At 61.1% G+C, this 114419-nt stretch carries 101 protein-coding genes and 1 pseudogene (1 of these 102 running past the window's edge); 55 read left to right on the top strand and 47 right to left on the bottom strand.

Going from position 1 to position 114419, the window contains the following annotated elements:
* From Q5Y75_RS18170 to Q5Y75_RS18145, 6 genes are all read right to left on the bottom strand, one after another.
* A protein-coding gene (locus Q5Y75_RS18170) for a quinone oxidoreductase family protein (protein WP_306200180.1) crosses the window boundary here: on the bottom strand, nucleotides 1-1137 show its 5' portion. 36 nt of this gene lie to the left of the window's left edge; 1137 of the gene's 1173 nt are visible here — the first part of the coding sequence; it begins with the start codon at nucleotides 1135-1137; its stop codon lies off the left edge, out of view.
* A gap of 22 nt (nucleotides 1138-1159) precedes the next feature.
* Nucleotides 1160-4435, bottom strand: a complete 3276-nt coding sequence (locus Q5Y75_RS18165) for a type 2 lanthipeptide synthetase LanM family protein (protein WP_306200178.1) — start codon at nucleotides 4433-4435, stop codon at nucleotides 1160-1162.
* 107 nt (nucleotides 4436-4542) lie between these two features.
* Nucleotides 4543-4863 (bottom strand): hypothetical protein, encoded by a 321-nt coding sequence (locus Q5Y75_RS18160; RefSeq protein WP_306200175.1) that lies wholly within the window; start codon nucleotides 4861-4863, stop codon nucleotides 4543-4545.
* 28 nt (nucleotides 4864-4891) lie between these two features.
* Nucleotides 4892-5239, bottom strand: a complete 348-nt coding sequence (locus tag Q5Y75_RS18155) for a hypothetical protein (protein WP_306200172.1) — start codon at nucleotides 5237-5239, stop codon at nucleotides 4892-4894.
* Between the two features lie 86 nt (nucleotides 5240-5325).
* Nucleotides 5326-5676 carry a hypothetical protein gene (locus tag Q5Y75_RS18150; protein WP_306200170.1) on the bottom strand — a complete coding sequence of 117 codons (351 nt, stop codon included), beginning with the start codon at nucleotides 5674-5676 and terminating at the stop codon, nucleotides 5326-5328.
* 274 nt (nucleotides 5677-5950) lie between these two features.
* Complete coding sequence (locus Q5Y75_RS18145; protein WP_306200168.1) at nucleotides 5951-6286, bottom strand: hypothetical protein; 336 nt, start codon at nucleotides 6284-6286, stop codon at nucleotides 5951-5953.
* A gap of 358 nt (nucleotides 6287-6644) precedes the next feature.
* Between Q5Y75_RS18145 and Q5Y75_RS18140 the strand changes: the two genes are divergently transcribed.
* Genes Q5Y75_RS18140 through Q5Y75_RS18130 form a run of 3 tightly spaced genes read left to right on the top strand, consistent with a single transcriptional unit; the run spans nucleotide 6645 to nucleotide 12923 of the window.
* Entirely contained in the window at nucleotides 6645-7886 is a 1242-nt protein-coding gene (locus Q5Y75_RS18140; RefSeq protein ID WP_306200165.1) for an NHLP bacteriocin system secretion protein, read from the top strand.
* Nucleotides 7883-10024 carry an NHLP family bacteriocin export ABC transporter peptidase/permease/ATPase subunit gene (locus Q5Y75_RS18135; protein ID WP_306200162.1) on the top strand — a complete coding sequence of 714 codons (2142 nt, stop codon included), beginning with the start codon at nucleotides 7883-7885 and terminating at the stop codon, nucleotides 10022-10024. Before Q5Y75_RS18140 ends, Q5Y75_RS18135 begins: the two co-directional genes overlap by 4 nt.
* Complete coding sequence (locus Q5Y75_RS18130; protein ID WP_306200158.1) at nucleotides 10005-12923, top strand: NHLP bacteriocin export ABC transporter permease/ATPase subunit; 2919 nt, start codon at nucleotides 10005-10007, stop codon at nucleotides 12921-12923. The genes Q5Y75_RS18135 and Q5Y75_RS18130 overlap by 20 nt, the downstream gene beginning before the upstream one ends.
* Before the next feature lie 35 nt (nucleotides 12924-12958).
* Here the strand turns inward: Q5Y75_RS18130 and Q5Y75_RS18125 are convergent, their stop codons facing one another.
* Nucleotides 12959-14434 carry an NAD-dependent succinate-semialdehyde dehydrogenase gene (locus Q5Y75_RS18125; protein WP_306200155.1) on the bottom strand — a complete coding sequence of 492 codons (1476 nt, stop codon included), beginning with the start codon at nucleotides 14432-14434 and terminating at the stop codon, nucleotides 12959-12961.
* A 212-nt stretch (nucleotides 14435-14646) separates the two neighbouring features.
* On the opposite strand from Q5Y75_RS18125, the gene Q5Y75_RS18120 reads away from it, so the two are divergent.
* Both Q5Y75_RS18120 and Q5Y75_RS18115 read left to right on the top strand, forming a co-directional pair.
* On the top strand, nucleotides 14647-14913 hold the full coding sequence (locus tag Q5Y75_RS18120) for a hypothetical protein (protein ID WP_306200153.1): 267 nt from the start codon (nucleotides 14647-14649) through the stop codon (nucleotides 14911-14913).
* Between the two features lie 9 nt (nucleotides 14914-14922).
* Nucleotides 14923-15567 (top strand): DUF1523 family protein, encoded by a 645-nt coding sequence (locus Q5Y75_RS18115; RefSeq protein ID WP_306200150.1) that lies wholly within the window; start codon nucleotides 14923-14925, stop codon nucleotides 15565-15567.
* Nucleotides 15568-15572: 5 nt separating this feature from the next.
* Here the strand turns inward: Q5Y75_RS18115 and Q5Y75_RS18110 are convergent, their stop codons facing one another.
* The gene (locus tag Q5Y75_RS18110) at nucleotides 15573-17150 is read right to left on the bottom strand and encodes a DUF5928 domain-containing protein (RefSeq protein WP_306200147.1); all 1578 of its coding nucleotides are present in this window, start codon (nucleotides 17148-17150) and stop codon (nucleotides 15573-15575) included.
* A gap of 142 nt (nucleotides 17151-17292) precedes the next feature.
* Here Q5Y75_RS18110 and Q5Y75_RS18105 point away from each other — a divergent pair, with 142 nt between their 5' ends.
* On the top strand, nucleotides 17293-18111 hold the full coding sequence (locus tag Q5Y75_RS18105) for a sulfotransferase family protein (RefSeq protein ID WP_306200144.1): 819 nt from the start codon (nucleotides 17293-17295) through the stop codon (nucleotides 18109-18111).
* A 4-nt stretch (nucleotides 18112-18115) separates the two neighbouring features.
* On the opposite strand, the gene ggt is transcribed toward Q5Y75_RS18105, so the two are convergent.
* Nucleotides 18116-19870 carry a gamma-glutamyltransferase gene (gene ggt, locus Q5Y75_RS18100; protein ID WP_306200141.1) on the bottom strand — a complete coding sequence of 585 codons (1755 nt, stop codon included), beginning with the start codon at nucleotides 19868-19870 and terminating at the stop codon, nucleotides 18116-18118.
* Between the two features lie 226 nt (nucleotides 19871-20096).
* On the opposite strand from ggt, the gene msrP reads away from it, so the two are divergent.
* Both msrP and msrQ read left to right on the top strand, forming a co-directional pair.
* Complete coding sequence (gene msrP / locus Q5Y75_RS18095; RefSeq protein WP_306200138.1) at nucleotides 20097-20996, top strand: protein-methionine-sulfoxide reductase catalytic subunit MsrP; 900 nt, start codon at nucleotides 20097-20099, stop codon at nucleotides 20994-20996.
* A 1-nt stretch (nucleotide 20997) separates the two neighbouring features.
* Entirely contained in the window at nucleotides 20998-21597 is a 600-nt protein-coding gene (msrQ, locus tag Q5Y75_RS18090; RefSeq protein WP_306200134.1) for a protein-methionine-sulfoxide reductase heme-binding subunit MsrQ, read from the top strand.
* Nucleotides 21598-21701: 104 nt separating this feature from the next.
* Here msrQ and Q5Y75_RS18085 read toward each other — a convergent pair whose 3' ends face one another.
* Nucleotides 21702-22883: an NnrS family protein gene (locus Q5Y75_RS18085; RefSeq protein WP_306200131.1), complete on the bottom strand. Its 1182-nt coding sequence runs from the start codon at nucleotides 22881-22883 to the stop codon at nucleotides 21702-21704.
* 168 nt (nucleotides 22884-23051) lie between these two features.
* Between Q5Y75_RS18085 and Q5Y75_RS18080 the strand changes: the two genes are divergently transcribed.
* The 10 genes from Q5Y75_RS18080 to Q5Y75_RS18035 all read left to right on the top strand — a co-directional run bounded on the left by Q5Y75_RS18080 (nucleotide 23052) and on the right by Q5Y75_RS18035 (nucleotide 32096).
* Nucleotides 23052-24800: a nitrite reductase gene (locus Q5Y75_RS18080; protein ID WP_306200128.1), complete on the top strand. Its 1749-nt coding sequence runs from the start codon at nucleotides 23052-23054 to the stop codon at nucleotides 24798-24800.
* 89 nt (nucleotides 24801-24889) lie between these two features.
* Nucleotides 24890-25663: a uroporphyrinogen-III C-methyltransferase gene (cobA, locus tag Q5Y75_RS18075; protein WP_306200125.1), complete on the top strand. Its 774-nt coding sequence runs from the start codon at nucleotides 24890-24892 to the stop codon at nucleotides 25661-25663.
* Complete coding sequence (locus tag Q5Y75_RS18070) at nucleotides 25656-25997, top strand: c-type cytochrome (RefSeq protein WP_306200122.1); 342 nt, start codon at nucleotides 25656-25658, stop codon at nucleotides 25995-25997. The genes cobA and Q5Y75_RS18070 overlap by 8 nt, the downstream gene beginning before the upstream one ends.
* On the top strand, nucleotides 25994-27139 hold the full coding sequence (locus Q5Y75_RS18065) for a cytochrome D1 domain-containing protein (RefSeq protein ID WP_306200119.1): 1146 nt from the start codon (nucleotides 25994-25996) through the stop codon (nucleotides 27137-27139). The genes Q5Y75_RS18070 and Q5Y75_RS18065 overlap by 4 nt, the downstream gene beginning before the upstream one ends.
* Entirely contained in the window at nucleotides 27140-28132 is a 993-nt protein-coding gene (gene ahbB / locus Q5Y75_RS18060) for a siroheme decarboxylase subunit beta (protein WP_306200116.1), read from the top strand.
* The gene (locus Q5Y75_RS18055; RefSeq protein WP_306200114.1) at nucleotides 28129-28581 is read left to right on the top strand and encodes an Lrp/AsnC family transcriptional regulator; all 453 of its coding nucleotides are present in this window, start codon (nucleotides 28129-28131) and stop codon (nucleotides 28579-28581) included. Before ahbB (Q5Y75_RS18060) ends, Q5Y75_RS18055 begins: the two co-directional genes overlap by 4 nt.
* A complete protein-coding gene (gene ahbB / locus Q5Y75_RS18050) occupies nucleotides 28578-29063 on the top strand; it encodes a siroheme decarboxylase subunit beta (protein WP_306200112.1) in 486 nt (161 codons plus the stop codon). Before Q5Y75_RS18055 ends, ahbB (Q5Y75_RS18050) begins: the two co-directional genes overlap by 4 nt.
* Before the next feature lies 1 nt (nucleotide 29064).
* Complete coding sequence (gene nirJ / locus Q5Y75_RS18045) at nucleotides 29065-30279, top strand: heme d1 biosynthesis radical SAM protein NirJ (RefSeq protein ID WP_306200109.1); 1215 nt, start codon at nucleotides 29065-29067, stop codon at nucleotides 30277-30279.
* Complete coding sequence (locus Q5Y75_RS18040) at nucleotides 30254-31861, top strand: cytochrome D1 domain-containing protein (RefSeq protein ID WP_371933286.1); 1608 nt, start codon at nucleotides 30254-30256, stop codon at nucleotides 31859-31861. Before nirJ ends, Q5Y75_RS18040 begins: the two co-directional genes overlap by 26 nt.
* Nucleotides 31818-32096 (top strand): hypothetical protein, encoded by a 279-nt coding sequence (locus Q5Y75_RS18035; RefSeq protein WP_306200106.1) that lies wholly within the window; start codon nucleotides 31818-31820, stop codon nucleotides 32094-32096. The genes Q5Y75_RS18040 and Q5Y75_RS18035 overlap by 44 nt, the downstream gene beginning before the upstream one ends.
* On the opposite strand, the gene Q5Y75_RS18030 is transcribed toward Q5Y75_RS18035, so the two are convergent.
* The 8 genes from Q5Y75_RS18030 to Q5Y75_RS17995 are packed head-to-tail and all read right to left on the bottom strand — an operon-like array spanning nucleotide 32086 to nucleotide 41009.
* Complete coding sequence (locus Q5Y75_RS18030; RefSeq protein ID WP_306200104.1) at nucleotides 32086-32979, bottom strand: FAD:protein FMN transferase; 894 nt, start codon at nucleotides 32977-32979, stop codon at nucleotides 32086-32088. The genes Q5Y75_RS18035 and Q5Y75_RS18030 overlap by 11 nt on opposite strands.
* Nucleotides 32976-33494, bottom strand: coding sequence for a nitrous oxide reductase accessory protein NosL (locus tag Q5Y75_RS18025; RefSeq protein WP_306200101.1), 519 nt, complete (start codon nucleotides 33492-33494; stop codon nucleotides 32976-32978). Before Q5Y75_RS18025 ends, Q5Y75_RS18030 begins: the two co-directional genes overlap by 4 nt.
* Nucleotides 33491-34312, bottom strand: a complete 822-nt coding sequence (locus Q5Y75_RS18020) for an ABC transporter permease (protein WP_306200098.1) — start codon at nucleotides 34310-34312, stop codon at nucleotides 33491-33493. Before Q5Y75_RS18020 ends, Q5Y75_RS18025 begins: the two co-directional genes overlap by 4 nt.
* The gene (locus Q5Y75_RS18015) at nucleotides 34309-35202 is read right to left on the bottom strand and encodes an ABC transporter ATP-binding protein (RefSeq protein WP_306200095.1); all 894 of its coding nucleotides are present in this window, start codon (nucleotides 35200-35202) and stop codon (nucleotides 34309-34311) included. The genes Q5Y75_RS18020 and Q5Y75_RS18015 overlap by 4 nt, the downstream gene beginning before the upstream one ends.
* A complete protein-coding gene (locus Q5Y75_RS18010) occupies nucleotides 35195-36448 on the bottom strand; it encodes a nitrous oxide reductase family maturation protein NosD (protein ID WP_306200092.1) in 1254 nt (417 codons plus the stop codon). Before Q5Y75_RS18010 ends, Q5Y75_RS18015 begins: the two co-directional genes overlap by 8 nt.
* A gap of 3 nt (nucleotides 36449-36451) precedes the next feature.
* Complete coding sequence (nosZ, locus tag Q5Y75_RS18005) at nucleotides 36452-38359, bottom strand: TAT-dependent nitrous-oxide reductase (protein ID WP_306200089.1); 1908 nt, start codon at nucleotides 38357-38359, stop codon at nucleotides 36452-36454.
* A gap of 14 nt (nucleotides 38360-38373) precedes the next feature.
* Nucleotides 38374-40551: a NosR/NirI family protein gene (locus Q5Y75_RS18000; RefSeq protein ID WP_306200086.1), complete on the bottom strand. Its 2178-nt coding sequence runs from the start codon at nucleotides 40549-40551 to the stop codon at nucleotides 38374-38376.
* On the bottom strand, nucleotides 40542-41009 hold the full coding sequence (locus Q5Y75_RS17995) for a DUF2946 family protein (RefSeq protein WP_306200083.1): 468 nt from the start codon (nucleotides 41007-41009) through the stop codon (nucleotides 40542-40544). Before Q5Y75_RS17995 ends, Q5Y75_RS18000 begins: the two co-directional genes overlap by 10 nt.
* A 168-nt stretch (nucleotides 41010-41177) precedes the next feature.
* Here Q5Y75_RS17995 and Q5Y75_RS17990 point away from each other — a divergent pair, with 168 nt between their 5' ends.
* Nucleotides 41178-41882 carry a Crp/Fnr family transcriptional regulator gene (locus Q5Y75_RS17990; RefSeq protein ID WP_306200080.1) on the top strand — a complete coding sequence of 235 codons (705 nt, stop codon included), beginning with the start codon at nucleotides 41178-41180 and terminating at the stop codon, nucleotides 41880-41882.
* Nucleotide 41883: 1 nt separating this feature from the next.
* Here the strand turns inward: Q5Y75_RS17990 and Q5Y75_RS17985 are convergent, their stop codons facing one another.
* The 4 genes from Q5Y75_RS17985 to Q5Y75_RS17970 are packed head-to-tail and all read right to left on the bottom strand — an operon-like array spanning nucleotide 41884 to nucleotide 46478.
* On the bottom strand, nucleotides 41884-43818 hold the full coding sequence (locus Q5Y75_RS17985) for a nitric oxide reductase activation protein NorD (RefSeq protein WP_306200078.1): 1935 nt from the start codon (nucleotides 43816-43818) through the stop codon (nucleotides 41884-41886).
* 9 nt (nucleotides 43819-43827) lie between these two features.
* Nucleotides 43828-44643 (bottom strand): CbbQ/NirQ/NorQ/GpvN family protein, encoded by an 816-nt coding sequence (locus tag Q5Y75_RS17980; protein ID WP_306200075.1) that lies wholly within the window; start codon nucleotides 44641-44643, stop codon nucleotides 43828-43830.
* Nucleotides 44643-46010, bottom strand: coding sequence for a cbb3-type cytochrome c oxidase subunit I (locus Q5Y75_RS17975; protein ID WP_306200072.1), 1368 nt, complete (start codon nucleotides 46008-46010; stop codon nucleotides 44643-44645). The genes Q5Y75_RS17980 and Q5Y75_RS17975 overlap by 1 nt, the downstream gene beginning before the upstream one ends.
* Before the next feature lie 15 nt (nucleotides 46011-46025).
* Entirely contained in the window at nucleotides 46026-46478 is a 453-nt protein-coding gene (locus Q5Y75_RS17970) for a c-type cytochrome (protein ID WP_306200068.1), read from the bottom strand.
* Between the two features lie 325 nt (nucleotides 46479-46803).
* On the opposite strand from Q5Y75_RS17970, the gene Q5Y75_RS17965 reads away from it, so the two are divergent.
* Nucleotides 46804-48606, top strand: a complete 1803-nt coding sequence (locus Q5Y75_RS17965) for an NAD(P)/FAD-dependent oxidoreductase (RefSeq protein ID WP_306200065.1) — start codon at nucleotides 46804-46806, stop codon at nucleotides 48604-48606.
* 32 nt (nucleotides 48607-48638) lie between these two features.
* Here the strand turns inward: Q5Y75_RS17965 and Q5Y75_RS17960 are convergent, their stop codons facing one another.
* Nucleotides 48639-49838, bottom strand: a complete 1200-nt coding sequence (locus tag Q5Y75_RS17960; RefSeq protein WP_371933287.1) for an ROK family transcriptional regulator — start codon at nucleotides 49836-49838, stop codon at nucleotides 48639-48641.
* Nucleotides 49839-50028: 190 nt separating this feature from the next.
* On the opposite strand from Q5Y75_RS17960, the gene Q5Y75_RS17955 reads away from it, so the two are divergent.
* From Q5Y75_RS17955 to Q5Y75_RS17920, 8 genes are all read left to right on the top strand, one after another.
* Entirely contained in the window at nucleotides 50029-51042 is a 1014-nt protein-coding gene (locus tag Q5Y75_RS17955; protein WP_306200059.1) for a sugar ABC transporter substrate-binding protein, read from the top strand.
* Nucleotides 51043-51137: 95 nt separating this feature from the next.
* Entirely contained in the window at nucleotides 51138-52199 is a 1062-nt protein-coding gene (locus Q5Y75_RS17950; protein WP_306200057.1) for an ABC transporter permease, read from the top strand.
* On the top strand, nucleotides 52199-52966 hold the full coding sequence (locus Q5Y75_RS17945; protein WP_306200054.1) for an ATP-binding cassette domain-containing protein: 768 nt from the start codon (nucleotides 52199-52201) through the stop codon (nucleotides 52964-52966). Before Q5Y75_RS17950 ends, Q5Y75_RS17945 begins: the two co-directional genes overlap by 1 nt.
* Entirely contained in the window at nucleotides 52966-53595 is a 630-nt protein-coding gene (locus tag Q5Y75_RS17940; RefSeq protein WP_306200051.1) for a nucleoside/nucleotide kinase family protein, read from the top strand. The genes Q5Y75_RS17945 and Q5Y75_RS17940 overlap by 1 nt, the downstream gene beginning before the upstream one ends.
* Nucleotides 53596-53994: 399 nt before the next feature.
* Entirely contained in the window at nucleotides 53995-54336 is a 342-nt protein-coding gene (locus Q5Y75_RS17935) for a hypothetical protein (protein ID WP_306200049.1), read from the top strand.
* Nucleotides 54333-57923: a choice-of-anchor D domain-containing protein gene (locus Q5Y75_RS17930; protein ID WP_306200046.1), complete on the top strand. Its 3591-nt coding sequence runs from the start codon at nucleotides 54333-54335 to the stop codon at nucleotides 57921-57923. Before Q5Y75_RS17935 ends, Q5Y75_RS17930 begins: the two co-directional genes overlap by 4 nt.
* The gene (locus Q5Y75_RS17925) at nucleotides 57920-58201 is read left to right on the top strand and encodes a hypothetical protein (RefSeq protein ID WP_306200043.1); all 282 of its coding nucleotides are present in this window, start codon (nucleotides 57920-57922) and stop codon (nucleotides 58199-58201) included. The genes Q5Y75_RS17930 and Q5Y75_RS17925 overlap by 4 nt, the downstream gene beginning before the upstream one ends.
* A 2-nt stretch (nucleotides 58202-58203) precedes the next feature.
* A complete protein-coding gene (locus Q5Y75_RS17920; RefSeq protein WP_306200041.1) occupies nucleotides 58204-59439 on the top strand; it encodes an MFS transporter in 1236 nt (411 codons plus the stop codon).
* 43 nt (nucleotides 59440-59482) lie between these two features.
* Here the strand turns inward: Q5Y75_RS17920 and Q5Y75_RS17915 are convergent, their stop codons facing one another.
* On the bottom strand, nucleotides 59483-60130 hold the full coding sequence (locus Q5Y75_RS17915; protein WP_306200037.1) for a glutathione S-transferase family protein: 648 nt from the start codon (nucleotides 60128-60130) through the stop codon (nucleotides 59483-59485).
* Between the two features lie 70 nt (nucleotides 60131-60200).
* Entirely contained in the window at nucleotides 60201-60977 is a 777-nt protein-coding gene (locus Q5Y75_RS17910) for a transporter substrate-binding domain-containing protein (protein ID WP_306200034.1), read from the bottom strand.
* A gap of 110 nt (nucleotides 60978-61087) precedes the next feature.
* Here Q5Y75_RS17910 and Q5Y75_RS17905 point away from each other — a divergent pair, with 110 nt between their 5' ends.
* A complete protein-coding gene (locus tag Q5Y75_RS17905) occupies nucleotides 61088-61834 on the top strand; it encodes an amino acid ABC transporter ATP-binding protein (protein ID WP_306200032.1) in 747 nt (248 codons plus the stop codon).
* Nucleotides 61835-61850: 16 nt separating this feature from the next.
* Complete coding sequence (locus Q5Y75_RS17900) at nucleotides 61851-62603, top strand: amino acid ABC transporter permease (protein WP_306200030.1); 753 nt, start codon at nucleotides 61851-61853, stop codon at nucleotides 62601-62603.
* 65 nt (nucleotides 62604-62668) lie between these two features.
* Here the strand turns inward: Q5Y75_RS17900 and Q5Y75_RS17895 are convergent, their stop codons facing one another.
* From Q5Y75_RS17895 to Q5Y75_RS17850, 10 genes are all read right to left on the bottom strand, one after another.
* Nucleotides 62669-64018 carry a sigma-54-dependent transcriptional regulator gene (locus Q5Y75_RS17895; protein ID WP_306200027.1) on the bottom strand — a complete coding sequence of 450 codons (1350 nt, stop codon included), beginning with the start codon at nucleotides 64016-64018 and terminating at the stop codon, nucleotides 62669-62671.
* A gap of 4 nt (nucleotides 64019-64022) precedes the next feature.
* The gene (locus tag Q5Y75_RS17890; RefSeq protein WP_306200024.1) at nucleotides 64023-64148 is read right to left on the bottom strand and encodes a hypothetical protein; all 126 of its coding nucleotides are present in this window, start codon (nucleotides 64146-64148) and stop codon (nucleotides 64023-64025) included.
* A gap of 2 nt (nucleotides 64149-64150) precedes the next feature.
* Nucleotides 64151-65425, bottom strand: a complete 1275-nt coding sequence (locus Q5Y75_RS17885) for a c-type cytochrome (RefSeq protein ID WP_306200021.1) — start codon at nucleotides 65423-65425, stop codon at nucleotides 64151-64153.
* Nucleotides 65406-66587: a formate dehydrogenase subunit gamma gene (locus Q5Y75_RS17880; RefSeq protein WP_306200018.1), complete on the bottom strand. Its 1182-nt coding sequence runs from the start codon at nucleotides 66585-66587 to the stop codon at nucleotides 65406-65408. The genes Q5Y75_RS17885 and Q5Y75_RS17880 overlap by 20 nt, the downstream gene beginning before the upstream one ends.
* A 191-nt stretch (nucleotides 66588-66778) precedes the next feature.
* Nucleotides 66779-67372: a formate dehydrogenase FDH3 subunit beta gene (gene fdh3B / locus Q5Y75_RS17875; RefSeq protein WP_249706918.1), complete on the bottom strand. Its 594-nt coding sequence runs from the start codon at nucleotides 67370-67372 to the stop codon at nucleotides 66779-66781.
* Between the two features lie 13 nt (nucleotides 67373-67385).
* Nucleotides 67386-70283 carry a formate dehydrogenase subunit alpha gene (locus tag Q5Y75_RS17870; RefSeq protein WP_306200014.1) on the bottom strand — a complete coding sequence of 966 codons (2898 nt, stop codon included), beginning with the start codon at nucleotides 70281-70283 and terminating at the stop codon, nucleotides 67386-67388.
* A gap of 153 nt (nucleotides 70284-70436) precedes the next feature.
* Entirely contained in the window at nucleotides 70437-70622 is a 186-nt protein-coding gene (locus tag Q5Y75_RS17865; protein WP_306200011.1) for a twin-arginine translocation pathway signal protein, read from the bottom strand.
* Nucleotides 70623-70677: 55 nt separating this feature from the next.
* Nucleotides 70678-71286 (bottom strand): TorD/DmsD family molecular chaperone, encoded by a 609-nt coding sequence (locus tag Q5Y75_RS17860; RefSeq protein ID WP_306200009.1) that lies wholly within the window; start codon nucleotides 71284-71286, stop codon nucleotides 70678-70680.
* 17 nt (nucleotides 71287-71303) lie between these two features.
* On the bottom strand, nucleotides 71304-71861 hold the full coding sequence (locus tag Q5Y75_RS17855; protein WP_306200006.1) for a DUF3306 domain-containing protein: 558 nt from the start codon (nucleotides 71859-71861) through the stop codon (nucleotides 71304-71306).
* Nucleotides 71858-72391 carry a DUF3305 domain-containing protein gene (locus Q5Y75_RS17850; RefSeq protein WP_306200282.1) on the bottom strand — a complete coding sequence of 178 codons (534 nt, stop codon included), beginning with the start codon at nucleotides 72389-72391 and terminating at the stop codon, nucleotides 71858-71860. Before Q5Y75_RS17850 ends, Q5Y75_RS17855 begins: the two co-directional genes overlap by 4 nt.
* Before the next feature lie 360 nt (nucleotides 72392-72751).
* Between Q5Y75_RS17850 and Q5Y75_RS17845 the strand changes: the two genes are divergently transcribed.
* Nucleotides 72752-74695: a 4Fe-4S binding protein gene (locus Q5Y75_RS17845; RefSeq protein WP_306200003.1), complete on the top strand. Its 1944-nt coding sequence runs from the start codon at nucleotides 72752-72754 to the stop codon at nucleotides 74693-74695.
* Here Q5Y75_RS17845 and Q5Y75_RS17840 read toward each other — a convergent pair.
* Nucleotides 74689-75420: a hypothetical protein gene (locus Q5Y75_RS17840; RefSeq protein WP_306200001.1), complete on the bottom strand. Its 732-nt coding sequence runs from the start codon at nucleotides 75418-75420 to the stop codon at nucleotides 74689-74691. The genes Q5Y75_RS17845 and Q5Y75_RS17840 overlap by 7 nt on opposite strands.
* Before the next feature lie 59 nt (nucleotides 75421-75479).
* Between Q5Y75_RS17840 and Q5Y75_RS17835 the strand changes: the two genes are divergently transcribed.
* Together Q5Y75_RS17835 and Q5Y75_RS17830 are read left to right on the top strand one after the other, a co-directional pair.
* A complete protein-coding gene (locus Q5Y75_RS17835; protein ID WP_306199999.1) occupies nucleotides 75480-76190 on the top strand; it encodes a biotin/lipoate--protein ligase family protein in 711 nt (236 codons plus the stop codon).
* A complete protein-coding gene (locus Q5Y75_RS17830) occupies nucleotides 76187-76666 on the top strand; it encodes a DUF6505 family protein (protein WP_306199996.1) in 480 nt (159 codons plus the stop codon). The genes Q5Y75_RS17835 and Q5Y75_RS17830 overlap by 4 nt, the downstream gene beginning before the upstream one ends.
* 13 nt (nucleotides 76667-76679) lie before the next feature.
* On the opposite strand, the gene Q5Y75_RS17825 is transcribed toward Q5Y75_RS17830, so the two are convergent.
* From Q5Y75_RS17825 to Q5Y75_RS17815, 3 genes are read right to left on the bottom strand one after another with little or no spacing between them, the layout of a single operon-like run.
* Nucleotides 76680-77483, bottom strand: a complete 804-nt coding sequence (locus tag Q5Y75_RS17825) for an ABC transporter substrate-binding protein (RefSeq protein ID WP_306199993.1) — start codon at nucleotides 77481-77483, stop codon at nucleotides 76680-76682.
* Nucleotides 77480-78196 carry an ATP-binding cassette domain-containing protein gene (locus tag Q5Y75_RS17820; protein ID WP_306199990.1) on the bottom strand — a complete coding sequence of 239 codons (717 nt, stop codon included), beginning with the start codon at nucleotides 78194-78196 and terminating at the stop codon, nucleotides 77480-77482. The genes Q5Y75_RS17825 and Q5Y75_RS17820 overlap by 4 nt, the downstream gene beginning before the upstream one ends.
* On the bottom strand, nucleotides 78190-78894 hold the full coding sequence (locus Q5Y75_RS17815) for an ABC transporter permease (protein WP_306200280.1): 705 nt from the start codon (nucleotides 78892-78894) through the stop codon (nucleotides 78190-78192). Before Q5Y75_RS17815 ends, Q5Y75_RS17820 begins: the two co-directional genes overlap by 7 nt.
* 205 nt (nucleotides 78895-79099) lie before the next feature.
* Here Q5Y75_RS17815 and Q5Y75_RS17810 point away from each other — a divergent pair, with 205 nt between their 5' ends.
* Complete coding sequence (locus Q5Y75_RS17810) at nucleotides 79100-81061, top strand: sensor histidine kinase (RefSeq protein WP_306199987.1); 1962 nt, start codon at nucleotides 79100-79102, stop codon at nucleotides 81059-81061.
* Between the two features lie 111 nt (nucleotides 81062-81172).
* Here Q5Y75_RS17810 and Q5Y75_RS17805 read toward each other — a convergent pair whose 3' ends face one another.
* Entirely contained in the window at nucleotides 81173-82075 is a 903-nt protein-coding gene (locus Q5Y75_RS17805; RefSeq protein WP_306199982.1) for a LysR family transcriptional regulator, read from the bottom strand.
* Nucleotides 82076-82247: 172 nt separating this feature from the next.
* Here Q5Y75_RS17805 and xdhA point away from each other — a divergent pair, with 172 nt between their 5' ends.
* The 6 genes from xdhA to Q5Y75_RS17775 all read left to right on the top strand — a co-directional run bounded on the left by xdhA (nucleotide 82248) and on the right by Q5Y75_RS17775 (nucleotide 90991).
* On the top strand, nucleotides 82248-83711 hold the full coding sequence (xdhA, locus tag Q5Y75_RS17800; protein ID WP_306199980.1) for a xanthine dehydrogenase small subunit: 1464 nt from the start codon (nucleotides 82248-82250) through the stop codon (nucleotides 83709-83711).
* A gap of 18 nt (nucleotides 83712-83729) precedes the next feature.
* Nucleotides 83730-86048 (top strand): xanthine dehydrogenase molybdopterin binding subunit, encoded by a 2319-nt coding sequence (gene xdhB, locus Q5Y75_RS17795; protein ID WP_306199977.1) that lies wholly within the window; start codon nucleotides 83730-83732, stop codon nucleotides 86046-86048.
* A gap of 3 nt (nucleotides 86049-86051) precedes the next feature.
* On the top strand, nucleotides 86052-86933 hold the full coding sequence (gene xdhC / locus Q5Y75_RS17790; RefSeq protein WP_306199974.1) for a xanthine dehydrogenase accessory protein XdhC: 882 nt from the start codon (nucleotides 86052-86054) through the stop codon (nucleotides 86931-86933).
* A 44-nt stretch (nucleotides 86934-86977) separates the two neighbouring features.
* Complete coding sequence (locus Q5Y75_RS17785) at nucleotides 86978-88579, top strand: xanthine/uracil/vitamin C permease (RefSeq protein WP_306199971.1); 1602 nt, start codon at nucleotides 86978-86980, stop codon at nucleotides 88577-88579.
* A 63-nt stretch (nucleotides 88580-88642) separates the two neighbouring features.
* Nucleotides 88643-89980: a guanine deaminase gene (guaD, locus tag Q5Y75_RS17780; RefSeq protein WP_306199968.1), complete on the top strand. Its 1338-nt coding sequence runs from the start codon at nucleotides 88643-88645 to the stop codon at nucleotides 89978-89980.
* Between the two features lie 141 nt (nucleotides 89981-90121).
* Entirely contained in the window at nucleotides 90122-90991 is an 870-nt protein-coding gene (locus tag Q5Y75_RS17775) for a bifunctional allantoicase/(S)-ureidoglycine aminohydrolase (protein WP_306199963.1), read from the top strand.
* Here Q5Y75_RS17775 and bhcR read toward each other — a convergent pair.
* A complete protein-coding gene (gene bhcR, locus Q5Y75_RS17770; RefSeq protein WP_306199960.1) occupies nucleotides 90972-91820 on the bottom strand; it encodes an HTH-type transcriptional regulator BhcR in 849 nt (282 codons plus the stop codon). The two genes, Q5Y75_RS17775 and bhcR, sit on opposite strands and share 20 nt — an antisense overlap.
* A gap of 166 nt (nucleotides 91821-91986) precedes the next feature.
* On the opposite strand from bhcR, the gene bhcA reads away from it, so the two are divergent.
* The 4 genes from bhcA (at nucleotide 91987) to bhcD (ending at nucleotide 96391) form a co-directional block, all read left to right on the top strand.
* The gene (gene bhcA / locus Q5Y75_RS17765) at nucleotides 91987-93177 is read left to right on the top strand and encodes an L-aspartate--glyoxylate aminotransferase BhcA (protein WP_306199957.1); all 1191 of its coding nucleotides are present in this window, start codon (nucleotides 91987-91989) and stop codon (nucleotides 93175-93177) included.
* Nucleotides 93177-94142: a beta-hydroxyaspartate dehydratase BhcB gene (bhcB, locus tag Q5Y75_RS17760; protein ID WP_306199955.1), complete on the top strand. Its 966-nt coding sequence runs from the start codon at nucleotides 93177-93179 to the stop codon at nucleotides 94140-94142. Before bhcA ends, bhcB begins: the two co-directional genes overlap by 1 nt.
* Nucleotides 94143-94156: 14 nt before the next feature.
* The gene (bhcC, locus tag Q5Y75_RS17755) at nucleotides 94157-95320 is read left to right on the top strand and encodes a 3-hydroxy-D-aspartate aldolase BhcC (RefSeq protein ID WP_306199952.1); all 1164 of its coding nucleotides are present in this window, start codon (nucleotides 94157-94159) and stop codon (nucleotides 95318-95320) included.
* 105 nt (nucleotides 95321-95425) lie between these two features.
* Entirely contained in the window at nucleotides 95426-96391 is a 966-nt protein-coding gene (gene bhcD / locus Q5Y75_RS17750; protein WP_306199949.1) for an iminosuccinate reductase BhcD, read from the top strand.
* 109 nt (nucleotides 96392-96500) lie between these two features.
* Here bhcD and Q5Y75_RS17745 read toward each other — a convergent pair whose 3' ends face one another.
* From Q5Y75_RS17745 to puuE, 3 genes are read right to left on the bottom strand one after another with little or no spacing between them, the layout of a single operon-like run.
* Entirely contained in the window at nucleotides 96501-97943 is a 1443-nt protein-coding gene (locus Q5Y75_RS17745) for a nucleobase:cation symporter-2 family protein (protein WP_306199946.1), read from the bottom strand.
* Between the two features lie 56 nt (nucleotides 97944-97999).
* Nucleotides 98000-98485 carry an ureidoglycolate lyase gene (locus Q5Y75_RS17740; protein WP_306199943.1) on the bottom strand — a complete coding sequence of 162 codons (486 nt, stop codon included), beginning with the start codon at nucleotides 98483-98485 and terminating at the stop codon, nucleotides 98000-98002.
* Entirely contained in the window at nucleotides 98482-99894 is a 1413-nt protein-coding gene (puuE, locus tag Q5Y75_RS17735) for an allantoinase PuuE (RefSeq protein WP_306199940.1), read from the bottom strand. Before puuE ends, Q5Y75_RS17740 begins: the two co-directional genes overlap by 4 nt.
* Before the next feature lie 151 nt (nucleotides 99895-100045).
* Here puuE and uraH point away from each other — a divergent pair, with 151 nt between their 5' ends.
* The gene (gene uraH / locus Q5Y75_RS17730) at nucleotides 100046-100399 is read left to right on the top strand and encodes a hydroxyisourate hydrolase (protein ID WP_306199937.1); all 354 of its coding nucleotides are present in this window, start codon (nucleotides 100046-100048) and stop codon (nucleotides 100397-100399) included.
* On the opposite strand, the gene Q5Y75_RS17725 is transcribed toward uraH, so the two are convergent.
* The gene (locus tag Q5Y75_RS17725) at nucleotides 100396-101316 is read right to left on the bottom strand and encodes a LysR family transcriptional regulator (RefSeq protein ID WP_306199934.1); all 921 of its coding nucleotides are present in this window, start codon (nucleotides 101314-101316) and stop codon (nucleotides 100396-100398) included. The genes uraH and Q5Y75_RS17725 overlap by 4 nt on opposite strands.
* A 98-nt stretch (nucleotides 101317-101414) precedes the next feature.
* Here Q5Y75_RS17725 and Q5Y75_RS17720 point away from each other — a divergent pair, with 98 nt between their 5' ends.
* The 5 genes from Q5Y75_RS17720 (at nucleotide 101415) to Q5Y75_RS17700 (ending at nucleotide 107855) form a co-directional block, all read left to right on the top strand.
* Nucleotides 101415-102650, top strand: a complete 1236-nt coding sequence (locus Q5Y75_RS17720; protein ID WP_306199931.1) for a urate hydroxylase PuuD — start codon at nucleotides 101415-101417, stop codon at nucleotides 102648-102650.
* A 158-nt stretch (nucleotides 102651-102808) separates the two neighbouring features.
* Nucleotides 102809-104059 carry a sarcosine oxidase subunit beta family protein gene (locus tag Q5Y75_RS17715; RefSeq protein WP_306199928.1) on the top strand — a complete coding sequence of 417 codons (1251 nt, stop codon included), beginning with the start codon at nucleotides 102809-102811 and terminating at the stop codon, nucleotides 104057-104059.
* A gap of 13 nt (nucleotides 104060-104072) precedes the next feature.
* On the top strand, nucleotides 104073-104360 hold the full coding sequence (locus tag Q5Y75_RS17710; protein ID WP_306199924.1) for a sarcosine oxidase subunit delta: 288 nt from the start codon (nucleotides 104073-104075) through the stop codon (nucleotides 104358-104360).
* Nucleotides 104357-107302 carry a sarcosine oxidase subunit alpha family protein gene (locus Q5Y75_RS17705; RefSeq protein WP_306199922.1) on the top strand — a complete coding sequence of 982 codons (2946 nt, stop codon included), beginning with the start codon at nucleotides 104357-104359 and terminating at the stop codon, nucleotides 107300-107302. The genes Q5Y75_RS17710 and Q5Y75_RS17705 overlap by 4 nt, the downstream gene beginning before the upstream one ends.
* Nucleotides 107295-107855 (top strand): sarcosine oxidase subunit gamma, encoded by a 561-nt coding sequence (locus tag Q5Y75_RS17700; protein ID WP_306199919.1) that lies wholly within the window; start codon nucleotides 107295-107297, stop codon nucleotides 107853-107855. The genes Q5Y75_RS17705 and Q5Y75_RS17700 overlap by 8 nt, the downstream gene beginning before the upstream one ends.
* A gap of 8 nt (nucleotides 107856-107863) precedes the next feature.
* On the opposite strand, the gene Q5Y75_RS17695 is transcribed toward Q5Y75_RS17700, so the two are convergent.
* On the bottom strand, nucleotides 107864-108868 hold the full coding sequence (locus tag Q5Y75_RS17695) for a GlxA family transcriptional regulator (protein WP_306199916.1): 1005 nt from the start codon (nucleotides 108866-108868) through the stop codon (nucleotides 107864-107866).
* Nucleotides 108869-108981: 113 nt separating this feature from the next.
* On the opposite strand from Q5Y75_RS17695, the gene Q5Y75_RS17690 reads away from it, so the two are divergent.
* The 5 genes from Q5Y75_RS17690 to glnT all read left to right on the top strand — a co-directional run bounded on the left by Q5Y75_RS17690 (nucleotide 108982) and on the right by glnT (nucleotide 114210).
* Nucleotides 108982-109638, top strand: a complete 657-nt coding sequence (locus Q5Y75_RS17690; RefSeq protein ID WP_306199914.1) for a helix-turn-helix domain-containing protein — start codon at nucleotides 108982-108984, stop codon at nucleotides 109636-109638.
* Between the two features lie 207 nt (nucleotides 109639-109845).
* Entirely contained in the window at nucleotides 109846-110775 is a 930-nt protein-coding gene (locus tag Q5Y75_RS17685; RefSeq protein WP_306199912.1) for a class II glutamine amidotransferase, read from the top strand.
* Between the two features lies 1 nt (nucleotide 110776).
* Entirely contained in the window at nucleotides 110777-111460 is a 684-nt protein-coding gene (locus tag Q5Y75_RS17680; RefSeq protein WP_306199910.1) for a GXGXG domain-containing protein, read from the top strand.
* A gap of 20 nt (nucleotides 111461-111480) precedes the next feature.
* Nucleotides 111481-112809 (top strand): FMN-binding glutamate synthase family protein, encoded by a 1329-nt coding sequence (locus Q5Y75_RS17675; protein WP_306200279.1) that lies wholly within the window; start codon nucleotides 111481-111483, stop codon nucleotides 112807-112809.
* 72 nt (nucleotides 112810-112881) lie between these two features.
* Nucleotides 112882-114210 carry a type III glutamate--ammonia ligase gene (glnT, locus tag Q5Y75_RS17670; RefSeq protein WP_306199908.1) on the top strand — a complete coding sequence of 443 codons (1329 nt, stop codon included), beginning with the start codon at nucleotides 112882-112884 and terminating at the stop codon, nucleotides 114208-114210.
* Between the two features lie 94 nt (nucleotides 114211-114304).
* Here glnT and Q5Y75_RS17665 read toward each other — a convergent pair.
* A pseudogene (locus Q5Y75_RS17665) lies at nucleotides 114305-114419 on the bottom strand (bifunctional methylenetetrahydrofolate dehydrogenase/methenyltetrahydrofolate cyclohydrolase); the annotation flags it as partial.

The following is a 114419-nucleotide window of genomic DNA, read 5'->3' as shown; positions in this document are numbered from 1 at the left end:
CTTTGCAGCATCTTTGTTGTAGTCCAGCACAACCTTGCCGAACCGGTCCGTGTCGAGATAGGTCTTCTCGAAGAACTGGCCGGTCTCCTGCACACCGAGATTGGCATAGACCGGCACGTCCAGCTTGCGGCCGGCGTAGTCGTCGATTGCGTGCTGCAGATCGCTGGTCTGGCCCAGGCAATTGCCGATGATCGAGATGTTGCGGGCCAGCACCATGCCCATCAGGCGCGAGGCATCGACGGGATCGACAATGGGCTCCTGCTCCAGAAGGTGCGTGTGCTGATCGACCACACCACAGGTGATGTGGCGTCCGCCAATGGCGAGGATGTTCGGAATCTCGGCCAGATAGACATCCGAGAACGGATCGACCATCGCGTCGAACCCGCCGATCTCCATCACGCATTGCGCCATATCACCAGACAGCGACCAGCCCTTCTGCGACGGATCGACAGTGATCAACCGATCAACTCCCAGCGCCTCCAGCTTGTCCGCATGTTTCTGCGACCGGGAGATCGCGTAGGTGTTGACGCCGTAATTCTTCAACGCCGAGATCGCATAGAGCGAGGTGTTCGATTTGGCCCCCGTCACCAGCACATTCTCGCCGGGCTGAAGGTTCAGGCGTCGCACCATGCTATAGGCCGTCTGCCCCCCGATCGAGAAACCGCCCGCCACCGCATCCGACATGCTGTCGGGGATCTGGATCAGTTTGCACTGATGCAGGGTCTGCAATTCGCGCGAGCCCTGGTTGGTCGGGATGCCCGGCATCACGCCTTCGACACCGGAATACGGGTAGGCTCCGTCCGCGATCACCCGGTCACCGGGCTTGAACCGCGTGACATTGCGGCCCACCGCAATGACCTCGCCCACAAAATCCGACCCGAGCACGAAGTAGCTCTTGCTGAATTTCGGCTCCTTCATGCGCAAGGCAAAGGCGCGGTCGCGATAGTTGCAGGAAAACGCGGTGACACGGAAATGGACCTGATCGGCATTTTCCGGCGCGTCCGCATCAAAGCCGATATCGTCGGTTTCAATAATACCGAACCGCAGCGGGACGCCTTCGAGCGTAAAGCTGCTCTCGCTTCCGGGGATGATGTTGGTGCCGGAATAGTCCTGGCCGATGATGCAAAGCTGTTTCATATCAGTCTCCTTTTCTCAGAATTCAAGTGGGGTTGGCTGAGTTGGTCGACCCGGTTTCAAACGCCCAGATGTTGGGCACCAGATCCGGGCGCGCCATGCGCAGCAGGGTCAGGCCAACGCCAGCCGAGCCCGCGAACAGGGTCGGGTTCTGGCCATCTGAGCCATTGCGCCAAGCAAAGCTGCCCGCCGCTTCCGCCTGTTGCATTGCCGTGGCCGTTTCGCGACCCAGTTTGGTCGCAAGACCCGGTGCATCGCTGCTGCGGGCCATCTCGGCCAGAAAGGCAAGCCTGCCGAACTGACCAGCGAAGACACCATCGGTGACCTCCATCGGGGCCGCGTCCAGTAGGGTGACGACCCGCCCCTCATCAGCTCCGGCAAGCTCGTCCCCCATGGACAGGCGTGCCAGCCCGATACCGGCTACGCCATTGGCATAGTCCAGCGCGGGTTTGGTTGCCGTGTCCTCCTCAAGGGTGGCGAGATCGCGCAGGTCCGGCCAGTAGCCGTAGCGATCCAGCAGCGCGGTTTCGAAGGCGACAGCCTCCTGCGCTGCGGCGCGCACATCATCATCGCCCAACAGGTTGGCCGCCCGGTGCAGCGCTAGGGCGATACCGCTTGCGCCATGCATCAGCCCGACCTGCGGCACCCGCCAGGTCCGGTCGCGCCAGGCCTTGCCACCAAAGGGCGCCTCCTTGCGCGCCTCGATCAGCGCAGCCGCGCCTGCCGCGATAAGGTCGCGATAGCGATCGGCGGGGGCTTTTTCATACAGTGCGATCAGACCCACCAGCGCACCAGCGACACCGCTCGACAGGCTGGAGTCCTCCTCGGCCTTCAGGCGCTCTTCGTCCAGCAGGCTTGCAAAGACCTTTGCGGCCTCCAAGAGCGACGGCTCGTCCAGCATATCCGCAAGCGTCACCAGACCGTAGATCACACCGCCAATGCCCGAAACGAGGCCCAGCGGGGCAAGTTTGGCCATGACACGCAGGGTGTCGAGGTTTTCGACCGCATGCCGGGTGGTGTCCAGAATGGCCATCGCCTCGACGCGGTGCTTCTCGTCACCGGTAACGCGGTAAAGCGCGGCTTCAAACATCGCGATACCGATAGTACCGGTCAGGAAGGTATTGCCGAGCGGTTGCAGTTGCAGCGCGCGCTCATCTGCCGTCACAGGAGCGAGGCACATCCAGGTCTGGCTGCGGCTTTTGCGGATCGCCGATTTTTCCACGCGACTGGCAATCATCTGCGCCGTTGCGATCAACTGGTCTGCTGTCACTGGCGCGATATCGGTTGCCGGGGCGCGTGCTGTGCCGGTGGCGTTCGGGTCCAACTCGGTCGAGCTGAGCGCCTGACGGATGATCATGAGGTCAAACTCCAGCAGATCATCAGACATGTCTGAAAGGCGTTCGCGTATTTCCGTCAGGCAGGGCGTGCGGAAGAAATCCGGAACCACGCTGCCATCGCCGCAGATCAGATCGGTACTGTTGGTAGTGCCTTCGAAGAAGGGCACGTTATAGCCCGCCATGCAGGTGGATTCATAGTGGCAGACAGCCGCCAGCGGCCCGGCCCCATCGCGCGTCACCGAGGACCGGTAGAGGAAGTCGAAATTCTGGCTCCATGCCGCGCCATCGCTGACGGACTGGCGACCAAGAGCGCGATGCTGCAGGAAGCCATAGAGTCGGGTGGCGCGCAGCACGGACCGGAACCGGAGACCGTCAAAGACATCAAGCACCCCGCCTTTGGCTGCGATAATTGCGCCATGCTGCTGCAAATAGGCAAACATCGCCTCATATCCGGCCAGCAGTTCCGGGCCATAGTCATTCACCTGCAGGGGAACGCCATTCAGATTGGGCACATTGCCGAGCGCTTTAAACTCTTCCGAGCCTCCAGCACGAGAGGCAAGTGTTTCATGGGCGTCTAGGCCACCCATCAGCACCGCCGCGCCACCGGGAACTGATGTCCAGCCCGGCAGGTAACCGCTGGTGAACACCGAGTCCTCAAGGCTGCGATACGCTTCGACCATGGCCTCAGCCTCGGGCTCGATCTCTTGGGTGTCCTTGATCCGGGCCACCATGATGGTTTCCAGATCGACGGGCACCGGGACCGGCCCCTGCGCAATGATGTTCTCGAAATGGAAATCATTGCCCTGAAGCGCCCGGATCAGGCAGAGCGTCGCACCGGAGCGGTGAAAGAACTCCGCCGCCTCATCGGCCGTTTCGCAGTCCTTCGGGGCAACCCATTCGACCCAGCCATAATCGCCGCAGGCCGCCACGTCGGGTGTACCGGCCGAGGCTGGCGCGCCATTGGCATCGAGCCAATCGATCAGAGAGGCCCAGGCTGCGTCAATATCCAGCGATTTTGGCTTGTAGCCCACCTTGGTGCCGCTTTCGAAGGTCACCTGATAGACAGACCGGCCCTCATTGTGCAGGTCTGACAGGCTAGCGCCGATCTCAGCCACCCGGCCAAGGGCAGCGTCGCCGGTCAGATCAACGATACGGGTCAACCGGTCGGCATGCAGCCGTTCGATGAACTCGACCGTCACAGCCTGCCACTGCTCGACAAGCGTTGCGATCAGGCGGGCCAGAACGGGGCGTTCCACAAAGAACTGCTTCAACCCCGTGGCCCGGAACGAGGCCACAAACCCCGGCACCTTTTCCAGCAGCGCGTCGCCGCCCAGCATGGCGGCCAGACCGCCGCCATAGCCCTGGGTCTGCACGCTCAGCGCAAACCGGTCGTTCAGAGCGCGGACGCAGATATCGGTCAGGGGCTGCAGCAGCGAGCGATCCAGATGGTCCAACCCGTCAGGCGTGAAGGAACCCATCATCTCCGGGTCAACCTGGGCGTCGCGGCGCCGCCGCACCTCGCTGACAAGCGTATAGAACAGCTCTTCGAAGGGCCTCTTGGGATCGCTGGCCAAACGCGCCACATCCTGCGCTTCGGGCGCGAGGGCGATTGCGTCGAACACCCATTCAAACGTCAACGCCCAAGCGGGCAGATCCTGCCCGGTCGGGCCCACTGGCCCGAACAGCGCAACATCCGACTGACGGTCGACTTCGCGTGCCTTGCACACATTCTCGAACACCTGAGCGTCCCCGCCAGACACCGTATGGGCCCAATCTGCGAAAACCTTCTCGGCGCGCTCGGCCTTGTCTGCGGCAGGGGCAAAGGCGGTGCGGTCCTGCAAACGTTCATCGAGCGAGGACGCGCTCGCGGCCAGCGCCTGCAATTCGGCATGGCTGAAACGCTCCTGCGCCTCAACTCTGCTGGCATTTCCGGTGATGTCATTGCTGTTTTCAAGAAGGGTCATTGGCTTTCTCTTTCTGTTCGAATGGGTTCTGGAGATTGGGCCTCGATATCTGAGGGGGTGGGGTTGGACTGCCACGCCCGAAAGGCATGGCAGTGCGAGGTGTTGTCCTAAAGGGTGATCTCGATCGAGATCGCGGATGCTGCGGAAACGATGGTCCCGACGCACACCCAAGTGGTTCCGCCCTGGGCACCGATCAGATCGGCGTCGGACAATTCGCGGTCAAAAGGGGCGGCAGGAATGTGCAGGTATTTGGTGTCACCTGTATCGCGCACCACACGCACGTCGATATCCTCGGGCAGTGCCCCGTAGATATCTTCGAGAGCTGCTCTGGGATCGCGTTCCAGCAGCGCCGCAAACGCGTCGTCATTCCAGGCGCGCTCATAAAGAGCTGCAAGGTTCTGGCTGCTGTCGTGTTGAGGGCTGCTCATCGGGACGTCCCTTCCTGATCAGGATGTTTCAGGGATTGCCAACGGTTATCGTCGGAAATGGCGCCGAAATCGGCGGGCAGGACAGCCCGATGCAGGTCTGGATGGTGATGCAGGCATTGGTGGTGCCACCCTGCGCGCCCATCAGATCGCTTTCATCAATCTCGCCCTGAACCGGGGCCGCCGGAATATGGAGGTGCTTCACACTCGGGGTGTCCCGCACGACCTTCACTTCGAGGTCTTCCGGCATGTCTCCGAAATACTCGGCCATAGCGGATTTGGGGTCACTTTCCAGACGCGCTGCAAATGCCTCATCGCTCCACACACGGTCGAGAAAGGCCGAGGTGGCAGTGTTGGAAATTTCCTGAATATGGGTCATGACACCCTCCAATCTGTGTATGATTTGCATGGTATTTGCGGGTCCGAGCGCACGTTCGTCGCCCGGACCCGTAAGGGCTGCATGCCTCAGAAGTCGTTGTTGGGCACGGTCGGCTGCGGCACAAGGCTGGTCCCGATCACGGTGGTTGCCGGGTCGCCGATCACGGTGGCGCAGTTCCAGAACGTGCCGCCGCGTGCCTGCATCAGATCCGCATCGGGGATCTCACGCTCGACCGGCGGGTTCGGGATGTGCAGGTATTTCACGTTGCCCGTATCACGGACTACTTTCACATCTACATTTGCGGGCATCTCGCCCACATATTCCTCGACAGCAGCCTTTGCGTCGTTTTCCAGACGCGCGCTGAACGACTCGTCGTTCCAGGCGCGGTCATAAAGGGCTGCGAGCTTTTCCTGATAGAATTCCTTGGACTTGGTCATGGCGTTCTTTCCTCCAATTGAACTGTGACTGTTTCATCGTTTGCAGGTGGCTTTGGAGATCTGGTGCCTATTGGCGATTTAGATTTCCTCCGCCTGCAGAAATGAAGTAAGTACGCTGTGTTTGCCGGGTGTGTAGAGAAGATTAATTGCCGTTAATGCGGAAATTTATGTATATTTCAAATTTTCTGATTGCGATAAAGCTATTTATTTCAAACACATACACCCAAGCTTCCGCATCCAGAGGCTTGGGCGCGGTTTACGAAAAACGCCTGTATCAACGAAAAGTACCGTTGGTACCAACAGCAGAAACAGCCGTAAAGTAAATGGCAATCGCCCCAGTAATACAGACCGGCGTTGTGCCACCCTGCACATTCATCAAATCGGAATCTGCAATCTCACCTTCGACCGGAGCTTGGGGAATATGCAGATATTTTACTGTATCTGTATCCCTTACGGCTTTTAATTCGACACCCTTCGGCAGATCTATTCCAAGTTCTCGGAGCGCCGCTTTAGGGCTTGCTTCGCTGAAGTTTGCGAATTTCGGATCGTCGCGCAGCTTCCCCAAGAACGCTGACTCATTATCGACTTTTGGTATCTCTTTATTATTCACGGTATTTCCCCCCATATATATACCGTATTCCAAAGGCGCGCGTTATTACTTGTTACTATTTACGCACCTCACAATACTATTTGGAGAACGCGTATTGCGAATAACTGTCATGAGCATGAAAAATTTTTAACGTCGTTTCAGGTTGCGATCAGGCACAAGTCCAATCAACGCGAGACTCCACAAAAAATCATTTTAAAACAGAGTATTGGCGTTGTTTCCAAATTCTCAAACGGATTGCGCAAGGCACTTCCGAAATTTCCGGTCAGTTGAAATCAATTCAGCACTTTCACATCTTTCTCTGAAGACACGGCGGCCCCTTTTCAATCCCCCGCATGACAATAGCCGGACGAGGTGAGATATGCAGTTCCGAGAGAAAGCCCTCAAAAAACTCTCAACCCCGGAAGAGTTGAAAGTTGCCGTCGCGGTGACCTCTCCGATGAGCTGGGTCTTGCTATGTGTTCTGCTGCTCGGGTTTGGCGCGCTTGTGACCTGGGGCTTTGGCGGGACAATCCAGACACGTGTCATCGGGCCGGCCTTTGTCGTCTATCAGGACGCCGAGGTGACCGAGGTCGTCGCCCTTGGTGACGGCACGCTGACCCGGCTGAAGGCCGGACAAGGCGACGTTGTCGAGGCGGGTGACATTCTTGGAACCGTGTCCAACCCCACGCTTGTCGGGCACTTGGAACAAACCCGCCTGCTGGCACAGGAGGCGGCGCAGTCGGTCGCGGACAACAAGGCCATGATGGAGTCAGAGCTTACGGAGTTTGACAGGCTGCAAGGTCTGCAACGTGTCGCGATGGAAAGCAAACTTGAACAGACCCAGGAGATGGTCGAGGCCTTCGAAAGCCGCCTGACGGGCAATGAAAAGCTGCTTGAACGCGGCATCACCAATGTCGCGGCGGTTGACGAAATGCGTAGCCAGTATTTCCAGGCGCGGCAGGAAATCGAAAGCGTCAACAACGACATCGCGCAGCTCGATCTCAATCGCGAGGAGCGCGTGACGTCGTGGCGTCAGCGTATGCTCGACCTGGAACGCCATCAGTCCGAACTGAACGTGCAGGTACGCGAGCTGGAGGATGCGGTCGCACAAACCGAGACGATCTACGCGCCGGCCTCGGGCGAGATCTCGCCCATCCTGGTAGCGCAGGGGGCGTATCTGGATGCAGGGCGTCCGGTCATGTCGATCATCCAGCCCAACGCGCAACTGGAAACTCTGGCCTTCATCAGCGCGAACCAGGCCAAGCTGATTACGCCCGGCATGACTGTACGCGTGTCACCAACGACCTATCAGCAGGAGGAATACGGCACGCTTCTGGGAACGGTTCAGGACGTGTCCAAATTTCCACTCTCCTCTGACGCGCTGATGGCGATCTTGCAGAACCAGAACCTGGTAAACCAGTTCGTACAGGAAGGCGCGCCGCTGCTGGTGCGTATCTCGATGGACCGGGACGCTCAGGGCGATCTGATCTGGACCTCCGCCAACGGGGCCGATGCCGAACTGACCCCCGGAACCTTGGCAAGCGTCTCGGTGATCGTGCGCGAACAGGCCCCGATTACACTGTTGCTGCCGACGCTGAAAAGCTGGGTGGGTGTGCAATGAGCCGGGTCAGAACACCAACCGTCATCCAGATGGAGGCGGTCGAATGCGGCGCGGCCTCGCTGGGGATCATGCTGGAGCATTTCGGCAAGTGGGTGCCGCTGGATGAATTGCGGGTGGCCTGTAACGTCTCGCGCGATGGCTGCAATGCCGCGGATGTGGTGCGGGCGGCGCGGGAATACGGGCTGATCGCCAAGGGCTTTCGGCTGAACCTGGAAAAGGTGGCCGAACTCAAAGCGCCGTTCATCATATTCTGGGAGTTTCGGCATTTCATGGTGGTCGAAGGGTTTGGGCGCAACTGCGTCTATATCAATGACCCCGAAACCGGCCCACGCACCATCACGCATGAGGCGTTCAGCGACGGGTTCACCGGCTTGGCGCTGACCTTTGAGCCCTCCGAGAAATTCGAACGGACCGGCAAACGCAAAAGCGCCTTTTCCGACATGGTCTCGCGTCTGGCGCAGGTCAAATCGGGTCTGGTCATGCTGGTACTGGTCAGCCTGCTGCTGATCGTGCCGGGGCTGGCCATTCCAGCCTTTTCCAAGATTTTCATCGACACCGTCTTGATACAGGGCGCGACTGACGTGCTGCGCCCACTGCTGTTTTCCATGATCATCGCGGTGATCGCCTATGCGGTGATGACCTGGCTGCAGGAATGGTCGCTGATGCAGATCGAGAACAAGATGTCGCTGACCGGAGCGGCCTTTTTCCAATCGCGATTGATGAAGCTGCCGATCCGCTTCTTTGCACAGCGCAGCCCGGGCGATCTGGTGGCGCGGATGATGGCGAATGACTCTATCGCGCAAATGCTGGGCACTCAGCTCAGCCGCAATGTCGCGAATTTTCTGACGGTGATCTTCTTTGCCGTGGTTATGGTGAGTTATGATCCGGTGCTGACGGCGATCGGCGTTGCGATAAACGTGGCGGTGACCATCGGTTGCCTTCAGGCAAAGCATGTATTGCGCAATACCAACCTCAAGCTTGAGATCGAGAATGCGCTGCTGATGGGCGTGGGCGTGTTCTCTACCCGCTCGATCGACACGATCAAGGCCAGCGCCAGCGAGGATCAGGTATTTTCCCGCTGGTCGGGCACCCATGCTCGCATGATCAATTCCGAGCAGCAGCTGGGCCGGATGATGAACGTGATCGGCATTCTGCCCAGCGTTGCAGCCTCGCTAACGACGGCGATCATCATTGGTGTCGGCAGCTTCCGCATCGTCGAGGGGCAACTGACAGTTGGCGGTCTGGTCGCCTTTTTGGCGCTGATGACCGCGTTTTCCCGTCCCTTCGAAGGTCTGGTGCAATTCATCAGCCAGTTCCAGAGTGTCGGCGCTTCACTGACACGGGTGAACGACATCCTGCAGCATGACGTGGCCGATGATTTCATATCGCCTGCCCAGGCAAAGCCCGCAGACGCCGCCAAACTGACCGGCCATGTGGAACTGCGCGATGTCAGTTTCCGCTACACACCCTCCGGGCCGCTTCTGGTTGAGGATCTGAACCTGACGATCCAGCCCGGCACGCGGGTGGCGCTGGTGGGATCGACCGGCAGCGGCAAGTCGACCATCGGGCAGATGGTGGCCGGACTTTATCATCCAGCCTCGGGCGAGATCCTCTATGACGGGCTGCGGCGCGACCAGATACCGCCGGGATTGCGGGACAGTTCCATCGGCTGGGTCGCGCAGGAACCGAACCTGTTCGAAGGCACGATCTATGACAACCTGACCCTCTGGAACGATGCGATCTCGATGGAATCGGTGATCCAGGCCGCAAAGGATGCCGAGATTCACGACATCATCATCCGCCGGCCCGGCGGCTATCAGAGCCGTCTACTGGAAGGCGGTCGCGACCTGAGCGGCGGCGAGGCCCAACGGTTCGAGATTGCCCGCACCCTGGCGCAGGATCCCAGCATTCTGATCCTGGACGAGGCGACCAGTTCGCTGGATGCGCTGGTGGAACAGAAGATCGATCAGAACATCCGCAAGCGCGGCTGCACCTGCCTGATCATCGCCCATCGCCTGTCAACGATCCGCGATTCCGAGGAAATTCTGGTGCTCGATCAGGGCAAGGTGGTCGAGCGCGGCAGTTTCAAAACCCTGATGCAAGCAGGAGGGCAGTTTCATGACCTCGTCAAATACTGACATGCCGGTATTGGAGCGCGACCGTCTCCGCGATGCTGTTCTTTCAGACGGACAAGAGCTTGCCGCCTATGGCACCGGCCCGATCGTCCTGCGCGACCCAGAAACCTGCTGGTTTGTTGCCGAAGGGTCGGCCGACATTTTTGCGACGCATCTGACCGAGGGCGATCAGCCCGAAGGCATGCGCCAGCACCTGTTTTCCGCCGAAGCAGGTGATATCCTTCTTGGGGGGCAGATCGATGAGGGCGAGCGTCGGCTTGGGCTGGTCCTGAACGGCAATGTACACACGCGGCTGTTCCAGATCTCGGCCCAAAGGCTTTTTGACGATCCCGCCCTTGCGGCCGATCTGCGTGTCCCGGTGGACCGCTGGATCGCCAATCTCGACGCGGCATTGGTGGCTGATCACAAACAAAAGCCGGTGTTTCGGGGGATGGTCACTGCAGGTCATATCCAACCGTCCGAATGTTATGCCGGCGCAAAAGACGTCGCCTGGGTGAAAGCGGACACATCCCTGACGATCTGCGGCATGACCGAAATCCAGCCGGGCGAGGCGTGGTTCCCACTTGCGGAACATAGCTGGCTTTCAACCCCGAAACCGGCTCAGGTGACAGTGAAGCGCAGTTCAGAGCTGGATTTGAAGCGCGATATCCAACCCGGTTTGCGGCTGCTTCATCGCCATGCCATGCAGGGCTTTGCCGCGAATATCGCGCGCCTTGAAACCCGCGCCCGTGCGCAGCAGCAAAGACGCAGCGCACAGGATGCCGAGCTGCTGACCCGCTCCTTTGCCGACGCGGTCGAGGTCAGCCAGCAGACACGGCCCCTTGCCCGCCCGTCCGGAACCCAAAGCGATCTCGCCAGAGTGGTCGATTTCCTCGCGGGCGTGCTGAAGGTCGACCCCTCGGATGCGCCAGCCAAACCCATGAACGATGACGGCCCTCGACCGCTTTATGCGCTGCTGGGCGATACCAACCTGTCCAGCCGCGAGATTCAGCTGACCGATGGCTGGTGGAAAGGCAAAAGCCTTCCGATGATCGTGCGCACCACCGAGGGCCACCCGCTGGCCATCTGGTCGCCCAAGCGCAGCGGCGCGATGGCCTTTGATCCGCGAACCGGCGAGACCCGCAAAGTTGATGCCGCTTTTGCCGAGACATTGGTCGAGCGGGCCCATACCGTCTATCCAACCCTGCTGCAGGAAAAGGTCGGGTTTCGCGACCTGCTCAGAACCGGCCTGCGCGGCAGCATGCGCGATCTGGTTGCGCTGCTGGCCTTCGGCATTATCGGCGGGCTGATCAGCCTGCTGACGCCCTCGCTGATGGCGACGCTAATCAATGTCGCGATCCCGCATGCGGAAACCGGATTGGTGATGGAGGTGGCCACAGTCCTGATCTCGGTCGCGATCGTGACGGCGCTGTTTCAGTTTCTGCAAGCCACCTCGCTTTTGCGGATCGAAACGCTGTTTGAATCCCAAGCGCAATCGGCGGTCTGGCACCGGTTGCTGCGGATGCCCTCCGGCTTTTTCAGGCGTTTCAACTCAGCCAACCTGACCCTGCGGGCGCTGGGCTTGTCGCAGATCCGCACGGTCCTGTCGCGCGGGATCGCGATGTCCGCGCTTGGCGCGATCTTCTCGCTGCTCAACCTGATCGTCATGATCTACTATGGCGGCTGGCTGACGCTGCCTGCGCTGATCCTGACCGCGCTGACGCTGCTGGTGGCACTTGTCACCAATCTGACCAAGCTCAAACATCTGCGTGGCTATATCGCGGCGCAGGAGGCGTTAGCCGGGTTTTCCAATCAGGCGCTGACCGGAATCCGCAAGCTGCGCATCGCCGGGGCCGAGGACCGCGTGACCGCCAAGCTGATCTCGCATCACAACGAACAGCGAAAGAACTACTACAACTCGCGCCGGGTCGAGAACTTGCTGCGCACCTTCAACACGGTGGTCCCGCTGCTGTCCACCGTGGTGTTCTTTGCGGTGATCGAGTTCATTTTCGACGCGCCGCCAAACGCCGGTAATTTCGTGGCCTTCGCCGCTGCATATGGCAGTTTCATGGTGGGTATCACGGGCTTGCTGAACAGCGTGCCACTGGGTCTGATCGCGCTGATCCAGTATGAGCGGATGAAGCCCATTCTGGACACGGCCCCGGAAAAGCCCAGCGGCGAGCAGCCGCCGGGCAAGCTGACGGGCCGGATTGAGGTGAACCGTCTGTCATTCGGCTATGACAATGACGGCCCGCCGGTCCTCAACGACATCTCGCTGGACATTCATCCGGGGCAATTCGTGGCCATTGTCGGCGCGTCCGGGTCCGGCAAATCCACCCTGCTGCGCCTGCTGCTTGGTTTTGAGCAGCCACAGAATGGCAGCATCCTCTATGATGGCAAGGATCTGTCGCGTCTCGACATTGCCGCGCTGCGCCGCCAATTCGCCGTGGTCCTGCAGGAAAACCAAATCCTTGGCGGCACCATCCTTGAGAATATCGCCGGATCGCGCCCGCTGACACTGGAACAGGCCTGGAAGGCAGCGGCCAAGGTCGGGCTGGATCAGACCATCCGCGACATGCCGATGCAGATGCATACGGTGGTCAATGATGGCAGCACGCTGTCAGGGGGCGAAAAACAAAGGCTGATGCTGGCGCGCGCCCTTGCCGGAACCCCGCGGATCATGTTCATGGACGAGGCCACCAGCTCGCTAGACAACGCCACGCAGGCAACGGTTGCCGACTCCCTTGCGGGGATTGAGATGACGCGCATCGTGATCGCCCACCGCCTGTCCACGATCAAGGACGCGGACAGGATTTTTGTGATGGAGGCGGGCAAGATCGTCGAGGCGGGGACCGCAGATGAGTTGATCGCAAAAGGGGATCACTTCGCCCGTTTCGTCGAACGCCAGCAATTCGAATACTGAAAGGCGGGCGCGCGCATCCGGCGCGCCTTGCCCGGTCAGACTGACAGGCAGATGTATTTCATCTCCAGATAGTCTTCGATCCCGTGATGGCTGCCCTCGCGACCCAGCCCCGATTGCTTGACCCCGCCAAAGGGCCCAAGTTCACTTGAGATGATGCCGGTATTGACGCCGACGATGCCATATTCCAACGCCTCGGCGACCTTGTAGACCCGGCTCAGATCCTTGGCATAAAAATATGAGGCAAGGCCAAAGATCGTGTCATTGGCCATCTCGATAACCGCATCCTCATCCTCGAACTTGAAGAGCGGCGCGAGGGGTCCGAAGGTCTCCTCCTGCGCCACCTTCATATCCTGTGTCACACCGGTGACGACGGTAGGCTCGAAAAATGTCCCGCCCAGAGCGTGGGGTTTACCGCCGGTCAAAACCTGCCCGCCGTGGGCAGTCACATCATCAAGATGTTCCTGCACCTTGGCCACCGCCTCATCACTGATCAGCGGGCCGGTGGTCACGCCTTCGGTCAGGCCATCGCCCACTTTGAGGTTTTCGACGGCCACCTTCAGCTTGGCGGCAAAGGCATCATAAACGCCGGCCTGCACATAGATACGGTTGGCGCAGACACAGGTCTGACCGTTGTTGCGGAACTTGCAGAGCATCGCGCCTTCGACGGCGGCATCCAGATCGGCGTCGTCAAAAACGATGAAGGGTGCATTGCCGCCCAGTTCCATAGAACATTTCATCACCTGATCCGCAGCCTGCCGCAGCAGGATACGGCCCACTTCGGTGGACCCGGTAAAGGTCAGCTTGCGCACGACCGGATTCTCACAGAACTCTTTGCCCACCTCGCTGGCTGAAGAGGACGGCACAACGTTCAACACCCCGGCGGGAATGCCCGCCCGTTCGGCTAGAACGCCCATCACCAGCGCCGAAAGCGGGGTTTCAGAGGCGGGGCGCGCGACAAAGGCACAGCCTGCGGCCAACGCGGGTGCGGCCTTGCGGGTGATCATTGCGTTGGGAAAGTTCCACGGCGTGATCGACGCCGCGACGCCGATGGGCTGTTTCAACACCATGATCCGCTTGTCGCGCTGATGGCCCGGGATTGTCTCGCCATAAATCCGCTTTGCCTGCTCACCAAAGAACTCGATGAACGAAGCCCCATACCCGATCTCGCCCACCGCCTCGGCCAGGGGTTTGCCCTGTTCGGCGCTGAGGATCTTGCCCAGATCCTCGGCGTTTTCCATCATCAGATCGAACCAGCGGCGCAGGATCACCGCGCGCTCTTTGCCGGTCAGTTTGGCCCAGTCCTTCTGCGCGGCCTCTGCGGCGGCAATCGCTTCGGTCACTTGCGCCCGACTCAGATCGGCAACCTCGGCGATCACATCGCCGCGCGCCGGGTTGGTGACCGCGAATGTGCCATTCTCGCCATCCACCCATTGCCCGTTGATATAGGCTTGCGTGACCAGCAGCGAGGGGTCTTTCAGCATTGATTTCAGGTCAGTGGTCGCGTCGAGCATTTCAGGTCTCCGAAAGTTGTCGAAATCCGGCTATACAGATCGTTGACGTAACGCTAGTTGAGCCTGCGCCCATGCGAAAGGGCCAGTTTCGCCTGCCGAGCGATCCAGATCGTCGGGTCGCGGCATTCGGTCCGACCGCTTTCCCCTTTTCACAACCGGGCCCATTTGCAACATTCTCAGGGAAACCCGAAGCTTACCGAGGAGACGTCCGGTTGATCGCGGCGCTGAGATTTTTGATCCCGCTGCTCGTCGTTCTGACGGTTGTCTATGTCTGCCTGTCGCTCTATTCCCGGCGTGTGCGGCGCGACAAGCTTGAGGCGCGGTGGCGGGACAAGGGCATGAGGGGTGACCGGGATGCCTTTATCAACAGGGGTCTGAAGAAGTATGATGCCTCATTCCGCCGCAAGCTGATCTTTGGGGTCTATGTCGTGCCGCTCGGGCTGATCGCAGTGCTGATCTACGTAACGAATTTCATGTGAGGACCCGCCATGGTCTATGTCAAATGGGCATTCATCATTCTCTTCTGGGGCACAATCGCCGCAGTGCTGAACTATACGCTGCCGCAATATGACGTGGTGCGGATCACCGATACCTATGAAAAGCGCATCGATCCGGGCGAAAACAGCCTGTTCTGGTCGCGCGCGGATGTTGGCAACGACACCACGACACCAAACCGGGACGTGTTCTTCATCCAGACACGCAAGGCCAACGGTAAGGTCATGGTCTATCGCAACGAGGATACCGGCTGGGGCTGGCCGCCCTATTTCAAGGTGCACTCCTCGAACCTGCAGGCCGAAGCGGCAGATATGAAGTCGACCGCCGACGCCCCCAAATGGGCTGTGATGCGGCACTATGGCTGGCGCAGCGAATTCCTGTCGATCTTCCCCAACGCGGTGAAACTCAAGGCGGTTGACGGGCCCGACTACAAGATCGTCAACTGGTTCAATATCATCTTCCTGACGGTGTTCTTTGCCCTGCTCTGGGCGCTCTATGTCCGCTGGCGCCGCTTCCGCCAGCGCCGGATCGATCCGATGCTGGAGAACGTTGAGGATAACCTCTACGCGGCGGGCGACGCTATCGCGGAGAAACGGGGGCGGCTGAGTCGTTGGCTGGGCGGTTCAAAGGCCAAGTAGAGTGCTCAATCGGCGTAAAGATGATCGGTCGTCGCGATCTGCTGGCCCTGTTCAACTGAGGTGGACAGGAACGCGGCGAGCTTTTCGGCGTTCACTTCCGGCTCAGCACTCTGGTGGATGCGACCATATTTCTCAAAGCCCGCGTCGCGTATTCGGTCTGCTTCATAGGTCAGGTCATTGCGGATGGTGGGCAGCAGCCGCTCAAGCGTTGCTTTTGACGTGCGCTCTCCTGCCAGACCAACCCGCCGGGCATGGCCGATGAGGTAGTCATCGCTGAACTGGCACTCGATTTCCAGAATGCGGGTCTTTGAGCGGTCGGAATAGAAATCGTTCAGCAGGTCGATATTCGACGGGTCCATGCAGATCACCAGCCGGTCGCTGTCGAAATACTCAAACAGCATTCGCATCAACGCGCGGCGGTGGCGGGTGCGTTTGCCAAGCGTGGCCTGAATGCCGCCCAGATCCGGCAGCGGTGTGGCCTCCTCGTCGAACAGATAATCGATGGCGGGCAGATTGGTGACCTGGCGGATCTGTTCCAGCAAGCGCTTGGCCACATGCCACTTCTTGCAGACCACGATCATCAATTCGCGCTCGCGACCCAGCGAGCTTTCGGTTTCCCAGAACCGCATCGCAAAGCGACGCCCGATGCGACCTCGCCCTGTCAGGAATTTGTAAAGACTGCGCCCCTCGTTCGAAATCTGAAAGTCGACCCCGCGCGAGGCATAAAGCCGACCAAGACGAATCTTCAGCTCTTTCGCCTCGGGGCTGATCTTGCGTGCAAACAGGAAATCCTGGCTCAGCAACAGGTCATAGTGATCGTTGTAGAAGCTGACCGGCATGCCGTAATCGGAGAACATCAGAAAGGTCAGCGTGCGGCTGTCGATCTCTTCCTCGGGGATCAGGTGGCGCACCAGCGTCTGAAAAAAAGTCTCATCCGGAATCCAGGTGGTGCGGAAGAACCGCATCACGTCGCGTCGGGTGCGGGTGAATTCCAGGATCGCCTCAATGGTAAGTCGCCTCAGGCACCACCATTGGCTGCCGATCATCATCTGGAGGTCGCCGGGAATCTCTCGTGTCAGACCCAGCTTCTTTTGCAGATTGAACGAGGCATAGAACAGGTGCTTGTGCTTGCGCTCGTTGAAGTAGTGGCGATAGATCAGCCGCTCTTCCCGCATGCCTGTCTTGATCCAGTAGCTTTCGAAGAAATCGACGCTTTCAACGAAGTCCTTGTCATGGTCATCCAGAAACTCGTGGGCATATTCCGCCGTCTTGATCGCCATGCAATCGCCCGAGAGCATGTAGAAATGCGTGGCATCGGGGAATGCCTCGACCGCCGCTTCGATGGCGTTGAGCGAGGCCTGCACCAGCGACCATTCCCCCCAACCGCATTTGATGCGCTTGCGGGCGAAGGTGACATTTGGGTTCTCGCGCAGAACCTTTTGAATCTTCTGAAAATGCTCGGGTTTGGCACGCGCATCGAAGTGGATCGACATGTAATCGCTTGCCGCCGTCAGGCGCTCGGCCTGCAGGATGATCGCGTCGGGATCCTTGTGGCAGAGAAGGATATAGGCGATTTTTGCCATTTTTATCGATCAGTCCCTGTTTCTGCCCGCCATTTGCCCATTCGCCGCTAACACCGATTGAACAAACGGAATATTTTTGCTTGTTTTAAGGTCAAGACGCCTGCGGTCAATTATGACGAAGCGGGGACAGGAGGCAAGGCAGATGGGCTTTCCAGGAACCTGGATGACTGAAAGCGAAAGCGTGGTCTATCGTGTGGTGCCAAAATGCGCCTGTTCGACCATCGGTCAGATTATGTATTTTTCCGACCACGGGCAGTTTTTCGACGGCGATATCCATGATGCGCAATCCGGCCTGCACAAATGGGCGCTGGAGGCCAGCCAGCAGCCGATTACCCATAACGTGCAGACCCACAAATCTTATGCCTTCACCTGCGTGCGCAACCCTTATACCCGGATACTGAGCTCATTCTTCGACAAGATCTGCGGCATCCAGCGCAATGGCAGCCGCTATCGCGGCAACATGGTACCGATGCTGGTCTACAAATACGGGGTCGAGGTGGGCGGCGAAGACGGCAAGCAGGACTTCGATCAGATCGCGAGCTTTCGCCGCTTTCTACTATTTGCCCGTGACACCATCCGCTGGCGTCGCCCGATGGATCCGGACATTCACTGGTCCGCCATGTCGGGCCATGTTTCAACCTTCATCAGCAATGGCGGGCAATACGACAATATCTTCTGGACCGAGGCCTTCAATGACGGCATGCAGCAGGTTGTCGATGCGATCGACACCCCGCATCAGGTCGATCTGGCGACGGTGCCACGATTCAACGAATCCGAGGGGCATGGGCCCAAGCGAAAGCACCCGGTCGAGGATTACTTCGACGACCTGTCGATGCACATGGTCTATGAAATCTACAAGCGCGATTTCGATCTGTTCAAATACGATTTCGAAAACCCGGCCAACAAGATGCCGACCGGAGAGATCGATCTGGACGAGGTACACGCCAAGCTGGGCGGGTAGCGTTTCAGCGCCCCATCGCGATGCCTTCGCGACGCGGGTCGGCGGCACCGATCAGTTTGCCGTCCTTGATCAGGATCGCATGCAGCCCGCTGTTGAGGTCGCGCGCATTCACCTCATGTCCCTTGCCACCAAGCGCCTCGGAAAAGCCCGCCGCGCTGGTGCCCTCTTCCAGGTCGACAGCGCCGGTGTTGCGATGCACGAAATGCCCGGTCTCGATGGCGTCCTGCGGGTCCATGTCCCAATCGAGGATCGCGATGATCGTCTTGGCGACATAGTTGATGATCCGGCTGCCTCCGGGTGAGCCGACCAGCAGGTAAGGCGCGCCATCCTTCATCACGATAGTCGGGGCCATGGAACTGCGCGGGCGCTTGCCGCCTTCGACCCGGTTCGCCACAAGCCGGTCGCCATCTTTTGGCGCGCGGTCGAAATCGGTCAGTTGGTTGTTCAGCAGGAATCCGCGCGCAAAGACCCGGCTGCCAAAGAATGTCTCGATCGTCGTCGTCATCGACAGCGCGTTGCCATAGCCATCTCGGATCACGATATGGCTGGTGCCGGGGCGGCCCGGATTCTTGGAAGGTGCCAGATTCAGCGCGCTTTCCTGATAGGGTGGATTGCCGGCTTCGCGCTTTTCGCTGGCGTTGATCTGGTCGATCAGCTTGGCACGCTCGGCCAGATAGGCCGAATCCAGCAGCCCCTTGACCGGGACATCAACATAGTCGCTATCGGCCATGTAAAGCCCACGGTCGGCATAGGCGAGCTTGGCGGCTTCGGCATAGAGATGCACAAATTCCGGCGACCAGCCCATATCCTTGATGTCGAACTTGTCGAGGATACCCAGAATCTGCCCGACCGTCAGACCGCCCGAGGTCGGCGGCCCCATCCCGCAGACATCATAGGCCCGGTAAGGCGCACAGACCGCCGGACGGATCTTGACCCGGTAATCGGCCATATCCTGCAGGGTGATGTTGTTTTCCACCGTCGAAGTCGCGGCGACGGCGGCCACGATATCCTCGGCGATGGGGCCGCTATAAAACGCATGCGCGCCCTCAGCGGCCAGAATGCGCAGGGTCTCGGCAAATTCGGGGTTTTTCAGCAACGTGCCCTCGGTCAGAGGTGCCCCGGCCTCATCAAAGAAATAGACATCTGCGCCCGGATGCACATCCAGCGGCATCTCGAAATCGATCGTGCTTTGCAATGAGTTTGCCATGCGCGGCGACACTTCGAAACCGGCCTCAGCGGACTCGATAGTGGCTTGGAACAGATCGGCCCAGGGCAGTTTGCCATAGAGGTTGTGGCTGACCTCCATCAGCCGCAGGATGCCCGGCACGCCCACCGCCTGCCCGCCCGAGATCGCCTGTTTGAACGGCACTTTCTCGCCATTCTCGTCCAGGAACCGCTCTGGCGTGGCGGCGGCAGGCGCGGTTTCGCGCGCATCGAATGTGGTCAGCAATCCGGTGGAGGCATCCCAGTAGAGCATGAACGCCCCACCCCCGATACCAGAGGATTGCGGCTCGACCAGGTTCAGCATCAGTTGCACCGCGATCATCGCATCCACGGCGGTGCCGCCCGCAGCCAGCACGTCATAGCCCGCCTGCACTGCCAGCGGATTGGCGGCGGCGACCATGAATTCCTGCCCCTCGACCGAGTGCTTTTCCTCCCACCCGTAGCCAACTTCGGGTGCAGGGTCCTGCGCCTGCAGCGCGGTGGCCAGGGCAAGCCCGGGGGCCATTGCGGCGATCAACGAATAGCGGTGCATCATGGTGTTCTCCTGCGCAGGTGGGCCACCGGAGGTTGCGGGGTGGCATGAGACTCACCTTCAAGCCTAACCTGATGGCCCCGCAATGCCACCTGATTTTGCCCCCTCCGCCTTTGATCAGGGCCGGCCGAAGCGTTACAATTCCGTCGCTCAATCGTGAGAACAGTTTTCTTTAAACCATGGAGCCCTAAAGCTATGTGACAGGAATGGATTGGGTACGGAGACAAGAATGGCGCATCGCTGGAAGAATGACCTCACTCACGCGGATGTGACGCCCGAGCAGACCTATCTGAACCGGCGTCAGGTAATCGCGGGTCTTGCGGGCGCAGGCCTTGCCGCAGCGGCGGGCCCTCTGTCAGCCGAGACGCTGGAACCCAATAGCTGGGAAGAGATTACCACCTACAACAATTTTTACGAATTTGGCACCGGCAAGGAAGATCCGGCCAGATACGCCCATCTGATGAAAACCGAACCCTGGAGCGTCAAGATCGACGGTCTGGTCGACAAACCGGGCGAGTACAGCTTTCAGGATATCATGTCCGAGATGACAATCGAAGAGCGTCTCTATCGGTTCCGCTGTGTCGAGGCGTGGTCGATGATCGTGCCCTGGAACGGCTTTGAACTGGCCGATCTTTTGGCTATGGCAGGCGTTCAAGACGGTGCGAAATATGTGGCCTTTGAAACCCTTTACCGCCCATCCGAAATGCCCGGCACCGCCTATCGCACGATCGACTGGCCCTACCGCGAGGGCCTGCGCCTGGACGAGGCGATGCACCCGCTGACGATCATGGCGACCGGAATCTATGGTAAACCGATGCCAAACCAGAACGGCGCGCCTCTGCGGCTGGTCGTGCCGTGGAAATACGGTTTCAAGTCGATCAAGTCCATCGTCCGCATCACGCTGACCGAGGAAGAGCCGCCGACAAGCTGGAACCAGCTCGCCCCGCGCGAATACGGGTTCTACAGCAATGTGAACCCGACCGTGGATCACCCAAGATGGTCACAGGCCAGCGAACGGCGGATCGGTGGCGGGCTGTTCTCCAAAAGGCAGCCCACGCTGATGTTCAACGGCTATGAGGATAAAGTGGCCAGCCTTTACGAAGGCATGGATTTGGCTAAGAATTACTGACGTGCTTGATCGGTTCAATCCATATCTCAGAAAGCTGCCTGTCTGGGCGGTGTATCTGGCTGGCGTGCTGCCTCCGGTCGTCTGGCTGTGGATGGGGGCCACAGGCCGGTTAGGCGTGGAGCCGATCAGCGCGCTGGAACACAAGCTGGGCGAGGCAGCGCTGCAATTGCTGATCCTCGGGCTAGCAGTGACGCCGCTGCGCCGCTATCTGGGTTTGAACCTGATAAAATTCCGCCGGGCGATCGGCGTTCTGGCGTTTTTCTATGTGACCTTGCATCTTCTGGTCTGGCTCGTGCTCGACGTTCAGGTTCCGCAACAGATCTGGGCCGATATCGTGAAACGTCCCTACATCACCGTCGGCATGGCCGGTTTTCTGTTGCTGTTGCCGCTGGCCCTGACCTCCAACGATTTTTCGGTGCGCCGTCTGGGACCCAAATGGCGCTCCCTGCATCGGCTGGTTTATGTCGGGGTTGTTCTGGGCGGGCTGCACTACGTGATGCTGGTCAAGGGATTTCAGATCGAACCTCTGATCTATATGGCCATCATCGCCGTGCTGCTGTTGCTGCGCCTTCAGAAGCAGAGCAAGAGGCAAGCAGCCTAAGCGCCTTACCCAGATGGAACTGCGATATTCCAGCCGATTGAGCGCGGTGCTTGCGACAACAGCACGCTATCGGGCTGCGAACGTCGTTGGTAAACTGCGCTAATCTATCCCGCCGGGGACGTCTGGCGCGGCCCGGTCAAGGCGGGCCAGAGCGCAAAGAGAAACAAGCCGAACGCAGCGATCCACAAGCCCCCTGTCGTGAGAAGCGCAGGCAGGTAGAACATGTCCAACTCGGTGCCCGCCCATCGCAGGATCGCCGCCAGGAGGATCAGGATATATCCCAGCGCCATTGGGCGAGGCGCAATCAAGGCGCGCCCGCTATGTCCAAGCGCGGCGCGGCTCATCACCGCCAGAGTCATGCCACCAACGCAACCGATCCCCAGAACGTGCAGCCCTGCCAGCTCATTTCCGATCCCGAAACCGGCCAGCCCTGTCAGGATCATGCCAAGCGCCAGCATTGCCATCCCCAGATGCAACGCAAGCAGAATAGGCTGGGTCAGACACCAGACCCCACCCCAGCGCGCCATGCGCACTACCTGCACAATACCAAACAGCAGCGCCGCCGCGCCGATCAGCCAATCCGGGGCGGTTGCCATCGTCAGAACCGGCAGGGCAAGGGCCAGCATAAGCGACACACGCTCGACTAGCTTGGAACTGCGCGGCCAGTCGGCTTCAGGCACACCGGCCCGTTTCATCGCGTTGCGGGTAAAAGCGGGGGTGACGCGCCCACCAAGCACCGCGATCAGCGCGCAAAGCGTCATCAACCCGCCGCGCAGACCCAACGCGGCGGTATCATCGGCAAGACCCATCCATTCCAGATGCACCAGCAGGTTGGCGACCCAGAGATAGACAAGAAACAACAGGAACATCACGTTCTGCGGTTTTGGGCGCTTCAGCAATTGGGTGAGGATTTTCAGCGCGAGAACCGGAACAAAAGCCAGATCAACCACCGCGACCAGCAGGGGCGGCAAAGCAGAGGCGTACCAGACGGCCAGACGCCCCGCCAGCCACGACCCGGCCGCCAGCGCGATAAAGCCCTGACGCGCACCTTCTGTGTTGGTCCAACTGGGTACGGCGGTCAGAAAGAAGCCGCCGATCGCGGCGCTGGCATAGCCGAAGATCATCTCATGTGCGTGCCACATGACCGGCGGCGGTCCGAATTCCGGACCGGGGCCGATCCCGCTCAAGAACAACTCCCAGACCAGTCCGGTAATGACGGCATAAAGCCCCGCCGCCAGAAAAAACACCCGAAACCCTTCGGAAAACAGGCGGTTCGCGACACCCATTTGTCAACTCCTGTCCACGCTGGCATGGGGCTGCGCAGATCTGCTCGCTCGTCATTCGACAACACCTAGCCTGCCCCTCCTCCTGCGCCCTTAACTTAAGTCAAGGCAATGGGCCTGCGCGGCTGACAGACTCGGGGGGCCTCACCAGCCACCGACGGAGATACCGTTATGAGAACGACCACAGCCATTCGCAGAACATTGCTTCTGACCAGCGCGTCTTTGGCGCTGGGTCTGGCCGCCCCCATGGTTTGTGCGCAAGAGCAAGATCATGGCGATGATGCCTCGGCATCTTATCAACCCAGCATGACCACCCTTGGACAGTTGAACCTGGAAATCCCCGGCCGCAAGGAGGGCGACCCGGTGATGACCCAGGAAGAATATGACATCGGTAACAAGATCTATTTCGAACGCTGCGCCGGGTGTCACGGCGTGCTGCGCAAGGGTGCAACCGGCAAGGCGCTGACCACCGATCTGACTCGCGAGAACGGGTTCGAGTATCTGCGCGATTTCATCACCTATGGCTCGCCCGCCGGGATGCCGAACTGGGGCACTTCGGGGGAGTTGAGTGAAGAGCAGATCGACCTGATGGCGCGCTACATCCTGCTGGAACCAGCCTCGCCGCCGGAATTTGGCATGGCCGAGATGCGCGACAGCTGGAAGCTGGTCATACCGCCCGAGGATCGTCCGAACGAGAAAATGAACGATATCAATATCGACAATCTCTTCTCCGTCACACTCCGTGACGCAGGCCAGATCGCGCTGATTGATGGATCGTCTTATGAGATCAAGGCCGTGATCGACACCGGCTATGCCGTGCATATCAGCCGGATTTCCGCATCAGGCCGCTATCTGTTCGTGATCGGGCGCGATGCCAAGGTCAACATGATCGACCTGTGGATGGAAGAACCCGCCACCGTGGCTGAAATCAAGGTCGGTTCCGAGGCACGCTCGGTCGAGACCTCGAAATTCGAAGGGTTCGAGGACAAATACGCCATCGCCGGGTCTTACTGGCCGCCGCAATACGTGATCATGGATGGCGACACGCTGGAGCCGCTCAAGATCAAATCGACCCGCGGCATGGTCTATGACGATCAGGAATATCACCCTGAACCGCGCGTGGCCTCGATCCTCAGCTCGCATTACAAGCCGGAATTCATCGTCAATGTGAAGGAAACCGGCAAGATCCTGATGGTCGATTACTCGGACATCAAGAACCTGAAAGTGACCGAGATCGAAGCCGAACGCTTCTTGCATGATGGCGGGCTGGACAGCACCAAGCGATACTTCCTCGTCGCCGCCAACGCCCGTGGCAAGGTCGCCGTGGTCGACACCAAGGACAGCAAGCTGACCGCGCTGATCGAGACCGGCGGCGAGACCCCGCATCCGGGCCGTGGTGCCAATATCATGCACCCCACCCATGGGCCGGTCTGGGCAACCTCGCATCTGGGGGATGAAACCGTGGCCCTGATCGGCACCGACCCAGAAGGCCACCCGGATCAGGCCTGGACAGTGGTGCAGACGCTCTACAGCATGGGCGGCGGGTCGCTCTTTGTGAAATCGCACCCGACATCGAACCACCTCTACGTCGATGCGCCGCTGAACCCGGATGCCGATATCACCGGCTCAATCGCGGTCTTCAAGATTGACGAACTGACTCAGGAAGAGCCGGAATACACTGTTCTGCCGATCGTGGAATGGGCCGGGATCACCGACGGGCAGCCCCGCGTGGTGCAGGGTGAGTTCAACCAGGAAGGCAACGAGATCTGGTTCTCGGTCTGGAATGCCAAGGACCTGACCAGCGCCATAGTGGTGATCGACGACAAGACGCTTGAGCTGAAACAAGTGATCAAGGACGAGCGCCTTGTGACGCCGACCGGCAAGTTCAACGTCTATAACACACGGGCTGACGTCTACTAAGCAGCCCATCGGGCGGGCCATTTCGCGTTCCTTTGGGCCCGCCCGACCATCACCCGCGCCAGCAGTCGTCCCATCACATGGAGCCCGCCATGACCCAGCCCGGAAAAGTCTGTCTGATCGGTGCCGGACCAGGTGATCCCGAGTTGATCACACTCAGGGCGCTCAGAATGATAGAGGCAGCGGATGTGGTGGTCTACGACAAGCTGGTCAGCCGCGAAATTCTGGGCATGGTGCAGCCCGGCTGCCGGATGATCCCGGTCGGCAAATCTCCCAAATGCCATCCGGTTCCGCAGGACCGGATCAACGACATTCTGGTGGCTGAGGCCCGCAAGGGGCACACGGTCGCACGGCTCAAGGGGGGCGACCCCATGATCTTCGGGCGCGGCTCGGAGGAGGCCGCGTATCTCATCAAACATGGCATCGAGGTTGAATATGCGCCCGGCATCACCGCCGCACAGGGCGCAAGCTGTGTTACCGGCGTGCCGCTGACCCATCGCGGGTTGGCGACCTCGGTTCAATATGTGACCGGCCACAGGCAGGCCGACAAAGTGCTCGATCTCGACTGGAAACGCCTAGCCGATCCCGACACCACATTGGTCATCTACATGGGCGTGGCAAATATCGGTCAGATCGCGATGGGTCTGATGACCGAAAACCTGCCCGGCTCGACCCCTATCCTTGCCGTCAGCCGCGCCACCACGCCGGACGAGCGCAGGCTCGTCTCGCGCCTTGATCAAATTGCGGCGGATGTGCGCGACCACGCGTTCCAGGCCCCGACTCTGTTCATCATCGGCAAAGTGATTTCCCTTTGCGCCGATCGCGCAATTGCTGAGCTGATCGATCCGGTGAAAGCTCATGGCTGATCTGGCGCGCATATCCCGGATTGGCCGCCTCACGCGCGCCCTGCTGGTCACCTGCGCTTTGGTGGCAACGTCAGCCTTTGCGGCGGAAACCATCGATCCCGGCGCCTTGAAGCGTCTGGTGCATCAGGATTGCGGATCTTGCCACGGGCTGACGTTGAAAGGCGGGCTGGGGCCCGACCTGCGGGCGCAGAACCTGCAGCATTATGATCTGGGCGTTCTGAAGGGGGTCATTCTGGACGGCATCCCCGACACCGCGATGCCCGGCTGGCGCCCCCTGATGAGCGAGGAAGAGGCCGAATGGGTCGCCCGTTACCTGCTGGAGCCCGTGCAATGAAGCAGTTCGCATTTGCTCTGATCGCCACCTGTCTGGCCACAATCGCCGAAGCCGAACCCACCGCCACCGGCGATCTGGGGCTGGTGATCGAACGCGCGACCGGGTCGGTCCTGCTCATTGATCAATCCGAGCGCGCCGCGCTGGCGAGGATCAAGGGGTTGGGCGATCTCAGCCATGCCTCGCTGGTCTACTCTCCTGACCAGCGCTTTGCCTATATCTTTGGCCGCGATGGTGGTCTGACCAAGCTCGATATCGTCACCCGCCAGATCGCAGGCCGCGTGCTGCAGTCGGGCAATGCCATTGGCGGCGCGATCTCGGATGACGGGCAGCTGGTGGCCGTATCCAACTACGAGCCCGGCGGCGTGCGTGTCTTTGACGCTGACACGCTGCAGATGGTGGCCGACATCCCCACCGGTGGCAAAACCATCGGTTTGGTTGACGCACCGGGCCGCCGCTTTGTCTTCACCGGGTGGGACAGCGGCCAGACCTGGATCGCCGATTTTGCGAGCGCCGAGCCCCGGATCAGCAAGATCCCCGACATGGGCCGCAACCCTTATGACGCGCTGATCACCGCCAATGGGCGCACTTACATCACCGGGCTGTTTGGCGAGGATGGGCTGACCGCGCTGGATCTCTGGTCCGACGACCCGCAGCCGATCCGCGTGCTACCAGGCTATGGGCGTGGCCAGCAAGAGATGCCGGTCTACAAGATGCCGCATCTGGAAGGCTGGGCGGATACAGGTTCGGAATTCGTCCTACCGGCAGTCGGTCACCACGAAGTTCTGTGGATCGACGCCGAAACACTCAAGGAAACCGCGCGCACGCCGACCCATGGTCAGCCGGTCTTTGCCATGGCGCGACCTGATGGGCGGCACGTCTGGGTCAATTTCGCCCATCCTCTGAACGATACGATTCAGGTAATCGATACGCTCAGCAAACAAGTGATCCGCGAGTTCAAACCCGGCCCTGCCGTTCTGCACATGGAATTCACGCCGCGCGGCCATGAGGTCTGGATCAGCGTGCGGGATGCCAACGTGGTGATGGTCTATGACACGCAAAGCTTTGAAAAGCTGCGCGAGATCGAAGCCAAAAGCCCCTCGGGCATCTTCTTTACCGCCCGCGCGCATAAGACGGGGTTGTAAATGATCCAGCATGTCACCGATCCCGTCGACCGGCAGCTTCTGGACAACTGGCAGCGCGGCTTTCCGGTCACCGCCCGCCCCTTTGCCGAGATTGCCCAGCCGCTCGGCCTGCCCGAGGGCGATGTGATCGCCCGGTTGCGTCACATGCAAGCTGGCGGGCGGATCACGCGTGTGGGCGGCACAGTAGCGCCCGGTACCATCTCGGCCAGCACACTGGCGACCATCGCGACCCCGGAACACAGGATTGAAGAAGTCGCGGCCTGCATCGACGCGGAACCGGGGGTCAACCACAACTATCTGCGCGAGGATCACTGGAACCTGTGGTTTGTCGCAACGGGCCCGGACCAGATCCATGTGCAGGCCACGCTGGATCGCATTTCCCATGCGACCGGGCTAAGGGTGCTGGACCTGCCGCTTCTGCGACCTTTCAATATCGATCTGGGCTTCCGCATGGCCTCGGAGGACCGGGCGGTGCCAACCGCCCGCCGGATTGATCTGCGAGCCTTGCAACCGGGCGATCGGGTCCTACTGCAAAGGCTCAGCAGCGGCCTGCCCCTGACCGCGCAGCCTTACCATGATCTGGCTGCCAGTCTTGGCCGGGATGCGGATGAGATCATGGGCAGGATTATCGCGCTGTGTGATGCAGGCATACTCTCTCGCCTGGGTGTGATCGTGCGCCACCGGGCGCTGGGGTGGACCTCGAACGCAATGGTTGTCTGGCAGGTACCCGAGGGCCGCATGGACAAAGCCGGACCAGCCTTGGCCGGGGTTCCGGGCGTGACGCTGTGTTATGAGCGCCGCCCAGTGCATGAGGTCTGGCCCTACAGCCTCTATTCCATGATCCACGCCCGGTCCCGCCCCGAGGCGCGTGCGGTTCTGGCGCGCGCCGCCGCCCTGCCGGTGTTGAGGGGTGTCGCGCACAAAGTGCTGTTCTCGACCCGGTGTTTCAAACAGACCGGCGCGCTGATCAAACTAAAGGAGGCCGCAGCATGACACCGCTGGACGACACCGACCGCCACATCCTGAACCACCTCCAGGACGACCTGCCTCTGGTCGCGAATCCCTATGCTGAGGTTGCCGCCGAGTTGGGGCTGACCGAGGCTGATCTGCTGGCGCGCCTGACCCGCTTGAAACAGGACCGCATGATCACCCGGTTCGGCCCGTTCTTTGATGCAACTGCTATGGGCGGGGCGTTTTGCCTCTGCGCGATGGCGGTACCGGAGGAGAGGTTCGACTCCGTCCTGATCAAGGTCAATGCGCACCCTGAGGTCGCACATAATTATGAGCGCACGCATCACCTGAACATGTGGTTCGTGCTGGCCACCGAAACGCCCGAGGGGATCGGGGCCACAGCGGATGCGATCGAGCAGGAAACCGGGTTGACCGTTCTCCGGTTCCCAAAACTGCAAGAATTCTTCATCGGCTTTCGGGTGGCGGCATGAGCATCACCGTTATGGATCGACAGATCATTGAAGCGCTGCAAGGCGGGTTGCCCCTGGTTCCTACCCCTTTTGCCGAGGTCGCCGCGCGGCTTGAGATGGACGAGGCCACGCTGATCGACCGGCTCGCCGCGCTGAAAGCCAGCGGCGTGATCCGCCGGATCGCCGCCGCGCCCAACCACTACATGCTGGGGATGGTTGCCAATGGCATGACTGTCTGGGATGTCGAGGATACCCGCATCACGGTGCTTGGCGCGCAGATCGGCGCGCTACCTTTTGTCACCCATTGCTATGAGCGCCCGCGCGCCCTGCCGGACTGGCCTTACAACCTGTTTGCCATGGTGCACGGGGCGACCCGTGACGAGGTGTCCGAAAAACGCGCGCAGATCGCGGCGATCCTTGGCGATGCCTGCCGGACCAGTGACATCCTTTATTCCACCCGCATTCTGAAAAAGACCGGCCTGCGTCTGAAGGAAAGCACCTGATATGTTCCGCCTGACCGAATATATGCGCCAGTTGATCGATCCAAGCTCGGTGCGCGCAAAACGCGGATCGGGACCGGTCAAACCGGTGGTGATCTGGAACCTCACCCGCCGCTGCAACCTGAAATGTCGCCATTGCTATACTGTTTCGGCGGATGTGAATTTCCCCGGAGAGTTGAGCCATCAGCAGGCGATGGACACGTTGGAGGATTTGGGCCGTTTCAAAATCCCTGCTCTGATCTTGTCAGGTGGCGAACCGTTGGATCGCAAGGACCTGTTCCAGATCGCAACCCGCGCACGGCAACTGGTCCGGATGCTGGCCCTGTCCACCAACGGCACGAAAATCCATGGCGAGGCGGCGGACCGGATTGCAGAGATCGGGTTCGACTATGTCGGCATCTCGCTGGACGGGATCGGGGCCACCAATGACTGGTTCCGGGGCGTCGAGGGCGCATTTTCCGACGCCCTGCGCGGCGTGCGCGAATGCAAAAAGCGCGGCATCAAGGTGGGTCTGCGCTTCTGCCTGACCGAAGGCACGCATCACCACCTGCCCGACCTGTTAAAGCTCTGTGACGATGAAGGGGTCGATAAGTTCTATCTGAGCCATCTGGTCTATGCCGGGCGCGGCGACAAACATCGGGGCGAAGATGCCGCCCACAGGCGGACCCGTCATGCGCTGGATCTGCTGCTGGACCGAGCCTGGGTGGCGGTGGCCGAAGATGCGCCGTTAGATATCGTGACCGGCAACAACGACGCCGATGCCGGGTATTTCCTGCAATGGGTCGCGCGCAATTTCGATGCGGATCGCGTTGCGCATCTGCGCGAACATCTGGCCGCCTGGGGCGGCAATTCTTCCGGACTGGGGGTCGCCAATATCGACAATCTGGGCCGCGTGCATCCCGACACGTATTGGTCCGACTACACCATTGGCAATGTCAAAACCGCGCCGTTTTCCGAACTCTGGACCGGCGAGGACCCGATGCTTGCCATGCTGCGCACCCGTCCGCGCCCGCTGAAAGGCCGCTGCGGGTCCTGCACGCTGCGTGATGTCTGCGGCGGCAACACCCGCATTCGCGCCTTGCAACTGACCGGCGATCCCTGGGCCGAGGATCCGGCCTGCTACCTGAGCGATGCCGAGATCGGGGTGACCAGCACCGAGCGGCTAGCGGTCAAACCGTTTAGGGGGAAACGCCATGATCCGGCGCATCAGTTCTTTTGATCTGCCCACCCCGTCCAAGAGACAGGCCTGGCTGCGCCCCATGGCACTTGTCTTGGCGGGGATTTTGCTGACGATAGAGGGCGCGGCACAGGCTGACCCGTCTGAGATTTATGCGGAGCGCTGCGCCTCGTGCCATGGCGCGGACCGGTTGGGCGGGCTGGGCCCTGCTCTGATCCCGGAAACTCTGCGGCGGATGCGGGGCCCGAAAGTGGCCGCCGTGATCCGCGACGGGCGTGCCGCGACCCAGATGCCGGCATTTGGCGATGCGCTTGATGCCATCTCAGTCGAGGCGCTGACCGCCTATCTCAAGGAACCCCTGGCCGAAATCCCGCCTTGGAGCGAGGCCGAGATCATGGCGAGCCGCGATCTGGTGCCGGATTATGCCCCGGTATCCGCGCCAGTCTGGAACAGCGACCCGATGAATATCACGCTGGTGGTGGAAACCGGCGATCATCACGTCTCGGTTCTGGATGGTGATACGTTTGAGGTGCTCGACCGCTTCGCAACGCCTTTTGCCGTGCATGGCGGGCCGAAATTCAGCCCCGACGGGCGCTATGTGTTCATCATGTCGCGCGATGGCTGGGTGCAGAAATACGATCTGTGGTCACTGGCTGAGGTCGGCCGGGTGCGCGCGGGCCTCAATAGCCGCAACATCGCCATGAGCCATGATGGCAAATGGCTGGCCGTCTCGAATTACCTGCCGATGTGCCTGACGCTGCTCTCGACCGAGGACCTGTCGGTGGCGCGCGTCATGGATGTTGTGGCCAAGGATGGCACGCCATCGCGCGTTTCGGCGGTCTATCAGGCCCCGCAGCGGCAGAGTTTCATCCTTGCGCTGAAAGACGCCCCAGAGATCTGGGAAGTGGCCACCGATCCAAATGCCGAGCCGGTCTATGAAGGCTTCGTGCATTCGCGCGAGAAAGGCATGATCGAGGGCATACCCTCCAGCCAGGGCCTGTTCGCCCGCCGCCGGATCGAGGTGAGCGAACCGCTGGATGATTTCTTTTTCGACGATGATTACCGCAACCTGATCGGCGCGGCGCGGGACGGGGTCCGGGGCGTGGTCGTCAATCTGAATGTGGGCCGCGAGATTGCGGAACTGCCGCTGCAGGGTATGCCGCATCTCGGCTCTGGTATCAGTTGGACGCGCGATGGCAAACGGGTGATGGCGACGCCCCATCTGAAAGAAGGCAAACTGTCGATCATCGACACCGAAAGCTGGCAGCGGATCACCACGATCCCCACCGAGGGGCCGGGTTTCTTCCTGCGCAGCCATGAGAACACGCCCTATTTCTGGGCCGATGTCTTCTTTGGTCCCAGTAAGGACGCGATGCATGTGATCGACAAGCAAAGCCTTGAGATCGTGCGCACCCTGCGACCGGTACCGGGTGCCACCGTGGCCCATGCGGAGTTCACCCGCGACGGCAAACATGCCCTTGTTTCGGTTTGGGAGGATGAGGGCGCCGTTATCGTCTATGACGCGCAAACGCTGGAAGAACTCCGCCGCCTGCCAATGCGCAAACCTTCGGGGAAATACAATGTCTGGAACAAGATCACCTTCTCGGAAGGCACCAGCCACTGAAGATGGGCGCTGGCCGGTTTGGGAACTGGCGTTGCTGCTCTATCCGTTTGCGATGGCAGCCGTGGCCATCAATCTGTTCATGGCGAGCCTGATCGGAATTATGCTGGGGTGGCAGGCGCTCGATCCCTTCACCTCGATCCTCTGGGCTGTACCCCTAGGGGTGCCCGCCGCATTGCTGGCCGGACGATGGGTGCGCTCCCTGATCGATGAGGCAGAACCACCCGTCAAAGAGTGATCGCCGCCTCCAGCTTGGCCTCGGGGAAGTTCCGCAGGAGCGCGTCGCGCTCACCCTGATCACAGAGGCAGAGTGCGGTGGACAGGCCATCTGCGATCACCGCACGCGGGGCAGAGACAGAGACCAACTGATCTGCGACGCGCCGCCCATCCGGGCGCAGGATATGGCCCTGCGCAGCGGCCTCATCCAACACGGTGCCGCTGGTGGCCGAGGTGGCCAATGCGCGATCACTCAACTGAACCCGTTGCCGCAGCGAGCCTTCAGGATCGGCTATTCCGACACGCCAGGGGGTCAGGTCGCCACGGCGGCCACCGGCAACGATCTCGCCCATGTCGATCAGCAGGTTGCACAGGCCGCGCGCTTGAAGCAGCCCATGGATGCGATCTGTGATCAAACCTTGCGCAATGCCGTTCAAAGTCAACGCCATACCCGGCTTTTTGAATGTAATCCGATCCGCATCAAAACGCAGATTTGACCATCCCACGGGGGCTTCCGTCGAATGACCTTTGGCGCGCGCCAGCCAAAGCGGCTGAATCGTAGGATCAAAGAGCCCGTTGCTGGCGTGATGCAGTGAGGCCGACAGGCTGAGGACCTCAAGCAATTCCACCGACGGGTTGTCCAGCCGCCCGGCATCGTTCAGGCGGCTGATTTCCGAATTCGGGCGATAGAGGCTGAAGATGTTCTCCAGCCGCAACAACTCGCGCTCCACCTCGGCGAAGAGCGGGTCAGCTTCGGCTTGCGAAAGCCCCTCCAAACGCATGCTTGCAGGCGCGCCGAGCGCAACGCCGCGCCAATGGGCCGATGGCCTAGACCCTGCAAAAGCGGGGAACGCGGCGGCGCTGGCGGAAATGCTCAGGAAGCGGCGGCGGGTCAGGCAGGTCATGCCGGGGTCTCCAACTCCTGATCCAGATCGACCGGGCCAAGGGCCGCCTCATCCGGAATATCCTTGAGCGATACCGCCCCACCGCCATAGGTGGCGATGAAGCCCTGCGCGTCTTCCACGTCACCAAACGGCACGATCTCTGGCGCGCCCATGCCGCCCGCGACACCCGCGCCAACGACATATATCGCCGTATCGGCCGGTATCCAGTTGCCCGCCCCCGGCACCTCCCAACTCAGCGCCATTGCCATGTCACTGACATAGGCACCGGTAATCTCGGCCTCACGTTCGGGGCTTTTCAGATAGGCCACCATGTCGCGCACCTGTGCGAAAAACAGCGGTTGTTCGTGGCCCTTGAGATGGACCTGCCCCTTGGGACCGCCATGGTCGGCAATATGCATCTGACAGAAATAGCTCAGCGCGGTTTCGGTCAGATCGGCGGGTGGCGGGGGTGCGGCAGCTTCATCTTCCTTGCAGCCTGCAAGAGCCACCAGCGCGATCAGGATCAGATGCCTCATGGCTCAACCCTCTGGAACGCCGCGCGGGCCAGCAGCAGAGCCAATAGCGGCCATAGCAGCAACGAGGCGGGCGCGGCCCAGGCGGGCAGTGCCTGCGCAGCGCCTGTCATACCACTAGCCATGGCGACGCCCTCGGTTGCAGCGATGTTCCAAAGACGAAAGGCGTCGGCCGGGTTGGCCACCATCATCCACGGAAAAACGGACCGAGTGAAGGTCCCGCTTTGATCCATGACCACGGCCCCCAAAAGGCCGAGGTCGTATAGGACGACGAAGATCAACCAGAGCCCGGCCGACATACCCGCCGCAGCAGTGCTTCCCCCGGCAACCGCAGACAGCAGATATCCCAGCGCCAGGAACACAGCGCCCAGCAGGATCGAGGTGAGGATCAGGCGGGCCAACGCCATGTGGCTATCGGGCCCGGCCCCACCAAGCCATGCGGCCAGCGCCCCGGCGGTGCCGAAGCCTACGGTCATGGCAAATGCCAGTGCCGCAAGATGGGCGGTGAATTTGCCCAGCAATATCTCGCCACGGCCCGCCGGATAAGACAGCAGCAATGCCAGGCTGCCACGATCCACGTCGCCTGCAATCGCATCGAAAGCTATCATCAGCGCCAGCAAGGGCGCAAGATAGACAGACAGCGTGGTCATCGACGCGACCGAGACGGTCAGCATATCAACGCCAAGAGTACCGGTTGGCGCGCTGCCCGCAAACGTCAGGGCCAGCGCAAACAGAACCATGATCAGCGTCGCCACCAGCAGCCAGCGATTGCGGCGCAGGATCAGCAACTCGGCCCGGGTCACAGCCAGAAAACGTGTCATTGCAAAGCCTCCTTGGCGTAATGCCGGTAGAGGTCCTCTAGCCGGGGGGGTGTCATTTCCAAATCAACTACCGCTTCTCCCATTGCAGCGATGCGGCGCAGCGCCTGCATCTTGTCGGCGGGCGAACAGAGCAACTCGATCGAGGCCCCGTTGACCCGGTTGCCCCCCAGATGCGCGGCCAGCGCCTCGGGGTTCTCGCGGGCGCGGACGCGCAACCGGATCGGCAGCCCCGCCAGATCCGACAGGTTGGCCAGCGTGTCATCGGCCACCATCTCGCCCTTGCGCAGGATCGCAATCCGATCAGTGCGGGCCTCGACCTCGGTCAGCGCGTGACTGGCAATCAGAACCGCTGTGCCTTGCCCTGCCAGCTCATCAATGATGGCATAAAGATCCTGGCGCGAGATCGGGTCAAGCCCGCTGGTCGGCTCGTCCAGCAGCGCCAGCTTTGGCCGCCCCAGCAGAACCTGCGCCAACCCCAGACGCTGCCGCATCCCTTTGGAATAAGCACCGATCCGGCGATCCATCGCATCGGCCAGCCCCACGCGCTCCAACAGGAGGGGCACATCCGCCGCAGTGCCGGAGAGCTGGGCAAAAAGGGTCAGTTGCTCACGCCCGGTCAAAGCCGGATGGAACGAGACCGCCTCAGGCAGATAGGCCGTGTCGCGACGCGCAGCAGCGCTGCCGGGCTGTGCGGCCCCCACATGGATCGCACCACTCTGGAACCGCGTCAGCCCAAGAATACACTTGATCAGTGTGGATTTACCCGCGCCATTATGGCCCAACAACGCCACGCGCTCTCCGGGCGATAGGCTCAGATCGACGTCATCCAGCACCCGAAGCTTGCCGCGCGTCTTGCTGACACGGTGGATTGTCAGGACCTTGTCACTCATGCGGCACCTTTTTGATTGCCGGGGGTTTCGGGGCGATCATCAGCGGATGGCTGTCCATCACGCCGCCGGGCAGCAGCGCCGGGAAGGCCGATTGCGACCAGCGCACCAGCTGCACGGCAGGCGAGCCCAGCAGCAGCTTGGCCGAAGGCTGGGTCCACAACACATGGTCCATGCTGTCATTGGGCCGGTAAGGCGCATCAGCGATGCCGTCACCATCCACGTCATAAGCGGCGAAATCGGACCAGTAATTGCCACGACCCTCTTCGGACCATTCGACCCATTTGGTCGAGACATATTTGACCTGCGTGCGGTTGCCGACAAAGGCGTTGCCGACAATTCGGTTGCGGTCGGACCCGGCAGTGAAATGGATGCCAATGCCGCAGCCTTCGAACCAGTTATCGGTGAACTCGTTCTTGTTGGCATTGTAGAGAAAGGTGCATTTCTCCTGCGCGCCCACCACCACATTGCCCGAGATCACGCTCTGATTTGCATAGTTCAGCATGACCCCGTGTTCGCGGTCATTGATCGAGACATTGTCGGTGACGCGCACCCGCTTGGTGAACATCACAGCATAGCCCAGATCGTTGCCGATCGAGACATTGGCCGAGACCTCGGAATTGTCGGCATACATGTAATGCACCGCAAAGCGCAGATCGCGGAACAGGTTGTTTCGGAATGCGTTTTTCTTCGAGGAGTTCACGAAAATCCCGTCGCGACCATATTGAATGTCATTGTCTTCCACCACCGCACCCGGCGCGCTCCAGACATAGACACCATTGCCGCGCGCGTTCATGCGGCGGTCCTGTCGACCCTCGATCCGGTTGCCTTTCACAAGGCTGTCTTTTGCCCCGTGGATATCCACCCCGTAGAGATTGCCGATCAGCACATTGTTCAGGACCTGCGGCGCGGTCGCGGTCTTGGTCAGCTTGATGCCGCTATCAATTCCCTCGTGGTCCGAGCCGGAGCCGATCACCCTCAGCCCCCGTATAGTCACACCCGGCCCGGTGACGGTGATGACACTGCCCGCGCCTTGCCCGTCGATTGTGGCCTGTCCCAGCCCGTCGATTGTGACGGGCCGGTCCAGCACCAGTTGTTCGGTGTAAACACCGGGGCTCAGGCGGAGGGTGTCCCCATCCGCCGCCTGCGTCAGTATCTCGTTGATGGCCCCCGCTCGGTTGGGCACATCCCAATCCGCCGCCCAAAGGGGCGTGCCGAGCAGCAGTGGTATGAGCAGGGACCAACGCATTCCTCAAGCGCTCCGCGGCTCAACGAACATCCGGCCGCGCATTTCCATGTGCAGCGCGTGGCAGAACCACTGGCAGTAGAACCAGTGCACGCCCGGACGGTCGGCAACGAAGGTGACAGAGGCTGTGGCCTGCGGGCCAACCTCCATCGCAACCCCAAAGTTCGCCATGCAGAAGCCGTGGGTCACGTCATCCACGTCATCAAGATTGGTGACAAAGACGGTTACTTCATCACCCTGTTTGACAGTGAACTGCTCCATGCTGAATACCGGCGCGACCGAGGTCATGTAGACCCGTACCTTGTTGCCGTCCCGGATCGGTTCTTCGGCACCGTAGTCCAGATCGACACCATCGGCGGCGGCCTGTTGGCGCGCGTCTTCCCACATTGGATCGTTGCGGTCCCAGACATTGACCGGGTTCACGATATCCCGGCGCACGATAATGGAATCATGCGGCTCGGCGAAGGTCGGGCCGTCATGGACCACCTTCATCTTGTCGCCGGAAATGTCGATCAACTGCTCGTTCTCGGGCTTGAGCGGACCGACATTCAGGAACCGGTCCTTCGAGAACTTGTTCATCGAAATCAGCCACTTGCCATCCGCATCAGCGGTCTCGCCCATTGAGGTCGAGTTGTGGCCCGGCTGGTACTGCACATCCACCTTGTCCAGGATTGGGTCCACATCCGCCCCGGCATAAGCCTCGATCGCCTTGGCGATGTCCCATTTCACCACCTGACTGTCGAGGAAGAGCGTGGTGAAGGCATGCCCATTGCCGTCAAAGGCGGTATGAAGCGGGCCAAGGCCCAGTTGAGGCTCGGCCACGATGCAGGAGCGCGGCTCGGCATTGTCACCAAAAAGCGCTTCGACCTTTTCCACATCTATCACAGACACTGTCGGAGACAGCTTGCCGTTGATCATGATGTGTTTCTTGTCAGGTGCGGCGTTCACGCCATGCGGACTGTTGGGGATCGGCACATAGCGGGTGAACTGGCTGTTGGCCTCTTTGCGCCCATCAACCACCTTAGCTCCATTCAGCTCCTGGAAGTTTCCGGCAGCGATCGCCTCTTCGATGGCCTTGATGTTGAAGACCACCACATGGTCCAGCTCGTTCTCGGTCATCTCGGCTAGGTTCATGCCCATTTCCGAGTTGTACGAGGTCGAAAACGCGTATTTGCCCTGATAATCGCAATCGGTGTTGTCGAGGTTGCCCGAAACGATCACCTGCCAGGCGACCTCCATCGTGTCACCGTCAATGGCGGTGAAGATGTTTACGTATTGCGACGGATCATCCAGAACCGAACCGTCATTGACCAACGGTGCCTCATGTTCGCCATTGGCAAAGACATAGCCGGTGCGTGGGTATTTCTGCGGGCGCAGCCCATGAATATCCATGGCGTTGGGAATCTCGATGATCTTGTCGCATTTCATCACGTCGCAGCGCACGCGGGCCACACGGGTGTTGGCCTTGTCGTTCATGAACAGGTAACGCCCGTCATAGGTGCCGTCGGTGAAGGACATGTGCGGGTGGTGCAGATCACCATTGTCGTAGGTTACCTTGCCGTTTGCGGCCAGATACTCCTTGGTTTCGGGCAACAGCCCCTCGGTCATAACTTTCAGCGACTCATTGGTCTGCCCCCAGCCGGTGGCCGAGCAGCGGTTGAACACCGGCACCCGCATCAGCTCGCGCATCGAGGGCACGCCAAGGATGCGCAGCTCGCCGGTCTGACCCGAGGACCAGAAACCGTAATACTCATCCAACTCGCCGGGCTCCAGATTGACCTTGGCGGCGGCACTTGCTTCGCGCGCAGTCATCATCGTGGTGCCAAGCCCGGTTGCGGCCAGGGCCGCCCCGGTTGCGGTGGCCCCCATCAGGCCACGGCGCGTGATGCTCAGTTTTTTGTCTTGATCCGACATCGTCATTCCCCCTTTCAGGAAGCAGTTTTTGGTTTGGCGTTCGGGTGGTTCGCCGGTGGTTGGCCCAACGGCACGTTCAACTCGACCGCACCCACCTTGGCGCGGCGTTTGAGCTGGCGGATCACCACCGGGCATTTTGTCTCGGACTGGTAGAGCACCTGACAATGCAGGCAGGTGACGCATTCGTTCGGATTGATCTCACCGGTGGGATGGATCGCCTGAACCGGACACTCGTTGGCGCAGGTCTGACAGGGCGTGCCGCACTCCTTGTAGCGCTTGAGCCAGTCGAACATGCGCACACGCGCGGGAATGGCCAACGCCGCCCCAAGCGCGCAGAGATAGCGGCAATAGAACCGTTCGATGAAAAAACCGACGAAGAGCAGCGACAGGGCAAAGACCACGAATGGCCAGTCGCGCATGAATTTCAGGATGATCGCGGTTTTGAACGGCTCGACCTCAGCATATTTCTCTGCCAGCGGGATCGACACCATGCTGAGGCCAAAGAGCCCGAGAAAGATCATGTATTTCAGCGGCCAGAGGCGTTCGTTCAGACCCCAGGGCAGCGTCCATTGCGGCACGCGGCAGGCCCGCGCGATCTTGTTGGTCAACTCCTGCAGCGCGCCAAACGGGCAGAGCCAGCCGCAATAGGCCCCCCGGCCCCAAAACAGCAGCGCGGCGGCGACGGCGAACCATTGGATGAAGACCAGCGGGTCAAGCAGAAAGGCGTCCCAGGTGAATCCGGTGCGCAGGCTGCCCGCCAGCGCCATCAGGTTGACCACGCTCAGCTGAGCATTGGCGTACCAGCCCACGAAGAACAGCGTTGCGGTCAGAAAGGCGATGCGGAACCAGTAAAACACCTGCGCATTGGCCGTAACATGAAACTGAAAGAAGAAGGCCGCCGTCAGCAGCAGCAGCATGCCGCCCAGGGCCGCAATCTCAACCTGCCGGTCCTTCCAGATCCGCTGCCAGAGCGCGGCCTTGGCGGCGGCCTCGTCACTGGCATCATCGATCACCACCGGGGCGGCGACGGGCAACAGGTATTGCTCGGGCAACCTGTAGCCCAGATCGAAGGTCAGAAAGGTCTTTTCAACTGCGCCCACGGCCCGTTGCGCCAGCAATTGCAGCCGGAAGGGGGCGGCGGGGTCGAATTCGGCCTCAACCGGGATTTTGAAGATATCCAGCTCCGTGAAGCTGGGGGCATCGGGGGCGGCAACCTCGCCCAGCCGTTGCTGTTGCTTGTCAAAGAAGCGCACTGAGTGGTCGCCCTGGATCAGCTGAATACGGTCGAAAATCCCGCCGCGCACATAGCCCGAGCCCTTGTAGCTATAGGCCCCGCGCCCCAGCACCAGAATGGCATGCTCACCGGGTTGCAACCACGCGGTCAGGTTCTGGTATTCGGCCTCACCCAGCAGCGATTTCCCGATCAATGGCACCGAGACCAGCGCCAGATGCATGTCGATATAGGTATCGTCGGGCGCGCCCGGCTCCGGTCGTTTGATCGCGCGCGCGTCGCCCGTGGCTTCAAAGGCCGCGTTGATCTGGCCGATATCCAGCGTCAGCCGCCGGATCGAGCCGTCACCGGACAAGATGGTCCAGTCCGAGACGGCGTCCTGCGCCATGTCAATCTCGCGCTGCGGCCCATCGGGCTGCACCGGTGACAACCCGCCCAGACCCAGCGCCCGCGCCACCTTGATACCGCCTCGGACAAGGCTGTCATCAATCACCATGATCGTGACGGTCGCGCCCGAAATGATGTCGAGGTCATGCCCCTCACCGCCGGTCTCGGCCTCGCGTTTTAGATCCAGCCCGGCATAACCTTCGGTCAGTTCGACCATGCGCGCATTTGGGATACCGATCAGCACGATGGGTTCGGAATGTTTGACCAGTTCCACACCGGTCAGTACCGCATCCTCGTCAATCGCGGCGACCACATGGATGGGTTTGCCGGAATAGCCGGTGGTGCCGACAAAATCAGAGGTCAGGAACGCCCAGGCCACGGTCTCACCATCGCGCAGCACAGGGGCGACCGCGACGTCCGCGCGCACCGGGCCAAAGGCCTCGGCACCCGGTGCAAGCTCGGCAGGGTCTATGTCAGGCAGAAAGCTGGCCAGGCTGTCGGCCTGGGCGCTTAGCGCGACAAGGCAGGACAGCAGGAACGCCAGAAGGAAGCAGATTGCGCGGTTTAGGACCATCGCGCACCTCCGGTCACGGGAGTGAAGTCCAGAACCACGCGCAGGGCACGGATCATATGATTTTGGCTCTCCAGCGGGGGGCCGCGGTTATCGGGCCAGAATTGCGCCGGATTGTGGTGTTCGCATTGCGCCGGGACGGAAAGCCGGGCGCTTGCGGGGGCCGGCGTCAGGCTAACACCCGGAACAGTGGCCAATGGGGCAAAAGATCCGACGGCGCATAGCATGCAATTCTGACATTTCGGACAGGGCTCGCTTTCTCGCTCTTCTCCGTCTTCGTCGATCTGTATCCAGACCGCCGCACCATCCGAACAGATCTCAATCCACTCACCACCCCCGGCGCGCACCAGCGAGGGGGCGAGCAATTGCAGAACAAACAGCGCGATACCAAGCAGCGCAAATGCGCTGTTGAGCCTGCGGCCCGGAGCTGTGCTGAGAGGGATGGAGGCGACGTGGATCATGAGCCCGGTTCGGTATTGTGACGCGCGAGTCCTACGCTGATCCAGGCGCACACTTCTTGACTTCGGTCATGTGGGCGCAGATTCGAGCGATGGATGCAGTTGACAAATCAGGCAACCGGCGTGATTGCTCGGGGCTTATTGGCTTCTGCTCCAGCAAAGGTGCCAGACGTGACGCATGACGCCCATAAACTCGTGGCCCGCAAATCGCTGCTGGTGCGGTCGCTGCCGGAACAACATGTCGAGCATGTGCTGAGCCATGCGCTGTGGCGCAGCTATGATCGGGGCGAGACCCTGTTCCTGCAGGAAGAGAACGCGCATGCGATCCATGTGGTGCTGGACGGCTGGGTCAAACTGTATCGCGTTTCGCCGACCGGGGCAGAGGCGGTAGTCAGCGTCTTTACCAAGGGCGAGAGCTTTGGAGAGGCCGTTGCCCTGCACAACCTGCCCTATCCTGTCTCGGCCGAGGCCGTGTCCCCCTGCGAAGTGATGCATATTCCTGCAAACGTGCTGATCTCGCTGATGCGCAAGGACCCTGAGATCGGGATTTCCATCCTGGCGGCAACCTTCAGCCATCTTCACGGGCTGGTGTCGCAACTTGAACAGCTCAAGGCGCAAACCGGGGCGCAACGGGTGGCCGAGTTCCTGCTGACACTCTGCCCGGGAGAGGCGGGCAGTTGCGAGGTCACGCTGCCCTATGACAAGATGCTGATCGCCGGGCGTCTGGGCATGAAGCCCGAAAGCCTGTCGCGCGCCTTTTCCCGGCTGAAAACCGCGGGTGTGCGCGTCAGCCGTAACCATGCCGAGATTGCCGATATCGAAGCGCTGCGCGAATATGCTGAAACTGATCGCGCCGATAGCTGGCACAAGGGCTAGCTCAGGCACCCACCAATTGCCGGTAGATCTGCGGCAGGGCCAGTGTCAGACGCGCCGGATCGGGACTGACCGCAAAGCCGCCCTGCCCGAACATGCGCGGGAACCAGCTCTTGCCGGTTTTGTCGACGGTTACCCCAAAAACCGACTGCCCTGAGCGGCGCGCCTCGCGCACCGCCATGGCGGTATCCTCGATCCCGTGGCGGCCCTCGTAATGGTCCAGATCGTTGGGTTTGCCGTCGGTGATGACCAGCAGCAGCCGGCGTTTGCGGCTCTGCTCTGCCAGATCGGCAGAGGCATGGCGGATCGCCGCGCCGAGGCGGGTGTAAAAGCCGGGACGCAGCGAAGCGATGCGTTGTTCCACCCTTGGTCCCATCGCCTCGTCAAACCCTTTGCAGCGCTGAACATAGACACGCTCGCGCTTGAGTGATGAAAACGCGTGGATCGCAAAATCGTCCCCACAGGCATCCAGACCCCAGGCTAGGGCCGCCAGCGCTTCGCGCTCAACATCAATGACAGCCCGCCCCGACACCGCGCTTTCAGTCGAGCGGCTGACATCCAGCAGGATCGACACCGCCAGATCGCGCGCCTCGGGGCGTGACTGCATCCAGATGCGATCGTTGCCCTGACCGCTGACAACGCGATCGGATTCGGCCCGCACTGCGGCGTCCAGATCCATCTGATCGCCGTCCAGATGGCCCCGTGTCATCACCCGCCCCGGACGCAGCGCTTCGAACTGGCGCTTGACCGCGCGGATGCGGCGGGCGGTGGTGGGGTCCTGACCAAAGATGTCCGCCTCCTCCCAAATTTCGGCCTCCGAGGTCAGAACGTTCACATGATCTGGAAGATACTGGCCCGAACGTACATCCCATTCGGGATAGAGCACGCGGCCCGACAATCGCTCGCGGTCCACATCCTCGGGCGCGAGGTCGAGATGCAGCTTCAGCCGCGTCGGCGGCGCCTTGGAAATCTGGCCCAGCCCGATCTCATCCTGATCGTCTGCGGCTTTCCTGGCGTTGTCAGGATCGTCATCATCCACCCGGCGGTTGAGGTTGAGGAACTCGGTCCAGCTGAGGATCGCCTCAAACTTGTGCAGGATGAAACTGTCGCTTCGGGCCGCCTGATCGGATTTGCGCCGCCGCGCGCGATGGGTCTTCTCTCCGGACTCTTCCGGCGGTCCCTCGGTGTCGCGGTTTTCCACCTCATGCGCATCCGAGAATGTCACTGGTCGCAATTCAGGCCAGAGTGGCACCGGGCGAAAGGGCTGATAGCCGCGCGGGGCGCTGATATCGGGTTCAAAACCGATTGAAGGCGCTTGCAAACGCCTTGCCTGTTCTGAAAGCGGGCTTGGATCGCCCAGCATGTGGCAGATCACCTCTTCCACCGCCGCCTCGGCGGGCGGCAGGTTTGGCACTATGCGCTGATGCAGCAGCCCCTTGCACAGCTCTTCATAGAGCGGGCGCAGGCCTGGGGCATTTTCCAGGGTCCGGCTCACCATTTGCTGAGCTTCCTCCAGAGCGCCCAAATCCGCGCGCAGCGGGTCCGGCTCGTCGATCTGCGTCCCGGCATGAGCCGAGGCGGCGGCCAGCCAGATATAAAGCGCGGCGTTGGCCTCGCGCACCGGATAGACCGCCAGCCGGTCCGGCAGGCGCAACACCTCACCATCGAAACTGGCGCGCGGCAGCGCTTCGGCTTCAGTACCAAGCTGTCGCCGCCAACCCAACCGGTGGCGCGAGACCTCGGGCGAGACCGGGCGCAGCTCTACGCTCGCGCCGCCGCCAAGCCCGCGAAACAAAACGGCCAGCCGTCCGGCAACCTCAGAGAGGTCGACCGCGGCCTCGTCATGCGCAAGTGGCGCATCCAGACGGCTGGCAAGACTGTGCCACAGTTTCCCGATGGTTTCTTCGGGTTCCCATGGCTCAAACTCGATCCTGCCCATACGCCGGCCTCACCCAAAGACGGCAGTGACAAGATCGAGGAGGCCGCGTTTGATATCCTCGTCATCGGTCAGCGGTTCGACCATCGCCGCCAGAATCGCGCGGTCGGTCGACATGCCCTGCGCAATCAGCGTTGCGGCATAGACCACGAGCCGAGTCGAAACCCCTTCTTCCAGATCCTGGCCTTTCAACCCGCGCAGCTTGCCCGCCAACCGCACCAAGGCAGCACAGCGATCCGGGTCGAGCCCGCTTTCCTGCGCCACGATCTGCGTTTCCACTGGTGCGGCGGGAAAATCGAACTCCATCGAGATGAAGCGCTGCCGGGTCGATGGTTTCAATGTCTTGAGGATGTTCTGGTATCCGGGGTTGTAGGAGGCGACCAGCATGAAGCCCGGTGCGGCGTCCAGCTCTTCGCCGGTCCGATCAATCGGCAGGATGCGCCGGTCATCGGTGAGCGGGTGCAGCACCACCGTCACATCCTTGCGCGCCTCAACCACCTCGTCGAGATAGCAGATCGCGCCTTCGCGCACGGCGCGGGTCAGCGGCCCGTCGACCCAGACGGTCTCGCCACCTTTCAGCAGGTAGCGCCCGATCAGGTCGGCAGCAGCTAGATCGTCATGGCAGGCCACGGTGTAAAGCGGTCGGCCCAACTGCGCTGCCATATGCGCCACGAACCGGGTCTTGCCGCAGCCTGTCGGCCCTTTCAGTAGAACCGGCAGGTTGTTGGTGTAAGCAGCTGCAAAGACCTCACACTCATCGCCCTGGGCAAGGTAGAAGGGGGCGCCTGCCGCCCCCGCCTCCAGTTTTAGGGATCCATCCATGTCCATCACTCCGCAGGTGTTTTGGCAGCACCGGGTTCGATGACCTCTTTACGCGGCACCCAGATGGCGTAGATGAACAGCAACGCGCCAATTACCACCACCAGACCCGAGCCAAAGCGCATCCAGTAGAAGATCGCGACCTGATCCTGCACATCCATGAAATAGTCGCCCAGCACCCGCTGCAGATGGGTCTGGATGGTGCCCGCAAAGGTCAGCACGAAGGTCATGAAGACCATACCACTCGACATCAGCCAGAAGGACGCCATGTTCAGCACCTGATTATAGGGATCGCGCCCTTTCAGGATCGGCATCGCATAGGTGAAGATTGCCAGATTCAGCGAGACATAGGCCCCGAAGAACGCAAGGTGACCATGCGCGGCGGTGATCTGCGTGCCGTGGGTATAGTAGTTCACTCCGTGCAGCGTATGCAGGAAGCCCCAGACACCCGCGCCAAAGAAGGCCAGCGTTGCACAGCCTAGCGACCACAGAAGTGCTGCCTTGTTGGGATGATCCCGGCGGCCCTTCCAGACCATGACGAAGGCAAAGGCCATCATTGCAAAGAAAGGGATCACCTCAAGCGAACTGAAGATCGACCCGATCCACTGCCAATAGCCCGGCGTGCCGATCCAGTAATAGTGGTGCCCGGTGCCGAGGATGCCTGAGAACAGCGCAGCGGCGACAATGACATAGAGCCATTTTTCCACCACCTCGCGGTCGACGCCGGTCAATTTCAGCATCAGATAGGCAAGGATCGAAGCCATGATCAGCTCCCACACGCCTTCGACCCAGAGGTGGACGACATACCACCAGTAAAGCTTGTCGAGCCCGAGGTTTTCGGGGTTGTAGAAGGCAAAGAGGAACAGCAGAGCCAGACCCCAGAGGCCCAGGATCAGGATATTGCTGATCGCGGTCTTGCGGCCCTTCAGCACCGTCATGGTGACGTTGTAGAGAAAGATCAGCGCCGCAACGACGATCCCGGCCTTGACCCATTTCGGCTGTTCAAGGAATTCGCGGCCTTCCTTGCCGAGAAAGTAATTCCCCTCGAACAGGTTGAAAACATAGGTGACCACCACGCCAAGCGTGCCGATCACCAGAATGGCCAGCTGGATATAGGCCAGCTTGGTTGAATGAATCTCGCGCTCCGTCTCTTCGGGGATCAGGAAATAGGCCGCCCCGAAGAAGCCGGTGATCAGCCAGACGATCAGCGAGTTGGTGTGCAGCATCCGCACGATGTTGAACGGCAGCGACTCCGACAATGTGTTCGGAGAGACATAGATCCAGCCTGCCAGCAAGCCGCCAAGCACCTGGATCGCAAACAGCGCCATGGCCACGGCGAAATAGGCCAGCGCGATTTTCTGGGATTGATATTTCATTGGGTCAGGCCCTCCTTAACCAGCGTCATTCGGCGGCCATTCCTGGGCATCGATATGGTCTGTCCAGATGAGGAAATCGGTGAGGTTCTGCAGCTCTTCGTCGCTCAGATCAAAATTGGGCATCTGCCGCCGCCCTTCGATCCCCGTGGGCTGGCTTTCCATCCAGCCCTTGAGCGTCTCGAACGCCGATTCACGATCGTCGAGCACATCCCACCGGGTCATCACATTGGCCAGTTCAGGGGCGAAATAGGCCCCTTCGCCCAGAATCGTGTGGCAGTTGATGCAGGCATGGTCCTCCCACACACGTTTGCCAGCGGCGACACTTTCGGTCAGCGGCTCAGACGCGGTCGAGGTGTTCACGATGTAGCGGTGTGAGTGGATGGTCAGGCCCACGAAAATGAGGATGAAGAACAGTGACCCGCCATAGAAAATGTTGCGGGCCATGATTTTGGTCATGACTTCGCGCATTGCGCTCTCCTTTGCGCCGCGTTGGTGATGAGGGGAACCATGTCGGGTGCAGGCGGATAGGGCCTTAACGAAAGTCAAGCCTGCGAGATTAAGCCAGCCGATTGGCCGGGCGGGCGCGGGGATGCCTGCGCTGGCGACCAAAGTGGCAGTCTACTTTGACCCGGATTTGATGTTAGGGTCCCGCTGAACACCACAAAGACGTAAGGGGCCGACCGGGAATAGCGGCTTGCGCTGGGCTGTCACATCATACGGCCCCTCGGGCTAAAGGCTCATGGTGACGCGGACCGGTCAGGAACTGATCGAAGAAGCAATCAGGGAGGACAGAATGCTTGATACAACACTTGCCGACCAGACCCAGGCTTTTCTGGACGATTTCGGACAGGCGCTTGCCGAGGGTGATATTGCCCGGGCAACGGACATGTTTGCCGATGAATGCTACTGGCGCGACCTTGTGACCTTTACCTGGAACCTCAAAACGGTAGAGGGCAAAGATCAGGTTGCCGACATGCTCTCGCATCAGTTGGCCACGACAAAGCCGTCGGGCTGGTCAATCGCCGAGGGCGAGGTTCCAACCGAAGAAGACGGCGTCGTCACCGCCTGGATCAGTTTCGAGACCGAAATCGCCCGTGGCTATGGTCTGATCCGGTTGGTGGGTGGCAAGATCTGGACCCTGCTGACCACGATGGTCGAACTGAAGGGCCATGAGGAACCCAAAGGCTTCGCCCGCCCGCTTGGCGCCAAACATGGGGCAGGCAGGCACCGCACCACCTGGAAAGAAGAGCGCGAAAAGGAAGAGGCAGAGCTTGGTTATCAGACCCAGCCTTATTGCCTGATCGTCGGCGGTGGTCAGGGCGCCATCGCGCTTGGCGCGCGGCTGCGCCAGCTTGGCGTGCCCACCATCATTGTCGAGCGCAACGAACGACCCGGCGACAGCTGGCGCAACCGTTACAAATCGCTCTGCCTGCATGATCCGGTCTGGTACGACCACCTGCCTTACATCAAGTTCCCTGAGAACTGGCCGGTCTTCTCACCCAAGGACAAGATCGGCGACTGGCTGGAAATGTACACCAAGGTGATGGAGTTGAACTACTGGACCCGCAGCACCGCAAAATCCGCCAGCTACGACCCAGCCACTGGAGAGTGGACGGTGGTCGTGGACCGCGATGGCGAAGAAGTGGTGCTGAAACCCAAACAACTGGTCATGGCCACCGGCATGTCGGGCAAGGCCAATGTGCCCGATTTCCCCGGCATGGACAGCTTCAAAGGCGATCAGCATCATTCCTCGAAACATCCCGGCCCGGACGCCTACAAAGGCAAGAAGGCGCTGGTGATCGGCTCGAACAACTCGGCTCATGATATCTGCGCGGCGCTATGGGAGAACGATGTCGATGTGACCATGGTGCAGCGCTCCTCGACCCATATCGTGCGCTCTGACACGTTGATGGATGTGGGCCTTGGCGCGCTATATTCCGAAGAGGCGGTCGCGGCGGGTGTGACCACCGAAAAGGCCGATCTGATCTTTGCCTCCCTGCCCTACCGGATTCTGCACCAGTTCCAGATCCCCGCCTATGTAGAGATGAAAAAGCGCGATGCCGACTTCTACGAGGGTCTGGAAAAGGCAGGGTTCTGGCTGGATTGGGGCGACGATGACTCGGGACTATTCATGAAGTATCTGCGCCGCGGGTCGGGCTACTACATCGATATCGGCGCAAGCCAGTTGATCATCGATGGCGAGATCAAGCTCAAGCGCGGTCAGGTTGTCGAAGTGGTCGAAGACGGGGTCATTCTGGATAGTGGCGAAAAGCTGGAGGCCGACCTGATCGTCTATGCCACCGGCTATGGCTCGATGAATGGCTGGGTCGCGGATCTGATGGGGCAGGATATGGCCGACAAGGTCGGCAAGGTCTGGGGCCTTGGCTCCGACACTACGAAGGATCCTGGCCCCTGGGAAGGCGAGCAGCGCAACATGTGGAAGCCCACCCAGCAGGAAGCGCTGTGGTTCCATGGCGGCAACCTGCATCAGTCGCGCCACTATTCGCAATTCCTGTCGCTACAGCTAAAGGCGCGCATGGAGGGGCTGGACACGCCGGTCTATGGCTTGCAGGAAGTGTATCACCTCGGGCGCTGATCCTGGCAGGAACGGTGCCGCCAGATGTCGGGTTATATCGCCGATAGCCCGGCATTTGTGTTGAGCAGATACTGCGAAAAGAACGGGCTGCTTGCCGCGCCGATTCCACGCGCGTTGCCACCGATGCTGCCTGGTTCGATCTGAGGGACCACCAATCCGCGCGTGTCCTGATTGATCAGGTATCGCCGCACCCGCTCTACCAATTCGTTGCGCACGGGTTCGGGAAAGGCGCCGTCAATCAGGATCGCCTCGAAATCGATCACCGAGCAGATCGACAGCGACGCCTTGGCAAGTTCCTGCGCCGTCTCGCCAATCCAGGGATCGACGTAGCGCGACAGGGCGCTCCAGTCCTGCGGTTGTCGCCAGAGCAGTTTGGGGTCCAGCCCCGCCTCGATCAGGCGCGCCTCTAGCAGGTGGATCGAGGCAACATCGATCAATTGCCGGCTCTCACCCAACGGCCCGGTGCTGCGCATCGACCCCAGCGCGCCAGCATTGCCCTGATTGCCCTCAAACACCGTGTCATTCAGAACGACGCCGCCACCAATGAACGACCCTATGAAGAAATAAGCGTAGTCGCGGTATTTCTTCGCGCTGCCATAAAGATGTTCGGCCCGGCAGGCGGCGGTGGCGTCATTGACGACAAAAACCGGAAGGTCACTGAAACCAGCGACTTGCTCGGCAAAGCTCATGTCTTTCCAGGTTTCAAACTTGTTGGCGGGCGCACCCACCAGATCGTGCCATTTCCAAAGTTCGAACGGCGCAGCAATCCCGATCCCGCACAGCCGCGCCAGCGCACCAGTATCCAGATCAGCGCACAGTGTTTCCATTCCACCTTCGAGAAAGCCAAGAACCGCGTCGGGCAGCGGGTAGTCGAAGGAAGTGCGGAGTTGATTGCGCACCCTGCCCGCAAAATCGAGCAGCAACAAATCCGCACTGCGACGTCCGATCTTCAACCCGAAGGACAGCACGCCATCGGGGTTCAATTCCATCGGGATTGAGGGTTTGCCAACCTTGCCACGGATCGGCTGGCCGCGCTTGACGAAACCGTCTTTCTCAAGCTTGCGCAGGATGACCGAGACCGTTTGCGGCGACAGCCCGGCACGACGCGCCAGATCGCTGCCCGGCATCGCGCCGTTGCGTTGCAGCATGGAAAGAAGCAGGCGTTCGTTATAGTCGCGAACCCCGCTCTGGTTCACGCCCCCGATATGCTCTCTGACATCTTGGCCATCCATGATGCCGACCATAGTGATCTCCTGTTCAAGGGAAAGATGCCCAAGGCGGTTTAATAAATCAAGTTTATTTATTTATTGACAGACAGAAAGGAATCGGGCTTGCTAGCAGGCAACCTGAAGCCGGGAGAGCGTTCAGGTTCGGGCCGGGTGAAACCACCCCGGTTGCAAGTTATTTCCTTGGGAGGACATCATGAAAAGACTTTTGACTTCGTCGGCATTGGCCTTGACCGCGCTGGCCGGAACCGCCTCGGCGGATGAGGTTGCCGCCTGCCTGATCACCAAGACGGACACCAACCCCTTCTTCGTGAAGATGCGCGAAGGCGCCGAAGCCAAGGCCGCCGAACTGGGTGTGAGCCTGAGCAGCTATGCCGGCAAGGTCGATGGTGACCACGAGACCCAGGTGGCCGCGATCGAGACCTGCATCGCCGGTGGCGCCAAGGGCATTCTGCTGACCGCCTCCGACACCAGCTCCATCGTGCCCGCAGTCGAACAGGCTCGTGAGGCCGGTCTGCTGGTCATCGCTCTGGACACCCCGCTCGAACCGATCGACGCTGCTGATATGACCTTTGCCACCGACAATTTCCTGGCTGGTGAGCTGATTGGCCAATGGGCCGCCGCCGCGCTGGGCGATGAGGCCGCAAATGCCCGCATCGCGATGCTTGATCTGGCCGTCAGTCAGCCCACCGTTGGCGTGTTGCGCGATCAGGGCTTCCTGCAGGGCTTCGGCATCGATCTGGGCGATCCCAACAAATGGGGCGATGAGACCGATCCGCGCATTGTCGGCAATGACATCACGGCAGGCAACGAAGAAGGCGGTCGCAAGGCGATGGAGAACCTTCTGGCCAAGGACCCGACAATCAACGTGGTCTACACCATCAACGAGCCCGCCGCCGCCGGAGCCTATGAGGCGCTCAAGGATATCGGGCGTGAAAACGACGTTCTGATCGTATCGGTCGATGGCGGTTGCCCCGGTGTCGACAACGTCAAGGATGGTGTGATCGGCGCGACCTCGCAACAATATCCGCTGCTGATGGCCTCCAAGGGGATCGAGGCGATTGCAGCCTGGGCCAAGGATGGGACCAAGCCGCAGGCTACCGACGGCAAGGATTTCTTTGACACCGGTGTATCCCTTGTCACCGACAATCCTGTCGACGGCGTTGACAGCATTGACACGGCCAAGGGAACCGAGCTCTGCTGGGGCTGATAAGCACCCCAAGCGCTTGAACATAATGTGGCGGGCGTGCTGAACCGCGCCCGCCACACGGACCCAAAACTACTGCTACTACCGGGAGGAAACCCATGTCCCCGTCGGACAATTTCGAAGCTGCGGCCTCCAGCGCGGATGCCAAGGTGGCTTCCTTCGACGATCACGAAAAGGGGCTGGTCGGTCGGTTCCACCACGCATTGCATACGACGCCAGCCCTTGTGCCGCTGATCGTTCTGCTCGCGGCAGTTGTGATTTTCGGCGCCCTTCTGGGCAGCAAGTTCTTCTCGCCCTTCGCGCTCACGCTGATCCTGCAACAGGTGCAGATCGTGGGTATCGTGGCGGCAGCGCAAAGCCTTGTCATCCTGACCGCTGGTATCGATCTGAGCGTCGGGGCGATCGCGGTGATTTCCTCGGTGGTGATGGGGCAATTCACCTTCCGTTACGGGATGCCGGTGGAAATCTCGATCCTCTGCGGCCTCGCTTTTGGTACAGCCATCGGCTACGTCAACGGCTGGCTGGTTGCCGTCATGAAACTGCCACCCTTCATCGTCACGCTGGGCATGTGGCAGATCGTGCTGGCCGCCAATTTCCTCTACTCGGCCAACGAAACCATCCGCAGTCAGGAGATTGAGGATAACGCCCCGCTGCTGCAACTGCTGGGGGCCAAGGTCAATATCGGCGGGGCGGTGTTCACCCTCGGCGTGATCTTTCTGATCTGCCTTGTTCTTGTGCTGGCCTATGTGCTTCGCCACACCGCCTGGGGTCGGCACGTCTACGCAGTGGGTGATGACCCCGAAGCGGCGGAACTGTCCGGTGTGGACGTGCGCAAGACGCTGATCTCGGTCTATGCACTGGCGGGTCTGATCTGCGCATTCGCGGGCTGGGCCCTGATCGGACGGATCGGGTCGGTTTCGCCAACTTCCGGTCAGCTTCTCAACATCGAAAGCATCACCGCCGTGGTGATTGGGGGTATCTCGCTCTTTGGCGGGCGCGGCTCGATCCTGGGCACGTTCTTTGGGGCGCTGATTGTCGGGGTCTTCACTCTGGGCCTGCGCCTGCTGGGTGCGGATGCGCAATGGACCTTCCTGCTGATCGGCGCGCTCATCATCGCGGCTGTTGCCGTGGACCAGTGGATCAGAAAGGTGGCGGCATAATGGAACCCATTCTGAAAGGCCGTGGGTTGGTCAAGCGCTACGGCAAGGTCACCGCGCTCGACAGATGCGATTTCGATCTGATGCCCGGAGAAATCCTGGCCGTGATCGGCGACAATGGCGCGGGCAAAAGCTCACTGATCAAGGCGGTATCGGGCGCGGTCATCCCGGATGAGGGCACCGTGACGCTCGAAGGGCAGGACGTGCAGTTCACGTCGCCGATCGAAGCCCGCGAGGCAGGGATCGAGACCGTCTACCAGACCCTCGCCATGTCCCCTGCCCTGTCGATTGCCGACAACATGTTCATGGGCCGCGAAATTCGCAAACCCGGCTGGCGTGGGAAATACCTGCGCCAGCTCGACCGTGCCGCGATGGAGAAGTTTGCCCGCGACAAGCTGACTGAGCTTGGATTGATGACGATCCAGAACATCAATCAGGCGGTCGAAACCCTGTCGGGTGGACAACGTCAGGGCGTCGCCGTGGCCCGTGCTGCGGCCTTCGGGTCCAAGGTCATCATCCTGGACGAACCCACTGCCGCGCTGGGGGTCAAGGAAAGCCGCAAGGTGCTGGAACTGATCCAGGACGTGAAATCGCGCGGCATCCCGATCATCCTGATCAGCCACAACATGCCCCATGTCTTCGAGGTTGCCGACCGCATCCATGTCCATCGGCTGGGCAAGCGGCTCTGCGTGATCGACCCCAAGGACTACACCATGTCCGACGCTGTCGCCTTCATGACCGGCGCAAAAGAGGCGCCCGAAGCTGCATGATGGCACTAGATCCACCGGTCGCAACGCTGGTCGAGTCCATCCTTGCCGCGCCCCGTGCAGGTCGGCGGCGCCTTGTGGCGCTGGCAGGCGCGCCTGCCAGCGGCAAATCCACATTGGCCGACGCGCTTGCGGAGCGCCTCACCATCAGCGGATGTGACACTCAGGTGGTGCCCATGGACGGGTTTCACCTGCACAATCCGACCCTGATCGCGCGCGGCTTGCTCGACCGCAAGGGCGCGCCCGAGACCTTTGATGTCAGCGGCTTTGCCCATCTGACAACCCGACTGCAGGAGGAAGATGAGGTCTTCTATCCGACGTTCGACCGGGCCCGCGACATCGCCATTGCTGGAGGCGGCCTAGTGGGTGCGCATTGCGATACGGTTATCATCGAGGGGAACTACCTGCTTTATGACGCGCCTCAGTGGCGCGACCTGCACAGGGTCTGGGATTTTTCGGTTCGCCTGGAGGTTCCCTTGCCGATCCTCGAAGAACGACTTGTCAAAAGGTGGCTGGATCACGGGTTGTCGCATGAGGACGCCACAGCCCGCGCAACCCGGAATGACATTGCAAACGCCCGCAGCATCGCAGCGGCCATGTTGCCCGCAGACGTGACGGTCAGAACGGGCTGACGCGGGCATTGCCAACTAATTTACAGCGCCTCCCAAGGAAACCCGGCCACAGGCGCTAACCCTCTCTGACACAAGCGATAACCTGCATAGGTTGCAGCCAAACCGCTTCCTCCGACGGGCGACACCTTGCGCAACTCCAGAGAGGCGTTTGACGAAATCGGGGCCGAATGTTACCATTTACCCATATAAATTTGAGTTACTACAATTTTTCATGCGCGTTCATTTGCGCGAATCCAGGTTAATGAGTGACAGCAATCTTCGAAAGCTGGCCCTAATACATCGAACCGACCCCACACGTCTAACGCGTCTTGTGCTCTTGAATTTTTAGCATCGGTCGTTCGATCACCAGACCCATGTCGCTCATTATTCAGAACCTCAATTTCAGAGGAGCGTCTGATCATGGCGAATTCTAAACCGACCAAACCAAAGACACGCAAACCAAGGAAAAAGGGCTCGGGCGGCTCCGGCGGTGGGAACGGCCGGGGATATGGCGATGGCGGAGGCGATGACGAGCCTATCGGCGAAGGACCCGAAAACCTTGATGTTCACGAAGCCTTTTTGAAACACCGGCTTGAAGGCGGCGAAACACCCTCATCACAGGCCTATGCCCGCGCGGTCGAACAGTTCCAGAAACTTCCCGGCGCCATTCGCGGCAAGCCCGCTTTCATCCCTCCTGCCCCTCCGGACGACGATGACGGAGGCGACGACGATGCAAATGGCGGAGCGGAGGGCAAGAAATGATCCCGGGAACAGTTTGGAAACCCATTGGCCCCAGCCCGATCACGGGCGGGCGTGAAGATAACGGTCTGGTTACATCAATCGCAACACATCCCAGCGATCCGGACATCGTCTATATCGGCACCGCCGATGGCGGCGTCTGGAAAACCGGAGATGGAGGCGCGACCTGGCTGGCTCTTTTTGACGAAGAACTGTGTCTGGCGATCGGAGAACCCAATTGCGTGGCCATCGACCCGGGCGACACCGATGTGATCTATGTCGGCACAAGCACGCGCGCCGCTGTCTCGGTGCAGCAGAGGGTCGGCATATTCAAATCCCGTGATGGCGGGTCAAGCTGGATCCTGCTCGGCTCGGGTTATCCCGAGGGCAATGATGGCAACGCGGATGATTTTGCGAACCGCAATGTCAATTCGATCATTGTTGATCCGGCAAATTCGCAGATCGTCTATGCCGCGACGAGCCGTGGTGTCTGGATTTCAGACGATGGCGGCCAGAACTGGGTTCAGGGTGCCGGGACCGCGAATTTCGACGCAAGGTCGCTGGAGCTAGATACCACCTCCCCTGCGGGTGCGCGTGTCCTTTATACCGGTATCAGCCGTCAGGGCGTGTTCCAGTCCACCGATGGTGGAGCAAACTGGGCACCGATCATGACGGCGGCCACCCCGGCGGTTGCAGCCGTTCTGGGTGGCGGAGTGGTGATGGGGCAGGTCCTTGCGCGGCTTGCGCCACCAACCTCGCCTCCTGCGGCGGGTGGTGTCCAGGTGATCTATGCGGTCATCGCGCATAACGTCCGTGGTTCCACCCCAGACCCGATCGGTCTGTTCATGAGTACGGATCAGGGCGCGACATGGACCCAGCAGGCCGCAGCAGGCGCTGCCGCCGCGACAACCTTTGCGGGATACTGCATGACGCTGGCGATTGACCCCGCCTCACCCGGGGATGGTGCCAACGATATCCTGTATTGGGGCACGCAGAACCAGGTACGGTCATCCGATTCAGGCGCAAATTTCTCCAACATCTCAAATGGACTCCATGCCGATACCCACGCCTGGGGCTTTTTCCAACCGCCAGCGCCCGCGACAACCACGATCTATTGTGGCAATGACGGCGGTATCTTCCGCTCGACAGACGATGGCGCGAATTGGACCGCCCTGAATTCCGGCGGATTCCAGACCACGCTCATCTACAACATGGACATCAAGCCCGGGGCCACCGGCGACGTAACCGTCGCGGGGTTTCAGGATAACGGGCACAAGCGCACCAACGGCGCGCTGGGGTGGACATCGATCGGCGGCGCGGATGGCTGGGACATCGTCTATGACGGTGTGACCGCCGACCGCATGCTGTTCACGCGCAACGGCGGCAACCCCGCAACCCGGGTGCGGCGCTCGACCGATGATGGCGGCAGCAACAATGACGTGACGCCATGGGCCGCAGGCAGCGCCGAGGACGCCTTCTATCTGGCGAACCTTGCCGCTGATCCCGGCAATGACGGTATCTTCTACGTCGCGAGTAACGCAAATATCTGGCAGAGCCTCGATGGCGGCGTCACCTGGCGTGCGATCTTTCCCATCGGGTCGGGTTTTATCACCCCGAGAATCGCTGTGTCGCCAACCAATGGCAACAACGTGGTCGTTTCGGCTGGCGGGCAAGTCTTTGTGTCGACCAACGCAATGGCGGCAACGGTCGGGCTTCCGAATGGCGTCACCTTCACGAATATCACGCGAAACCTGCCGGGTCGGAATGTCACGCGATCGACCTTTGATCCCAACGACGAGACGGCAATCTTCTGCGTGCTTGGCGGTTTCGCCACAGCCTTCGCGCCGGGGCATGTTTTCCGCACGACGATTGGCGGGACACAGTGGGCGGACATCTCGCCCGACGTGAACGTGCCGTTCGGCGCCATCGCTCTGGACGGGGATGAGACGCCTTCGACCATCTATGCCGGTTGTGATCTGGGCGTGCTGCGCTCGGTGGATCGGGGCAATACATGGTACGTGCTGGACGACCTGCATTTCCCCAACACACCGGTGACCGATATTGTCGTCGGGCGCGGGTCGAACGTGTTGCGTGCCGCAACCTACGGGCGGGGCGTGTTCGAATTTGCCAAGCCCGAAGGCCCAGTCATTGCCGTCAACCTTGAGGACAGGTTCGAATTCGGGACAGTCTGCGAAGGCCCTGTGTCGCTGACATTGCAGGTTTTCAATGTCGGCACCGATGATCTGATCATCAAGAGCGTGCAGCGCATCCTTGGCTCGACCGCGTTCAGCATCGAAGCCTTCCCCTCCACCCCTTTGTCGATTGCCCCCGGAGGTGAGGTTGATTTCACGCTTACCTATACGCCATCGGCACCGGGCGCGACGGATCTGGCAACCATTCGGATCGCCAGCAACGACCCGGAATCGCCAACCGTCGATCTGCTTGCAAGCGGCGAAGGCGGCACAGCAGCAGCCGAGCTGTCGATTGCAGATAGCGGCGATTTTGGCGAGGTCTGCGTCGGCAAGTTCCGCGATCAGGGGCTTGTGATCAACAATTCGGGCCATTGCCCGCTGCTGGTCAGCGGCATCGCGTCTGCCGCGCCGGAATTCTTCGTGCCCAATACCGTGTCTTTCCCGCTGAAGATCGCACCCGGCGCAAGCATGACGCTGCCGCTGCGCTATCAGCCGACGGCGTTCGGCAGTGACCTGTCGGTGATCACCGTCAGCAGCAATGACCTAGACAGCCCGGCGCAGCTTGAAGTGCGTGGAACCGCGCCACCTCCGCGGTTGGTGCTGTCATTCGCGGATCACGGCGATTTCGGAAAGGTCTGTGTCGATCATTTCAGCGACAAGACGCTGGTGCTGTCCAACAGCGGCAAATGCCCGTTGACCATCACCGCGATCTCGTCGAATTCGGCAGATTTCATCGTGCCGCAGGTCCTGACCTTCCCGATCGTGATCGCCTCGGGGGCGGCAGTGCCGGTGAGCATTCGGTTCCAGCCGACCTCCTTCGGCCCGAAAGCTGGTACCATCACGGTGATCAGCGATGACCCGGCCAGCCCGGCAACCATCGATCTCACCGGTTTTGCCCCTAGCGGCAAGCTGACGATCACCGGCACGGGGTGCTTCGGAGGGGTCGAACTTGGGACCCACGCCCTGACCACCTTTGCCATCTGCAATACCGGCGATTGCGATCTTCATGTGACCAAGGTGGGCTTCAAGCCACCCAGCCGCTGCGAAGAGCTCGCGCATTGCGACAGCTGCGGATGTGATTGTGACTGCGGGTGCGATTGCGGATGCCAGAACGACCGCTATGGCAAACACAAGGGCAAGAAGCGGCATTGCGATCAGAAATGTCTGAACTTCAAAATCGTCAGCAACCCGTTCCCGGCAACGGTCAAGCCAGGTTCCTGTCTGGACCTGATCGTGAAATATACGCCAACCTGCAACAACTCAGCCTGTTGCAAGCTTGTGGTCAAATCCGACGATCCCGACAACAAGAAGGTGTCGATATTCGTGACCGGTCACCTGAAACGCACATTGCATTCGGCCTTGAAATGTTGGGCCGGGCAAGAGCTGAGTGACATGATCAAGGCGGGGAAGTCCTGTTGACCCATCGCCACCAGATCACTCGCTACCAAGGCGACAAACCGGTGCTGCGGCAGCGTTTCGGTAAGAAAGCGCTGCTTGCACTGTCACCCGGGTTCGCGGTGCTCCTCTCGGCTTTTCTGGCCGGGATGGTGGTCGCCGTGCTGTTCATGAGCCTGCTTATCCTGATCATCATCGTGTCGGCTTTGGTTATGGTCGCCCTCGGAATTGGCAGGCATACCCGTGCCCGCCGTCGCGATCTGACCCGACGGCCGAGGCCACATGACATGGACCGGGGTTAGGTTTGCTGCCTCGTGCAAACGCCCCAGCCGGGGGGTCAGCGCTTGTCGCGCTGATCCTCGCCGACCTGATTGTGCGGACAAGCTATCAGATCGGCAAAGCGCCGGTCTTGCCGGTTTTTGCCCATGGTCTTGGTGCGTCGCCCCTTCTGCTCGGCGCAATCATTTCAGTATCGACCGCAACCGGGTTGTTTCTCAAACCGCTGTTTGGTCTGCTGTCTGACTATCGCGGGCGCTGGGTCTGGCTGCTGACGGGAACCACGCTGTTCACATTAGTCCCGTGCCTGTACCTTTTTGTCGAGCGACCTTCCGAGCTGTTCGTATTGCGGCTTGTCCATGGGCTGTCGACAGCAATCTATGGTCCGGTGACCCTGGCCTACATCGCCGCGTGGCGTAGAAAAACTGCGGGCGAGGCTTTTGGCTGGTTTGGGCTGGCGCGTACTGCATCCTACATCCTCGGCCCTCTGATCGGCGGTGTTGCGCTGACCTTCGCAGCACCCGAGGCGATCTATGCCGGGACGTGCTTTCTTTCCGCGCTGGCTTTTGTGCCGACACTATATCTCAGAAACGCGGATCACGTCGCGCTTCCACAAAACTGGTCACTGACCGGCGCTGTGCGGGCCATCGCCTCCAGCCGCCCGCTTGTCGTGCTGGCCTTGATCGAGGGCACGACCTATGTGGCGATCTACGCGGTCAAGGCGTTCATGCCGGTCATGGCGCTGGTTGCCGGACACCAGCCGATCGAGATCGGCACTTTCCTTGCGATCCAGGAGGGGGCCAACGCCGTGCTACGCCCGCCCATGGGGCGGCTGGCCGACCAGACACGCCCTGCTGTGCCCCTTCTGCTGGGCCTTGGGGCACTTGCCGCCGGGTTGCTGATTTTGTCGGCCATGGGGCCTACGTGGTTCGCAATGCTGGCGGCGGCGCTGTTTATCGGCGCGGGTCAGGGCGCGTTCGGCCCGGCGACATTGTCGCTTGTCGCGAGCGCCACGCCGACGGCGCATCTCGGCCTTGCTTTCGGCAGCATCGGTGCCATTCGGAACGCCGGCAAGATCGCTGGCCCCATCGTGGCGGGTACGCTTGTCAGCGCGATGTCCTATCAGGCCTCTTTCGCCAGCATCGCAGCAATCCCCCTGATGATTGCGCTGTGGATTCTATGTCGATCCGGAAGCTCCCTAGCGATGCCTGCCAATGAGTCCCTGCGGGTCGAAAGGGCGAAGGCACCACGCAGAGGGCGTTAGAGCGCAATCTGGCCTCTCCGTAGATATCACGCCAAATGACGTGCTATTGCGAGGCCCCAAGCTTGCTCGCCAACCAATCTTCGACATGCGGCATGTAATGCGCAATTTCTTCTGACACGGCGTGGGTGCTGCGGAGCCACCTGTCATAGGCAACAACATTCTCTGGCCACTGAACTGCCCCGCCAAGCCGGTCGGTAATGGCGCGCAACCAAATGAAGGTGATCGGGTAGCCGCAATCGAACAGCCGCAATGTCACATGATCAAACCCTGACAGCATCGCATCGAGTTGTGCGAGTCTGGCATTCATCGCTATGGTCGCAGCGCCAATTTGAGACTGATCCCTGTTGGCCGGATCGACCAGCGGGAAAAACTGCCTGAGCACAGGTTCCAGGCGGGTGTCGTGAAACCTGCTCATTTCACGGTATTTTGCGCGGTGTCGCGGGTTTTCCGGCATCAGAGAATTGTCGGGATGGGCCTCTTCCAGATATTCGATGATCGCCTCGGAATCCCCCAGTATGAAACCTCCATCATTCAACGTCGGTATATTGCCGGAGGGGATGATAGACCTGAAATGATCCGAGCCGACGCCGCCCGGCGGCAGTTCCTCTTTCCACTCCAGTTGCTTGTGCCGCAGCGCTATGCGCAGCTTCGCGCAGTACAGGCTGTGAGGTATCGCGTAGATCGTCAGCATCTTCCAACCGCCACACTCTCTGATCGCCTGTTGGCACAAGCGACCAGACATGGACACCGTTATGGGCGTGCTACTGGGTGAGCTTCCATTTCAAAGCAAGCTCCTCAAAGAACCCGCGCTCTTCTTTCAGTGTAATCCAGGTGTTCACGTAGTTGATCCACACCTGGTCCGACTGCGGCAGCAACATCGCAATTGGCGTTGGCGAGCGTGGTTCTGACACCGGCACGATCATCATTTGCGAGTATTTCTCGACCAGCTTGATGGCCTCGACATTGGAGGTGATATGCGCATCCGCGCGACCGGCGAGAACCTCCTGAAAGTCTCGTGCCGGTGCTTCCACGATCTGGTGTTTTGCATCCGGGAAATACTGTTTGACCTGCTTTTCCTGAGTGGTGCCAAGCGTCGCGGCCACGGTCGTCTCGGGCGTGTTCAGGTCGTCCCAATCACTGAAGCGGTCGGCATTTTTGGACAAGATCAGCGGAACCGTGACGAGCGAAAAATAGCTGTCGGAGTAACCTGCCGCCTTGGCGCGCGCCGGCGAAACCGAGGCCGACCCGGTGATCTGGTATTTGCCCGAGCTAACGCCGTTGACAAGCGTTTTCCAGTCGGTCGGAACAAACTCCACCTCGACGCCCAGATCAGTGGCAAGCTCTGTCATTACGTCGATGTCAAAGCCCGTATAGCTGTTGGTTGCCGGGTCCTTCATTGTCATCGGGTTCCAGTCACCCGTTGTACCAACTTTCAAAACGCCCGAACTCAGGATTTCCTGCAAAGCGGATTGTGCTGTTGCCGGCACCGTGAACAACATCAGCAGAACAAAACCAAAAAATGGTTTGATCAATTTCATAATGGGGTCCTCCTGTAATCCCGACAATGCACCCATTGCCCCAAGATTAATTTATTGCATTTGGATCAACAAATTACTACCCCTTACTTGAGCAGGAAGAGGTCGCAGCCATGCAATCCGATAGCCCACTGATCAAGCTGGACGCTGTTTCGAAGCACTTTGGAGAGTTCCAGGCGCTGAAACAAGTATCGCTGGAGGTGGGGCTTGGTGAAAAGGTCGTGATCTGCGGGCCATCCGGGTCGGGCAAGTCCACCCTGATCCGCTGCGTAAACCGCCTGGAGGCGCATGAGAGCGGCACCATTGTCATCGACGGTATAGAGCTGAATGAAAGCCCGCAGAACTTGCGACAGATCAGGGCCAAGGTCGGGATGGTCTTTCAGCAGTTCAATCTGTTTCCCCATCTGACCGTTCTGGAAAACCTGATGCTGGGTCCGGTTCGGGCGCGCAAACTGCCCCGTGAACAGGCGCGTGAAACCGCGTTGAATTATCTGGGCCGCGTGCGGATTCCTGAGCAGGCCGACAAATATCCGCGGCAATTGTCCGGTGGCCAGCAGCAGCGTGTCGCGATTGCGCGCTCGCTCTGCATGGAGCCAGAGATCCTGCTTTTTGACGAACCCACCTCGGCGCTTGATCCCGAGATGATCAACGAGGTTCTGGATGTGATGGTGGAACTGGCAGATAGCGGCATGACGATGATCTGCGTGACCCACGAGATGGGGTTTGCTAAGAAAGTCGCCGACAAAATGGTCTTTATGGACCATGGCGAAATTGTCGAAGAGGCAACGCCGGACAAGTTCTTCTCTGCCCCGGATAGTCCGCGCTGCCAGGACTTTCTGGAAAAAATCCTGCACCACTGATGCATTGGGGATGGGTATGTTTGTGAAACGCCCGAAACGCAAAATCTTGGTCTTGGCTCTGCCTGTATTGCTGTCGGGATGTTCCGGGGACTGGGGCTGGTACGTCGTTGATCCGACAACCCCAACCGGGCTGACCAACCTCAAGTTTCTGCTCAGCGGGCTCTATTACACGGTGTCACTCTCGTTGATTGCGATCTTGATTTCCGTTTTTGTCGGCCTGCTGGTGGCCTTGCCGGGCCTGTCTCAAAAACGCTATCTGCGGCGCATCAACAGGGTCTATGTCGAACTGGTCCGCGCCATACCCATTCTGGTCCTGATCTTGTGGGTCTATTATGGGCTGCCGCAAGTCACAGGCCTGTCCATCGGTGTGTTCTGGGCCGGAGTGATTGCGCTTGCGCTATCAGACAGTGCCTTTCAGGCCGAAATCTTCCGGGCTGGCATCCAGTCCATCGACAAGGGGCAATACGAGGCCTCTCACAGCATCTCGCTGAGTTACCCCGACATGATGCGATTTGTGATCCTGCCACAAGCCATCAAACGCATTCTGCCCGCTTTGGGTAACCAGTTGGTCTATATGCTAAAGATGTCTTCACTGGTGTCGGTGATCGGGATGCAGGAACTGACCCGCAAGGCGAACGAACTGGTGGTATCCGAATACAGACCTCTGGAGATCTACACGATTCTGGTGCTGGAGTACCTGGTCCTGATCCTGATCGTCTCTGCCGGTGTCCGTTGGCTGGAGCGAAAGATGAAGACAGACGAGCGTTAGTCACCAATGTCCATCAGGTCCGAAACCCCGTAACGCGCTGCGTTGCAACTGCTGCACCCTAGCCATCACTCTGACCACGCCTGCATCTTGCGGTCGATGGTCTTGCGGGACACGCCCAATCGGCGGGCCGCTTCGGCGCGGTTGCCGCCGCACAGGTCGAGCATGTGCAGGATATGGCGCTGCAAAACAAGGTCCAGATTTTCGATCGCCTGCGAGCCAATGACGCTGCCGCCGCCGGAAAACTCTTCGGGAAAGCCGCCCAGGATCACCGATCGCTCGATCAGATTGCGCAATTCGCGAACGTTGCCCGGCCAGTCATAGCGGCGCAGCTTCAGCAGGGTTTCCTCATCCAACTGCAGCGACGGCATGGCCAGCGAAGCAGAAAACTGCGCCATGAAATAAGCCGCAAGCTCAATGATGTCCTCCATCCTGTCCTTGAGCGGCGGCATGTCGATCTTCACCACATGGATACGGTGATACAGATCCTCACGGAACCGCCCCTCCGCAACAGAGGCCTCAATGTCGTCATTGGTGGCAAACAGGAAGCGGACATTCAGCGGGATCTCACGCTCGGCCCCCACCGGGCGGACCTTTTTGTCCTCCAGCACCCGCAACAGCGCAGCCTGCACCGTTTCCGGCATCTGCGCGATCTCGTCCAGCAACAGCGTCCCGCCATCGGCCAGCAGCAACAGGCCCGGTTTCAACCGATCCTCGGCCCCGACGATGCCGAACAGCTCTTCGGCAAAGCGGTCGGGCTGGATCGTGGCGCAGTTCACCGGGACAAAGGGCGCCTCGGCCCGGTCGGAGGCGTCATGTAGATGCCGCGCGGCCAATTCCTTGCCGGTGCCACTGCCACCGGTGAACAAAACGGAGGTCGGCAGCGGCGCAAGACGCGCCAGCATGGCCCGCACCTCCTCCATCGGTTCGGAATTGCCCAGCAATTTGCCATGCCCGCTGCCCGAAGACAGTTCGCGCCGCAGCAGCGTGTTGTCGCGTTCCAGATATTTGCGGTCAAGCGTCCGGGCAACGGCACTCAGGATCTGGTTCGCCCGAAAGGGTTTGAGGACAAAGTCGCTCACCCCGGCCCTGAGCGCGGCAATCGCCGTTTCCAGATCGGCATAAGCGGTGATCAGGATCGCATCCGCAAAGAACCCCTTGCGCTTCTGCTCTGTCAACCAGTCCAGCCCCGTTCCGCCGGGCATCAGATTGTCGAGGATCACAAGGTCATACTGCGCCTCGTCCAGTGCCTTGGTTGCTTGCGCGGGCGAGCTCACTGCATCGACACGGGTAACCCGCGTTTCCAAGGTCTTGGTCAGAAAATGCCGCATCCCCGGCTCATCATCGATTACAAGGACCGACGCCCCCGCCAGCGAGGTGCCATACATGTCCAGCGAGGTGTTTGACGGCGCGTTCATGATGTCAGTCTAGCCTCACAGTGGCGCCCGCATTGCGTGCATCGGTCGAAAACCCCAACTCCTGCAACCCGAAATACGCCCCCACCGAGATGACGATCAGAGCGGCAAAGCCCATCATCATGGCCTTCATGGTCAGTCCTCCTTTGTCGCCTGGCGCAAGAACGCGATCAGGTCGGCCCGGTCCTGCTCCTCGGCGATCACCTGCATCGGCATTTTCGAGCCGGGGATATAGTGGTCTGGCCCCTGGTCGAACAGCGCGTCGATCGTGGTGTCGGTCCAGATAATTGCAGACCCGTCGAGCGTTGGCGAGTAGCGATAGCCTGGCACAACACCGGCCTTGCGCCCGAACACACCATGAAGCGTTGGCCCCGCCTTGCGCGATGGCTTTGGCTCAAGACTGTGGCAGATCGAACATTTGCGCATGAATTGCCGCTCGCCATTGCTCATCGTGGCGACGTCGCGCAGGAAACTGCGCGTGTTGCCCCCGGCCGGATCATAGCTGTCCAGCAGCGCAACCGGCCAGGCATAGATCACGTCGTCGATCCCGCCCGCATGGATCACAGCGCCGTCGGTGGAAAAGGCCAACGCCCAGACCGGCCCCTGACGCATGGCGCGAAAATCATGGGTGATGCGCCACTCTTTCGTGTCCACCATCATGATATGTCCCTCGCCATCCCCAATGGCGAGCTGGCCTGTCTGGGCATGGTGCGCCATCGACAGGATCGGGCGGCGATCAAGAGTGAAATCGGCCATTTGCGCGCCCGTTTCCGCATCGATCACACGCGTCACACCATCCACGGCGCCATAGGCAAGCCAACCATCGCCCACCACCAGCCGGTTGATGCCAAAGCCGTGCCGTACCAGAGGGCGGGCCGTGTCTCTCGACGCCATATCATAGCGCAACAGGTCCCCCTTGGACGTTGCCGCAAAGAGCTGCGCGCCATCTGCCGAATAGGCCACCGCATTCACGCCCGCACCGGGAAAGGGCAATGTTTCAGGCGCGCCTTCATGCAGAGGCCAGAGCACGATATCACCGTCCCATGACCCGGCAGCCAGTACCGATCCGTCCGGTGATGCGGCGAGCGAGGTCACCTTGCCCTTGTGCTGGCCGATCTTACGCGGCGCTGCCCCCCAGTGCCACACGGCAAAATCATCGCCCCCGGTCACCAGAACGCCCTCTCTATCCTCGGCAATCGCGGTCACAGCCGCGTCGTGACCCTCAAGCCAGCGCGGGCTCTGCCCGGTCCAGACACCAACGGAATTGTCGAAACTGGCCGAGGCAAGCCTTCCATCCCTAGTCACCACCAAGCCCATGATCGGCCCGCCATGGCCCTTGTAAGTGGTGAACTCCTGCGCCGTGGCGGGCAGCGCAAGGCACAGAAACAGGCTACTCAGCAGGCGTCGCATCTTTGGGGGCCGCCTTCGCCTTTTCTTCCAGTTCCTCCAGCCACAGCGAATGATGCTGCCGGGCCCAGGCCTCGTCGACCTCACCGGAGCCCATCGCGTCATAAGCGCCCTCCATGCCCACTGACCCGATATAGATATGGGCAAAGATGATCGCCATCAGGACAAAGGCAACAATCGCGTGCCAGGCTTGTGCATATTGCATCTCTTCATGCGGCGCGAGGGCAGTGGGCAACGGGCCATAGAAGGGCAGTTCATTGATGCCTGCGCTGCGCAGGATGTCGAAGGTTTTCAGGAACATAGGGAATTCAAACGGGAACAGCAGCGACACTCCGGTCAGGGAAATCGACGCGCCCAGCAGGATCACGCTCCAGAAGATGACCTTTTGCCCGCCATTGAACTTCTTTGCAGGCGGATGTTTGGAGCCGATGATACCCCCGGCCTGCGCGAACCAGGTGATATCAGTGCTGTTGGGAATGTTGTGCCAGACCCAAAGGCAGAACACGACGATCAGCGCGACGATAAAGGCCCAGGCCACGTTGTTATGGATGAATTTCGACCCCATCAGCAGGGTCGCGTTGAACTCCTTGGAGATGTAGGGCGCAATCAACATCCGTCCGAAGAGGGTCAACAGGCCGGTGATCCCCAGCAGGATGAACGACCCCGCCAGCAGCCAATGCGCCGCGCGTTCAAATGTCTTGAACCGGGTCACGGTGCGTCCCGTTTTCTCGTAATCCAGCCTGATCCGGCCCCGCAGGACAAAAAACACCGCCAGCAAGGCGATGGTTCCCAACAGCAGGTAGCCACCATAGGTCGCCAGCGGGCCCTTGCGGAACTCCAGCCAGGCCATACCGCCATCCTGCATCAGCACCGAGGCGACCTCACCGCCAGAGGACACGGTCACATCCGCCGATCCGTAGCGTAGCTGCCGCCATAACTCGGGGTCCGACGCACCGCCCAACGTGCCCAATTGGCCCGACAGATCGCGGGCCGCACCGGCGGCGTCACCCGTCTTGGGTGCAACCTGCTCACCACGCTGGCGGGCCATGATGTCTTCAAGCGTTTGCGCACCGCCGGTGGCGGACCGGTCCGGTATAGGCGTGTCGTCCTGCGCCGCCACCGGCAGCGCCAGACAAAGGGCGAGTATGCAAAGAAGAGTGCGCATATGGGTCCTCAAGTAGCGAAGCGGTAGGACACGAAAAACATCCTCAAGTAGCGGGGCAATGGGCACGCCACGCCCTCAAACTCTGTCGCATCAAGGATGCGATATCCGGCAATACCAACCGGGACCGTTTTGTCACGGTCCCGGCATGATCAATGCGGCCCGCGCGAAGGCGCGCCGGTCGCTAATGGGGTTTACCCGTCCTGACGGCCATAGGCTGACCCCCAACCCCACGCGCCCGAGCCGAAGCCACGGGCCACCACACGCTCGCGGTAGATGGCCGACACGACGTCGCCATCCCCAGCCAGCAGCGCCTTGGTCGAACACATCTCGGCGCAGATGGGCAGTTTGCCCTCGGCGATCCGGTTGCGTCCGTATTTGGCGAATTCGGCGGTTGAGTGGGTTTCCTCGGGACCACCGGCGCAGAAGGTACATTTGTCCATCTTGCCGCGCGATCCAAAGTTGCCAGCCTGCGGGAATTGCGGCGCGCCGAAGGGGCACGCGTAGAAGCAATAACCGCAGCCGATGCAGAGGTCCTTGGAGTGCAGAACCACCCCTTCCTCGTTCTGATAGAAGCAGTCCACCGGGCAGACCGCCATACAGGGCGCATCGGAACAATGCATGCAGGCCACGGAAATCGACCTTTCGCCCGGGTCGCCATCATTGATGGTCACCACGCGGCGGCGGTTGATTCCCCAGGGCACCTCATGCTCGTTCTTGCAGGCCGTGACACAAGCGTTGCATTCAATGCAGCGCTCGGCATCGCAGAGAAATTTTGCTCTTGCCATCTCTCAGGTCTCCTTACGCTGTCCAGATTTTGCAGAGAGTCGCTTTGGTCTCTTGCATCTGGGTGACTGAATCATAGCCATAGGTCTGGGCGGTGTTGGTGCTTTCGCCCAACACATAGGGGTCCGCCCCTTCGGGGTATTTGGACCGCTGGTCTTCGCCCTGGAAATGACCGCCAAAGTGGAACGGCATGAAGGCCACGCCCTCGCCCACCCTGTTGGTGACCATCGCCATCACCTTGACCTTGCCTCCTTCGGGCCCTTCGACCCAGACCTGACTGCCGTCCCGCACACCCAGATTGTTGGCGTCGCGCGGGTTGATCTCGACAAACATGTCCTGCTGCAGCTCAGCGAGCCATGGGTTGGACCGGGTTTCGTCCCCGCCGCCCTCGTATTCGACCAGACGGCCGGAGGTGAGGATGATCGGGTAGTCCTTTGAAAAGTCCTGCTTCTGGATCGATGCATACATCGTCGGCAGGCGATAGAACTTGCGGTCTTCGTAGGTCGGATAATCCGCCACCAGATCCCTGCGGTTGGTGTAAAGCGGCTCGCGATGCACCGGCACCGGATCGGGGAAGGTCCACACAACCGTGCGGGCCTTGGCGTTCCCGAAGGGCGCGCAGCCATGCTCGATCGCCACCCGCTGGATGCCGCCGGACAGGTCGGTTTTCCAGTTGGTATCCGGCCCCGCCACCCCATCAATCGCGGCGCGTTCCTCGGCGGTCAGGTCACCGTCCCAGCCGAGATCCATCAGCATCTGCATCGTGAATTCCGGATAGCCATCCTGAATCTCCGATCCTGCGCTTGCGACCCCTTCAGCCAGCAGGTTCTCACCGTCCCGTTCAACGCCAAAGCGCGCGCGGAAGGTCAAACCACCCTCAGCAACAGGCTTGGACATGTCATAAAGGTTTGGCGTGCCCGGATGGTTCATCTCAGGCGGGCCCCAGCTGGGCCATGGCAGACCGTAATAGTCGCCATCCGCAGGTCCACCCACGGCTTGCAGCGTCGTCCGGTCGAACGTGTGCTGGTTCGCCATGTGCTTCTTGATCCGCTCGGGGCTCTGGCCGGTATAGCCCACCGTCCACATGCCGCGATTGATCTCGCGCAGCGTATCCTCGGGTTCGGGCGTCAGACCATCCTCTTCCAGCTTGATGTTGCGGAAGATACGGTCATGGAAGCCGAACTTCTGCGACAGCAGCGCGATGATCTCGTGATCAGGCTTGGACTCAAACAGCGGTTCGATCACCTGTTCACGCCATTGCAGCGACCGGTTCGAGGCGGTGACCGAGCCACGGGTTTCGAACTGCGTCGTGGCCGGCAACAGGTACACTCCGTCCGTCCGGTCATGCAGCACCGCCGAGACGGTCGGGAAAGGGTCGATCACAACCAGCATGTCCAGTTGCTCCATCGCCTTCTTCATCTCGACCATGCGGGTCTGCGAGTTCGGCGCATGACCCCAAAGCACCATGGCCCGCACCTTGTCGGGGTTGTCCATGTTGTCGGGGTCTTCAAGGATGCCGTCGATCCAGCGCGACACCGGGATACCGGTGAGATTCTGTAGCGACTTCTCCTTGCCATCCGCGCCGGTTGTCTTGGCAAACTGACCAGCCAGCCATTCGGGGTCTTCGCCCCAAACGCGCGCCCAATGGCCCCAGGCCCCGGCCGACAGGCCGTAATAGCCGGGCAGCGTGTGGCTGAGAACGCCAAGGTCGGTTGCGCCCTGCACATTGTCATGGCCGCGGAAGATATTGGTGCCGCCACCGCTTGTGCCCATGTTCCCCAGCGCAAGCTGCAGCACGCAATAGGCACGGGTGTTGTTGTTGCCGTTGGTGTGCTGTGTGCCACCCATACACCAGATCACGGTGCCGGGGCGGTTATTGGCCATGGTCCGCGCCACGCGCTTGAGCTGCGAGCCGGGCGCGCCGGTCACGCGCTCGACCTCTTCGGGGGTCCAGCGGGCAACCTCGTCCTTGATCTGATCCATGCCCCAGACACGGGTGCGGATGAACTCTTTGTCCTCCCAACCATTGTCGAAGATGTGCCACAGGATGCCCCAGATCAGCGCCACATCCGTGCCGGGACGGAAGCGCACATATTCGTCCGCATGGGCCGCAGTGCGGGTAAAGCGCGGGTCACAGACGATGACAGGGGCGTTGTTCTGCTCCTTCGCGCGCAGCAGGTGCAGCAGCGAGACAGGGTGTGCCTCGGCCGGGTTGCCGCCGATGATGAAGATCGCCTTGGAGTTATGGATGTCATTGTAGCTGTTGGTCATGGCGCCGTAGCCCCATGTATTCGCAACACCCGCAACGGTGGTTGAGTGGCAGATCCGCGCCTGATGGTCCACGTTGTTCGTGCCCCAATAGGCGGCGAATTTGCGGAACAGATAGGCCTGTTCGTTGTTATGCTTGGCCGAGCCCAGCCAATAGACGCTGTCCGGGCCGCTTTCGTCCCGGATCGTCATCATGCCGTCGCCGATCTCGTTAATCGCCTGTTCCCAGCTGATGCGTTTCCACTCGCCACCCTCTTTCTTCATCGGGTATTTCAGGCGGCGCTCGCCATGGGCATGCTCGCGCACCGAAGCCCCCTTGGCGCAATGGGCGCCCAGGTTGAACGGGCTGTCCCAACCGGGCTCCTGACCGGTCCAGACCCCGTCCTGCACCTCGGCCACAACCGTACAGCCAACCGAGCAGTGCGTGCATACCGATTTCTTCAAATCCACTTTGCCTGCTGCCCCAGCGGCAGCGCTGGCCTGGGTGACCGTCCCGCCTGTGGCGGCAATCGCCGACAGGCCCCCGATCACCAGCCCCGAGCCGCGCAGAAACGCGCGCCGATCTACCGAGGCATTGGCTGCTTCAGACAGGATACTTGTCCGCTGGGGGCGTCGCGCAACCCCGTTGGTCTTTTTCCTAAGCATGGTTTCCTCCCTTGCTTGCGCCCCGTTGAACCGGGTTGCTTGCTTGGTTTTCCCTTTTGGCCTTCAGCAGTCGGGCGTCACGCAACCAGTCGCTGTTGGCCTGCCTCGTCCGGGCTGATTCCCGGGCGCGGCCCTCCTCCTCTGTTTGCGCCCCTAAAAGCGCGCGCTGTCAAAATACGCGCGCGTATGCGCGGTATCCTGCATCGTCTCCTTGCTCAGGTCGGGCTCTGCCGCCTCGGCCTGCGCGCCGGTTGCCACCGCCACCGCTGCCACGGGTGCCGTGGTCGTTGCCAGCTTCAGAAAGTCGCGGCGCGATGCACCGTCTTCTTTCCTGCTCATCGACACGTCTCCTCTCAATGTTATGGCCGGGTTGCCCCGACCCATTTGACGCAGATCACTCAGCGCCGCTCATCCGGAAGGCTTCCGCCTCCACGGCCATGAAAATCCGACCCACCGTGCCCACGGGCGTATAAAAGACCGAGGTTTTGGCCTCTTCGAGATCGGTAAAGAAATGCGCGGCCCAGGGGCCGATATGCTTGTTGAAGAACTGTTTTTGCGTCGCCAGATCAGCGGGCGTTCCGAAACGGCCCACGATCATAGCCGCCATCATCTCCATCAGACTGGCAATGCTGTCTTCGGGCTCGAACACGGTCTCCGCGCGCTGCATCCCACGCGCGGACATGTCCTGACGCAGCAGCGCCAGCGGTTTCTCGTTCAGGAAACCGGTCAGATAATAACTGGCAAAGGGCAAAAGCTCGCCCCGGCCCAACCCGATGAAAAGCTTGTTGAACTCCGATTCAGCCGCTTTGGGCTTGGTCACACGGGCCAGCTTGGCCAGCGTGCCGATGGCCTGCCCCAGTTCGCTATCGTCCCCGGTCAGACCTGCGGTTTGCGTCAGCAGCATCTCATCGGGCGGTCCGGCCAGCAACGCGCCGAGGAAATTGTACAGATCGGCGCGGGCGCGATCCATGTCTGCAATCTGAATATCCTGGGCGGCATCCATCTTTGGGTCTTCCATCCTTAGGCGGTGTCAAAACTGAACCGCATCCGGCGCTGCGGCATCGCAATGGGTTCAGGGTCGGGGTCTGGCAGCGGGTGCGGATCGGCCTGCGCAACCAGCGGCGCGGGTTCTTCTTCTGCGATCTCTTCGTCCGGGGGGTCTTCGACTGCGTCCTGCTCGACCTCATCTTCGTCGGGTTCTTCGACAAAGGCCGTCAACATGCCCTTGCCCACCTGATAGGCGGTCTGCAGGTTTTCGACGACCGTGGCTGCGTCGGTGTAATCCTCGCCGTAATCCACCAACCCGTCGAGATTGGCGAGCGCCGGGTTCAACCGCCAAAGCCGCCGCAAGGCGCGGGTTTTCAAGCGCTGGGGCAGTTCGGCCTTGAGGAAGTCCCGCACCGCGTCGGGGCTGTCCAGAGCCTCGGGCTCGGGCAGGCTCAGCTCGGCCAGAATCTCGTCATCCGGGCGCGCCTCAAGCTTGGCGGCCTCCGCTTCGGCCGCGCGGGCCTCGACCGCCTGAGCCTCGGCTTCTACCCCGGCGCGGCGCCGGGACCAGAAATTGCGCTCACCGCTCAATGCACCCGCCTCCGCTGTCGCGCGGGCGAGGCATAGATATCCCCTGTCCCCGCGATCCGTGGATCACCAATGCCGTCCTGTGTCAGGTCGGTGCGCTTCTTGTCGCGCTTGCGTTTGACGAACACCTCATCCTGATGGAATTCGGTGACAAAGGCCTGCACCCACGCCATCAGCCCTTCGGGCATCGCAACTTTCTCGACGATCTCTTCGCCACTATCGGTGTAATCCTGCGCCTCATAAGGCGAGGCCGTGACCAGCACCACATCGAGCGGGTGGTCGCCACCGCCTTCGCGCATCACCACATAGATCGCGGGCACCTCTGCCGATAAACCGTGCAGATACGCCTCGGTCTCTGCCCCGTGCAAATCCAGCGACAGGGTCGCGGCGTGGTACTCGATCGCGTCGCCCTCGCGGCGCAGCTCCTGCCAGTCGGCAGGTCCGGCTCCGGGCAAAACGGCAACGGCTTTCCAGCTGTAAGAGGCCCAGCGTGTCACGCCCGGAAGGCGTCGCAATACGACACCCAGCGGCATGGTCTGGTGCTGGTTTGGGTTTCGGATCACCCGGGTTCCTCCTCTATCGCTATCAAACTGCCAAATCCGGTGCCCGAGAAGGCTCTTCTGCGCGATTGCCCCGCCTTGGGTCTGGTTCTGGCAATTTGGCCAGCCTGTCCGAAGATGGCCGACGCCAAGGGACGAAATGTCCAACATGAGTGTTTATCTCAGGATTAAGGACCGGCCCCAAATCGCGAATCACCTGGTCAATTTGGCGCGCTCCACAGTGCGGGGCTGAACCCGAAAAGGGTTTGTGAAGCGCTACGATCCTGACTAGGCTTTGGTCAAGAAACGGTCGGACAGGGGTCTAAAAAGCCGCCTGATATGGGGGAGGAAACCGTGCCCAAATCATTGATAACGTGCGATTGTTTGGGAAGTCAGACCATCGACACCCAAGGCCTGTCCAAAGCCACCGGCCTTGATGTTGCCCGCCCCTGTTCCGCCCTCTGCACCAGCCAGTTGGACCGGGCGCAAGCCGCGCTCGAAGAGGGGGATGTCGTTTTTTGTTGTACTCAAGAAGCGCGGGTTTTTGAGGAGTTGGCTGAGGGTCTGGGCCGCCCCGCCCCACCCAGTCTGGACCTGCGCGACCGCGCCGGGTGGAGCGCGGATGACGCCCCGAAACTGCCCAAAATGTCCGCCCTCATCGCCAATGCGATGCTGCCCGCCGAGCCGGAAAAGACCCTGGATGTGGTCAGCGAGGGGCTGTGCCTGATCCTTGGCCCTGCCGAGGTGGCGCTGGAGGCTGCCGAGCAGTTGAACGACCATCTGGGGGTCACAGTGCTGATCGAAGACGGTGAGCCACCCGACACCCGCGCCTTCGATGTGGTGAGGGGCAGGTTGCGCCGCGCAACCGGGGCCTTTGGCGGCTTTGAGGTGGTGATCGACGCGCTGCAACAGGTGAACCCCGGCGGGCGCGGGGCGTTCACGCTCAGCGATCCACGCGACGGAGCGGTGTCACAATGCGATGTCATTCTGGACTTGCGCGGTGGCACGCCCCTGTTTCCTGCCCCTGAAAAGCGCGATGGCTACCTGCGCGCCGATCCCGGCCATGCCGCCGGTGTGGCCGCTGCCATCATGGCAGCCTCGCACCTGACCGGCACGTTCGAAAAGACCATGTATGTCAAGACGACGCCCCTGCTCTGTGCCCATTCCCGCGCCGAGCAGACCGGGTGCACCACCTGCCTCGACCTGTGCCCGACCGGGGCCATTACCCCTGCCGGAGAACATGTGGCGATCGATCCGATGATCTGCGCGGGCTGCGGGGCCTGTTCTGCTGCCTGCCCGTCCGGCGCGATCACCTATGACGCCCCGCCGGTGGACCTGACCATGCGGCGGGTTCAGACCATGGCCAAGGCGTATCTTGATGCGGGCGGCACCGCGCCGCGCCTGCTGGTGCATGACGCCCATGGTGGCGAAATGGTGCGCCTGTCAGCCCGCCATGGGCGTGGCTTGCCCGCTGACGTCATCCCGCTGGAATTGACCGCCATCGGTGCATTTGGTCATGCCGAGGCGGTGGCCGCCTTCGCCGCCGGGTTCGCAGCGGTCACGTTGCTGCCCGGTCCCACCGCCGATATCCCCGCGCTGCAAAGCCAGATCGCGCTGACCACCGCCATCGCAGGCGCAGGCAAGGCGACCCTGCTCGACACACCCGACCCCGATGCGATGAGCGACGCGCTTTACGCGGAAGCCGCCCCCGCGCCGGTTGCCAGCCCGGTTCGCCCCATGGGCACGCGACGGCAGATTACCCGACAGGCGGCGCGCGCCCTGCATCCCGACACCGACCAGATTCCACTGCCCGAGGATGCACCCTATGGCGCGGTGCTGGTGGATAAAGATGCCTGCACGCTCTGCCTGTCCTGCGTCTCGCTCTGCCCCTCGGGCGCGCTAGGAGACAACTCCGACAAGCCGCAACTGCGCTTTCAGGAGGATGCCTGCCTGCAATGCGGTCTCTGCGCCAATATCTGCCCCGAGGATGCGATCACTTATGAACCGCGCCTCGACCTGACCAATGCAGCCTTGCGTCAGGAGGTACTGAATGAAGAGGAGCCCTTTGCCTGTATCGAGTGCGGCGCGCTGTTCGGATCCAAATCCGCCATTGACCGGATCAGCGAAAAGCTGAAGGATCACGCGATGTTCTCGGGCGACAAGCTGCGCATGATCCAGATGTGCGACAATTGCCGGGTGAACGCGCAATTCCACGCAACCGACAACCCGTTCGCCGGGGGCGAACGGCCCCGCGTGCGCACCACCGACGACTATCTGTCAAAGCGGCGCGATCACTGATGCTGCAGAGGTTTGCCCAGATCGGCGGGGTCCAGAATGGCGACATAGGCCAAGATCGCCTCCAACTCGTCCAGCGTCAGTTCGATGGGCGCGATCGGCGACGGGCGATCGACCGGGAAGGGATCGGTCACCTCGGCGATCTGGGTGAAGGCGGCATGGGGTTTGAGCACGTAAAACCCGGTGAACCGCGCCTGCCAGTCGTCGAACCCGCGCATGACAAAGAAACTGGGGGTGGAGCCGATGCCGAAACTGTCCTTGCCCCGCTCAGTCACATGGCAGCGCCCGCATTTGGTCCAGGACAGGTCCTGCCCTGCCACGGCATCGCCGGTCATCTCGACCCTGGCCACCGCCGCCTTCTGCACCTTGGGTTCGGTGAAGATCGGCGTGCCCTCGGGCGCAAAACCCTGAATGGTGCGCGCACCCACCTGCGAGGTCAGCCAGTCGGCAAAACGCTGCGCGCCCATGGTCTCTCTGCGCAGGTCCATATGCCAGACCTGCCCAAGCCCCGAAAACAGCGCCCGCCCCTCCGGACCCAGCAACAGCTCGGCTTGCGCCGGATCATCCACAAGGTCGACTTTGATCTGGGTCTTCAGCGAAAAGCGTGGTGCGATGTGGCGGATCAACCCGCTCTCGACCAGAGCGGGCGGAGCATAAAAGGCCACACGCTTGTCATCGGCCATTGCCAAACCCGGCAACAGGGCCAAGATCAGAACCAGGATACGCATTGGGCCAAACTAGGGCCCACCGGCACATTCCGTCAACGATAGCGAGGACAAGGAACCCGATGAGCGACGTGGCAGAGCTCACTTTCCCTCCGCTGATGTGGGGTGAAGAAGCGCCCGGCAGCGCCTTCGACCACGCGATCATGCGTGCAACACTTGGCTGTGACGCCGGTCTGGTCGCGCATCATCTGGGCGCGGCAGAGATGGAGGCCGCGCTGGTCTTCGCCCCCGAAGTGCCACTCAGCCAGGCGATGACCATGCTGCCGCTCTGCGGTGTGGGCTTTCAGAACGCGCTCGGCGCGCTGGCACCGCCCGAAGTGGCCGTGCATCTGGACTGGTGGGGCGGCATCCGCGTGAACGGCGCACGCTGCGGCGGGTTTCGGGCGATGGCATCGGGCAGTGATCCCGAGGCCGTCCCGGATTGGCTGGTCATCGGCTTCACCCTGCCGCTGATCCCGCCGAGCGAAGAGACCGGTCAAACGCCCGATGACACCGCGCTCTTTGCCGAAGGCTGCGCCGATGTCGCCCCCCCGGCCCTGCTGGAGGCCTGGGCACGGCACACGCTGAACTGGCTAAACCGGTGGGAGGGCGAAGGCACCGCGCCGGTGCATTCCGAATGGCGCGGTCTGGCCCATGGCATCGGCGAAGACGTGCAAAACCAATCTCTGACCGGGACCTTTCTGGGCGTGGATGAGCTGTTTGGCATGCTGCTGCGCGACGCGGACACAACCCATCTGATCCCGCTCACCACAGTGTTGGAGGACCCTGCATGAAGCTTGCCCGTGCGATCCATTTCGACGAAAGCGACATGAATGTCTTTGCCTCACCGGCGCGCACCGGCGAGTGGTGCATCTCGGGCGGGTTCGAGTTTTCGAACTGGTCCGAGGCTGACCTGACCGGCAAGTCGCGGCAGGCTTTTGCCAATGGCTGGCTTGGGCTGGAAACCGGGGGTCGGGTGACCTTTGTTGCTGTCACCGCGCTGGAACCTGCCGAGTTGGAGCGGCTCATCGATCTGCTGGCGCAGCATTTCGTGACCTATTATGGCGCGCCGTCGGTCGAGGATGCCCGCCTTGTCGCGGCCGAAGAACTGGCGCAGATGGTCGAGCTATGCGAGGATCACGACTCCAACACGCTGCTAACCGTGGCGCGCGAATTGGCCGAGGCTGGCGTGCGCGAGGCCTATCGCACGATCCAGCCGCAGGATGCCGGGCTGGACCAGTTCGCAATCCACGGCGACATGGACGAATAGGCGCTGCCAGCCTCTACTCTGCGTTGAATACAAACAGGGTTTCGCCGTCGATCATGTAGCCATTGATCAGGACCTGCGCACGCTCGGAGCTCAGCCAGCCTTCCAGCTTGGCCGTCAGATCGGCTTTGACATGCGGGTGCCGGGCGGGATCGACGGGCAGGTAGGCATATTGGTTGAACAGCACCGGATCGCCCGCAAAGAGCAGCGCCAGATCGCCCTTGTTGCCAAAGTTCAGCCAGCTTGCCCGGTCGGACAGGATATAGGCGTCAAGGCCCGAAGCCGTGTTCAGAGCGGCCCCCATCCCTGCGCCCACTGCGCGATACCACGGGCCGAAACTCTCAGCGTCCAACCCGGCATCCTGCCAAAGAGCAAGCTCTTTCTTGTGGGTTCCGCTATCATCGCCGCGGCTGACAAAAGCAGCCTCGGACGCCGCAATATCGCACAGGGCATCCGCGGCAGTCTCGGCCTCCGCAATACCCGCAGGATCGCCTGACGGGCCAACAAAGACGAAGTCGTTATACATGATCTCGCGCCGATGCGTGCCATAACCCTCGGCCACAAACGCCTCTTCGGCGGCGCGGGAATGCACCAGGATTGCATCCACATCGCCCGCCCGGCCCAGCCGCAGCGCCTGGCCTGTGCCGACCACCAAAAGCTGTACCTCAATGTCCAGATCGCTGGCAATCTCGGGCAGCAACACCTCGGCCAACCCGGAATTGTGAAACGAGGTTGTGACCGCCATGCGCAGCTGGTCCGCCGCATGCGCCGTATGTGCGATGAGAAGCGCCAGAACCCCGGCAATGAGCCCCTTTGTCATTCCACGATATCTCCTTTCAAAAAAGCCCGCGCCTCGGGCGTTTGCGGTCCGTCAAAAAACGCCTCGGCCGGTCCGGTTTCATGTACTTTGCCACCAAGAATGAACACCACCTGATCGGCGATCCGGCGGGCCTGTCCCATATCGTGGGTGGACAGGATCAGGCGGGTTCCCTCGGCCTTGGCCTGCAGCAGGATCGCCTCGATCTCGCGCGTCGCGCGACCATCGAGCGAGGCGGTGGGCTCATCAAGAAAGACCAGCGCGGGGTCAGTGATCAAGGCGCGCGCAAGCGCCAGCTTTTGCTGTTCGCCGCCCGACAGAACCATGGCGCGGCGCGTCAGATGCGGCTCCAACCCGACGCGCTTGGCCCATTTCCGCGCGGCCTCTCGCGCCACGCCGCGCGCCACGCCGCGCAGGCGCAACGGGTAGATCAGGTTGTCTTCAACTGTGCGGCGCAGGACAATGGGACGCTGAAAAACAAAGGCCTGATGATGGCGCGCCTCTTCCGTGTCACAAGCCCATCGCACCTTACCACCTGTCAGCCGCGCGGTGCCATGCATCAACCGCAACAGCGTCGTTTTGCCCGCACCGTTCGGTCCCATCACCACGCACAGGCCCTGCCCGTCCAGCGTCAGGTTCACAGGCCCGACCAGCCGCTTGCCCCGGCGCGAGGTCTCGGCCCCCTCAAGGACCAGTGGAAACAGCTCGACTACCATCGACTGTCCCTCTCTGTCTGACCGATCCAGTGGATCAACAGATTCACCCCAAGGGCCAGCGCAATCAGGACGAACCCCAGCGCCAGCGCCAGCGCGAACTGTCCCTTGCCGGTCTCAAGCGCAATGGCAGTTGTCAGCACGCGCGTGGCGTGGTCGATATTGCCACCCACGATCATGATGGCACCGACCTCTCCGATCCCGCGCCCAAAGCCAGCCAGCGCCGCCGTCAGCAGGGCGCGCCTTGCATCCCAGATCAGCGTCCGCATCTTCTGCACCTGCGTGACATTCATCGAGATCAGCAGGTCGTGATATTCGGCCCAGAGCTCGCGCAGCGACTGATGCGCGATAGAAGCGATCAGCGGCACGATGATGATCACCTGCGCCACGATCATGGCGGTGGGCGTGAACAGCAGACCCAACGCCCCAAACGGACCCGAGCGGGACAGGAAGATATAGACGATCAACCCGACAACCACCGGGGGCAGGCCCATGAGCGCGTTCAGCATCGCGATGGTGGCACGGCGCATGCGAAAACGGCGCACCGCAAGCAGCGCGGCCAGCGGCAGGGCTATGACACAGGCGATCGCCAACGCTGTCAGGGTGACGCGCAGTGACCGCAGCGCGATCTCTGTAAGCTCCGGATTCAGTGTGACGACCAGCCAAAAGGCGTGTCGAAGCCCCTCCCAAAGATCGGCGATGGTGCATCCTCCGCGTTCCCGTTCTGCTGAGGTTTTACGGTTTTTCTGAGGGGATGCCAGCCCTGTTGTCGTCACGGATGCGGGCTATGCCAGCCTGTCTCGGATGTCGCTTCAGTAGGCCATTTCCCGGGTCAAATTGTCCTTGGCGGTTTCCGCACACTTTACAGCTTTTGCGCAAAACATTCCGCTTTGATAGCGTGAGCGCATGACCTCTGTCCGTTTCCGTCTGCTGATCCTGGCCCTTGCGCCCATGGTGCTGCTGATGCCGCTTCTGCTGTTTCTGGGCATGACGCGGTGGACCGCGGATTATGACGAGGTGCTGATCGCCAATGTCGAAAGCGATCTGAGGATTGCCGAGCAATACCTGTCACGCCTGATGGTTCAGACCGAAGAGGAACTGCAAGCCGTCGCCGGTTCGGTGGAGTTTGCACGAACCCCGCGACCGGGCTTCGAGGCGTTCTTTGAAGAAAAGCGCGCGCAACTGGAATTGGACTTTCTCTACTACCTGCCGCGCGGCGAGGCCACCGGCACCTGGCCCGTGATCGAAAGCGCCGCACAGGGACAGGGGCGGACCGAGATCGATATCTTCTCTGGCGCAGCCCTCAGCGCGATTTCGCCCGACCTCGCCAGCCGCGCCCGCCTGCCCCTGATCGAGACAGAGGCCGCCGTGCCCACCGACCGCGAGGTCGAGGATCGCGGCATGATCATTCACTCCGCCACCCCGGTCCGCCTGCCCGGACGCGATGGCGTGCTGGTGGGGGGCATCCTGCTGAACCGCAACCTCGGCTTTATCGATACGATCAACGCGCTGGTCTATCAGGACGCGGTGGCGGGCGGCTCGCGGCAGGGCACGGCGACCCTGTTTCTGGAAGATGTCCGCGTGTCGACCAATGTGCGCCTTTTTGAGGATGTGCGCGCCCTTGGCACCCGCGTGTCGGCTGCTGTCCGGGGGCAAGTGCTGGGCGAGGGGCAGACATGGCTCGACCGCGCATTTGTGGTCAATGACTGGTATATCTCGGGCTACCTGCCGCTCAGAGACAGTTTCGGAGATTATGTCGGCATGCTGTATGTCGGCGTTCTGGAACAGCCCTTCACCACCGCAAAGCGCAACGCCTTCCTTGCCATCCTCGCAGCCTTCGTGGCGGTGCTGCTGTTGTCTGCACCGGTATTCCTGCGGCTTGCCAAGGGCATCTTTGCCCCGCTCGAACGCATGATCCGCACCATGGTTCAGGTGCAGCGCGGCAATATGTCGGCGCGCAACGGACAGGTCGGCGCCAGTGGCGAGATCGAGGAAGTGGCCGGTCACCTTGACGATCTGCTCGACCAGATTCAGGAACGCGACCAGCGATTGAGATCCTGGAACGAGCAGTTGAACGAGCGTGTCGACAAGCGCACCGCAGAGTTGCAACGCGCCAACGAAAAGCTCGAAGAGACGTTTCGCCAGCTGGTGATGAGCGAAAAGCTGGCCTCGATCGGGGAAATCACCGCCGGTGTCGCCCATGAGATCAACAACCCCGTCGCGGTCATTCAGGGCAACATGGACGTCATCCGCGAGAGCCTGGGTGATAGCAGCGAAACGATCCGGACTGAGCTTGGCCTCGTCGACCGGCAAATCGCGCGGATTCAGACCATCGTGGGCAAGCTGCTGCAATTCGCCCGCCCCGGCGAGTTTGCCGATCTTGATCAGACAGTGCCGGTTAGCCCGGTAATCACCGACTGCTTGGTGCTGGTCAATCACGTCATTTCACATGGCGATATCCGGGTCGAGACCCATCTGCACGCCGAGGTGGCGGTCCGCATCGATCCCGGCGAATTGCAGCAGGTGCTGATCAACCTGATCATGAATGCGGTTCAGGCGATGGAAGAGCGCGGCGTGTTGACCCTGACATCCGCAGGTGCTGAACGCGACGGGGTTGCCGGAGTGCGCATCACGGTATCGGATACCGGGCCGGGCATCGCGCCAGAGGATGTCGATGACGTCTTTGCCCCCTTCTACACCACCAAACAGGCCGAGGGTACCGGCCTGGGCCTGTCGATTTCACAAACCCTGATTCAGCGGGCCGGAGGGTTGATCACGGCCCATAACCAACCGGATGGCGGTGCCCGGTTCGAAGTCTGGCTGCCAGCCGCGACCATAAAGCCCACCCCGCTACAACAAGCAGTTTAGAGGATTGATCCCCCGGTTTGTCGCTGCGATCCGCACTCTCAAAAAGGCGAGAGTCTTATGAGACAAGTACGCCCTGACAACAGCCCTCACGTCGCTGGAGAGGTGGCATGGCTATGACAGCATCACCTGACTTCTGGCAACGATGTGGTCCACAAAGAGGCGCACCTTTGGGTCTTGCAGCTTCTTATGCGGATAGATGCAGCCGAAAATCGTTGGCTGCGGAGGAGTCTCCGGCAGGACCTCGACCAGCCGTCCGCTCGACAGGTGCTCGGCGACATCGAAGCGTGGCTTGTTGACGATGCCGCGCCCGGCAACGGCCCAATCGGTCAGCACATCGCCGTCATCGGCATCAAACCTGCCACGCACCTCAAGCTTGATCGGGCCGGTCGGCGCGATCAGCGTCCAGAAATACTCCGGCGAACGCGGGTATCGCAGCAGCAGGCAGTTGTGATTGAGATCCAGCAGATCCTCTGGCGTCTCGGGCGTGCCGAATTCCGAAAGATAGCTTGGAGACGCGCAGAGAACCCGCTCGCAATCCGCAATCTTGCGCAGCTTCATGTTCGAATCCTGCGGCTGCCCGACAAAAAACGCCACATCCAGACCGTCCGCCAGCATGTCGATCTTGCGATCCGACAGCCGCATCCTCACCTCGGTTTCCGGATAGGCATCGACGAAATCCGGCACCAGCGGCGCGACGATCCTGCGGCCCACACCCAACGGGGCCGTGACGCGGATGGCGCCTTTGGGCTTGCCAGAGAAATTGGCGACCTTCGCCTCTGCCGTCTCCAGCGCCAGCAGCACGCTCTTTGCCTCGTCATAGAAAACCGTCCCAACCTCGGTGGGCATGATCGACCGCGTGGTTCGGTTAAACAGCCGTACACCAAGGCGTTTTTCCAGCTCTTTGATCCGCTTGCTTGCCACTGCAGGCGTAAGCCTGAGGTCACGCCCGCCAGAGGTGATGCTGCCCAACTCAACCACTCTGACAAAGACACGCAGGCTTTCGACATAGGACATTCTTGATCACGCCTTGTGCAAACTCAGCGCTTGCAGCTTGCCCTTTTCACCGCTGACTTTCAACGAAACGTTGAAAGTATTTGCCGTTTGCAGCGGTTTTTTACCGTAATGCGCCGCTTTAGAGTGCCCCGGACGTGACGTTTTGCAACCAGGGCAGCGGGAAACGACGAAGATGGCGCATCGCAGTGAGATACGATTTGTACTGAACGGCCGGGATGTTTCACTCAGCGATGTTGGCGCGAGCCAGACGCTGCTCGACTACCTGCGGCTGGAACGCCGCCTGACCGGCACCAAGGAAGGATGTGCCGAAGGCGATTGTGGCGCCTGCACCGTTCTTGTTGGACGGCTGAGCGATGCTGGCCTGATCTATGCGCCCGTCAATGCCTGCATCCGATTTCTGGCCTCTGTCGATGGTTGCCATGTGGTGACGGTCGAATATCTGTCTGGGTCTGACGGACGGTTGCACCCGGTTCAGCAGGCCATGATCGACCACCATGGCAGCCAGTGCGGATTTTGCACGCCCGGTATTGTCATGTCGCTTTACGCGCTCTGGATGGAGACCACCGAACCCTCCGAGGCGCAGGTTGAAACCGCGCTGCAGGGAAATCTGTGCCGCTGCACCGGGTATGAGCCGATCATCCGCGCCGCTGTCGCCGTCAGCCGCTATGGCTCGCCAGCCGCAGATCATCTGAATACGGAGCGCGACAGCATCACAAACCGCCTGCAAGCGCTGCGGGACGGCAAACGGGTTGTGACGGGCCCAGAGAACAATCTCAGCATTCTGCCGGCGGACGTGGATGATTTTGCCGACTGCCTTCTCAGCTATCCCGACGCGACAATTGTCGCGGGGGCCACGGATGTCGGCCTGTGGGTAACCAAATTCCTGCGCAATATCGGCCCGGCGATCTTCATCGGTCACTTGAACGACCTGAAGAGCGTCGAAACCCAGGGCACCGACCTGCTGATCGGTGCCGGAGCGAGCTATACCGACTGTCAGGACGCGCTGTCCCGGCACCTGCCGCATCTTTCGACCTATTGGGACCGCATTGCCGGATGGCAGGTGCGCAATATGGGCACTGTTGGCGGCAATATCGCAAACGGCTCGCCAATCGGTGACACGCCGCCGGTCCTGATCGCGCTGGGGGCAGAGATCACGCTGCGGCGCGGCTCTGACCGCCGGACCCTGCCGCTGCAGGCGTTTTTCGTCGATTACGGCAAACAGGATCGGCAGGCCGGAGAATTCGTCGAAACCATCCGCATTCCGCTTCCCGAGCCGAACCAGCACAATGCGGCCTACAAGATCTCAAAACGGCGGGATGAGGATATCTCCTCCGTTGCGGTGGGGATCAACGTGAGTGTCACCGATGGCATTATCACCACCTGCCGCATCGCCTTTGGCGGCATGGCCGCCACGCCAAAACGCGCTGCTGCGACTGAACGGGCCCTGATCGGCCAGATCTGGTCAGAAGCCGCATTTGATAGGGCCGCCGCCGCGCTTTCACAGGATTTCACACCGCTCAGCGACTGGCGGGCCTCGTCCGACTACCGGATGCTCTGCGCCCAGAATCTGCTGCGCCGGTTCTTCCTTGAACATGATTCCGCAACCGCGACCCCCATCCAGCTGGCCTCTGCCTGATTGCAAGGAGACGACAAGATGAAAGATACCGTTTCCGTCCAGGGCACCGCCCATAGCGACCGCATTCATGACAGCGCCATCAAGCACGTCACGGGCCGCGCGGATTACACCGACGATATCGCGCTGCCCGCAGGCACGCTGCATGCCTACTTGGGCGTTTCGGATGTGGCCCATGCCACACTGAACAGCATCGATCTCTCTGCTGTGAAGGCCGCGCCGGGCGTGATCGGCGTGCTGACGGCCGAAGATGTGCCCGGCGTGAACGACATCAGCCCCACCGGGCTGAACGATGAGCCCGTCTTCCCGACCGACAAGATTCAGTTCCACGGTCAGCCTCTGTTTGCCGTCATTGCCGAAACCCGCGACGCGGCACGCCGCGCGGCGGAACTGGCGCAGATCGATTGCGACGTGCTGCCCCACGCGCTCGACCCGCTTGCTGCGCAGGAAGCGGGCTATCCCTTTGTGACGAAACCGCTCAAGCTTGAACGCGGCGACATCGCCCCCGCCATCAAGGCCGCAGCCAACCGCATCAAGGGGCGGATGCATGTGGGCGGTCAGGACCATATGTATCTCGAAGGCCATATCGCCTTTGCCATTCCCGGCGAGGACGATGAGGTCGTTGTACACTGCTCGACCCAGCACCCCTCCGAGGCGCAGCATATGGTGGCGCATGTTCTGGGCGCGCCCTCAAATGCCGTGGTCGTGAATGTCCGGCGCATGGGCGGCGGGTTCGGCGGCAAGGAAAGCCAGATGAACCTGTTCTGCGCCGTCGCCGCCATCGCCGCCAAGAAGTGGAACCGCGCCGTCAAAATCCGCCCCGACCGCGATCAGGACATGACCGCAACCGGCAAGCGGCATGATTTTGTGATCGACTACGACGTGGCCTTCGATGAAACCGGGCATATTCAGGCGGTGGATGGCAGCTTTGCCGCCCGCTGCGGGTTCTCCGCCGATCTGTCGGGCCCGGTGACCGACCGTGCGCTGTTTCACGCCGATAACGCCTATTTCTATCCCAATGTGCGCCTGACCAGCCATCCGATGAAAACCAACACCGTGTCGAACACGGCTTTCCGTGGCTTTGGTGGCCCGCAGGGAGTGATCGCGGCGGAACGCATCATCGAAGAGATCGCCTATGCGACCGGTCAGGACCCGCTGGATGTGCGCAAAGCCAATTTCTATGGCGGCAAGGGCCGCGATCTGACGCCGTATCATCAAACGGTTGAGGACAATATCATCGACCGCCTTGTGGGTGAGTTGGAAGACAGTGCCGAATACCGCAAGCGGCGGCAGGAGATCATCGCCTTTAACGCCAGCTCACTGGCGCTGAAAAAGGGCATCGCGCTGACCCCGGTGAAATTCGGCATCTCCTTCACCGCCACCTGGTACAACCAGGCCGGTGCGCTGGTGCATGTCTATAATGACGGCTCGATCCACCTCAATCACGGCGGCACCGAGATGGGCCAGGGGCTGAATACCAAGGTCGCCCAGATCGTCGCCGAAGCGTTCCAGGTCGACATTGACCGGATCAAGATCACCAAAACCACAACCGAGAAGGTGCCGAACACCTCCGCCACGGCCGCCTCCAGCGGGACCGACCTGAACGGGATGGCCGCACTGGAGGCGGTCAAACAGATTCAGGCGCGTCTGGTTGCTTTTGCGTCCGAGAAATGGGGTGTCGCCCCCGAAGAGGTCGTGTTCCTTGCCAATGATGTTCATGTGGGCGCGCAGGTCATTCCCTTCGACGCCTTCATCAAACAGGCGTATCTGGCGCGGATACAGCTCTCCGCCGCCGGATTCTACAAAACCCCGAAAATCCACTGGGACCGGGACAAGGGGCAAGGCCGCCCGTTCTACTACTATTCTTATGGCGCGGCCTGTTCCGAGGTGGTCATTGACACGCTCACCGGCGAATATCGGGTCGAGCGCACGGACCTCTTGCATGATGTCGGGCGCTCGCTGAACCCCGCGCTGGACAAGGGTCAGGTCGAAGGCGCGTTTGTTCAGGGGATGGGGTGGCTGACCACCGAAGAGCTTTGGTGGGACGAGGCGGGCCGCCTGCGGACGCATGCCCCATCGACCTACAAGATCCCCTTGGCATCGGACCGGCCACGCGTGTTCAACGTGAACCTCGCCGACTGGTCGGAAAACCGCGAGCTGACCGTCAAACGCTCCAAAGCCGTGGGCGAGCCGCCCTTCATGCTGGGCATATCGGTGTTCGAGGCGCTGTCGATGGCGGTCGCCTCGGTGGCCGATTACAAGACCTGCCCGCGCCTGGACGCGCCTGCCACGCCAGAACGCGTGTTGATGGCCGTCACCCGGCTCAGAAACGGGGGGTAGGATATGGCCCGCACGTCCAAATCCCTGTCGACCTTTCTACAGGTCCAAGGCCCAGTGATCCGCATTTCGCTCACCCGAGTCCGCGGATCGTCACCCCGCAATGAAGGGACCGAGATGTTTGTCTCGGTGCAAGCACTCTGGGGCACCATTGGCGGCGGGCAGTTGGAACATCTCGCCATCGAGCAAGCCCGCGACATGTTGAGCGCGGGCATCCTGAACAGGGACATGGATGTGCCTTTGGGCCCCGAAATCGGGCAGTGCTGCGGCGGGCGGGTGGAACTGTCCCTGTCGCGCATGCGCGCATCTGACAAGCGCGCCGCCCTGCTACGCGTAGGCGACGCCGATGCCGCCCCGCCCCATGTCTATGTCATGGGCGGCGGCCATGTCGGGCGGGCGCTGGCTAATCTGTTCCAGCACCTGCCGGTGCGCTGCATCTTGATCGACACCCGCGCGCAGGAGATCGCGCTTTGCCAGGCCGACGTGGAATGCCGCGTCAGCGCCATCCCCGAGGTCGACATCATGACCGCCCCAAAGGACAGCGCGTTCATTGTCCTGACCCATGATCACGGTCTCGACTTCCTGCTGACATCAGCCGCACTGGAGCGTGGCGACGCGCGTTATGTGGGCATGATCGGATCAGCCACGAAGCGGACCAAGTTCCGCAACTGGGCGCGCAAGCACTGCGATGGCCAGACAATTGAACATCTGAATTGCCCCATCGGGGCAAGCGGTAGCCGCGACAAGCGGCCCAGCATCATCGCCTCCTTCGTGGTGGCCGAAGTGATGGCTGAATTGACCTCTGAAACTGCCGCAACCGCCTCTTACGGGGCACCCGACGCATACGCGTCGGGACAACACCAAAACCAGCAAGGGATTTCGGGCTGACACCGTCAGAGCGAGGGCTGGTTCCATCAGAGGAGGAGACCGTCATGGACGGGAGGACCTACGACTACAAGCTGTTTACGCGCAGCGACTTCAGCGCCTTCTGGGCGCTGTTCACCGATAACCTTGTCAATCTGCTGATCCTCTCCGGGGTCTGTCAGTTCGTATTTCAGATGCCCGCCGAGATCGTGTTCGGCCGCATCGTTCCCGGTGCCGCCATCGCCATCCTGGCCGGTGTCGCCGTCTATACCTACATGGCCAAATGGGCCGCAAACCTGCAGGGGAAAGACGTGACCGCCCTGCCCTATGGCATCTCGACACCGGTGATGTTCGTCTATCTCTTCGGCGTAATCGGACCGATCTACTGGGCCACACAGGACCCGCTGCTGGCCTGGCAGGTCGGTATCGGCGCGGGGTTCATGGGAGGCATCGTTGCCGCTCTTGGGGCCATCGTAGGGCCGTTTCTCAAGCGCATCACGCCGCGCGCGGGGATGCTGGGCACGCTTTGTGGTATCGCGCTGGTCTTCATCGGATCGGTGCCGCTTGCGGAGATTTTCGAGCACCCGATCATCGGCTTCACATCGCTCTTGTTCATCCTGTGGGGGCTGATCGGGCGGTTCCGTCTGCCGGGCAACATTCCTGCCGGTCTGGTGGCCATCGGGGCAGGCACCATCATCGCGATCATCCTGGGAGAGGCAAAACTCGACGCCAGCGGCATGGGGTTCTATCCGCCCATTCCCTATTTCGGCGACCTGATTGCCGGGGTGCAGTATCTCTTTGCCAACCCGGAACTGTTCCTCGTCCTGATCCCGGTGCAGATCTACAATTTCATCGAGACCATGAACAACGTGGAATCCGCCGAAGCGGCGGGCGATCACTATCCGGTCGGCCTGTGTCAGGTCACCGACGGTGCGGGCACCATGATCGGCGCGCTGTTCGGCTCGCCCTTCCCCACCACGGTCTATATCGGGCACCCGGCCTATAAGCGTCTGGACGCGCATGCGGGCTATATCATCGGCGTTGCTGTCGTGATCGCCGCTGCGGCCTTCCTTGGGTTCCTGTCCTTCCTGGCGGGCCTTATCCCGATCGCGGCTGCTGCGCCGGTGCTGGTCTTCGTTTCGGTCAGCCTGATCACCAACACCGCCTGGGCGGTCAAACCGCTGCACATGGCCGCCGTGTCCTTTGCCATCCTGCCCCATATCTCGGCCTTCCTTATGGTCAAATGGGGGTCGCTGATGAACGCCTTGCGCAGTTCCGGCGTCGAAGGCCTGCCCGCACTTGGCGATGAGGGCCTGACCGCAGCGCTGCTGATGGAAGGCGCGCATTACGAGGGCCATCTGGCATTGAGCCAGGGTGCCATCCTGACCGGTCTGATCTGGGGCGCAATCGTGGCTGACGTGATCGACGGGCGCTTCCGCATGGCGGGTGGCTTCGCCATCGCGGCAGCGGTGATGTCCTCGATCGGGGTGATCCACTCCTTCACGCTGCAGGCCCCGCAGATGGACGGGATCACCATCGGCTATCTGATCATAGGAGCGTTCCTGTATCTCTACCCGCTGCTCGCGCCGAAGGGAGATCTGGAACATCGGGTCATCGTCCCCGACGAACCCGATTTGATCGACGACGACACGCCTGCGCAACAGGCCTGATCGCAAACCGGGGCGGCGCAGCAGCCGCCCCGACCCATTCCAGGTGATGCAAAGAGACCAACCATGACCCAGACAGTGCTGCGCGGACGCGTGCTGACATTTCACGCCGAGCCGAAAGATGGCGGGGACACCAGCGCCTATAGCTATATCGAAGACGGGGCCGTGCTGGTCCGTGACGGGCTGATCCGAAAAACCGGCAGCTCCACAGAGGTGACGGCCCATGCCCCGGATGCCCAGGTCATCGACCACCGGCCACACCTGCTGATGGCGGGTTTCATCGATACCCATCTCCATTTTCCGCAGGTGCAAGTGATTGCATCCTGGGGGTCGCAACTGCTGGATTGGCTCAACACCTACACCTTTCCCGAAGAAACACGCTTTGCCGATCCCGATCACAGCGCGCTTATGGCCGAGAGGTTCTTCGACCAGCTGATCGCTCATGGCACCACAACAGCAGTGGCCTTCTGTTCCGTCCACAAAGCCTCCGTCACCGCGTTTTTTCAGGAAGCGACAAAGAAAAAGCTGCGGATGCTGGGCGGCAAGGTGATGATGGATCGCAATGCGCCCGCCGCTCTGAGGGACACAGCGCAGACGGGCTATGATGACAGCAAGGCGTTGATCGACGCATGGCATGGCACCGGGCGGTCAAGCTATGTCATCACGCCGCGCTTTGCCATCACCTCCACGCCCGAACAGATGGAGATGGCACAGGCTCTGGTGCGGGAACACGGCGACTGCCATGTGCAGACCCACCTGTCCGAAAACCGTGACGAGATCGCATATACGCTGGAGCTCTATCCGCAGGCCCGCGACTATCTGGATGTGTATCAATCCTACGGGCTGCTTGGCCCCAAGACCTTGCTAGGCCACTCCATCCACCTTGAACCACGCGAGATCGACGCGCTGGCCGAAACCGGGGCACACCCGGTGTTTTGCCCGACCTCGAACCTGTTTCTGGGCAGCGGGCTTTTCGACAATGCCGGTCTGCGCGCGCGCGGCATCACCAACGGGATCGCCACCGATATCGGCGCGGGCACAAGCTATTCCATGCTGCAGACCCTCAACGAGGGCTACAAGGTTCTGCAACTGCAGGGCCAGTCCCTGCACCCGCTGCAGGCCTTCCACTGGGCCACGCGCGGCAATGCCTGCGTCCTTGGGATGGAAGACAAGATCGGCACGCTCGACCCCGGCACCGAGGCTGATATCGTCGTCCTCAACGCGCGCAGCACCGAGGCGATGGCCCTGCGCATGGATCGCGCAGAGACCTTGTCCGAAGAGCTGTTCATCCTGCAAATGATGGGCGATGACAGGGCCATCGAAGAGGTCTATGTCAGCGGCACGCCGAGCAAGACCGCCTCCGCCATACGCGCAACTCGCGCCCGGGTCCCGGAATACGCGTGAGCCGCACCACCTTACGAATTTCCAAGCAGCGCGCCGGGATTATCAAGCGAATGCGAAAGGTGCTGTAACCCCGATGCGGGTGGCCAGCCGGTGTCCGGCCCAACATATTTGACCCAAGCCGCACAAAAGACAGGAGCCTTGATGTCAACGAGTTACTACGCCCCAAAAGGCGGGCATCCCGGTCAAGAGCAGCTCCTGACGGATCGGGCGGTCTTCACCGATGCTTATGCCGTCATTCCAAAAGGAACGATGCGCGACATCGTGACCAGCTTTCTTCCATTCTGGGATGACACCCGGCTTTGGGTGATAGCCCGCCCGATGAGCGGCTTTGCCGAAACGTTTTCGCAATACATCATGGAGGTCGCGCCCGGCGGTGGCTCGGATCACCCCGAAACCGACCCGGGTGCCGAAGGGGTCCTGTTTGTCGTCGAGGGCACAGCATCCCTGACTGTGGACGGTGGCGAACATCATCTGACCGAAGGTGGCTATGCCTACCTGCCGCCATCATCCTACTGGACCCTGCGCAACACCTCGGACGAGGTGCTTCGCTTCCACTGGATTCGCAAAGCCTATGAGGCTGTGCCGGGTCTGGCCGCCCCCGACGTGATCATCGCCAACGAGCAGGACATCGCACCAACGGTCATGCCCGACACGGACGGCAAATGGGCGACGACGCGCTTTGTTGATCCAACTGACCTGCGCCACGATATGCATGTCACCATCGTCACCTTCGAACCCGGGGCGGTCATTCCCTTCCTCGAAACCCATGTGATGGAGCATGGGCTCTACGTGCTGGAGGGCAAAGCCGTCTACCGTCTGAACAATGACTGGGTCGAGGTCGAAGCAGGCGATTACATGTGGCTGCGGGCCTTCTGCCCGCAGGCCTGTTATGCGGGCGGTCCGGGCAAATTCCGCTATCTGCTCTACAAGGACGTCAACCGCCACATGGCGCTGCGCCCGCTGGCGGGCACGGCCAAAACTAACCCGCCTCTCAGGTCCGCCGCCGAGTAGCATGCCCCCCGATGGCGAGCGAGAGCGCCTGAGCAGCCTCCATCACGGAGCCGCTCAGGCGCGCGATGTCATCCCTGCCGACGCGGCTGGTCGGGCCGGACACGGAAATCCCGGCGACCGCCTCGCCATTGACGTCAAAGACCGGCGCCGCGATGCAGCGCATGCCGAGGTTTTTCTCTTCCCCGTCGATGGCAAACCCGGCCCGGCGTATCTCTGCGAGATTGTCGCGCAGGGCGGCGAGGTCGGTGATGGTAAATTCGGTGAACGCCTCAAACGGTTTGCCTTGCAGGGTTCGGGTCAACCGCGCCTCATCCATCTCGGCCAGCAACGCCTTGCCGATGCCCGAAGCATGCATCGGTGACAGGGTGCCGGGCGGAAAGAAGGCCCGGATATTCGCATAGGTCTCAACCTGGCTCAGAAACAGCACAGAGCCTTCTTTTTCGATCCCCAGATTGGCCGTTTCCCCGGTCTCTTCCATCAGCTTGCGCAACAAAGGTCGCGCGCAGTCGACAAGGCTTGTCCGTCTGAGAAACCGCGCCCCGATGACAAAAGCCTGCGGCCCGATATGCCAGACCTGCTCGACCGGGTCGAATTCGACCAATCCCCTGCCCTCCAGCGTCACCAGCACCCGGTAGACCGTCGCCGGAGATTGCCCCATCTCGGCGGAAATCACCGTCAACGCCTTGCCCTGCGCCTCGCTGAGAAACTCAAAAACCTCCATCGCGCGATCTAGGGATTTGATGGTGTTCTGCGCGGTCTTATCCTCCCAGCCGCGCGGCCTGCCGCGCGCCCGACGGGGGCTGGTTTCGCCATTGTTTTGAGATTTCATATAATGCCTCAGATTTTCGCGAAGAGCATTTTCACAATATGAAAAACGTAAAGCGCTGACAACAGTATATTATTCCAAAGCGACCGAAAATGAAAAACGATTTCAAAAAAATATCACCCGGTTCGGGATCGCGCTAGAAACAGCGTAACGATCTAAGGAGATGGATATGAGCTTTCAAAACCCTGTTTTCATTCCGGGGCCAACCAACATCCCGGAAGCTCTGCGCAAAGCCTGCGATATGCCGACCATAGACCATCGCTCGCCGCTGTTCGGGCAGATTCTGCACCCGGCCCGGGACGGGGTGCGCAGGGTGCTCAAAAGCGCATCGGCTGAGATTTTCATCTTTCCCTCCACCGGCACTGGCGGCTGGGAAACGGCGCTGACCAATTGCCTGAGCGCAGGCGACACGGTTCTGGCCGCGCGCAACGGCATGTTCTCGCATCGCTGGATCGATATGTGTCAGCGCCATGGACTGGATGTGCGGATAGTCGAGACTCCCTGGGGCGATGGCCTGCCAGCCGACCGCTACGAAGAGATTCTGACCGCCGACACGCAGCACCGGATCAAGGCCGTGCTTGCGACCCATAATGAAACGGCGACCGGCGTGAAATCCGATATTGCCGCTGTGCGCCGCGCGCTGGATGCGGCGGGCCACCCTGCCTTGCTGTTTGTCGATGGCGTATCCTCGATCGGGTCGATGGATTTCCGGTTCGACGAATGGGGCGTGGACGTCGCCGTCACCGGGTCGCAAAAGGGCTTCATGCTGCCTGCCGGGCTTGCCATTGTCGGGTTCAGCGACAAGGCCATGGCCGCCACCAGGACGGGCACCCTGCCCCGGACCTTCTTTGACGTGCATGACATGGCCAAGGTCTATGCCAACAATGCCTATCCCTACACGCCCGCCGTGGGTCTGCTGAACGGCCTTAACGAGGCCTGCGCGATGCTGCTGAGCGAAGGTTTGGACAACGTCTTCGCCCGCCACCACCGCATCGCCAGCGGCGTGCGCAAGGCGGTTGCGGCCTGGGGAATGGAGCTCTGCGCCAATAGCCCCGAGCTCTATTCCGACACGGTCAGCGCCATCCGCACGCCCGAGGGGTTCAACGCCACCGATATCGTGACCCATGCGGCCGAAACCTATGGCGTCGCCTTTGGTGTCGGGCTGGGAGAAGTTGCCGGCAAAGTGTTCCGCATCGGCCATCTGGGCAGCCTGACCGACGTGATGACCCTGAGTGGCATCGCCACGGCAGAGATGTGCATGGCTGATCTTGGCCTCGACATCACGCTCGGCTCGGGCGTTGCGGCGGCACAGGAGTATTACCGGGGCCACCCCTCGCTCGCGCACAAGGATGCCGCGTGATGAAGGACAGCGCGATGTATATTCCAACCTATGACGACATGCTGGCCGCCCATACCCGGATCAGCCCGTTCATCCACCGCACACCAGTCCTGACCTCCTCCTACCTGGATGAACTGACCGGGGCGCAGCTGTTCTTCAAATGCGAGAACTTTCAGAAAGCGGCGGCGTTTAAGGTGCGCGGTGCCTCAAATGCGGTGTTCGGCCTGGACGAGGACGAGGCCAGTAACGGCGTCTGCACCCATTCCTCGGGCAACCATGCGCTGTCGCTCAGCTACGCGGCGGGTCGCCGCGGCATCCCTTGCAACGTGGTGATGCCGCGCACCGCGCCTCAAGCCAAGAAAGACGCGGTCATCGGATATGGCGGTACCATCACCGAATGCGAGCCCTCGACCACGTCGCGCGAGGCAGTGTTTGCCGAGGTGCAGGCCGCGACCGGGGGCAATTTTGTGCATCCTTACAACGATCCGCGCGTGATCGCCGGTCAGGGCACCTGTAGCCGCGAGCTGATGGAGCAGACCGGCGGCGTCGATATGGTCGTCGCGCCGATCGGTGGCGGCGGCATGATTTCGGGCACCTGCCTGACCCTGTCACACATGGCCCCGGAAACCCGGATCATCGCTGCCGAGCCGGAGCAGGCGGATGACGCCTATCGCAGCTTCAAGGCCGGTCACATCATCGCGGATGATGCGCCGGACACGATCGCCGATGGGCTGAAAGTACCGCTCAAGGACCTGACCTGGCATTTCGTGTCGAACCACGTGAGCGACATTCTGACGGCGAGCGAAGATGAGATCGTCGACGCCATGAAGCTCACCTGGAAACGCATGAAGATCGTGATGGAGGCAAGCTCTGCCGTGCCGCTGGCCACCATCCTCAAGAACAAAGACCGGTTCGCAGGCAAGCGCGTCGGTGTCATCGTTACCGGCGGGAATGTCGATCTGGACAGCCTGCCCTGGATCAAGTGAAGGGAGCCAACCCAATGAACGCACAGACAAATTTCAAAGGCCTCGAAGTGGGCTTTGATGTTCCCGCCCTGCCCGGCATGGACGAGGCCGACATCCAGACCCCCTGCCTGGTGCTGGATCTGGACGCGCTGGAGCGCAACATCACAAAAATGGGCGATTATGCAAAAGCCCACGGCATGCGCCACCGGGTGCATGGCAAGATGCATAAATCCGTCGATGTCGCCAAGCTGCAGGAAAAGCTGGGCGGCTCGGTCGGCGTGTGCTGCCAGAAAGTGTCCGAGGCCGAGGTGTTCGCCCGTGGTGGCATCAAGGATGTTCTGGTCTCCAACCAGGTGACCGATCCGGTCAAGATCGACCGTCTGGCGCGGATGCCGAAGCTGGGCGCGCGGGTTCTGTGCTGCGTGGATGATCCGGAAAACGTCGCGACGCTATCTGCCGCTGCGGTCAAACACGGCACCCAGATCGAAGCATTGGTCGAGATCGACTGTGGCGCGGGTCGCTGCGGCGTGACCACCACGCAGCAGGTCGTCGATATTGCCAAACTGCTTGACGCGGCCGAGGGGCTGAGATTTGCGGGCATTCAGGCCTATCAGGGTGCGATGCAGCATATGGACAGCTACGAGGATCGCAAAGCCAAGCTCGACGTGGCCGTGGCGCAGGTCGCCGAGGCGGTCACCGCCCTCAAGGCACAGGGTCTGGACTGTGACATCGTCGGCGGCGGCGGCACGGGGTCCTACTATTTCGAAAGCACTTCGGGCGTCTATAACGAGCTTCAATGCGGTTCTTACGCCTTCATGGACGCCGACTACGGGCGCATTCTGGACAAGGACGGCAAGCGTATCGATCAGGGCGAGTGGGAAAACGCGCTGTTCATTCTGACCACAGTGATGAGCCACGCCAAATCCGACAAGGCCATTGTCGATGCGGGCCTGAAGGCCCAGTCACTCGATAGCGGCCTGCCGACCATCTTTGGCCGGGATGATGTCGAATATGTCAAATGTTCCGACGAACATGGCGTGGTTGCCGACCCGGATGGCGTGCTCAAGGTCAATGACAAGCTCAAGCTGGTGCCAGGTCATTGTGACCCGACCTGCAACGTGCACGACTGGTATGTCGGGGTGCGGAACGGAAAGGTCGAAACGCTCTGGCCGGTCTCTGCGCGCGGCAAGGCGTATTGAACAGCATAGGGGGTCCGGCAGGGTGTTGGATCAAGACGCCCGCGTGCAGTGGCCACCCAAGGTAAGCACGCGGGCGCACGAGGTTTTTCGACAAGGAGCACATATATGCTGATCGTCCCCGAGCGCGAGATCGCCGATCTCATGACGCGCGAGGCCGCCTTTGAGGCGGTCGAAAAGGTTTTTGCGGCCATGGCCGCCGGAGATGCCTATAACTTTCCCGTGGTCCGCGAGGCGATCGGCCACGAAGACGCGCTTTATGGCTTCAAGGGGGGCTTTGATCAGGCCGGTCTGACCCTTGGGCTGAAGGCGGGCGGATACTGGCCGCACAATCTTGAGAAGCGTGAGATCATCAATCACCAATCGACCGTCTTCCTGTTCGACCCCGACACGGGCAAGGCCAAGGCCATGGTCGGCGGCAACCTGTTGACCGCTCTGCGCACGGCGGCAGCGTCCTCGGTGTCGATCAAACATCTTGCCCGCCCGGACGCCTCGGTCATCGGAATGATAGGCGCCGGTCATCAGGCAGCCTTCCAGCTCCGTTCTGCCCTGGAACAGCGCGATTTCGACAAGGTGATCGGCTGGAATTTCCACCCCGAGATGCTGCCGAAAATCGAAAGAGTTGCGACCGAGGCAGGCCTGCCCTTCGAGGCGGTGCAGCTTGAGGGTATGGCTGAGGCGGATGTCATCATCTCGATCACATCGGCCTTTTCGCCCTCGCTGATGGCAGATCATGTCTCACCGGGCACGCATATCGCCTGCATGGGCACCGACACCAAAGGCAAGCAGGAGGTCGAGGCCGCGCTGCTCGCCAAGGCGGCAGTTTTCACCGACGAGGTGGCACAATCGATATCCATCGGCGAGGCCCAGCATGCCATTGCCGCCGGACTGATCGCGGAAGCGGATGTTGCCCAACTTGGCGCAGTGATTAATGGCACCCATCCCGGGCGCAGCTCGCACGATCAGATCACGCTGTTTGACGGCACGGGCGTGGGCCTGCAGGACCTCGCGGTGGCCGCCGCGGTGGTTGATCTGGCGGTTGCCAAGGGCATCGCCATGAAGGTCGATTTCTGATCCGGAAAGCTCTTACAAGAACGACCCGAATGCAAAAGCGGCGCCCCTTCGGCGCCGCTTTTCTGTTTGCGTTAATGGGTGCAACGCGCAAACGCCACACCCGGCCAACTCAGGCATGCCCGTCATGCGGCAGCGAGCCTTTGCTATGTCCTGCCATACCGCCTGAGACCTCTTCGGTTGCTTCGTCCGACAACTCCTCGGGCAGGATCAGGTTCAGCACGATGGCAATCAGGGCAGCAGGCAGCAACCCGCTTGTCATCAGGATGCGCAGCGTGTCCGGCAGGTATTGCACAGCTTTCGGATCAAGCTGCAACCCAAGCCCGATGGACAGAGAGATCGCAAAGATCACCATGTTGCGGCGATTCCAGTTCACGTCGGACAGCATCGAGATGCCCGCAGCAACCACCATGCCGAACATGACGATGACGCCACCGCCCAGAACCTCGATCGGGATGGTGCGGATCACAGCGCCCACTTTTGGCACCAACCCGCACAGGATCAGGAACAGCGCGCCGATGGTCACCACATGGCGGCTCATGACACCCGTCATGGCGATCAGGCCCACATTCTGGCTGAACGACGTGTTGGGGAAGCCGCCGAAGATACCGGCAACCGCAGAGCCAACACCGTCAGCATAGGTCGCGCCGGTGATTTCCTCTTCGGTCGCTTCACGCCCGGCACCCCCTTTGGTGACACCCGAGACATCGCCGACGGTTTCCACCGCCGACACAAAAGCCATCAGGCAGAAGCCGACGATGGCGGCGAAGCCAAACTCGAACCCGTATTTGAACGGCACCGGGAAGGCGATGGGTGCCGCGCGGCCCCAGCTTGTTGCGATACCCTCCATTGTGACCATACCCATCGCCATGGCGTAGAAATATCCCACCACTATCCCGATCACGACAGCCGACACCGCCAGCATGCCCTTGGCGTAAAACTTCAGCGCCAGCGTGACAAAGACAACAACCAGGGCCGCCGACCAGTTCAGCAGGCTGCCATATTCCGGCTTGTCGATTGCGGGCACGCCTCCGGCGGCATATTGAATGCCCACTTTCACCAGCGCCAGACCAATCATCGTGACTACCAGCCCGGTCACAAGCGGCGGCAGGGCGAAGCGGATCTTGCCGATGAATGTCGCGATGAAGGCATGAAACAGCCCGCCGACAATAACGCCGCCAAAGAGAACGGGCAGCGCCTCGACGCCCTTGCCCGCGACCAGCGGGATCATGATCGGGATGAAGGCAAAGCTGGTGCCCTGCACAATCGGCAGCCGCGCCCCGACCGGACCGAAGCCAATGGTCTGCAAGAGGGTGGCAATCCCGGCAAACAGCATCGACATCTGGATCAGATAGGTCATATCCGGGAAACCCTGCGCGCCGGCGTCCGACCCGAACCCAAAACCGGCAGCGCCCGCGATGATGATCGCGGGCGTCACGTTTGACACGAACATGGCCAGGACATGCTGAATGCCCAACGGAATAGCGCGGTGGAGCGCCGGGGTGTAATTCGGGTCGCGGAGTTGTTCCGGTGTCCCGATAGATGTGTCTGCCATGGGGGTAATCCTCCTGTGAAGATGCTTTGTGCTGGCCCTTCCGCCAACTTCGATTTTCATCTTTCGATTACGTATTCCGTCTCGAACCAGTATTCCTCAAGGTTCGCGCCCTCTCCGATCCGGTCGATGACCGCAAACAGCCCCGGTTCGGACAGGGGCGTCAGAACGCCGTGCCAGGTGCCGCGGTGAAAATTGATCGCCTGACCCGGCCAGGTGAGAAACGCCAGCGGATCGGTCGGCACACCATCGTTGTCGCGGGCCACGACAACCAGAAACGGATCGGCAGACATCGGCACAAAGGCCTGACTGCCCGCCGGGTGCCGCTCGACCATCCTCAGCGCCAGAGGCAGGGTTTCCTTCTCGCCCCTGAAGATGCTGATGCCAGCCGCCCCATCCGAGAAATCCAGATCCGCCCGATTATGGAACCGGGCGCAGCGGCCTTGGTTGATCAGCTTGTCAGGGGCGCCGCTGGCCTCCATCACATCGCCGTAAGGGGCAAAGGCAGCAGCGGTCAGGGGTTCGGCCTTGATATGTCTGGTCATGCGCCGAGCTTCTCCAGCAGCCGCAATTCGGCGATGCGTTCGACCTGTCGGCAGGCCTCGTCGAATTCGGTCGCCCGGTCATGGTTTATACGGCGTTCAAACGCCTCCATGATCGACGCTTTGGTGTTGTCGCGCACCGCAATGATGAAGGGGAAACCGAATTTTGAGGTATAGGCCTCGTTCAAACGCGTGAAACTGGTGCGTTCCTCATCCGTCAACGCATCCAAGCCGACAGAGGCCTGCTCAGCCGTGGATTCTGCAGTCAGCCGCTTGGCTTCGGCAAGCTTGCCCGCCAGATCCGGGTGCGCGGTCAGAACGCCAAGGCGTTTGTCCTCGGACGCGGCGCGGAACACGCGAGCCAGCATCTGATGGACGCCGCACGCCGTGTCATGCGTGGGCCCCAGTTCCAGATCATGCGCGCCTTCGGCAATCCAGGGGCTGTGCTCAAAAATACCGCCGAACTCGGCCACAAAGCTGTCGCGGTCCATCTCGGAGGGGCGGGGGTTTTGCATCGGGGGGTTCTCCTGCGCCCAGTGCTGCGCGATCTGCAGCCGCGTCGCGAACCAGACGCCATCGTGGGATTTGAAATACTCGATCACCCGGCGCAGGGCGGCGGCACGACCGGGACGCCCGATCAGACGGCAATGCAGACCAATCGACAGCATCTTGGGCGCACTGGCGGCCCCCTCTTCATAGAGCGTGTCGAAGCTGTCCCTCAGATAGGTTTCGAACTGATCGCCGCTGGTAAAGCCCGCCTGAATGGCAAAACGCATATCGTTGCAATCCAGCGTGTAGGGAACGATCAACTGATCCCGCGCGCCAAAACGCATCCAATAGGGCAGATCATCAGCATAGCTGTCCGCGACATAGTCGAACTGGCCGGTCTCAGCCGCCAGCCGCACGGTGTTGTTGGAACAGCGACCGGTATACCAGCCGCGCGGGGCCTCGCCCGTTGCCTCACGGTGCAGCCGGATCGCCTCGGCAATCTGGGCGCGTTCTTCTTCTTCGGGCATATCCTTATGTTCGACCCATTTCAGGCCATGGCTGGCAATCTCCCAGCCCGCGCCTTTCATCGCGGCAACCTGTTCCGGCGCACGTGCCAGGGCCGTTGCAACCCCGTAAACGGTGATCGGCAGATCGCTCAACAACCGGTGAACCCGCCAGAACCCGGCGCGCGCGCCGTATTCATAGATCGATTCCATGTTCCAATGGCGCTGACCGGGCCAGGGTTGCGCGCCGGTGATCTCGGACAGAAACGCCTCAGAGGCCGCATCCCCATGCAGGATGTTGTTTTCGCCGCCTTCTTCATAATTCAGCACGATCTGCACGGCGATCTTCGCGCCATTCGGCCAGTTCGCGGCGGGCGGGGTAGCGCCATAGCCTGTCATGTCACGGGGGTAGCGGGTCACGCTTGTGTTCCTTTTGCTTTCATTCCTCAGTAATCCAAAACAATTCAAAAATTTTTCAAAAAAACGACGAAAGAGTATCTTGCCCAGAGCGCTTTGCAGCTTGCTAAGCATTGCGCCTATAAAAACAGCACCGAAAAAAGGAGAGGCGACAATGACCGGATATCTGACAACTCATGTGCTTGACACCGCGCGTGGCTGTCCGGCGCAAGGCCTCAGGGTCGAGCTTTACCGGCTCGACGGGGACAAGCGCATGCATCTCAAGACGCTTGTGACCAATGATGACGGGCGCACGGATGAACAAATCCTGCCCGCCGAGGCGTTCGAAACCGGTGTGTATGAGCTGGTCTTTCACGCGGGCAGCTATCTTGACGCCTGTGGCACCCCGCCCGAGACCCCGCGCTTCCTCGATGTCATCCCTCTCAGGTTCGGCATGTCGGAGGCCTCGCATTACCACGTGCCGCTGCTGCTGTCGCCGTTCGGCTATTCCACCTATCGCGGCAGCTAGGCCCGAAGCGCACTGCCGCGAATGACCTTGCCAATCCGCTCGATCACGAACTCCATGAACAGGCGTGTTTTGGGGTCTTGCCATTTGCGGTGGGTGAACAGGCACGCCATCTGGATGGATTCCGGCGGTGTCTCGGTCGCGACCGGAACAAGCGCGCCGGATTTGATATGTTCCGAAACCTCAAAAAGCGGTTTCATGGCAATCCCGTTCCCGGCCAGCGCCCAATCGGTCAGCACATCGCCATCATCGGATTCATAGCGGCCCGAAACCGCAAATTTCTTGGGTCCCTCCGGCGTCACCAACGGCCATTGAAACTCGGTGGCTCCCGGGAACCGCAGGTTCAGGCATTCATGACGCTCTGACACCAGCTGTTCACCGGATGCCGGGTTGCCGCGCTCCGCGATGTAAGAGGGCGCGGCGCAGAGCACCCGGTCAACATCGGCAATCTTGCGGATGCGCAGATTGCTGTCTTCGGGCTGGCCCAGAAAAAACGCCAGGTCGAGCCCCTCGGTCGTCAGATCGACATTGCGGTCGGTCAGTCGCAGCCGGATTTTGACCTCGGGATATTCCTTCAGGAAATTGGGCACCTGCGGCGCGATCAACCGACGCCCGACGCCCAACGGGGCGGCCACATAGAGAGAACCCTTGGGGTATTCGGTAATATTGACGACCTGCGCCTCGGCGCTTTCGACGGATTCCAGGATGTCACAGGCCCCGGTGTAAAAGGCCTGCCCCTGCTCGGTCGGCGTCAGGCTGCGCGTCGTCCGCTGGAACAGCCTCACGCTCAGATGCTCTTCGAGTTGCGAGATGCGTGACGAGGTCACCGCCGGCGAGATACGCAAATCGCGGCCCGCGGCCGACATGCTTCCCAGTTCATAGACGCGCACAAAGGTGCGGATATTGTCGAGATAGGACATTGTTCTGTTTTTTTTGATGCTTCTTGATATTCTTCGACAATACCAGAGTAATGCGCGGTCGCATAGGGTGCCCCGGTAAAGAACAAGAGGAATCTGCTATGTATGATCTGGCTGTGGCGTGGGACTGGATCGCGTTCTCGGTCCGCTGGTTGCATGTCATTACCGCGATGGCGTGGATTGGCGCGTCATTCTATTTCATCGCCCTCGACCTCATGCTGAAGCCAAACCCGGCATTGCCGGATGGTGCCTATGGCGAAGAATGGGAGGTGCATGGCGGCGGCTTCTATCATACCGTCAAATATCTGGTGGCCCCGGCGCAGATGCCCGAACATCTGACCTGGCACAAATGGCAGAGCTACACGACATGGCTTTCGGGCGCGGCCCTGCTGATGATCATGTATTGGGTCGGCGGCGAGTTGTTCCTGCTCGACCCAACGAAGGCCGATCTGTCGCTGTGGCAGGGAATCCTGATCTCTGGCGGGTCTCTGACCATCGGCTGGTTGCTCTATGATCAGATGTGCAAATCCCGGCTCAGCGAGCATCCGACCGTCCTGATGTTGCTCTTGTTCGTGATCCTTGTGGCGATGTCCTGGGGCTATAATCAGATCTTCACAGGGCGCGCGGCGCTGCTGCATCTGGGGGCCTTTACGGCCACGATCATGACCGCGAACGTGTTCTTTCAGATCATGCCAAACCAGCGCATCGTTGTGGCGGATCTCAAGGCCGGGCGGACCCCGGATGCCAAATACGGCAAGATCGCCAAGGTCCGCTCAACCCATAACAACTATCTGACCTTGCCGGTCGTCTTCCTGATGTTGTCGAACCACTATCCGCTGGCCTTCGGCACGCAATATGCCTGGATCATTGCCAGCCTGATCTTCCTGACCGGCGTCACCATCCGCCACTACTTCAACACCATGCATGCAACAGGCAAAGGCCCGCATTGGACATGGGGTGTGACGGTCATCCTGATGATCCTGATTGCCTGGCTGTCCTCGGTGCGCCCGACGCAAACCCTTGAACAGGCCGAGGCCCAGCCCCTGACCCAATACGAGCAGAAATTTGCCTCTGCCGCCAGCTTTGACGAGGCCTATGATACGGTGCTCGGCAACTGCTCGATGTGTCACGCTCGCGAGCCGGTCTGGGGCACCATGAAATGGGCCCCCAAAGGCGTCTATCTGGAAACGCCGGGTGACGTCGCGCGGCAAGCTGACCAAATCTATCTGCAGGCCGGCATAAGCCATGCCATGCCGCCCCCCAACGCGGTGCAAATGGATGAAGAGGGCCGCGCCGTGATCGTCGCCTGGGTAAACGAGGTCCGGCAGAAAGAGTGAAAGCGGAGGGTGGCAATCACGAATGTAACGGGACATGCAGGCCCTGCTATTTTCTCGCAATCCGCACCCCTTAAGGTCTGATTCAACATCACCGATGTCGGGTTTGAGAATACCCAAAAGGCGAATTTGCGTGAATTCTGGCAAAAAAGGTCCGATTCATGCGATATTCCGGCTTCAAGGTCATCAAAGAGGCGCTCACCGGTCACAAAGGGTGGAAACCGGCCTGGCGCGATCCCGAACCCAAGGCGCAGTATGACGTCGTGGTGATTGGCGGTGGCGGGCATGGGCTGGCCACGGCGCATTACCTTGCCAAGGTCTATGGACAGCGCAATGTCGCGGTGATCGAAAAGGGTTGGATCGGCGGCGGCAATGTGGGCCGGAACACCACCATCATCCGCTCGAACTATCTGCTGGATGGCAACGAACCCTTCTACGAATTCTCGCTGAAGCTGTGGGAGGGGCTGGAACAGGACCTGAACTATAACGCGATGGTCAGCCAGCGCGGGATCATCAACCTGATCCACTCGGACGCGCAGCGCGACGCCTTCACGCGGCGCGGCAATGCGATGATCCTGAACGGGGCCGATGCGGAGCTGCTGGACGCCGAGCAGGTGCGCAAGGAATATCCCTATCTGAACTTCAACGATGCGCGCTTTCCGATCAAAGGCGGGCTGATGCAGCGGCGTGGCGGCACGGTGCGCCATGATGCGGTGGCCTGGGGTTATGCCCGCTCGGCCGATAGCCATGGCGTCGATATCATCCAGAATTGCGAGGTCACCGGGTTCCGCATCGAGGACGGCAAATGCCTTGGCGTCGAAACCTCAAAAGGCTTCATCGGCGCGGGCAAGGTCGGCTGCGCGGTTGCGGGCAACTCGGGGCGCGTGATGGGGATGGCCGATATCCGGCTGCCCATCGAAAGCCATGTGCTGCAGGCCTTCGTCTCGGAAGGTCTCAAACCGGTCCTGCCGGGCGTCATCACTTTTGGCGCGGGGCATTTCTATGTCAGCCAGTCCGACAAGGGCGGGCTGGTCTTCGGCGGCGATATCGACGGCTATAACACCTACGCCCAACGCGGCAACTTGCCGGTGGTCGAGGATGTCTGCGAGGGCGGGATGGCCCTGATGCCGATGATCGGCCGCGCGCGGCTCTTGCGGATGTGGGGCGGCATCATGGACATGTCGATGGATGGCTCGCCCATCATCGACCGGACGCCGGTCGAAGGGCTCTATTTCAACGGCGGCTGGTGTTATGGCGGGTTCAAGGCAACCCCGGCCTCGGGCTATTGCTTCGCCCATCTTCTGGCTCGGAATGAGCCACACCCCACCGCCACCGCCTATCGGCTGGACCGGTTCCGCACCGGTCGGATGATCGACGAAAAAGGCGCGGGCAATCAGCCCAACCTGCATTGAGGGGAACGACACCATGATTATCGACCACCCCTTGCTGGGGCCGCGTGACAGTTCGGAATTTGTCTATCTCGGCGATGCCTCCCTGATCGACCGGCCCGACTGGCAGGCTGAGAACGCGGCAGAGGCCTTTTATGACTACGCCTATCTGCGCGACAATCCCGCCGGGGAACATCGCGAGCTGTGGTTTCACGAAAGCGGCGACCGGTCCTGGCTGGTGGTCACGCGCAATACCATGACCCATGAGATTTCAAAGGTGGAACTGGCCCGCGACGTGGCCCGGGCGCAGGGGCGATCCAAATGACCCAAGGCAACAGGCTGAGCGGCGGCCAGATCGACCGCAATACGACCCTGAATTTCAAATTCGACAACCGCAGCTACACCGCCCATCCCGGCGATACGCTGGCATCGGCCCTGCTGGCCAACAATGTGCGCCTGATCGGGCGGTCGTTCAAATATCACCGCCCGCGCGGCTTGCTGACCGCTGGCTCCGAGGAACCCAACGGGATCGTTGAACTGCGCACAGGCAACCGTCAGGAGCCCAACACCCGCGCCACCACGATCGAGATGTTTGACGGGCTGGAGGCGCGGTCTCAGAACCGCTGGCCCAGCCTGAAATTCGATGCTCTGGCGATCAATGACCGGTTCTCGAATTTTCTGACGGCGGGATTCTATTACAAGACCTTCATGTGGCCCGCCGCCTTCTGGGAAAAGCTCTATGAGCCGATGATCCGCCGCGCCGCCGGGCTGGGATCGCTGTCAATGCAGGAGGACCCGGACGAATATGACAAGGGCTTCCGTCACTGCGATCTGCTGATCATCGGGGCCGGTCCCGCCGGTCTGATGGCGGCGCTGACCGCCGGACGAGCGGGCGCGGATGTCATTCTGGCGGATGAGGATTTCGCCCTTGGCGGGCGGCTGAACAGCGAGAGCTTTGCCCTGAACGACGGTACTGCCGCAGACTGGGCGGCGCAGGCCGTGGCTGAACTTTCAGCCCTTCCCAATGTGCGCCTGATGCCACGCACAACGGTGATCGGTGCCTTCGATCACGGCATCTATGGCGCGGTCGAGCGGACCGGCGACCATCTGGCCTCACTGCCCGCAGGCAAGCCGCGCCAGATCCTCTGGCGCATCTACACCAAGCGCAGCTTGCTCTGTGCGGGCGCAACCGAACGCCCGATCGCGTTTGAAAATAACGACCGGCCCGGCATCATGCTCGCCAGCGCGCTGCGGACCTATGCCAACCGGTTTGCCACCACGGCGGCGCAGCGGGTGGCGGTCTTTACCAACAATGATGACGGGCACCGCACCGCCGCCGATCTGCACGCCAAAGGCGTCAAGATCGCCGCCGTGATCGACGTGCGCCCGGATGCACCGATCAATCACGATTATGAAGTCCTGCGCGGCGCGCAAGTCAGCGACACCAAGGGGCGTCTCGGCCTGAGCTTTGTCGAGATCGCGCTGGCCGACGGGTCGACCCGGGTGCTGGAATGCGGCGCGCTGGGTGTGTCGGGCGGCTGGAACCCGAATGTGCATCTGACATGCCATCAGCGTGGACGCCCGGTCTGGAACGACGATCTGGCCGCCTTTGTCCCCGGTACTGACCTGCCGCCGGGTCTGTCGGTGGCAGGCGCGGCCAACGGCGCATTCTCTACCCATGGTGCGCTCCGCTCCGGTGCCGAAAGCGCGATGAAAGCGCTGGATCTGAAAGGATCCCTGCCCGACCTGCCCGCTGCCGAGGATGCACCCGCATCACAAACACCCTTCTGGTATGTGCAGGGCTGTTCCCGCGCCTGGCTTGATCAGCAGAATGATGTGACGGTCAAGGATGTGAAGCTCAGCCATCAGGAAGGCTTCCGCTCGGTCGAGCATCTGAAACGCTATACCACGCTTGGCATGGCGACCGATCAGGGCAAGACCTCGAACATGGGCGGTCTGGCGATCATGGCCGAGCTTGCGGGCAAGTCCATCCCCGAAACCGGCACCACCATTTTCCGCCCGCCCTATACCCCCGTTCCGATCGCCACTTTCGCGGGCCGGATGAAGGGCAAGGAGTTCCACCCGACCCGCCTGACACCCTCGCATTATTGGGCCAAGGAGCGCGGCGCCGTGTTTGTCGAGGTTGGCAACTGGCTGCGTGCACAGTGGTTCCCGCTGCCGGGGGAGACCCATTGGCGCGAGTCGGTGGATCGCGAAGTGCGCCAGACCCGCGCCTCGGTCGGGGTGTGCGACTGTACCACACTGGGCAAGATTGATGTGCAAGGCAGCGACGCAGCCGCCTTCCTGAACCGGATCTACTGCAACGGTTTCGCCAAGCTGGCAGTCGGCAAGACCCGTTATGGTCTGATGCTGCGCGAAGATGGCATGGTGATGGATGACGGCACGGCGGCACGGCTGGCCGAGGATCACTTCGTCGTCACAACCACCACTGCAAACGCCGTAGGTGTTTATCGCCACATGGAATTTGTCCGGCAATGCCTGTTCCCGGACATGGATGTGCAGCTAATCTCAACCACCGAAGCCTGGGCGCAATATGCCGTTGCCGGACCCAATTCGCGCAAGCTGCTGCAAAAGATCGTCGACCCGGAATTCGATATCTCGAACGAAGGTTTCCCCTTCATGGCCTGCGGCAACATCACCGTCTGCGGCGGGTTGCGGGCAAGGCTGTTCCGGATTTCCTTCTCAGGAGAGCTTGCCTTTGAAATCGCCGTGCCCTCCCGCTATGGCGACGCGCTGATGCGGCGTCTGATGGCTGAGGGCGAAGAATTCAACGTAGTGCCTTATGGCACAGAGGCCCTGGGTGTGATGCGGATCGAAAAGGGGCACGCGGCGGGCAACGAGTTGAACGGAACAACAACCGCGCTGAACCTGGGCATGGGACGGATGGTGTCCAAGAAGAAGGACAGCATCGGCTCGACCCTCTCCGAACGCGAAGGGCTGAACGAACCGGATGCGCTGATGATGGTCGGTATCAAACCGGTGAGTCAGACCGACAAGATCACCGCTGGCGGGCATCTGATGAATGCGACTGGCCCGGTCGATGCGGCCCATGATCAGGGCTATGCCACCTCGGCCGCTTTCTCGCCCGCGCTGGACTGTCATATCGGCCTGGGTCTCCTGAAAAACGGCGGTGCGCGGATGGGCGAGAAGATGCGCCTTGTCTCGCCCGTGACCGACCTGACCGTCGAGGTCGAAATCGTATCGGCCCATTTCGTCGACCCAGAGGGAGAACGGCTTCGTGCATGATCTGGTAGCAATCACCGCCCTGGGCGGATCAGAGCCCCGCGTCGATACAACAGGAACGGTCACCTGCAGCGAAGTGCCCGGCGTGGCCCTGGCCTCGGTCGCGGCGCGGCTAGGACGGGAAAAGAAGGCGGCCAAAGCGCTGGCCAAGCTAATCGGCACCCCCGCCCCCGCCATCGGACGGTTCGAGGGTGCACCTGTTGCAGCCTTCTGGACCGGGCCGGATCAGTGGATGGTCGAGGCACCATTCGACAGCCACGAGGATCTGGCCGAGCAGGCAAAGGCAGCGCTTGGCGATACGGCCTCGGTCTCGGAACAAACCGACGCCTGGGTGCGGTTCGATCTGAGCGGCGCGGATGTTCTGGCGGTGCTGGAACTGCTCTGCCCGCTGGACGCACGGAAGATGGAAGAGGGTGACGCCGCGGGGACGCCGATCCATCATCTCGGGTGTTTCGTCCTGTGTCGCGCACCCGAGGCGTTCAGCATCTATGGGCCACGCTCTTCGGCCGGGTCGCTAAATCATGCCATCCTGGCAGCGATGACATCCGCTCTGTAGGGCGCTGATCAGATCGACGGCAGCGGGGCGTTCCCCTCAACCCGGAACCGGTTGATCCGGCGGCGATCCTCGCTGGGGCTGAGGCCAAAAGCCGACCGGTAATGCGCCACCAGCGGTGCGACAGACGCATAGCCGATGGCCAGGGCAATTTCCGCCAGCGGGTCCTTGGTATAGACCACCATCTGGCGGGCGGCCTTCATCCGCATGGCGCGGTAGTAATGGCTCGGGCTTCGCCCCGTGGCCTGTTTGAAGGCGCGTTCGATCTGGCGCGGGGTCACGCCGGTCTGCCGCGCCACGTCAGCGATCGAGATCGGCTCGCTGATATGACGGGAAAACAGATCAACGCAGCGCGCCACCAGCGGCGGCAAGCGATCACCGGTATCCGGCGAACTGGTGCTGGGGACCTGTTGGCGCACACCTTCGCCGCGCATCATCGGATGCTGGAACCAGCAGGCGACCTCATGCGCGACATCGCCGCCCAGCCGGTCTTCGATCAGGTGCAGGGCCAGGTCAAAGGCAGCCGCCGCGCCCGCAGCGGTGTAGCGGGTCGCATCGGTAACGATCACCTCGCAACGGGCATCCATATCCGGGAATTCGGCCTCAAACGCGGCCTCATAACACCAATGGACCGAGACGGGATGCCCCGTCATCACGCCCGACCGCACCAGCGGAAAGACACCACCGCTGATGCCGCCCAGAATGGTGCCGTGCCGCGCGAGGCTGCGCAGCGCGCCGTTGCCATAGCCCGGATCAGCAAAGCCGGAGGTCGGGCTGCTGAGCAGGAACAGGATATCGATGTGCTGACACTCCGAAAGCGGGCGCTCGGCCTCGAACCGGACTTCGGCGCTGGAGCGGACTTTCTGACCGCGTTCGGTGATCAGGGACCAGCAAAACGCCCCCTGCCCAGCAATCTCGTTCGCAGCGCGCAAAGGCTCGATCAAAGAGGTCAGACAGGCCATCGGAAACCCGTCAAAGAGCAGAAATCCAATCTCGATTCTTTTTTCTGTCAGCATGATTATTTTACTATCAGGAAATGCCGGTGCTAAGGTAGACCGAATTGGTTTGCACAGGTCAGCACATCACCTTGCGGAAAGGGCCTGGCGGAGAGTAGCAAGGCTTTGACGAGATGAAATCCAAGAAAAACGAAGCAGAAATGTCGGCAAAGCTGACGCAGGATCCACATTCGGTTCGCACCGGCGAGCGCGAAAAGGTTCTCGAAGTTGCCATCGGTCGCGAGGTTCGTGCCTTTCGCAAACAGCAAAACATCACGGTGGCGGAACTGGCGCAGTTGACCGGACTGTCGATCGGGATGCTGTCCAAAATCGAAAACGGCAACACCTCGCCGTCGCTGACGACGCTGCAATCGCTGGCCCATGCGCTGTCGGTGCCGTTGACCGCCTTTTTCCGGCGGTTCGAGGAACGGCGCGAGGCGGTGCATACCAAGGCGGGCGAAGGTGTCGAGTTGGAACGCGAAGGCACCCGCGCCAACCACCAATACAACCTGTTGGGCCATATCGGCGCCAACGGCTCCGGCGTGATCGTGGAACCTTATCTGATCACGCTGACGGTGGAATCCGACGTGTTCCCGACCTTTCAGCATGGCGGGATCGAGACGATCTATATGCTGGAAGGCGAAGTGGATTATCGCCATGGCGATGAGGTCTATCCCTTGCAACCGGGCGACACCCTGTTCTTTGACGCCGATGCGCCGCATGGCCCGGAACGGCTGGTCACCCTGCCCGCGCGCTATATCTCGGTGATCAGCTACCCGCAGACAAACTGAACGACGAAACCGCGGCGCAGGACCATGGTTTCCAAGCTCGTTTCGCGATTGAGCAGGTCTTGTCCGGTTCTGACTGCGGGCAATGGGTGCACAAAAAGTACTCGCTCATTGCCTATTAGGAAAAAAACTTTCCTGCAATTATTGATGTTCTTCGCCAGAGTTGATAGCTTCGAATCGCAATGAAACTCACAAGGAGTGCTGCCTGCCATGTGCGGAATTGTCGGACTATTCCTTAAAGATCAGTCGCTTGCGCCCAAACTGGGCGATATGCTGACCGACATGCTTATCACCATGACAGATCGCGGCCCGGACAGCGCCGGAATTGCGATCTACGGCACTGAAACACAGGGCAAAACCAAACTGACGGTTCAGTCTCCGAAACCGGATGCGGATTTTGCCGGGCTGGCCGAAGATCTGGGCCAGCGCCTGGGTGCGAGCGTGACGCAGACGATCATCGACACCCACGCCGTTCTGGACATCCCGGGCGATCAGTTCGAGGCCGCGCGCGCGGCCCTGGCCGAGATCCGCCCCTCGGTCCGGCTGATGAGCCGGGGCGAGACCCTAGAGATCTACAAGGAGGTCGGCCTGCCCAAGGATGTGGCGGCCCGCTTCAACCTCAGCGGCATGAGCGGCACCCATGGCATCGGGCACACCCGCATGGCCACCGAATCCGCGGTGACCACGATGGGCGCACACCCGTTCAACACCGGCCCCGATCAGTGTCTGGTCCATAACGGCTCGCTATCCAACCACAACTCGCTGCGCCGCAAGCTGCGCCGCGAGGGCGTGACGATCCAGACCGAGAACGACACCGAGGTCGGTGCCGCCTATCTGACCTGGAAGATGATGAACGGCGCGACGCTGGGCGAGGCACTACAATCCAGCCTCGATGATCTGGACGGGTTCTTTACTTTTGTGGTTGGCACCAAGGATGGCTTTGGCGTCGTGCGCGATCCGATTGCCTGCAAACCCGCCGTGATGGCGGAAACCGATCAATACGTGGCCTTTGGCAGCGAATACCGCGCGTTGGTGAACCTGCCCGGCATCGAAGAGGCCCGCGTCTGGGAGCCCGAGCCCTCAACGGTCTATTTCTGGTCCCACACTGACAGCCCCACCACTCACGAAAAGGCCGCCTGACATGCAGACTTATGACCTGGAAGCAAACGGCCTGCGCGGTTTGAACGCGGCCCTGCAGGCGCAGAGCACCGAGACCAACCAGACCAGCTGGGAGGTGGTGAACCCCAAGGGCAGCCACGCCATTGCCGTTGGTCTGGACGCACCGATCGAGGTGACGGTCAAAGGCTCGACCGGGTATTACTGCGCCGGCATGAACCAGCAGGCGATGGTCCGGGTCGAAGGTTCGGCCGGGCCCGGCGTGGCGGAAAACATGATGTCCGGTCAGGTCATCGTCGACGGCGATGCCAGCCAATATGCCGGGGCCACGGGCCATGGCGGATTGCTGGTGATCAAGGGCAATGCCAGCTCGCGCTGCGGCATCTCGATGAAGGGCATCGACATCGTGGTGCATGGCAATATCGGCCACATGTCCGCCTTCATGGCGCAGGCTGGCAATCTGGTGGTCTGCGGCGATGCGGGCGACGCGCTGGGGGATTCGCTCTATGAGGCGCGCCTGTTCGTGCGCGGCTCGGTCAAAAGCCTTGGCGCGGATTGCATCGAAAAAGACATGCGCCCCGAACATCTTGAGATTCTCAAGGATCTGCTGGAGCGTGCCGGAAGCGACGCCAAGCCGGAAGAGTTCAAACGCTATGGCTCGGCGCGTCAGCTCTACAATTTCGACATCGGCAATTCCGCCGCCTACTGAGGAGAAAGGGTATGAAAGATATGGACGATCAGATCCCCCGCACCCTGCCGATCCAGTCGGCGACCTTTACCAACCCGATCAATGCCGAAATCCGTCGCGCGGCGGCCACCGGCATCTATGATATCCGGGGCGGCGGCGCAAAGCGCAAGGTGCCGCATTTCGACGATCTGCTGTTTCTGGGCGCCAGCGTCAGCCGCTATCCACTGGAAGGCTATCGCGAGCGCTGCGATACCTCGGTGACACTGGGCACGCGCTTTGCCAAGAAGCCGATTGAGCTCGATATCCCCGTCACCATCGCGGGGATGAGCTTTGGGGCGCTGTCGGGCCCGGCAAAAGAGGCTCTGGGCCGGGGCGCGTCGGCGGCGGGCACCTCGACCACCACCGGTGATGGTGGTATGACGCCTGAGGAGCGTGGCCATTCCAGCAAGCTGGTCTATCAGTACCTGCCCTCGCGCTATGGCATGAACCCCAACGACCTGCGCAAGGCCGATGCGATTGAGATCGTGGTTGGCCAGGGCGCCAAACCCGGCGGCGGCGGCATGCTGCTGGGCCAGAAGATCTCCGACCGCGTGGCCGATATGCGGACCCTGCCCAAGGGCATCGACCAGCGCTCGGCCTGCCGCCATCCGGACTGGACCGGGCCGGATGATCTGGAAATCAAGATCCTCGAACTGCGGGAAATCACCGGCTGGCAGGTGCCGATCTACGTCAAGGTCGGCGCAACCCGCCCCTACTACGACACCGCGCTGGCGGTGAAGGCCGGGGCCGATGTCGTTGTCATGGACGGGATGCAGGGCGGCACGGCAGCGACGCAGGACGTGTTCATCGAACATGTGGGCATTCCGACGCTGGCCTGCATTCGCCCTGCCGTCCAGGCGCTGCAGGATCTCGGCGTGCATCGCGAGGTGCAGCTGGTGATCTCGGGCGGTATCCGCTCCGGCGCGGATGTGGCCAAGGCGCTGGCCCTGGGCGCGGATGCCGTGGCGATTGGTACTGCGGCGCTGGTGGCGCTGGGGGATAACGACCCGAAATGGGAATCCGAATACCAGAAACTCGGCACCACCACCGGCGCTTACGACGACTGGCACGAAGGTCAGGACCCGGCGGGTATCACCACGCAGGACCCGGACCTTGCCGCGCGCCTCGACCCGGTCGAGGCCGGACGGCGGCTGCGCAATTACCTGAAGGTGATGACGCTGGAGGCGCAGACCATCGCGCGGGCCTGTGGGCACAACCACCTGCACAATCTGGAACCCGAGGACCTCTGCGCCCTGACGATGGAGGCCGCCGCCATGGCGCGCGTCCCACTGGCCGGAACCAGCTGGTATCCCGGCAAAGAGGGGTTCTGAACACATAGCGCGCGGCTCTCGGATGGGGCCGCGTTTTGCATTTGAAAACCAACAGGGAAAGGAAAGCGTATCGTGACGACAGATCTCGCAGCTTTCGCACAAGAAAAAGGCGTCAAATACTTCATGATCTCGTTCACCGACCTGTTCGGTGGGCAGCGGGCCAAGCTGGTGCCCGCACAGGCGATTGCCGAGATGCAGGAAGATGGCGCAGGCTTTGCCGGGTTCGCCACCTGGCTGGACATGACACCGGCCCATCCCGACATGCTGGCGGTGCCGGACCCGTCCTCGGTCATTCAATTGCCCTGGAAACCCGAAGTTGCCTGGGTTGCCGCCAATTGCGTTATGGAAGGCGAGGATGTCGCCCAGGCCCCGCGCAACGTGCTGCGCCGCCTGATCGACGAGGCTGCTGACATGGGGTTGCATGTTAAAACCGGCGTCGAGGCCGAGTTTTTTCTGCTGACCCCCGAGGGCGACCAGATCAGCGACCCGTTCGATACCGCCGAAAAGCCCTGTTACGACCAGCAGGCGGTGATGCGCCGCTATGAGGTGGTGCGCGAGATCTGTGACTACATGCTGGAACTGGGCTGGGGCCCCTACCAGAACGACCACGAGGACGCGAATGGCCAGTTCGAGATGAACTGGGAATTCGATGACGCCTTGCGCACGGCGGACAAGCATTCCTTCTTCAAATTCATGACCAAATCGGTTGCCGAAAAGCACGGGTTCCGCGCCACTTTCATGCCAAAACCGGTCGAGGGTCTGACTGGCAATGGCTGCCACGCCCATATCTCGGTCTGGGACGCGCCAGGTGATGCCGCCAAAACCAACGTATTTGCGGGTGAAGGCGACGGGCCGACCGGTGAGGTGGGCCTAGGCGAACAGGGAAAGTATTTCCTCGGCGGTATCATGAAACATGCCAGCGCGCTGGCAGCGATCACCAACCCGACAGTGAACAGCTACAAGCGGATCAACGCGCCGCGCACCATGTCAGGGGCCACCTGGGCGCCAAACACGGTGACATGGACCGGCAACAACCGCACCCATATGGTCCGCGTCCCCGGACCGGGCCGGTTCGAGCTGCGCCTGGCCGATGGGGCCGCCAACCCCTATCTGCTACAGGCGGTGATCATTGCTGCAGGCCTCTCGGGCATCCGCTGCAAGGCCGATCCCGGACAGCGCTATGACATCGACATGTATGCCGAAGGTCACACCGTCACGGATGCGCCGAAACTGCCGCTCAACATGCTGGATGGCCTGCGTGAATATGACAAGGACACCGAGTTGAAGGCGATAATGGGGCAGGAGTTTTCCAGCGCCTTCCTGAAGATGAAACACCAGGAGTGGAATTCCTTCGTGTCTCATTTCTCACCCTGGGAAAAAGAGCATACGTTGGACATCTGACCGGACCGGATAAGTTTTCCTGCCGGGCCGCAGCATATGCTGCGGCCCTGTTTCTTTCAGCCCTTTTGCAAGGCACGATGGTGCCGGTCGCAGTTTAGGCGGTCAGCCCCTCGGGCTCTGCCAGACCGTTAGCGCGGCAGGCGGCTGTGAGGGTGTTTGCGAGCAGGCACGCAATCGTCATCGGGCCAACCCCGCCGGGTACGGGCGTA

The sequence above is a fragment of the Ruegeria discodermiae genome (assembly GCF_030758345.1).
Lineage (GTDB): Bacteria > Pseudomonadota > Alphaproteobacteria > Rhodobacterales > Rhodobacteraceae > Ruegeria_C.
The sequence above is the reverse complement of the archived record's forward strand: the minus strand, read 5'-3'. Positions and strand labels throughout refer to the sequence as shown.

What these genes read in the sequence shown, in the direction of transcription:
- fdh3B (WP_249706918.1), bottom strand. Translation starts at nt 67,372, where the DNA reads ATGGCAAGAGCAAAATTTCTCTGCGATGCCGAGCGCTGCATTGAATGC.
- Q5Y75_RS17885 (WP_306200021.1), bottom strand. Translation starts at nt 65,425, where the DNA reads ATGCGACGCCTGCTGAGTAGCCTGTTTCTGTGCCTTGCGCTGCCCGCC.
- Q5Y75_RS17740 (WP_306199943.1), bottom strand. Translation starts at nt 98,485, where the DNA reads ATGACCAGACATATCAAGGCCGAACCCCTGACCGCTGCTGCCTTTGCC.
- Q5Y75_RS17835 (WP_306199999.1), top strand. Translation starts at nt 75,480, where the DNA reads ATGAGCGACGTGGCAGAGCTCACTTTCCCTCCGCTGATGTGGGGTGAA.
- Q5Y75_RS17710 (WP_306199924.1), top strand. Translation starts at nt 104,073, where the DNA reads ATGATTATCGACCACCCCTTGCTGGGGCCGCGTGACAGTTCGGAATTT.
- Q5Y75_RS18135 (WP_306200162.1), top strand. Translation starts at nt 7,883, where the DNA reads ATGAGCCGGGTCAGAACACCAACCGTCATCCAGATGGAGGCGGTCGAA.
- Q5Y75_RS18085 (WP_306200131.1), bottom strand. Translation starts at nt 22,883, where the DNA reads ATGGGTGTCGCGAACCGCCTGTTTTCCGAAGGGTTTCGGGTGTTTTTT.
- Q5Y75_RS17910 (WP_306200034.1), bottom strand. Translation starts at nt 60,977, where the DNA reads ATGAAATTGATCAAACCATTTTTTGGTTTTGTTCTGCTGATGTTGTTC.
- Q5Y75_RS17820 (WP_306199990.1), bottom strand. Translation starts at nt 78,196, where the DNA reads ATGGTAGTCGAGCTGTTTCCACTGGTCCTTGAGGGGGCCGAGACCTCG.
- Q5Y75_RS18010 (WP_306200092.1), bottom strand. Translation starts at nt 36,448, where the DNA reads ATGCGTTGGTCCCTGCTCATACCACTGCTGCTCGGCACGCCCCTTTGG.
- Q5Y75_RS18105 (WP_306200144.1), top strand. Translation starts at nt 17,293, where the DNA reads ATGGGCTTTCCAGGAACCTGGATGACTGAAAGCGAAAGCGTGGTCTAT.
- Q5Y75_RS17805 (WP_306199982.1), bottom strand. Translation starts at nt 82,075, where the DNA reads ATGTCCTATGTCGAAAGCCTGCGTGTCTTTGTCAGAGTGGTTGAGTTG.
- Q5Y75_RS18065 (WP_306200119.1), top strand. Translation starts at nt 25,994, where the DNA reads ATGAAGCAGTTCGCATTTGCTCTGATCGCCACCTGTCTGGCCACAATC.
- Q5Y75_RS17860 (WP_306200009.1), bottom strand. Translation starts at nt 71,286, where the DNA reads ATGGATGCCGCCCAGGATATTCAGATTGCAGACATGGATCGCGCCCGC.
- Q5Y75_RS18110 (WP_306200147.1), bottom strand. Translation starts at nt 17,150, where the DNA reads ATGGCAAAAATCGCCTATATCCTTCTCTGCCACAAGGATCCCGACGCG.
- Q5Y75_RS17745 (WP_306199946.1), bottom strand. Translation starts at nt 97,943, where the DNA reads ATGGCAGACACATCTATCGGGACACCGGAACAACTCCGCGACCCGAAT.
- Q5Y75_RS17685 (WP_306199912.1), top strand. Translation starts at nt 109,846, where the DNA reads ATGTGCGGAATTGTCGGACTATTCCTTAAAGATCAGTCGCTTGCGCCC.
- Q5Y75_RS17890 (WP_306200024.1), bottom strand. Translation starts at nt 64,148, where the DNA reads ATGAAGGCCATGATGATGGGCTTTGCCGCTCTGATCGTCATCTCGGTG.
- Q5Y75_RS17895 (WP_306200027.1), bottom strand. Translation starts at nt 64,018, where the DNA reads ATGAACGCGCCGTCAAACACCTCGCTGGACATGTATGGCACCTCGCTG.
- Q5Y75_RS18040 (WP_371933286.1), top strand. Translation starts at nt 30,254, where the DNA reads ATGATCCGGCGCATCAGTTCTTTTGATCTGCCCACCCCGTCCAAGAGA.
- msrP (WP_306200138.1), top strand. Translation starts at nt 20,097, where the DNA reads ATGGCGCATCGCTGGAAGAATGACCTCACTCACGCGGATGTGACGCCC.
- Q5Y75_RS17915 (WP_306200037.1), bottom strand. Translation starts at nt 60,130, where the DNA reads ATGCTGACGATCTACGCGATACCTCACAGCCTGTACTGCGCGAAGCTG.
- Q5Y75_RS17935 (WP_306200049.1), top strand. Translation starts at nt 53,995, where the DNA reads ATGGCGAATTCTAAACCGACCAAACCAAAGACACGCAAACCAAGGAAA.
- Q5Y75_RS18140 (WP_306200165.1), top strand. Translation starts at nt 6,645, where the DNA reads ATGCAGTTCCGAGAGAAAGCCCTCAAAAAACTCTCAACCCCGGAAGAG.
- Q5Y75_RS17905 (WP_306200032.1), top strand. Translation starts at nt 61,088, where the DNA reads ATGCAATCCGATAGCCCACTGATCAAGCTGGACGCTGTTTCGAAGCAC.
- Q5Y75_RS17675 (WP_306200279.1), top strand. Translation starts at nt 111,481, where the DNA reads ATGGACGATCAGATCCCCCGCACCCTGCCGATCCAGTCGGCGACCTTT.
- Q5Y75_RS18155 (WP_306200172.1), bottom strand. Translation starts at nt 5,239, where the DNA reads ATGACCCATATTCAGGAAATTTCCAACACTGCCACCTCGGCCTTTCTC.
- Q5Y75_RS17940 (WP_306200051.1), top strand. Translation starts at nt 52,966, where the DNA reads ATGGCACTAGATCCACCGGTCGCAACGCTGGTCGAGTCCATCCTTGCC.
- Q5Y75_RS17705 (WP_306199922.1), top strand. Translation starts at nt 104,357, where the DNA reads ATGACCCAAGGCAACAGGCTGAGCGGCGGCCAGATCGACCGCAATACG.
- Q5Y75_RS17880 (WP_306200018.1), bottom strand. Translation starts at nt 66,587, where the DNA reads ATGCGCACTCTTCTTTGCATACTCGCCCTTTGTCTGGCGCTGCCGGTG.
- uraH (WP_306199937.1), top strand. Translation starts at nt 100,046, where the DNA reads ATGACCGGATATCTGACAACTCATGTGCTTGACACCGCGCGTGGCTGT.
- Q5Y75_RS17975 (WP_306200072.1), bottom strand. Translation starts at nt 46,010, where the DNA reads ATGAAATATCAATCCCAGAAAATCGCGCTGGCCTATTTCGCCGTGGCC.
- bhcA (WP_306199957.1), top strand. Translation starts at nt 91,987, where the DNA reads ATGAGCTTTCAAAACCCTGTTTTCATTCCGGGGCCAACCAACATCCCG.
- guaD (WP_306199968.1), top strand. Translation starts at nt 88,643, where the DNA reads ATGACCCAGACAGTGCTGCGCGGACGCGTGCTGACATTTCACGCCGAG.
- Q5Y75_RS18020 (WP_306200098.1), bottom strand. Translation starts at nt 34,312, where the DNA reads ATGACACGTTTTCTGGCTGTGACCCGGGCCGAGTTGCTGATCCTGCGC.
- Q5Y75_RS17960 (WP_371933287.1), bottom strand. Translation starts at nt 49,838, where the DNA reads ATGGATGGCCAAGATGTCAGAGAGCATATCGGGGGCGTGAACCAGAGC.
- Q5Y75_RS18130 (WP_306200158.1), top strand. Translation starts at nt 10,005, where the DNA reads ATGACCTCGTCAAATACTGACATGCCGGTATTGGAGCGCGACCGTCTC.
- Q5Y75_RS17825 (WP_306199993.1), bottom strand. Translation starts at nt 77,483, where the DNA reads ATGACAAAGGGGCTCATTGCCGGGGTTCTGGCGCTTCTCATCGCACAT.
- ahbB (WP_306200116.1), top strand. Translation starts at nt 27,140, where the DNA reads ATGATCCAGCATGTCACCGATCCCGTCGACCGGCAGCTTCTGGACAAC.
- Q5Y75_RS18030 (WP_306200104.1), bottom strand. Translation starts at nt 32,979, where the DNA reads ATGACCTGCCTGACCCGCCGCCGCTTCCTGAGCATTTCCGCCAGCGCC.
- Q5Y75_RS18015 (WP_306200095.1), bottom strand. Translation starts at nt 35,202, where the DNA reads ATGAGTGACAAGGTCCTGACAATCCACCGTGTCAGCAAGACGCGCGGC.
- Q5Y75_RS18080 (WP_306200128.1), top strand. Translation starts at nt 23,052, where the DNA reads ATGAGAACGACCACAGCCATTCGCAGAACATTGCTTCTGACCAGCGCG.
- Q5Y75_RS17955 (WP_306200059.1), top strand. Translation starts at nt 50,029, where the DNA reads ATGAAAAGACTTTTGACTTCGTCGGCATTGGCCTTGACCGCGCTGGCC.
- Q5Y75_RS18055 (WP_306200114.1), top strand. Translation starts at nt 28,129, where the DNA reads ATGACACCGCTGGACGACACCGACCGCCACATCCTGAACCACCTCCAG.
- Q5Y75_RS17980 (WP_306200075.1), bottom strand. Translation starts at nt 44,643, where the DNA reads ATGGACATGGATGGATCCCTAAAACTGGAGGCGGGGGCGGCAGGCGCC.
- Q5Y75_RS17695 (WP_306199916.1), bottom strand. Translation starts at nt 108,868, where the DNA reads ATGCTGACAGAAAAAAGAATCGAGATTGGATTTCTGCTCTTTGACGGG.
- Q5Y75_RS18165 (WP_306200178.1), bottom strand. Translation starts at nt 4,435, where the DNA reads ATGACCCTTCTTGAAAACAGCAATGACATCACCGGAAATGCCAGCAGA.
- nirJ (WP_306200109.1), top strand. Translation starts at nt 29,065, where the DNA reads ATGTTCCGCCTGACCGAATATATGCGCCAGTTGATCGATCCAAGCTCG.
- Q5Y75_RS17870 (WP_306200014.1), bottom strand. Translation starts at nt 70,283, where the DNA reads ATGCTTAGGAAAAAGACCAACGGGGTTGCGCGACGCCCCCAGCGGACA.
- bhcD (WP_306199949.1), top strand. Translation starts at nt 95,426, where the DNA reads ATGCTGATCGTCCCCGAGCGCGAGATCGCCGATCTCATGACGCGCGAG.
- Q5Y75_RS18125 (WP_306200155.1), bottom strand. Translation starts at nt 14,434, where the DNA reads ATGCTCGACGCGACCACTGACCTGAAATCAATGCTGAAAGACCCCTCG.
- xdhC (WP_306199974.1), top strand. Translation starts at nt 86,052, where the DNA reads ATGGCCCGCACGTCCAAATCCCTGTCGACCTTTCTACAGGTCCAAGGC.
- Q5Y75_RS17985 (WP_306200078.1), bottom strand. Translation starts at nt 43,818, where the DNA reads ATGGGCAGGATCGAGTTTGAGCCATGGGAACCCGAAGAAACCATCGGG.
- Q5Y75_RS17930 (WP_306200046.1), top strand. Translation starts at nt 54,333, where the DNA reads ATGATCCCGGGAACAGTTTGGAAACCCATTGGCCCCAGCCCGATCACG.
- Q5Y75_RS18070 (WP_306200122.1), top strand. Translation starts at nt 25,656, where the DNA reads ATGGCTGATCTGGCGCGCATATCCCGGATTGGCCGCCTCACGCGCGCC.
- xdhB (WP_306199977.1), top strand. Translation starts at nt 83,730, where the DNA reads ATGAAAGATACCGTTTCCGTCCAGGGCACCGCCCATAGCGACCGCATT.
- Q5Y75_RS17965 (WP_306200065.1), top strand. Translation starts at nt 46,804, where the DNA reads ATGCTTGATACAACACTTGCCGACCAGACCCAGGCTTTTCTGGACGAT.
- Q5Y75_RS17715 (WP_306199928.1), top strand. Translation starts at nt 102,809, where the DNA reads ATGCGATATTCCGGCTTCAAGGTCATCAAAGAGGCGCTCACCGGTCAC.
- Q5Y75_RS17900 (WP_306200030.1), top strand. Translation starts at nt 61,851, where the DNA reads ATGTTTGTGAAACGCCCGAAACGCAAAATCTTGGTCTTGGCTCTGCCT.
- Q5Y75_RS17830 (WP_306199996.1), top strand. Translation starts at nt 76,187, where the DNA reads ATGAAGCTTGCCCGTGCGATCCATTTCGACGAAAGCGACATGAATGTC.
- Q5Y75_RS17810 (WP_306199987.1), top strand. Translation starts at nt 79,100, where the DNA reads ATGACCTCTGTCCGTTTCCGTCTGCTGATCCTGGCCCTTGCGCCCATG.
- Q5Y75_RS17725 (WP_306199934.1), bottom strand. Translation starts at nt 101,316, where the DNA reads ATGTCCTATCTCGACAATATCCGCACCTTTGTGCGCGTCTATGAACTG.
- Q5Y75_RS18035 (WP_306200106.1), top strand. Translation starts at nt 31,818, where the DNA reads ATGTCTGGAACAAGATCACCTTCTCGGAAGGCACCAGCCACTGAAGAT.
- nosZ (WP_306200089.1), bottom strand. Translation starts at nt 38,359, where the DNA reads ATGTCGGATCAAGACAAAAAACTGAGCATCACGCGCCGTGGCCTGATG.
- Q5Y75_RS17865 (WP_306200011.1), bottom strand. Translation starts at nt 70,622, where the DNA reads ATGAGCAGGAAAGAAGACGGTGCATCGCGCCGCGACTTTCTGAAGCTG.
- Q5Y75_RS17840 (WP_306200001.1), bottom strand. Translation starts at nt 75,420, where the DNA reads ATGCGTATCCTGGTTCTGATCTTGGCCCTGTTGCCGGGTTTGGCAATG.
- Q5Y75_RS17950 (WP_306200057.1), top strand. Translation starts at nt 51,138, where the DNA reads ATGTCCCCGTCGGACAATTTCGAAGCTGCGGCCTCCAGCGCGGATGCC.
- ggt (WP_306200141.1), bottom strand. Translation starts at nt 19,870, where the DNA reads ATGATGCACCGCTATTCGTTGATCGCCGCAATGGCCCCCGGGCTTGCC.
- Q5Y75_RS17680 (WP_306199910.1), top strand. Translation starts at nt 110,777, where the DNA reads ATGCAGACTTATGACCTGGAAGCAAACGGCCTGCGCGGTTTGAACGCG.
- Q5Y75_RS17995 (WP_306200083.1), bottom strand. Translation starts at nt 41,009, where the DNA reads ATGATCCACGTCGCCTCCATCCCTCTCAGCACAGCTCCGGGCCGCAGG.
- Q5Y75_RS17850 (WP_306200282.1), bottom strand. Translation starts at nt 72,391, where the DNA reads ATGCCGCTGGGTGTCGTATTGCGACGCCTTCCGGGCGTGACACGCTGG.
- bhcR (WP_306199960.1), bottom strand. Translation starts at nt 91,820, where the DNA reads ATGAAATCTCAAAACAATGGCGAAACCAGCCCCCGTCGGGCGCGCGGC.
- Q5Y75_RS17945 (WP_306200054.1), top strand. Translation starts at nt 52,199, where the DNA reads ATGGAACCCATTCTGAAAGGCCGTGGGTTGGTCAAGCGCTACGGCAAG.
- Q5Y75_RS18160 (WP_306200175.1), bottom strand. Translation starts at nt 4,863, where the DNA reads ATGAGCAGCCCTCAACACGACAGCAGCCAGAACCTTGCAGCTCTTTAT.
- bhcB (WP_306199955.1), top strand. Translation starts at nt 93,177, where the DNA reads ATGAAGGACAGCGCGATGTATATTCCAACCTATGACGACATGCTGGCC.
- Q5Y75_RS17720 (WP_306199931.1), top strand. Translation starts at nt 101,415, where the DNA reads ATGTATGATCTGGCTGTGGCGTGGGACTGGATCGCGTTCTCGGTCCGC.
- Q5Y75_RS18115 (WP_306200150.1), top strand. Translation starts at nt 14,923, where the DNA reads ATGGTCTATGTCAAATGGGCATTCATCATTCTCTTCTGGGGCACAATC.
- Q5Y75_RS17690 (WP_306199914.1), top strand. Translation starts at nt 108,982, where the DNA reads ATGAAATCCAAGAAAAACGAAGCAGAAATGTCGGCAAAGCTGACGCAG.
- xdhA (WP_306199980.1), top strand. Translation starts at nt 82,248, where the DNA reads ATGGCGCATCGCAGTGAGATACGATTTGTACTGAACGGCCGGGATGTT.
- Q5Y75_RS18000 (WP_306200086.1), bottom strand. Translation starts at nt 40,551, where the DNA reads ATGGTCCTAAACCGCGCAATCTGCTTCCTTCTGGCGTTCCTGCTGTCC.
- Q5Y75_RS18025 (WP_306200101.1), bottom strand. Translation starts at nt 33,494, where the DNA reads ATGAGGCATCTGATCCTGATCGCGCTGGTGGCTCTTGCAGGCTGCAAG.
- Q5Y75_RS18150 (WP_306200170.1), bottom strand. Translation starts at nt 5,676, where the DNA reads ATGACCAAGTCCAAGGAATTCTATCAGGAAAAGCTCGCAGCCCTTTAT.
- bhcC (WP_306199952.1), top strand. Translation starts at nt 94,157, where the DNA reads ATGAACGCACAGACAAATTTCAAAGGCCTCGAAGTGGGCTTTGATGTT.
- ahbB (WP_306200112.1), top strand. Translation starts at nt 28,578, where the DNA reads ATGAGCATCACCGTTATGGATCGACAGATCATTGAAGCGCTGCAAGGC.
- Q5Y75_RS17970 (WP_306200068.1), bottom strand. Translation starts at nt 46,478, where the DNA reads ATGCGCGAAGTCATGACCAAAATCATGGCCCGCAACATTTTCTATGGC.
- Q5Y75_RS17785 (WP_306199971.1), top strand. Translation starts at nt 86,978, where the DNA reads ATGGACGGGAGGACCTACGACTACAAGCTGTTTACGCGCAGCGACTTC.
- Q5Y75_RS17775 (WP_306199963.1), top strand. Translation starts at nt 90,122, where the DNA reads ATGTCAACGAGTTACTACGCCCCAAAAGGCGGGCATCCCGGTCAAGAG.
- cobA (WP_306200125.1), top strand. Translation starts at nt 24,890, where the DNA reads ATGACCCAGCCCGGAAAAGTCTGTCTGATCGGTGCCGGACCAGGTGAT.